107 protein-coding genes, 2 tRNA genes and 3 pseudogenes (1 of these 112 running past the window's edge) are annotated in these 113,193 nt (G+C 64.3%); 49 read left to right on the forward strand and 63 right to left on the reverse strand.

Annotated features, from left to right (window positions below):
* The first annotated feature begins 135 nt into the window (after positions 1-135).
* On the forward strand, positions 136-2,088 hold the full coding sequence (locus K8M09_RS15065; RefSeq protein WP_160787352.1) for a M23 family metallopeptidase: 1,953 nt from the start codon (positions 136-138) through the stop codon (positions 2,086-2,088).
* Positions 2,089-2,159: 71 nt separating this feature from the next.
* Here the strand turns inward: K8M09_RS15065 and clpB are convergent, their stop codons facing one another.
* From clpB to K8M09_RS15135, 14 genes are all read right to left on the reverse strand, one after another.
* Positions 2,160-4,766, reverse strand: a complete 2,607-nt coding sequence (gene clpB / locus K8M09_RS15070; RefSeq protein WP_160787353.1) for an ATP-dependent chaperone ClpB — start codon at positions 4,764-4,766, stop codon at positions 2,160-2,162.
* Between the two features lie 255 nt (positions 4,767-5,021).
* A complete protein-coding gene (locus tag K8M09_RS15075; protein WP_160787354.1) occupies positions 5,022-5,663 on the reverse strand; it encodes a DUF4167 domain-containing protein in 642 nt (213 codons plus the stop codon).
* Positions 5,664-5,994: 331 nt separating this feature from the next.
* Positions 5,995-6,864: a peptide chain release factor N(5)-glutamine methyltransferase gene (gene prmC / locus K8M09_RS15080; RefSeq protein WP_160787355.1), complete on the reverse strand. Its 870-nt coding sequence runs from the start codon at positions 6,862-6,864 to the stop codon at positions 5,995-5,997.
* Entirely contained in the window at positions 6,861-7,943 is a 1,083-nt protein-coding gene (prfA, locus tag K8M09_RS15085; protein ID WP_160787356.1) for a peptide chain release factor 1, read from the reverse strand. The genes prmC and prfA overlap by 4 nt, the downstream gene beginning before the upstream one ends.
* Positions 7,944-7,964: 21 nt before the next feature.
* Positions 7,965-10,232 carry a phosphoenolpyruvate--protein phosphotransferase gene (gene ptsP, locus K8M09_RS15090; RefSeq protein ID WP_160787357.1) on the reverse strand — a complete coding sequence of 756 codons (2,268 nt, stop codon included), beginning with the start codon at positions 10,230-10,232 and terminating at the stop codon, positions 7,965-7,967.
* Positions 10,233-10,318: 86 nt separating this feature from the next.
* The gene (locus K8M09_RS15095) at positions 10,319-11,593 is read right to left on the reverse strand and encodes an aspartate kinase (RefSeq protein WP_160787358.1); all 1,275 of its coding nucleotides are present in this window, start codon (positions 11,591-11,593) and stop codon (positions 10,319-10,321) included.
* Between the two features lie 219 nt (positions 11,594-11,812).
* Entirely contained in the window at positions 11,813-13,534 is a 1,722-nt protein-coding gene (locus tag K8M09_RS15100) for an ABC transporter substrate-binding protein (protein ID WP_160787359.1), read from the reverse strand.
* Between the two features lie 74 nt (positions 13,535-13,608).
* Positions 13,609-14,028 (reverse strand): DUF2160 domain-containing protein, encoded by a 420-nt coding sequence (locus K8M09_RS15105; protein WP_170299560.1) that lies wholly within the window; start codon positions 14,026-14,028, stop codon positions 13,609-13,611.
* Positions 14,028-14,903, reverse strand: a complete 876-nt coding sequence (locus tag K8M09_RS15110) for a carbohydrate ABC transporter permease (RefSeq protein ID WP_170299561.1) — start codon at positions 14,901-14,903, stop codon at positions 14,028-14,030. The genes K8M09_RS15105 and K8M09_RS15110 overlap by 1 nt, the downstream gene beginning before the upstream one ends.
* An 11-nt stretch (positions 14,904-14,914) precedes the next feature.
* The gene (locus K8M09_RS15115) at positions 14,915-15,781 is read right to left on the reverse strand and encodes a carbohydrate ABC transporter permease (RefSeq protein ID WP_160787360.1); all 867 of its coding nucleotides are present in this window, start codon (positions 15,779-15,781) and stop codon (positions 14,915-14,917) included.
* 2 nt (positions 15,782-15,783) lie between these two features.
* A complete protein-coding gene (locus K8M09_RS15120; protein ID WP_160787361.1) occupies positions 15,784-16,854 on the reverse strand; it encodes an ABC transporter ATP-binding protein in 1,071 nt (356 codons plus the stop codon).
* 10 nt (positions 16,855-16,864) lie between these two features.
* Complete coding sequence (locus K8M09_RS15125) at positions 16,865-17,947, reverse strand: ABC transporter ATP-binding protein (protein WP_160787362.1); 1,083 nt, start codon at positions 17,945-17,947, stop codon at positions 16,865-16,867.
* 42 nt (positions 17,948-17,989) lie between these two features.
* Entirely contained in the window at positions 17,990-19,507 is a 1,518-nt protein-coding gene (gene glpD / locus K8M09_RS15130) for a glycerol-3-phosphate dehydrogenase (RefSeq protein WP_160787363.1), read from the reverse strand.
* A gap of 114 nt (positions 19,508-19,621) precedes the next feature.
* On the reverse strand, positions 19,622-20,392 hold the full coding sequence (locus K8M09_RS15135) for a DeoR/GlpR family DNA-binding transcription regulator (protein WP_160787364.1): 771 nt from the start codon (positions 20,390-20,392) through the stop codon (positions 19,622-19,624).
* Positions 20,393-20,528: 136 nt separating this feature from the next.
* Here K8M09_RS15135 and K8M09_RS15140 point away from each other — a divergent pair, with 136 nt between their 5' ends.
* Positions 20,529-21,299 (forward strand): SDR family NAD(P)-dependent oxidoreductase, encoded by a 771-nt coding sequence (locus tag K8M09_RS15140; RefSeq protein WP_160787365.1) that lies wholly within the window; start codon positions 20,529-20,531, stop codon positions 21,297-21,299.
* A gap of 12 nt (positions 21,300-21,311) precedes the next feature.
* On the opposite strand, the gene acuI is transcribed toward K8M09_RS15140, so the two are convergent.
* Positions 21,312-22,307 (reverse strand): acrylyl-CoA reductase (NADPH), encoded by a 996-nt coding sequence (acuI, locus tag K8M09_RS15145; protein WP_160787366.1) that lies wholly within the window; start codon positions 22,305-22,307, stop codon positions 21,312-21,314.
* Between the two features lie 93 nt (positions 22,308-22,400).
* Between acuI and K8M09_RS15150 the strand changes: the two genes are divergently transcribed.
* The 7 genes from K8M09_RS15150 (at position 22,401) to K8M09_RS15180 (ending at position 29,756) form a co-directional block, all read left to right on the forward strand.
* On the forward strand, positions 22,401-23,294 hold the full coding sequence (locus K8M09_RS15150; protein ID WP_160787367.1) for a LysR family transcriptional regulator: 894 nt from the start codon (positions 22,401-22,403) through the stop codon (positions 23,292-23,294).
* 182 nt (positions 23,295-23,476) lie between these two features.
* The gene (locus K8M09_RS15155) at positions 23,477-23,956 is read left to right on the forward strand and encodes a formate dehydrogenase subunit gamma (protein WP_160787368.1); all 480 of its coding nucleotides are present in this window, start codon (positions 23,477-23,479) and stop codon (positions 23,954-23,956) included.
* Positions 23,953-25,509 (forward strand): formate dehydrogenase beta subunit, encoded by a 1,557-nt coding sequence (locus K8M09_RS15160; RefSeq protein ID WP_160787369.1) that lies wholly within the window; start codon positions 23,953-23,955, stop codon positions 25,507-25,509. The genes K8M09_RS15155 and K8M09_RS15160 overlap by 4 nt, the downstream gene beginning before the upstream one ends.
* On the forward strand, positions 25,506-25,721 hold the full coding sequence (locus K8M09_RS15165) for a DUF4287 domain-containing protein (protein WP_160787370.1): 216 nt from the start codon (positions 25,506-25,508) through the stop codon (positions 25,719-25,721). The genes K8M09_RS15160 and K8M09_RS15165 overlap by 4 nt, the downstream gene beginning before the upstream one ends.
* Before the next feature lie 54 nt (positions 25,722-25,775).
* Positions 25,776-28,655, forward strand: coding sequence for a formate dehydrogenase subunit alpha (gene fdhF / locus K8M09_RS15170; RefSeq protein WP_160787371.1), 2,880 nt, complete (start codon positions 25,776-25,778; stop codon positions 28,653-28,655).
* A 66-nt stretch (positions 28,656-28,721) separates the two neighbouring features.
* Positions 28,722-29,498, forward strand: a complete 777-nt coding sequence (fdhD, locus tag K8M09_RS15175; RefSeq protein ID WP_170299565.1) for a formate dehydrogenase accessory sulfurtransferase FdhD — start codon at positions 28,722-28,724, stop codon at positions 29,496-29,498.
* A gap of 9 nt (positions 29,499-29,507) precedes the next feature.
* Positions 29,508-29,756, forward strand: coding sequence for a formate dehydrogenase subunit delta (locus K8M09_RS15180; protein WP_160787373.1), 249 nt, complete (start codon positions 29,508-29,510; stop codon positions 29,754-29,756).
* Between the two features lie 7 nt (positions 29,757-29,763).
* Here K8M09_RS15180 and K8M09_RS15185 read toward each other — a convergent pair whose 3' ends face one another.
* The 5 genes from K8M09_RS15185 to K8M09_RS15205 all read right to left on the reverse strand — a co-directional run bounded on the left by K8M09_RS15185 (position 29,764) and on the right by K8M09_RS15205 (position 39,230).
* Positions 29,764-31,536: a methyl-accepting chemotaxis protein gene (locus tag K8M09_RS15185; RefSeq protein ID WP_160787374.1), complete on the reverse strand. Its 1,773-nt coding sequence runs from the start codon at positions 31,534-31,536 to the stop codon at positions 29,764-29,766.
* Positions 31,537-31,921: 385 nt separating this feature from the next.
* Positions 31,922-32,398, reverse strand: a complete 477-nt coding sequence (locus tag K8M09_RS15190; protein ID WP_160787375.1) for a chemotaxis protein CheW — start codon at positions 32,396-32,398, stop codon at positions 31,922-31,924.
* Between the two features lie 108 nt (positions 32,399-32,506).
* The gene (locus K8M09_RS15195) at positions 32,507-36,679 is read right to left on the reverse strand and encodes a translocation/assembly module TamB domain-containing protein (RefSeq protein ID WP_160787376.1); all 4,173 of its coding nucleotides are present in this window, start codon (positions 36,677-36,679) and stop codon (positions 32,507-32,509) included.
* Positions 36,680-36,780: 101 nt separating this feature from the next.
* Complete coding sequence (locus tag K8M09_RS15200) at positions 36,781-38,700, reverse strand: autotransporter assembly complex protein TamA (protein ID WP_160787377.1); 1,920 nt, start codon at positions 38,698-38,700, stop codon at positions 36,781-36,783.
* Between the two features lie 263 nt (positions 38,701-38,963).
* Entirely contained in the window at positions 38,964-39,230 is a 267-nt protein-coding gene (locus K8M09_RS15205) for a YMGG-like glycine zipper-containing protein (RefSeq protein ID WP_160787378.1), read from the reverse strand.
* A 455-nt stretch (positions 39,231-39,685) separates the two neighbouring features.
* Between K8M09_RS15205 and K8M09_RS15210 the strand changes: the two genes are divergently transcribed.
* The 4 genes from K8M09_RS15210 to hemA all read left to right on the forward strand — a co-directional run bounded on the left by K8M09_RS15210 (position 39,686) and on the right by hemA (position 44,901).
* Positions 39,686-40,177, forward strand: coding sequence for a (2Fe-2S)-binding protein (locus K8M09_RS15210; protein WP_160787379.1), 492 nt, complete (start codon positions 39,686-39,688; stop codon positions 40,175-40,177).
* 108 nt (positions 40,178-40,285) lie between these two features.
* Positions 40,286-42,634, forward strand: a complete 2,349-nt coding sequence (locus tag K8M09_RS15215) for a xanthine dehydrogenase family protein molybdopterin-binding subunit (RefSeq protein ID WP_160787380.1) — start codon at positions 40,286-40,288, stop codon at positions 42,632-42,634.
* A gap of 12 nt (positions 42,635-42,646) precedes the next feature.
* The gene (locus tag K8M09_RS15220; protein WP_160787381.1) at positions 42,647-43,444 is read left to right on the forward strand and encodes an FAD binding domain-containing protein; all 798 of its coding nucleotides are present in this window, start codon (positions 42,647-42,649) and stop codon (positions 43,442-43,444) included.
* A 242-nt stretch (positions 43,445-43,686) separates the two neighbouring features.
* Entirely contained in the window at positions 43,687-44,901 is a 1,215-nt protein-coding gene (gene hemA, locus K8M09_RS15225; protein ID WP_160787382.1) for a 5-aminolevulinate synthase, read from the forward strand.
* An 18-nt stretch (positions 44,902-44,919) separates the two neighbouring features.
* Here the strand turns inward: hemA and dxr are convergent, their stop codons facing one another.
* Complete coding sequence (gene dxr / locus K8M09_RS15230) at positions 44,920-46,095, reverse strand: 1-deoxy-D-xylulose-5-phosphate reductoisomerase (RefSeq protein WP_160787383.1); 1,176 nt, start codon at positions 46,093-46,095, stop codon at positions 44,920-44,922.
* Positions 46,096-46,285: 190 nt separating this feature from the next.
* Between dxr and K8M09_RS15235 the strand changes: the two genes are divergently transcribed.
* Positions 46,286-47,002 carry an META domain-containing protein gene (locus tag K8M09_RS15235; RefSeq protein ID WP_160787384.1) on the forward strand — a complete coding sequence of 239 codons (717 nt, stop codon included), beginning with the start codon at positions 46,286-46,288 and terminating at the stop codon, positions 47,000-47,002.
* Between the two features lie 34 nt (positions 47,003-47,036).
* The gene (locus K8M09_RS15240) at positions 47,037-47,420 is read left to right on the forward strand and encodes a CAP-Gly domain protein (RefSeq protein ID WP_160787385.1); all 384 of its coding nucleotides are present in this window, start codon (positions 47,037-47,039) and stop codon (positions 47,418-47,420) included.
* A gap of 13 nt (positions 47,421-47,433) precedes the next feature.
* Here the strand turns inward: K8M09_RS15240 and K8M09_RS15245 are convergent, their stop codons facing one another.
* Both K8M09_RS15245 and K8M09_RS15250 read right to left on the reverse strand, forming a co-directional pair.
* Positions 47,434-47,658: an amino acid transporter gene (locus K8M09_RS15245; protein WP_160787386.1), complete on the reverse strand. Its 225-nt coding sequence runs from the start codon at positions 47,656-47,658 to the stop codon at positions 47,434-47,436.
* A gap of 145 nt (positions 47,659-47,803) precedes the next feature.
* Positions 47,804-47,880, reverse strand: a tRNA-Arg gene (locus tag K8M09_RS15250).
* 160 nt (positions 47,881-48,040) lie between these two features.
* Between K8M09_RS15250 and K8M09_RS15255 the strand changes: the two genes are divergently transcribed.
* Entirely contained in the window at positions 48,041-48,304 is a 264-nt protein-coding gene (locus K8M09_RS15255) for a hypothetical protein (protein WP_160787387.1), read from the forward strand.
* Between the two features lie 66 nt (positions 48,305-48,370).
* Here K8M09_RS15255 and K8M09_RS15260 read toward each other — a convergent pair whose 3' ends face one another.
* On the reverse strand, positions 48,371-49,531 hold the full coding sequence (locus K8M09_RS15260) for a M20 aminoacylase family protein (protein ID WP_160787388.1): 1,161 nt from the start codon (positions 49,529-49,531) through the stop codon (positions 48,371-48,373).
* A gap of 228 nt (positions 49,532-49,759) precedes the next feature.
* On the opposite strand from K8M09_RS15260, the gene K8M09_RS15265 reads away from it, so the two are divergent.
* Together K8M09_RS15265 and K8M09_RS15270 are read left to right on the forward strand one after the other, a co-directional pair.
* Positions 49,760-50,782 (forward strand): D-alanyl-D-alanine carboxypeptidase family protein, encoded by a 1,023-nt coding sequence (locus K8M09_RS15265; RefSeq protein WP_160787428.1) that lies wholly within the window; start codon positions 49,760-49,762, stop codon positions 50,780-50,782.
* Between the two features lie 11 nt (positions 50,783-50,793).
* Complete coding sequence (locus K8M09_RS15270; RefSeq protein ID WP_160787389.1) at positions 50,794-51,939, forward strand: CobW family GTP-binding protein; 1,146 nt, start codon at positions 50,794-50,796, stop codon at positions 51,937-51,939.
* A 64-nt stretch (positions 51,940-52,003) separates the two neighbouring features.
* Here K8M09_RS15270 and K8M09_RS15275 read toward each other — a convergent pair whose 3' ends face one another.
* The 5 genes from K8M09_RS15275 to K8M09_RS15295 all read right to left on the reverse strand — a co-directional run bounded on the left by K8M09_RS15275 (position 52,004) and on the right by K8M09_RS15295 (position 56,079).
* Positions 52,004-52,252 (reverse strand): sulfurtransferase TusA family protein, encoded by a 249-nt coding sequence (locus K8M09_RS15275; RefSeq protein ID WP_160787390.1) that lies wholly within the window; start codon positions 52,250-52,252, stop codon positions 52,004-52,006.
* Positions 52,249-53,751, reverse strand: a complete 1,503-nt coding sequence (locus tag K8M09_RS15280) for a L,D-transpeptidase family protein (protein ID WP_160787391.1) — start codon at positions 53,749-53,751, stop codon at positions 52,249-52,251. The genes K8M09_RS15275 and K8M09_RS15280 overlap by 4 nt, the downstream gene beginning before the upstream one ends.
* 204 nt (positions 53,752-53,955) lie before the next feature.
* Positions 53,956-54,909: an acetyl-CoA carboxylase carboxyltransferase subunit alpha gene (locus K8M09_RS15285; RefSeq protein ID WP_160787392.1), complete on the reverse strand. Its 954-nt coding sequence runs from the start codon at positions 54,907-54,909 to the stop codon at positions 53,956-53,958.
* Between the two features lie 76 nt (positions 54,910-54,985).
* Positions 54,986-55,933 carry a site-specific tyrosine recombinase XerD gene (xerD, locus tag K8M09_RS15290; RefSeq protein ID WP_160787393.1) on the reverse strand — a complete coding sequence of 316 codons (948 nt, stop codon included), beginning with the start codon at positions 55,931-55,933 and terminating at the stop codon, positions 54,986-54,988.
* Positions 55,930-56,079 (reverse strand): hypothetical protein, encoded by a 150-nt coding sequence (locus tag K8M09_RS15295; RefSeq protein ID WP_170299562.1) that lies wholly within the window; start codon positions 56,077-56,079, stop codon positions 55,930-55,932. Before K8M09_RS15295 ends, xerD begins: the two co-directional genes overlap by 4 nt.
* A 130-nt stretch (positions 56,080-56,209) precedes the next feature.
* Here K8M09_RS15295 and K8M09_RS15300 point away from each other — a divergent pair, with 130 nt between their 5' ends.
* The 3 genes and pseudogenes from K8M09_RS15300 to K8M09_RS15310 all read left to right on the forward strand — a co-directional run.
* The gene (locus K8M09_RS15300; RefSeq protein ID WP_160787394.1) at positions 56,210-56,800 is read left to right on the forward strand and encodes a shikimate kinase; all 591 of its coding nucleotides are present in this window, start codon (positions 56,210-56,212) and stop codon (positions 56,798-56,800) included.
* Between the two features lie 2 nt (positions 56,801-56,802).
* Entirely contained in the window at positions 56,803-57,930 is a 1,128-nt protein-coding gene (gene aroB / locus K8M09_RS15305; protein WP_160787395.1) for a 3-dehydroquinate synthase, read from the forward strand.
* 167 nt (positions 57,931-58,097) lie between these two features.
* Positions 58,098-58,820, forward strand: a pseudogene (locus K8M09_RS15310) (transporter associated domain-containing protein); the annotation flags it as partial.
* On the opposite strand, the gene K8M09_RS15315 reads toward K8M09_RS15310, so the two are convergent.
* A complete protein-coding gene (locus K8M09_RS15315; protein ID WP_160787397.1) occupies positions 58,821-59,102 on the reverse strand; it encodes a BolA family protein in 282 nt (93 codons plus the stop codon).
* 113 nt (positions 59,103-59,215) lie between these two features.
* Here K8M09_RS15315 and K8M09_RS15320 point away from each other — a divergent pair, with 113 nt between their 5' ends.
* The 4 genes from K8M09_RS15320 to K8M09_RS15335 are packed head-to-tail and all read left to right on the forward strand — an operon-like array spanning position 59,216 to position 63,841.
* Positions 59,216-59,848 carry a J domain-containing protein gene (locus K8M09_RS15320; protein ID WP_160787398.1) on the forward strand — a complete coding sequence of 211 codons (633 nt, stop codon included), beginning with the start codon at positions 59,216-59,218 and terminating at the stop codon, positions 59,846-59,848.
* 58 nt (positions 59,849-59,906) lie between these two features.
* On the forward strand, positions 59,907-60,905 hold the full coding sequence (gene cobS / locus K8M09_RS15325; protein WP_160787399.1) for a cobaltochelatase subunit CobS: 999 nt from the start codon (positions 59,907-59,909) through the stop codon (positions 60,903-60,905).
* Between the two features lie 16 nt (positions 60,906-60,921).
* The gene (cobT, locus tag K8M09_RS15330; RefSeq protein WP_160787400.1) at positions 60,922-62,823 is read left to right on the forward strand and encodes a cobaltochelatase subunit CobT; all 1,902 of its coding nucleotides are present in this window, start codon (positions 60,922-60,924) and stop codon (positions 62,821-62,823) included.
* Between the two features lie 31 nt (positions 62,824-62,854).
* Positions 62,855-63,841, forward strand: a complete 987-nt coding sequence (locus K8M09_RS15335; protein ID WP_160787429.1) for an esterase-like activity of phytase family protein — start codon at positions 62,855-62,857, stop codon at positions 63,839-63,841.
* A 38-nt stretch (positions 63,842-63,879) separates the two neighbouring features.
* Here the strand turns inward: K8M09_RS15335 and K8M09_RS15340 are convergent, their stop codons facing one another.
* Complete coding sequence (locus K8M09_RS15340) at positions 63,880-64,518, reverse strand: VUT family protein (protein WP_160787401.1); 639 nt, start codon at positions 64,516-64,518, stop codon at positions 63,880-63,882.
* A 168-nt stretch (positions 64,519-64,686) separates the two neighbouring features.
* Complete coding sequence (rpmB, locus tag K8M09_RS15345) at positions 64,687-64,977, reverse strand: 50S ribosomal protein L28 (protein WP_064331573.1); 291 nt, start codon at positions 64,975-64,977, stop codon at positions 64,687-64,689.
* A gap of 291 nt (positions 64,978-65,268) precedes the next feature.
* On the opposite strand from rpmB, the gene K8M09_RS15350 reads away from it, so the two are divergent.
* Positions 65,269-66,012, forward strand: coding sequence for a DUF3108 domain-containing protein (locus K8M09_RS15350; RefSeq protein ID WP_229342392.1), 744 nt, complete (start codon positions 65,269-65,271; stop codon positions 66,010-66,012).
* Positions 66,013-66,048: 36 nt separating this feature from the next.
* The gene (gene yddG, locus K8M09_RS15355; RefSeq protein WP_160787403.1) at positions 66,049-66,930 is read left to right on the forward strand and encodes an aromatic amino acid exporter YddG; all 882 of its coding nucleotides are present in this window, start codon (positions 66,049-66,051) and stop codon (positions 66,928-66,930) included.
* 3 nt (positions 66,931-66,933) lie between these two features.
* Here yddG and gloB read toward each other — a convergent pair whose 3' ends face one another.
* Entirely contained in the window at positions 66,934-67,698 is a 765-nt protein-coding gene (gloB, locus tag K8M09_RS15360) for a hydroxyacylglutathione hydrolase (protein WP_160787404.1), read from the reverse strand.
* Between the two features lie 91 nt (positions 67,699-67,789).
* Here gloB and K8M09_RS15365 point away from each other — a divergent pair, with 91 nt between their 5' ends.
* Together K8M09_RS15365 and K8M09_RS15370 are read left to right on the forward strand one after the other, a co-directional pair.
* Positions 67,790-68,539 carry a class I SAM-dependent methyltransferase gene (locus tag K8M09_RS15365; RefSeq protein WP_160787405.1) on the forward strand — a complete coding sequence of 250 codons (750 nt, stop codon included), beginning with the start codon at positions 67,790-67,792 and terminating at the stop codon, positions 68,537-68,539.
* A gap of 59 nt (positions 68,540-68,598) precedes the next feature.
* Positions 68,599-69,528, forward strand: a complete 930-nt coding sequence (locus K8M09_RS15370; protein ID WP_160787406.1) for a prephenate/arogenate dehydrogenase family protein — start codon at positions 68,599-68,601, stop codon at positions 69,526-69,528.
* On the opposite strand, the gene K8M09_RS15375 is transcribed toward K8M09_RS15370, so the two are convergent.
* Positions 69,529-70,536: a DUF2125 domain-containing protein gene (locus K8M09_RS15375; protein WP_160787407.1), complete on the reverse strand. Its 1,008-nt coding sequence runs from the start codon at positions 70,534-70,536 to the stop codon at positions 69,529-69,531. It abuts the gene before it with no gap.
* Between the two features lie 84 nt (positions 70,537-70,620).
* Between K8M09_RS15375 and K8M09_RS15380 the strand changes: the two genes are divergently transcribed.
* Positions 70,621-71,172 carry a gamma-glutamylcyclotransferase gene (locus tag K8M09_RS15380; RefSeq protein WP_160787408.1) on the forward strand — a complete coding sequence of 184 codons (552 nt, stop codon included), beginning with the start codon at positions 70,621-70,623 and terminating at the stop codon, positions 71,170-71,172.
* Here K8M09_RS15380 and K8M09_RS15385 read toward each other — a convergent pair whose 3' ends face one another.
* The 4 genes from K8M09_RS15385 to ftsE form a co-directional block, all read right to left on the reverse strand.
* Positions 71,173-71,961, reverse strand: coding sequence for a lysophospholipid acyltransferase family protein (locus K8M09_RS15385; RefSeq protein ID WP_160787409.1), 789 nt, complete (start codon positions 71,959-71,961; stop codon positions 71,173-71,175).
* Positions 71,962-72,036: 75 nt separating this feature from the next.
* A complete protein-coding gene (locus K8M09_RS15390) occupies positions 72,037-72,741 on the reverse strand; it encodes a YdcF family protein (RefSeq protein ID WP_160787410.1) in 705 nt (234 codons plus the stop codon).
* A gap of 70 nt (positions 72,742-72,811) precedes the next feature.
* Positions 72,812-73,819: a cell division protein FtsX gene (locus K8M09_RS15395; RefSeq protein WP_160787411.1), complete on the reverse strand. Its 1,008-nt coding sequence runs from the start codon at positions 73,817-73,819 to the stop codon at positions 72,812-72,814.
* Positions 73,812-74,471, reverse strand: coding sequence for a cell division ATP-binding protein FtsE (gene ftsE, locus K8M09_RS15400; RefSeq protein WP_160787412.1), 660 nt, complete (start codon positions 74,469-74,471; stop codon positions 73,812-73,814). Before ftsE ends, K8M09_RS15395 begins: the two co-directional genes overlap by 8 nt.
* 237 nt (positions 74,472-74,708) lie before the next feature.
* Here ftsE and K8M09_RS15405 point away from each other — a divergent pair, with 237 nt between their 5' ends.
* The 3 genes from K8M09_RS15405 to K8M09_RS15415 all read left to right on the forward strand — a co-directional run bounded on the left by K8M09_RS15405 (position 74,709) and on the right by K8M09_RS15415 (position 76,426).
* Positions 74,709-75,386, forward strand: a complete 678-nt coding sequence (locus K8M09_RS15405; RefSeq protein ID WP_160787413.1) for a hypothetical protein — start codon at positions 74,709-74,711, stop codon at positions 75,384-75,386.
* Positions 75,387-75,432: 46 nt separating this feature from the next.
* On the forward strand, positions 75,433-75,978 hold the full coding sequence (hpt, locus tag K8M09_RS15410) for a hypoxanthine phosphoribosyltransferase (protein ID WP_160787414.1): 546 nt from the start codon (positions 75,433-75,435) through the stop codon (positions 75,976-75,978).
* A gap of 88 nt (positions 75,979-76,066) precedes the next feature.
* Positions 76,067-76,426, forward strand: coding sequence for a response regulator (locus K8M09_RS15415; RefSeq protein ID WP_160787415.1), 360 nt, complete (start codon positions 76,067-76,069; stop codon positions 76,424-76,426).
* A 43-nt stretch (positions 76,427-76,469) separates the two neighbouring features.
* Here K8M09_RS15415 and K8M09_RS15420 read toward each other — a convergent pair whose 3' ends face one another.
* From K8M09_RS15420 to argH, 4 genes are all read right to left on the reverse strand, one after another.
* Positions 76,470-79,061: a TIGR02302 family protein gene (locus K8M09_RS15420; protein WP_160787416.1), complete on the reverse strand. Its 2,592-nt coding sequence runs from the start codon at positions 79,059-79,061 to the stop codon at positions 76,470-76,472.
* Between the two features lie 107 nt (positions 79,062-79,168).
* Positions 79,169-80,437 (reverse strand): diaminopimelate decarboxylase, encoded by a 1,269-nt coding sequence (lysA, locus tag K8M09_RS15425; RefSeq protein WP_160787417.1) that lies wholly within the window; start codon positions 80,435-80,437, stop codon positions 79,169-79,171.
* A gap of 13 nt (positions 80,438-80,450) precedes the next feature.
* Entirely contained in the window at positions 80,451-80,633 is a 183-nt protein-coding gene (gene lptM / locus K8M09_RS15430; protein ID WP_160787418.1) for an LPS translocon maturation chaperone LptM, read from the reverse strand.
* A gap of 107 nt (positions 80,634-80,740) precedes the next feature.
* A complete protein-coding gene (gene argH / locus K8M09_RS15435) occupies positions 80,741-82,144 on the reverse strand; it encodes an argininosuccinate lyase (protein WP_160787419.1) in 1,404 nt (467 codons plus the stop codon).
* Between the two features lie 35 nt (positions 82,145-82,179).
* On the opposite strand from argH, the gene tlpA reads away from it, so the two are divergent.
* On the forward strand, positions 82,180-82,854 hold the full coding sequence (gene tlpA / locus K8M09_RS15440) for a thiol:disulfide interchange protein TlpA (RefSeq protein ID WP_160787420.1): 675 nt from the start codon (positions 82,180-82,182) through the stop codon (positions 82,852-82,854).
* Positions 82,855-82,858: 4 nt separating this feature from the next.
* On the opposite strand, the gene K8M09_RS15445 is transcribed toward tlpA, so the two are convergent.
* The 11 genes from K8M09_RS15445 to K8M09_RS15495 form a co-directional block, all read right to left on the reverse strand.
* On the reverse strand, positions 82,859-83,881 hold the full coding sequence (locus tag K8M09_RS15445; RefSeq protein ID WP_160787421.1) for a sulfate/molybdate ABC transporter ATP-binding protein: 1,023 nt from the start codon (positions 83,879-83,881) through the stop codon (positions 82,859-82,861).
* Complete coding sequence (cysW, locus tag K8M09_RS15450) at positions 83,878-84,774, reverse strand: sulfate ABC transporter permease subunit CysW (protein WP_160787422.1); 897 nt, start codon at positions 84,772-84,774, stop codon at positions 83,878-83,880. The genes K8M09_RS15445 and cysW overlap by 4 nt, the downstream gene beginning before the upstream one ends.
* A gap of 2 nt (positions 84,775-84,776) precedes the next feature.
* Positions 84,777-85,598, reverse strand: a complete 822-nt coding sequence (gene cysT, locus K8M09_RS15455) for a sulfate ABC transporter permease subunit CysT (protein WP_160787430.1) — start codon at positions 85,596-85,598, stop codon at positions 84,777-84,779.
* Positions 85,599-85,665: 67 nt separating this feature from the next.
* Positions 85,666-86,649: a thiosulfate ABC transporter substrate-binding protein CysP gene (cysP, locus tag K8M09_RS15460; protein WP_160787423.1), complete on the reverse strand. Its 984-nt coding sequence runs from the start codon at positions 86,647-86,649 to the stop codon at positions 85,666-85,668.
* Positions 86,650-86,786: 137 nt separating this feature from the next.
* Entirely contained in the window at positions 86,787-87,659 is an 873-nt protein-coding gene (locus K8M09_RS15465) for a 3-hydroxybutyryl-CoA dehydrogenase (protein WP_160787424.1), read from the reverse strand.
* A 146-nt stretch (positions 87,660-87,805) separates the two neighbouring features.
* Entirely contained in the window at positions 87,806-88,735 is a 930-nt protein-coding gene (locus tag K8M09_RS15470) for an electron transfer flavoprotein subunit alpha/FixB family protein (protein ID WP_229341923.1), read from the reverse strand.
* A 22-nt stretch (positions 88,736-88,757) separates the two neighbouring features.
* Positions 88,758-89,507 (reverse strand): electron transfer flavoprotein subunit beta/FixA family protein, encoded by a 750-nt coding sequence (locus K8M09_RS15475; protein WP_229341925.1) that lies wholly within the window; start codon positions 89,505-89,507, stop codon positions 88,758-88,760.
* 183 nt (positions 89,508-89,690) lie between these two features.
* On the reverse strand, positions 89,691-90,476 hold the full coding sequence (locus K8M09_RS15480) for a rhomboid family intramembrane serine protease (RefSeq protein ID WP_160788177.1): 786 nt from the start codon (positions 90,474-90,476) through the stop codon (positions 89,691-89,693).
* A 33-nt stretch (positions 90,477-90,509) separates the two neighbouring features.
* Positions 90,510-91,088 (reverse strand): cob(I)yrinic acid a,c-diamide adenosyltransferase, encoded by a 579-nt coding sequence (locus K8M09_RS15485; RefSeq protein WP_160788176.1) that lies wholly within the window; start codon positions 91,086-91,088, stop codon positions 90,510-90,512.
* Positions 91,088-91,288, reverse strand: a complete 201-nt coding sequence (locus tag K8M09_RS15490) for a twin transmembrane helix small protein (RefSeq protein WP_160788175.1) — start codon at positions 91,286-91,288, stop codon at positions 91,088-91,090. Before K8M09_RS15490 ends, K8M09_RS15485 begins: the two co-directional genes overlap by 1 nt.
* 100 nt (positions 91,289-91,388) lie before the next feature.
* Complete coding sequence (locus tag K8M09_RS15495; protein WP_160788180.1) at positions 91,389-92,222, reverse strand: SDR family oxidoreductase; 834 nt, start codon at positions 92,220-92,222, stop codon at positions 91,389-91,391.
* 111 nt (positions 92,223-92,333) lie between these two features.
* On the opposite strand from K8M09_RS15495, the gene K8M09_RS15500 reads away from it, so the two are divergent.
* A complete protein-coding gene (locus K8M09_RS15500) occupies positions 92,334-93,275 on the forward strand; it encodes a YihY/virulence factor BrkB family protein (RefSeq protein ID WP_160788179.1) in 942 nt (313 codons plus the stop codon).
* Here the strand turns inward: K8M09_RS15500 and gluQRS are convergent.
* Entirely contained in the window at positions 93,222-94,145 is a 924-nt protein-coding gene (gene gluQRS, locus K8M09_RS15505; RefSeq protein ID WP_380735954.1) for a tRNA glutamyl-Q(34) synthetase GluQRS, read from the reverse strand. The genes K8M09_RS15500 and gluQRS overlap by 54 nt on opposite strands.
* A gap of 85 nt (positions 94,146-94,230) precedes the next feature.
* Here gluQRS and K8M09_RS15510 point away from each other — a divergent pair, with 85 nt between their 5' ends.
* Together K8M09_RS15510 and K8M09_RS15515 are read left to right on the forward strand one after the other, a co-directional pair.
* A complete protein-coding gene (locus K8M09_RS15510) occupies positions 94,231-94,881 on the forward strand; it encodes a DNA-3-methyladenine glycosylase family protein (RefSeq protein ID WP_160788178.1) in 651 nt (216 codons plus the stop codon).
* Between the two features lie 104 nt (positions 94,882-94,985).
* Positions 94,986-95,543, forward strand: a complete 558-nt coding sequence (locus tag K8M09_RS15515; RefSeq protein ID WP_160788173.1) for an HNH endonuclease — start codon at positions 94,986-94,988, stop codon at positions 95,541-95,543.
* Positions 95,544-95,607: 64 nt separating this feature from the next.
* On the opposite strand, the gene K8M09_RS15520 is transcribed toward K8M09_RS15515, so the two are convergent.
* Complete coding sequence (locus K8M09_RS15520) at positions 95,608-96,120, reverse strand: disulfide bond formation protein B (RefSeq protein ID WP_160788172.1); 513 nt, start codon at positions 96,118-96,120, stop codon at positions 95,608-95,610.
* Positions 96,121-96,284: 164 nt separating this feature from the next.
* Here K8M09_RS15520 and K8M09_RS15525 point away from each other — a divergent pair.
* The 3 genes from K8M09_RS15525 (at position 96,285) to K8M09_RS15535 (ending at position 97,524) form a co-directional block, all read left to right on the forward strand.
* Positions 96,285-96,369: transfer RNA gene (locus tag K8M09_RS15525), tRNA-Leu, on the forward strand.
* An 87-nt stretch (positions 96,370-96,456) separates the two neighbouring features.
* Positions 96,457-97,065 carry a hypothetical protein gene (locus tag K8M09_RS15530; RefSeq protein ID WP_160788171.1) on the forward strand — a complete coding sequence of 203 codons (609 nt, stop codon included), beginning with the start codon at positions 96,457-96,459 and terminating at the stop codon, positions 97,063-97,065.
* Positions 97,066-97,311: 246 nt separating this feature from the next.
* Positions 97,312-97,524, forward strand: coding sequence for a hypothetical protein (locus K8M09_RS15535; protein ID WP_160788170.1), 213 nt, complete (start codon positions 97,312-97,314; stop codon positions 97,522-97,524).
* A gap of 131 nt (positions 97,525-97,655) precedes the next feature.
* Here the strand turns inward: K8M09_RS15535 and K8M09_RS15540 are convergent.
* Positions 97,656-97,907, reverse strand: a pseudogene (locus K8M09_RS15540) (recombinase family protein); the annotation flags it as partial.
* A 90-nt stretch (positions 97,908-97,997) separates the two neighbouring features.
* Here K8M09_RS15540 and K8M09_RS15545 point away from each other — a divergent pair.
* From K8M09_RS15545 to K8M09_RS23780, 4 genes and pseudogenes are all read left to right on the forward strand, one after another.
* Positions 97,998-99,349, forward strand: a protein-coding gene (locus K8M09_RS15545) for an IS3 family transposase (protein ID WP_229341930.1) whose coding sequence is annotated in 2 segments (ribosomal slippage) — positions 97,998-98,334 and positions 98,334-99,349 — 1,353 coding nt in all. Because the reading frame shifts where the segments join, the coding sequence is not laid out codon by codon here.
* Positions 99,350-99,774: 425 nt separating this feature from the next.
* A pseudogene (locus K8M09_RS15550) lies at positions 99,775-100,026 on the forward strand (transposase); the annotation flags it as partial.
* A gap of 82 nt (positions 100,027-100,108) precedes the next feature.
* Positions 100,109-101,322 (forward strand): IS3 family transposase gene (locus K8M09_RS15555; RefSeq protein ID WP_160788185.1). Its coding sequence is split into 2 segments (ribosomal slippage): positions 100,109-100,445 and positions 100,445-101,322, totalling 1,215 coding nucleotides; the frame shifts between segments, so codons are not numbered across the junction.
* A 406-nt stretch (positions 101,323-101,728) separates the two neighbouring features.
* Positions 101,729-101,848 (forward strand): hypothetical protein, encoded by a 120-nt coding sequence (locus K8M09_RS23780; protein ID WP_407697084.1) that lies wholly within the window; start codon positions 101,729-101,731, stop codon positions 101,846-101,848.
* A gap of 60 nt (positions 101,849-101,908) precedes the next feature.
* On the opposite strand, the gene K8M09_RS15565 is transcribed toward K8M09_RS23780, so the two are convergent.
* From K8M09_RS15565 to K8M09_RS15580, 4 genes are all read right to left on the reverse strand, one after another.
* Positions 101,909-103,135, reverse strand: a complete 1,227-nt coding sequence (locus tag K8M09_RS15565) for an O-antigen ligase family protein (RefSeq protein WP_160788183.1) — start codon at positions 103,133-103,135, stop codon at positions 101,909-101,911.
* Positions 103,136-103,208: 73 nt separating this feature from the next.
* Complete coding sequence (locus K8M09_RS15570) at positions 103,209-103,943, reverse strand: glycosyltransferase family 25 protein (RefSeq protein WP_160788182.1); 735 nt, start codon at positions 103,941-103,943, stop codon at positions 103,209-103,211.
* 126 nt (positions 103,944-104,069) lie between these two features.
* The gene (locus tag K8M09_RS15575; RefSeq protein ID WP_160788187.1) at positions 104,070-104,354 is read right to left on the reverse strand and encodes a transposase; all 285 of its coding nucleotides are present in this window, start codon (positions 104,352-104,354) and stop codon (positions 104,070-104,072) included.
* 24 nt (positions 104,355-104,378) lie between these two features.
* Positions 104,379-105,568 (reverse strand): IS3 family transposase gene (locus K8M09_RS15580; protein WP_160788181.1). Its coding sequence is split into 2 segments (ribosomal slippage): positions 104,379-105,307 and positions 105,307-105,568, totalling 1,191 coding nucleotides; the frame shifts between segments, so codons are not numbered across the junction.
* 143 nt (positions 105,569-105,711) lie between these two features.
* Between K8M09_RS15580 and K8M09_RS15585 the strand changes: the two genes are divergently transcribed.
* From K8M09_RS15585 to K8M09_RS15605, 5 genes are all read left to right on the forward strand, one after another.
* Positions 105,712-106,472 (forward strand): IS5-like element ISKpn12 family transposase gene (locus K8M09_RS15585; RefSeq protein ID WP_085947932.1). Its coding sequence is split into 2 segments (ribosomal slippage): positions 105,712-106,036 and positions 106,036-106,472, totalling 762 coding nucleotides; the frame shifts between segments, so codons are not numbered across the junction.
* 114 nt (positions 106,473-106,586) lie between these two features.
* Entirely contained in the window at positions 106,587-107,618 is a 1,032-nt protein-coding gene (locus K8M09_RS15590; RefSeq protein WP_072495383.1) for an IS110 family RNA-guided transposase, read from the forward strand.
* A 76-nt stretch (positions 107,619-107,694) separates the two neighbouring features.
* Positions 107,695-107,832: a hypothetical protein gene (locus K8M09_RS15595; RefSeq protein ID WP_229341934.1), complete on the forward strand. Its 138-nt coding sequence runs from the start codon at positions 107,695-107,697 to the stop codon at positions 107,830-107,832.
* 181 nt (positions 107,833-108,013) lie between these two features.
* On the forward strand, positions 108,014-108,364 hold the full coding sequence (locus K8M09_RS15600) for a glycosyltransferase (RefSeq protein WP_229341937.1): 351 nt from the start codon (positions 108,014-108,016) through the stop codon (positions 108,362-108,364).
* Positions 108,365-108,502: 138 nt separating this feature from the next.
* Complete coding sequence (locus K8M09_RS15605) at positions 108,503-109,714, forward strand: sugar transferase (RefSeq protein ID WP_160787954.1); 1,212 nt, start codon at positions 108,503-108,505, stop codon at positions 109,712-109,714.
* A 50-nt stretch (positions 109,715-109,764) separates the two neighbouring features.
* On the opposite strand, the gene K8M09_RS15610 is transcribed toward K8M09_RS15605, so the two are convergent.
* The 3 genes from K8M09_RS15610 to K8M09_RS15620 all read right to left on the reverse strand — a co-directional run.
* Entirely contained in the window at positions 109,765-110,919 is a 1,155-nt protein-coding gene (locus tag K8M09_RS15610; protein ID WP_160787955.1) for a glycosyltransferase family 4 protein, read from the reverse strand.
* Positions 110,920-111,258: 339 nt separating this feature from the next.
* Positions 111,259-112,401, reverse strand: coding sequence for a non-hydrolyzing UDP-N-acetylglucosamine 2-epimerase (wecB, locus tag K8M09_RS15615; protein ID WP_324256100.1), 1,143 nt, complete (start codon positions 112,399-112,401; stop codon positions 111,259-111,261).
* Positions 112,402-112,417: 16 nt separating this feature from the next.
* Positions 112,418-113,193 carry the 3' portion of a polysaccharide biosynthesis C-terminal domain-containing protein gene (locus tag K8M09_RS15620; protein ID WP_160787956.1) on the reverse strand. The gene runs 364 nt beyond the window's last position, so only the last 776 of its 1,140 coding nucleotides appear in the window; its start codon lies beyond the right edge, outside the window — the gene reads right to left on this strand; the stop codon is at positions 112,418-112,420.

The following is a 113,193-nucleotide window of genomic DNA, read 5'->3' on the forward strand; positions in this document are numbered from 1 at the left end:
CCGATTGCCCTCAGATTTTCACAATCCCCTCTTCTAGAGGAGAGGAAGAACGAGCGTGATTTGACTCGCAGGCCCTCCTGCGTGCATCTTCCCGCGCTGAATACAAAGCAGCGATACAGGGCGAAGCAGATCGGCATGACCACATACCGGAACATGATCCGATCCCTCGGCAACGAACCGCCGATCCTCGCCGACGGGCGCAAGGCGCCCGACCGTCGGGAAATCTCCCTTCGCTGGCTCTCCGGCACCTTCCTCACCGGCATCACCTCTTCCATTCTCATGGGGGTCGCGCTTTTCGCCGCGCTCGACGGGCGCCAGCAGCTCGCCATTCCGGCCGAGGCCTTCGCCGCGCTCGGCACGCTTACCCAGACGAACAAGACCGGCGAGACGGCCAAGCGCGGCGAACGCGTGCTGGAGCCGACCGTCGTCGCCAAGCCGGCCGATAAGAAGATCATGGAAATTTCCACCATGATCCATGACGGCGAGAAGGAAGTGGTGCGCCGCCAGCCCTTCGCCCATGTGAAGATGGCGCTGGCCGCCAACCACGCCACGAGCGAGGACTATCCGCGCTTCGATCCGCTGGCGATCTTCTCGACGAACGGCAAGGACGCCGCCCCCGCCTCGCGCATGGGCACGATCTATGGTTCCGACGTCGAATCCGAGGTCGCGCTCCAGACGGACGCCTTCCCGACCGGCGGCTCGCCGCTCGACTATGCCGACCAGATGTCGATCGAGGAAGTCGAGGAGAACGTGCGCACCAACGGATCGGTGCTGACCGACGGCAGCTCGCAGGTCGCGTCCCTCTATTATGTCGACCCCCAGCGCTTCGCCTCCGACAGTTCCGATCTCGACCTCATGGGCCTGACGGCCCGCGTGGTCGAGGAGAACATGAGCGTATCGACCTTCGACACGTTGACGCCCGACGACACCGAATATGCCGACGACGTGATTCCGGTGCGCCGCGCGGCCGATATCGACGACGTCATGACGGCTGCCGGCTACACCAAGGCGCAGGCCGACGACCTTTCCGCCTATCTCGAAGACCAGCTCGGCAGCAGGAAGCTTGCCGAGGGCGACGTGATGCGCATCTGCATATCGCAGAAGGGCAAGGAAGCGAACATCGTCAGGGCCAGCGTCTATTCGCGCGGCCGCCATGTGGTGACCGCGGCGCTGGATGACAGCGGCCGCTTCGTACACGGCGCCGAACCGCCGGAGCTGGACGCCGTGGCGACCGCCTTCGACGACGACGGCCGGCCGACGATCATCGCCGGGCGCGACCTGCCCCGCGTCTATGACGGCATCTACCGGGCGGCTCTCTCCTACGGCATGGGCCAGGACATGACCTCCGAGGTCATCCGCATCCTTGCCAGCAATGTCGATTTCCAGGCGCAGCTCCGGCCGACGGATTCGCTGGAGGCCTTCTTCTCCGTCACCGACGAGAACGGCACGGCGACGGAGGATTCGGAAATCCTCTTCCTCGACGCCAAGTTCGGCGACACGGAGACCCGCGTCTATCGCTTCCAGAACCCGGAAGACGATTCCGTCGATTATTACGACGGCGAGGGCAAGAGCATCCGGCAGTTCCTGCTGCGCAATCCGGTTCCGAACGGCACCTTCCGCTCCGGCTTCGGCATGCGACGCCATCCGATCCTCGGCTTCTCGCGCATGCATACCGGCGTCGACTGGGCCGCCCCGCGCGGCACGCCGATCATCGCCGCCGGCAACGGCGTCGTCGAAAAGGCGGGCTGGGATTCGGGCGGTTACGGCAACCAGACGCTGATCCGCCACGCCAACGGTTACGTCTCCTCCTACAATCACCAGAGCGCCATCGCCAAGGGCATCAAGCCGGGCGTGAAGGTTCGGCAGGGTCAGGTGATCGGCTTTGTCGGCACGACCGGCCTTTCGACCGGCCCGCATCTGCATTACGAACTGATCGTCAACGGCAACAAGGTGGATGCGCTGAAGATCCGCCTTCCCGGCGGCAAGTCGCTGGAGGGCAAGGCCCTCGCGCAGTTCGAGGTGGAGCGCCAGCGCATCGACGATCTGCTCGGTCGCGGCGACGCGACACAGGTCGCCGAAACGCACTGACACCCGGCATTCCTGAATGCAAAAAGCGCGGGCCAAGGCCCGCGCTTCGTTTTTTCCCAGACAGTTCCGTGTCAGGCCGCCTTGCTCACCGCCGCGTTGCGCGGCGAGAAGAGCAGCCGGTCAGAACCGGCCGTCACCTTGACGGTCGATCCGTCCGGGATCGCCCCGGCAAGAATCTTCTCCGCCAGCGGATCCTGAAGGTGCTTCTGGATCGCCCGCTTCAGGGGACGCGCGCCATAGACCGGGTCGTATCCCTTCTCGGCCAGCCAGTGCACGGCCTCCTCGTCGAGATCAAGGACAATCTTACGATCCACCAGCAGCTTGCGCAGGCGCTCGAGCTGGATATCGACGATCGCGCCCATTTCCGACCGCCGCAGGCGATGGAACAGGATGATCTCGTCGATCCGGTTCAGGAACTCCGGCCGGAACGCCATCTTCACGACATCCATCACCTGGTCGCGAACCGAATCGCTGTCCTCGTTCTCGCCGAGCGCCGTCAGGTATTCGGCGCCGAGGTTGGAGGTCATGATGATCATCGTGTTGCGGAAGTCCACGGTGCGGCCCTGACCATCGGTCAGGCGGCCGTCGTCGAGGACCTGCAGCAGCACGTTGAAGACATCCGGATGCGCCTTCTCGATCTCGTCGAACAGCACGACCTGATAGGGCCGGCGGCGGACGGATTCGGTGAGCGCACCGCCTTCCTCATAGCCGACATAGCCGGGAGGCGCGCCGATCAGCCGGGCAACGGAGTGCTTCTCCATATATTCCGACATGTCCATGCGCTGGATCGCCGTCTCGTCGTCGAAGAGGAAGCGGGCGAGCGCCTTGGTCAGCTCCGTCTTGCCGACGCCGGTCGGCCCGAGGAAGATGAACGAGCCGATCGGCCGGTTCGGATCCTGCAGGCCGGCGCGGGCGCGGCGGACGGCGCGGGAGACCGCCTGAACGGCATCGCCCTGCCCCACGACCCACTTGCCGAGTTCGTCTTCCATGCGCAGCAGCTTGTCGCGCTCGCCTTCCAGCATCTTGTCCACGGGAATGCCCGTCCAGCGGGAGACCACATGGGCGATATTGTCGGGGGTCACGACCTCCTGCACCATCGGATCGACATCGCCGGCATCGCGGCCTTCGGCCTCCTCCAGCTCCTTTTCGAGCTTGGGGATGATGCCGTAGGCAAGCTCGCCGGCGCGCTGGAACTCACCCTTGCGCTGGGCAATGGCAAGCTCGTTGCGCAACTCGTCGAGCTGGCGTTTGAGATCGGCGGCGCGGCCGAGCTTGGACTTTTCCGCCTGCCAGCGCGCGGTGAGCGCAGAGGCTTCCTCTTCCAGCGCGGCGAGGTCGATCTCGAGCTTTTCGAGACGATCCTGCGACGAGCGGTCGGTTTCCTTCTTCAGGGCCTCGCGCTCGATCTTGAGCTGGATGATGCGGCGGTCGAGTTCGTCCAGTTCTTCCGGCTTGGAATCGACCTGCATGCGCAGCCGCGAGGCGGCTTCGTCCATCAGGTCGATGGCCTTGTCCGGCAGGAAGCGATCCGTGATGTAGCGGTTGGAAAGCGTCGCGGCGGCAACAAGGGCCGAGTCGGAGATACGGACCTTGTGGTGCTGCTCGTACTTTTCCTTGAGGCCGCGCAGGATCGAGATCGTGTCCTCGACGGTCGGCTCATCCACCATGACGGGCTGGAACCTACGGGCAAGGGCCGCGTCCTTCTCGACATGCTTGCGATATTCGTCGAGCGTGGTCGCACCGACGCAGTGCAGCTCGCCGCGGGCAAGCGCGGGCTTCAAGAGGTTGGAGGCGTCCATCGCCCCATCCGCCTTGCCGGCGCCGACCAGCGTGTGCATCTCGTCGATGAACAGGATGATCTCGCCGTCTTCCGCCTGCACTTCGGCAAGAACGGCCTTCAGGCGCTCCTCGAACTCGCCGCGATATTTCGCACCGGCAATCAGCGCGCCCATGTCGAGCGCCATCAGCTTCTTGTCCTTCAGGCTTTCCGGCACGTCGCCATTGACGATGCGCAGCGCAAGGCCCTCGGCGATGGCGGTCTTGCCGACGCCGGGCTCGCCGATAAGGACGGGATTGTTCTTGGTGCGGCGCGACAGGACCTGGATCGTGCGGCGGATTTCGTCGTCACGGCCGATCACCGGGTCGAGGCGGCCTTCGCGCGCATCGGCGGTCAGGTCGCGGGCGAATTTCTTCAGCGAATCGAAGCCCTGTTCCGCGCTCGCCGTATCGGCGGTGCGGCCCTTGCGGATGTCGTTGATGACCTGATTGAGCGAAGTCGGCGTCACGCCGGCCTTGGCCAGAATGTCGGACGTCGCGGCGGATTTCTCGATGGCAAGCGCCAGCAGCAGGCGTTCGACGGTGACGAAGCTGTCACCGGCCTTCTTGGCGGCCTCCTCCGCGGTGGAGAAGACCTTCGCGAGCGGCTGGGCGAGATAGACCTGCCCGTTGCCGCCGGAAACCTTCGGTAGCTTGGCAAGGGCGGCATCGTTGGCGATCCGCGCTTCGCGCGCATTGCCACCCGCCCGCTCGATCAGCGAGGCGGCCATGCCCTGCTCGTCATCGAGCAGGACTTTCAGAACGTGTTCGGGCGCAAATTGCGGATTGCCGTCGGCAAGCGCCTTGGTCTGGGCGGATTGCAGGAAGCCGCGAACGCGCTCGGAGTATTTTTCGATATTCATCATCTGCCTCCATAACTCGGCCGGCCCATCAGGCGCCGGTCGACGATTCAGGATAAGGCTCCCATCTAGGCAAGCCCTCATTCATGCGGGCGCCCGGTCCTGCGACCGGCCAACCGCCTGAAGCGAATATGGTGGAGGAATTTTCGGAATTAAAGGGAGCGTGGAGCGCGCGGCGGCACATTTTTCCAACCACTTGCCGAAACGCAAGAACCCGGCGCGAGGCCGGGTTCTTCGATATCCCAAAAGGATTTCCGCTTATTCGGAAGCGGCTTCCAGCGCCGGGGCGTCACCGCCGGAGGGCTGCTCGCCCTCACCCTCGGCAGCCTGGCCTTCGCCGCGGCGCGGACGGCGCGGACGGGCGGCATTGCGGCGGCGCGGCGCGCGGCCGGCGGCCGGGGCGTCTTCGTCGAGTGCGACTTCGGCCGGCGTACCTTCGATCACCGGCTGCGGGCCGGAACCGTCGACGACGGGCTGCTCGACGGCAACGGGTGCCGGCTCGTCGACGGGCGTCGAATCGATTTCGTCCTGGTCGCGATCGTAACCGTCACGATCGTTGTAATCGCCCCGGTCGGCATTGTCGGAACGGTCGTCACGCGGGAAGCGCTCCTGCATCTGCGCCTGGGCGGCGGCAATGATGCGGTTGTAGTGCTCGGCGTGCTGCAGATAGTTTTCCGCCATGACCCGGTCGCCGGCGCTCTGGGCGTCGCGGGCAAGCGCAGAGTATTTCTCGGCGATGTGCTGGGCCGTGCCCCTGATCTTCACGTCCGGACCCGAGCTGTCGTAGGTCCGCGTCAGGGGATTGCCACCCTTACGGTGGTTGTTGTGATTGTTATTATTGTTGTTGTTATTATTGTTATTACGCCCGCGGCCGCGCTTGTTTTGCTGTCCTGGCCTCATATGTCACTCACCTAACGTATCGTGTCTTGATGATTCATGTGTCTGCAGGCTTGATCGGGACACGCCAGATCAAGCATCCTTACCTGCGGGCAAACCACGCCGGTCGGTGGTCCTGTCGCCGTAAGACGTCAAATTAACAGGTACCCGCACAGGGCAGTCTTCAACCCTAGCAACTCTTCGAGAGAGCAATCCTCGCGATCGGGTCATGCGGGAGCGAATCCCTTTTGCATGACCTCTTGCCCAGTGCGTGGCCGCAAACTATCCCGCTTCCCTCACAATTCCAAGCCTTTTCTTTGCGGCTGCGTAATTTGCTGCGCTTGTGCAGCAAATCCTACACAGACGTTTCTCTGGAAAAGACGAGAACGCGGTCGTTGCCGCCGAGGTCCTGCACCGCTTCGATGCGCGCAAAACCGTTTTCGCGCATGATCGCCGTCACGGTCTCCTTCTGGTCATAACCGATCTCGTAGGCCACCAGTCCGTTTTCCCGAAGGTGATCGTCGGCCCCGGCCGCGATGGCGCGATAGGCATCCAGCCCGTCTTCCCCGCCATCCAGCGCCAGGATCGGATCGTAGAGCCGGACGTCCTCGTCCAGCGTTCCGACCACGGAGCGCACGATATAGGGCGGATTTGACACGATGATGTCGAATGCGCCGGTCACGGCTGCAAACCAGTCGCTTTCGACCGCCTCGAAGCGATCCGCGACCCCATTAATGTCGGCATTGCGCCGGGCCGTTTCAAGGGCGCCCGCCGAATAGTCGGCGCCGACGCCGGTCGCGCCGGGAACGAGATCGAGCAGGGCAAGGCAGATCGCCCCGGTTCCCGTGCCGAGATCGAGGATACGGCAGCCGCCGCCCGCCACCATCTTCTGCGCGTAAGGCACGAGCGTATCGACAAGGATTTCCGTATCCGGCCGGGGTTGCAGCGTTTCAGGCGAAAGCACAAGATCGAGCCGCGAAAAAGCCCGACGGCCGAGGATGCGATGCACCGGCTCGCGCACCGCGCGCCGCGCCAGCGCGCCGTCGATCAGCGCCTGCTGGGATGGGTCGAGCGGACGCGCGCCATCGATGACGAAAGCGGTGGAAGATAGCTTGAGGAGGCCGGCGATCAGCAGTCGCGCATCCTGCGCGGCATCCGCGATGCCCGCCTCGGAAAGCCGGCGGCGCGCCGCGGCCAGTGCCTCGGCGAGCGTCGCGCCGCTCATCGGCCCTGTTCGCCGAGCTGCGCCAGTTGCCCGGCCTGATAATCCGCCACCAGCGCGTCGACCACTTCGTCGATTTCGCCGACCATCATCCGGTCGAGCTTGTAGAGCGTCAGGTTGATGCGGTGATCGGTAACGCGGCCCTGCGGGAAATTGTAGGTGCGGATGCGCTCCGAACGGTCGCCGGAGCCGACCTGGCTCTTGCGGTCCGCCGAACGCTCGCTATCGGCGCGCTGGCGCTCCATATCGTAGAGCCGCGAGCGCAGGATCTGCATGGCCTTGGCGCGATTCTGATGCTGCGACTTTTCCGAACTCGTCACGACGAGACCCGTCGGCAGATGCGTGATGCGCACGGCCGAGTCCGTCGTGTTGACGTGCTGGCCGCCCGCGCCGGACGAGCGCATCGTATCGATGCGGATATCCTCGGCCCGGATCTCGATGTCGATTTCCTCGGCTTCCGGCAGCACGGCGACCGTCGCGGCGGACGTATGGATGCGCCCGCTCGCTTCCGTTTCCGGCACGCGCTGGACGCGGTGTACGCCCGATTCGAACTTCAGCTTGGCGAAAACGCCGCGCCCGGTGATCGTCGCGATGATTTCCTTGAAGCCGCCCGCTTCCCCCTCGCTGGAGGAGATGACTTCCACCTTCCAGCCATGGGCCGCGGCATAACGCTCGTACATGCGGAAGAGATCGCCGGCGAACAGCGCCGCCTCGGAGCCGCCCGTGCCGGCGCGGATTTCGAGGATCGCGCTCTTCTCATCGGCCGCGTCCTTCGGCAGAAGCAGGATCTGCATTTCCTTTTCGAGGCCTTCGAGGCGCTCCTTCAGGTCGGGCAGTTCCATTTCCGCAAGGTCGCGCATCTCGCGATCCGTCGCCTTGTCGGCAAGCAGCGCTTCTAGGTCGGCAATCTCACCATTGACCTTCTCATATTCACGCACCTTCGCGACGACAGGCTGAAGCTCGGAATATTCCGAGGCGAGGCGCACATAGGTCTCCGAATCCGGCCCCGCGGACATGCGTGCCTCGATCTCGCCGAAACGGCGTTCGAGTTCGCGCATCTTTTCAACGGGAAGCTTCGCCACCGTTCAACTCCAGTCAGGTCTTTAAAGCGGGATGCCGTTTTCGGCTGCAAAGTCGGTGAGAATCCGGCGGATGGAAACCGTCGGCTTCAGATCGTCGAGCGCCGGCATCAGCAGCGATTCCAGCTTGCCGGCATCGAGCGAGAGCAGCATGGACTTCACCGGCCCGATCGCCGCCGGCGACATGGAGACCGAGCGGAAGCCGATGCCGAGCAGCGCCATGGCCGAAATCGGCTTGCTCGCCATCTCGCCGCACAGCGTCACGGACGTATCGTTTCGCTCGCCGGCCCGCACGATATCGCGCAGGATGCGCAGGAACGGCCGGCCGAGCGTGTCGAAACGGTCGGAGACGCGGGCATTGCCGCGGTCAACGGCCATGGCGAACTGGAAGAGATCGTTCGAGCCGACCGAAACGAAATCGACTTCGGCCATCAGCTCGTCGAGCTGCCAGAGCAGCGCCGGCACTTCCAGCATCGCGCCGAACTGCAATTTCTTCGGCAATTGCTCGCCGAGCTTCGACTGGCGCTGGATTTCCTTCTGGAGAAGGTCGCGGACCTCCTTCAGTTCGGAAACCTCGGTCACCATCGGCAGCATCAGCCGCAGATCGTTGCCCGCCGCCGCGCGCAGCATGGCGCGAAGCTGGGTCCGCAGAAGGCCCGGCCGGTCGAGCGACAGGCGGATGGCGCGCCAGCCGAGCGCCGGGTTCTCTTCCTCCGCCGCGCGGAAATAGGGCACGACCTTGTCGCCGCCGATATCGAGCGTGCGGAAGGTCACCGGACGCCCGCCGGCATGCTTCAGCACGTTGCGGTAAAAGGCTTCCTGCTCCTCCGCCTTCGGCATGGTCGAGGCGATCATGAACTGGAGTTCGGTGCGGAAGAGGCCGATGCCGGATGCGCCGGATTCGTTGAGATGCGGCAGGTCGACCAGAAGGCCGGCATTCATCTGCAGATTGATCTCGCGGCCGTCCTTCGTCACCGGATCGACAGCCCTGAGCGCCCGGTACTGTTCCTGCCGGCGGGCGCGGAACCGCACCTTCTCCTCATAGGAGCGCTGGAGATCGGGCAGCGGCCGCAGATGCACCCGCCCATCGTCCCCGTCGATGATGATGGAATCGCCATTTTCCGCCAGAGCCACCGCGCCGGCCGCCTGTCCGACCACCGGAATGCCCATGGCGCGTGCGACGATCACCACATGGCTCGTCACCGCGCCCTCTTCCAGAACGAGGCCGCGCACATTCTCGCGCGGATAGTCGAGCAGTTCCGCCGCGCCCATGGCGCGCGCGACGACGATGGCGTCGTTCGGGAAACTGCTGGCCGAAAGCTTCGCGCCGTAGCCGGTGAGCTGGCGCAGCAGGCGGTTCGCCAGATCGTCGAAATCGTGCATGCGCTCGCGCAGATACGGGTCCGTCAGGCGGATCATGCGCGCCTTGGTCTCGCTCTGCACCCGCTCGACCGCCGCTTCCGCCGTCAGGCCGTTGCGGATCGCCTCTTCGAGCTTGCGCACCCAGCCGCGGTCATGCGCGAACATGCGGTAGGTTTCCAGCACCTCACGATGCTCGCCCTCCATCGACACCTCACGGCGCGACAGCATGTCGTCGATGGAAATGCGCAGCGACCCGAGCGCTTCGGCCAGCCGGCCAAGCTCGTGTTCGGAATCCTCGTTGAGCAGGTTCGTGACGACGATGCGCGGCTCGTGCAGCACGACATAGCCAAGGCCGATGCCTTCGCCGAAGCTGGAGCCTTCGATGGCGACGGGACGGGAAAGATCGAGTTCGAGACCGGGCTTGGTGAGCTTCTTCAGCTCGCCCGTCGCCACCATCTCGGCAATCACCATCGCCGTCGTCTCGAGCGCCTCGACCTCGTCTTCGCGGTAGGTGCGGCTCGCCCGGTTCTGCACGACGAGAACGCCGAGCGCCCGGCCCGTGCGCAGGATCGGCACACCGAGGAAGGAGTGATAAATCTCTTCGCCCGTTTCCGGCAGATAGGTGAAGGCGGGGTGCGACTGGGCGTCGGAAAGGTTCAGCGGCCGCGCGGAGGCGGCGATGGTGCCGACGAGGCCCTGCCCCATCTTGAGCTGGGCAAGGTGGACGGCGCCGGGATTGAGGCCTTCGGTGGCGTAAAGTTCGAGAATGCCGTCCGAGCGGAGCACATAGACGGAACACACTTCCGCGACCATGTTCTGCGCGATCTGGCGCACGATCTGGTCCAGGCGCTCCTGCGGCTCGAGCGGCTCCGCCATCAGTTCGCGCAGCCGCTTGAGAAGAACGCGCGGACCCGCGGAGAGGTCTCTCATCGCGTGGCGTCTCCCGAAAATGACGTTACCCCACCGGCGCAAAGACGCGCCGGCGATCACAGGATCGGCGCCGACTCGGCCAGTCCTTACTTCTTATCGAGACCGTAGACGGAATGCAAAGTCCGAACGGCGAGTTCCGCATAGGGGCCGTCGATCAGGATGGAGATCTTGATCTCGGAGGTCGTGATGGCCTTGATGTTGATGCCCTTCTCGGCCAGCGCACGGAAGGCCGAGGCGGCGACGCCCGCATGGCTGCGCATGCCGATGCCGATGACCGAGACCTTCACAAGGCCCGTCTCGTGCTGGATCACGTCGAAGCCGACCTGTTCCTTGGCGCCCTCGAGAACCTTGATCGCCTTCTCCATGTCGCCCGAGGGGATGGTGAAGGTCATGTCGGTCTTCGAGCCGTCCTCGGAAATGTTCTGGACGATCATGTCGACATTGATATGGGCCTCGGCCAGCGGGCCGAAGATCGCGGCCGAAACGCCCGGCCGGTCGGCGACGCGGCGGAGCGAGATCTGCGCTTCATCCTTGGCATAGGCGATGCCGGTTACGACTTCCTGTTCCACGATCTCATCCTCATCACAAATCAGCGTACCGGGCGGGTTCAGAAGATCGCCCATGCCCGGCGCATCGGGGTCCTCGAAAGAGGAGCGCACGAAGGTGCGCACCTTATGCACCATGGCAAGCTCGACCGAGCGCACCTGCAAGACCTTAGCGCCGAGCGAGGCCATTTCGAGCATCTCCTCGAAGGCGATCTTCTTCAGGCGGCGAGCCTTCGGCTCGATGCGCGGGTCGGTCGTGTAGACGCCGTCGACGTCGGTATAGATATCGCAGCGGTCCGCCTTGACGGCGGCGGCGATGGCGACGGCGGACGTGTCCGAGCCGCCGCGGCCAAGCGTGGCGACGCGGTTGTCCGGGCCAAGGCCCTGGAAGCCGGCGACGACGGCAACCTGGCCTTCGCCCATGCGGCGGACCATTTCCGCGCCGTCGATGTCGAGAATGCGGGCCGCGCCATGCGCGTTGTCGGTGCGGATCGGAATCTGCCAGCCCTGCCAGGAGCGGGCGTTGACGCCCATCGACTGAAGCGCGATGGCCAGCAGGCCGGCGGTGACGAGTTCGCCCGAGGCGACGATGGCGTCATATTCGCGCGCATCGTAGAAGGGCGAGCTGGCGCCCGTCACCTTCGGCATGTTCTGCACCCAGGCGACCAGTTCGTTCGTCTTGCCGGACATGGCCGAAACGACGACGGCGACCTCGTGGCCGGCATCGACCTCGCGTTTCACATGACGGGCAACATTGTGGATACGGTCGAGGTCAGCGACGGACGTTCCGCCGAATTTCATCACGATGCGTGCCATGTCTGTGTACCGCTATTTTCGATGTTCGCGCGAGCGCGCGGGGGAAACCGCGGGGTCTCTTAGCGGAAGACCCCGCGCTGTGCAATGCATGGCGTCCCGAAAGTGTACCAATCGGTACGGTTCATCGGATGAAAAGACCCGCGCGCCTTTCGGCACGCGGGCCAGAGGGATTGGATATCGATGGGTCGCGGGCGAAAAATCCGCCCGCGACCCTGCCGATTACTTCTGCCAGCTCTTGACGAGTTCGTCGTAGTTGACCGTCTGCGGCTTTTCCTTCTCGTTCTCGATCTTGAGCTGCGGAGCGAGGTTGCCCTTCGCGACCGCATCCTTGTTCCAGAACTCGATGTCGTGCTCCTCGGCAAGCTTCGGGCCGATATCGCCCTGAACGCCGGCGCGCTCCAGGCGTTCCAGCACCTTTTCCTGTTCGGCGCACAGCGAGTCCATGGCTTCCTGCGACGTCTTGGCGCCGGAAGAGGCATCGCCGATCGCCTGCCACCAGAGCTGGGCCAGCTTCGGATAGTCCGGGATGTTCGTGCCGGTCGGCGACCACTGCAGACGGGCCGGCGAACGGTAGAACTCGATCAGGCCGCCAAGCTTCGGCGCACGGTCCGTGAAGGACTTGTGGTCGAGCGTGGACTGACGGATGAAGGTGAGGCCGACATGGCTCTTCTTCACGTCGACGGTCTTGGAGGTCACGAACTGCGCATAGAGCCAGGCGGCCTTGGCGCGGTCGTCCGGGGTGGACTTCATGAGCGTCCAGGAACCGGCGTCCTGATAGCCGAGCTTCATGCCGTCCTTCCAGTAGACGCCATGCGGCGAGGGAGCGAAGCGCCACTTCGGCGTGCCGTCCTCGTTCACGACCGGCAGGCCGGGCTTCACGAAGTCGGCGGTGAACGCCGTATAGGTGAAGATCTGCTGCGCGATGTCGCCCTGCGCGGGAACGGGACCCGCTTCCGAGAAGGTCATGCCGCCGGCGGCTGCCGGTGCGTAGGCCTTCATCCAGTCGAGGTACTTCTGGATCGAGTAGACGGCAGCCGGGCCGTTGGTGTCGCCGCCGCGGGCAACGCACGAACCGACCGGACGCGACTTCTCGTCGACCTTGATGCCCCATTCGTCGACCGGCAGGCCGTTCGGAATGCCGCGGTCGCCGTTACCGGCCATCGAGAGCCAGGCGTCGGTGAAGCGCCAGCCGAGCGACGGGTCCTTCTTGCCGTAGTCCATGTGGCCATAGACCTTCTTGCCGTCGATCTCGCGGCCGGTGAAGAACTCGGCGATGTCCTCGTAAGCGGACCAGTTGACCGGAACGCCGAGGTCGTAGCCGTATTTCGCCTTGAAGTCGGCCTTGTTCTTCTCATCGTTGAACCAGTCGTAGCGGAACCAGTAGAGGTTCGCGAACTGCTGGTCGGGAAGCTGGTAGAGCTTGCCGTCCGGCGCGGTCGTGAAGGACTTGCCGATGAAGTCGTCGATGTCGAGGTTCGGGTTGGTAACGTCCTTGCCTTCATTGGCCATGAAGTCGCTCAGCGGACGGGCCTGGTTGTAGCGCCAGTGGGTGCCGATCAAGTCCGAGTCGTTGATGTAGCCGTCATAGATGTTCTCGCCCGACTGCATCTGCGTCTGGAGCTTTTCGACGACGTCGCCCTCGCCGATCAGGTCGTGCGTGATCTTGATGCCGGTGATGGCGGTGAAGGCCGGCGCAAGGACCTTCGATTCGTATTCATGCGTGGTGATCGTTTCCGAGACCACCTTGATCTCCATGCCGGCGAACGGCTTGGCGGCGTCGACGAACCACTGCATTTCCTTTTCCTGGCTGGCGCGATCCAGCGAGGACAGGTCGCCGATCTCCGTATCCAGGAACTTCTTGGCGGCATCCATGTCCGCGAATGCGGAACCGGTAAACGCCAGCAGCATGGCCGCCGTCGTCGTCAGAAGTTGCTTTCGCATTTTGATCCTCCCTTAGGGTTTTGCGATTGCAAGTGAGAAGGCCCCTTTCCCCCGGGACCTCCATTTCCTTTGCCTTACACGAAGCGGAAAACGCCGATGGCGTAGACCACGGACAAGGCAAGAGCCCACCACAGGTTGGGGCCGACAAGCCCCAGCCATGCGAGATGAATGAACGCCGAGCCGAGCAGCGACACGAAGAGCCGGTCGCCGCGGGTCGTCTCGAAGCGCAGGATGCCGACGCGCGGCGAACCGCCCGGCCGGGCATATTCCCAGACCGCCATCAGCGCGATCAGCAGGAAGATCGTCAGGAAGAACATGGCCGTCGGGAACGACCAGGCCATCCAGCCGCCCGGAATGAGCGAGGCGAACCAGTCGCGCGCGCCGTCCTTGACGGGAAGCGCCATGACGAGAAGCCCGGCGATGACGGCGTAGATGACGAGCACGGCGGCGAGCGCGACCGGCCAGCGGTTGTTGCGGTTGGCGACGGTGGCCATCAGACCCTCCCCAGGGCGAAGCCCTTGGCGATGTAGTTGCGGACGAAGTAGATCACGAGCGCGCCGGGAATGATGGTCAGCACGCCGGCGGCGGCGAGCACGCCCCAGTCCATGCCCGAGGCCGAGACCGTGCGCGTCATCGTGGCAGCAATCGGCTTTGCGTCCGTCGTCGTCAGCGTGCGGGCGATCAGGAGTTCGACCCAGGAGAACATGAAGCAGAAGAAGGCGGCGACACCGATACCGGAGGCGATCAACGGCACGAAGATCTTCGCGAAGAATTTCGGGAACGAGTAGCCGTCGATATAGGCGGTCTCGTCGATCTCCTTCGGCACGCCCGACATGAAGCCCTCGAGGATCCAGACGGCGAGCGGCACGTTGAACAGGCAGTGCGCGATGGCGACGGCGATATGCGTATCGATCAGGCCGAAGGCCGAGTAGAGCTGGAAGAAGGGCAGCGCGAAGACGGCCGGCGGCGCCATGCGGTTGGTCAGCAGCCAGAAGAAGAGGTGCTTGTCGCCGAGGAACCGGTAGCGCGAGAAGGCATAGGCTGCCGGCAGCGCCACGGATATCGAGATGAGCGTGTTCAGCACCACATAGATGATCGAGTTGATATAACCCGAATACCAGGCCGGATCGGTGAAGATGACGGCGTAGTTGCGGAGCGTCGGCTGCTGCGGCCAAAGCGAGAAGGTGCCGGTGATCTCCTGGTTCGTCTTGAAGCTCATGTTGACGAGCCAGTAGATCGGCAGCATCAGGAAGACGATGTAGAGCGTCGGCACGATCCAGGAAAGATCGCGCTTGCCGGTCGCCCTGGCGCCGGCATTGCTGACGGCGCCCGTCGGAAGCGTAGTTGCGGTGGTTGCCTGTGAGGTCATGGTTTCCTCCCTCACGCCTGTTCGTCGCTGCTGGTCATGACCGTGTAGAATATCCACGACAGCAGCAGGATGATCAGGAAGTAGATGATGGACATGGCCGCGGCCGGGCCAAGGTCGAACTGGCCGATCGCCATCTTGACGAGGTCGATCGAAAGGAACGTGGTCGAGTTGCCCGGACCGCCGCCGGTGACGACGAAGGGTTCGGTATAGATCATGAAGCTGTCCATGAAGCGCAGCAGGAAGGCGATGAGCAGGACGCGCTTCATCTTCGGAAGCTGGATGTAGCGGAACACGGCCCAGCGCGATGCGCCGTCGATCTTGGCTGCCTGGTAATAGGCCTCCGGGATCGAGACGAGGCCGGCATAGCAGAGCAGCACGACGAGGCTCGTCCAGTGCCAGACGTCCATGACGATCAGCGTGACCCAGGCGTCGAAGACGTTGTTGACGTAGTTGTAGCTGATGCCGAGCGCATCCAGCGTGCGGCCGAGCAGGCCGATATCGACGCGGCCGAAGACCTGCCAGATCGTGCCGACGACGTTCCACGGAATGAGCAGTGGCAGCGCCATCAGCACGAGGCAGACCGGCACGCCGAGGCCCTTCTTCGGCATGTTCAGCGCGATCAGGATGCCGAGCGGAATCTGGATCGCGAGGATGATGCCGGAGAAGAGCAGGTTACGCCCGAGCGCCTGCCAGAAGCGGTCGGATTCCAGCACGTCCGAAAACCAGCCGACGCCGTTCCAGAAGAACTGGTTGTTGCCGAACGTATCCTGCACCGAATAGTTCACCACCGTCATCAGCGGGATCACCGCCGAGAAGGCGACGAGCAGCAGGACGGGCAGGACCATGAACCAGGCCTTGTTGTTCCAGGTCTTGTTCATCGTCAGCCCTCCCTGCCGACACGCCAGCTATCGGCGTAGATGTTGATGGCGGCGGGGTCGAAGGTCACGCGCGGGTCGGCGGGAATCTCGCCATCCTCCGGCACGACGATGGCGATCGGCTTGCCGGCGAATTCCGCCCGCACGATCTTCTGGCGGCCGATATCCTCAACCTTGCTGATCGAGACCGGCATGCCGTCGCGCGACAGCGAAATGAATTCCGGGCGGATGCCGAGTTCCGTCCTGGCGCCGGCGGCGATATCCGGCTTGTAGCCGAGGTCGAGCGTCTCTTCCCCGACCTTGATGCTGCTGCCGTCGATGGCGGCCGGCAGCACGTTCATGCCCGGCGAACCGATGAAATAGCCGACGAAGGTGTGGCGCGGCTTCTCGAAAAGCTCGGCCGGCGTGCCGATCTGCACGATCTGGCCGTCATACATGACAACGACCTTGTCGGCGAAAGTCAGCGCCTCGGTCTGGTCGTGCGTGACATAGACCATGGTGAAGCCGAACTGGCGGTGCAGCTTCTTGAGCTGCGAACGCAGCACCCACTTCATATGCGGGTCGATGACGGTCAGCGGCTCGTCGAAGAGGATGGCGTTGACGTCGTTGCGCACGAGGCCGCGGCCCAGCGAAATCTTCTGCTTCTGGTCGGCGGTCAGGCCCCGCGCCGTCTTCTTCGCCCAGCCGGCAAGATCGATCATCTCGAGGATGTCACGCACGCGGCGGTCGACTTCCGGTTCGGCCACGCCGCGGTTGCGCAGCGGGAAGGCCAGATTGTCGTACACCGTCATCGTGTCGTAGATGACCGGGAACTGGAAGACCTGCGCGATGTTGCGCTCCTGCGTCGACAGATACGTGACGTCCCTGCCGTCGAACAGGATGCGGCCCTCGGAGGGCTGCAACAGGCCCGAGATGATGTTGAGCAGCGTGGTCTTGCCGCAACCCGAGGGGCCGAGCAGCGCATAGGCGCCGCCGTCGTTCCACTCGTGATGGACTTCCTTCAGAGAGTAATCCGCTTCCGACTTCGGCTTCTGGCCGTAGGCGTGGCGGATATGATCGAGATTGATGCGTGCCATGGTCCTCTCCTCAGGCCGCCGCGGTCGCGGGTTCCGCGATCGCCTTGCCGTCCGTGCCGAAGGCCATCAGATGGCGCGTGTCGACATGGACGGTGATGACCGCCTCCGGCTCGATGTCGTGGATACCGGGCGAGAGCATGACCCAGCGGCTGCCCTCGAATTCGATATGGATGAAGCTTTCCGAACCCGCGATTTCCGAGATCGCCGTGCGCGCCTGAAGGCTCGCCGAGGCCGGCGTCTGGCTCGTCAGCGACAGGTGGTGCGGATGGAAGGCGATGGTGCAGGGGCCGTCCGGCACGCCGGCAAGATGCGCGGGCACCGGCAGCACCGGCTTGCCGCCGATCTCAAAATGCCCGCCCTTCCTGACGACCTCGACCGCATTCAGCGGCGGATCGGCGAAGGTGCGCGCGGTCAGAAGGTCGATCGGACGTCGATAGACGTCGATGGTGCGGCCGAACTGCGTGATGCGGCCCTGCGAGAGCGCCGCCGTATTGCCGCCGAGAAGCAGCGCCTCGGACGGCTCGGTCGTCGCATAGACGAAGATCGCGCCGGAGGCGGCGAAGATCTTCGGCAGTTCGAGGCGCAGTTCCTCGCGCAGCTTGTAGTCGAGGTTGGCGAGGGGCTCGTCGAGCAGCACGAGGCTGGCATTCTTGACGATGGCGCGGGCAAGCGCCGTGCGCTGCTGCTGGCCACCGGAAAGGTTGAGCGGCGTGCGGTCGAGATAGGGCGTCAGCTTCAGGAGATCGGCCGCCTTGCGCACTTCGCGGTCGATGGTCGCGCTGTCCGCGCCCTTGATGCGCATCGGCGAGGCGATGTTCTCGTAGACCGTCAGCGCCGGGTAATTGATGAACTGCTGGTAGACCATGGCGACGCCGCGATCCTGCACGCGCACGCCCGTCACGTCCTTGCCGTCGAACCAGACGGAGCCGGAGGTCGGCTTGTCGAGGCCGGCCATCAGCCGCATCAGCGAGGTCTTTCCCGAAAGCGTCGGGCCGAGCAGCACGTTGAGCGAGCCGCGCTCGAGCACGAGACTGGTCGGATGGATATGCGTTTCCGCCCCCGCCACCTTCTCGATGTTTCTAAGTTCCAGCATTCCTATCTCCGTCGTTCCTCCCAGCCACCGGATCAGGGTGTGCTAGTGGGGGGCCGCCCTTGCTGCCGCCATGTAGTCTTCCAGCGCGGTCGCTTGCGCGGCCGTCAGGTGCAATCCTCGTTTGGTCCGCCGCCACAGCACGTCTTCGGCGTGCCGGGCCCATTCTTCCTTCATCAGCCAGCGCACTTCGCGCTCGTAGAGGTCGCTGCCGAAATGCCGGCCGAGGTCCTCGGACGACGTCGCGCCGTCCAGCATGTTCGCTGCCCGCGTGCCGTAGAGCCGCACGAGCCGGCGGGCATGGGCCGGCGCGAGGAAGGCGAAGCGCGCGGAAAGCGTTTTCACCTCGGCATCGAAGCCGTCCACCTTGAAATCGCCGCCCGGCAGGCGGGAATTCGCGGTCCAGCGGTCACCCTTGGCGCCGATGGATTCGCCGATCTTCTCCAGCGCCGATTCCGCCAGACGCCGGTAGGTGGTGAGCTTGCCGCCGAAGATGTTGAGCAGCGGGGCCTGGCCGTCGCCGCCCTCGACCTTCAGCACGTAGTCGCGCGTCGCTTCCTGCGCCTTGCTGGCGCCGTCGTCGAAGAGCGGGCGCACGCCGGAATAGGTCCAGACGATGTCTTCGCGCTGCACCGGCTCGGCGAAATACTCGCTGGCCGAAGCGCAGAGGTAATCGATCTCGGCATCGCTGATGCGCACGTCGCGGGGATCGCCCTGATAGTCCCGGTCGGTCGTGCCGATCAGCGTGAACTCTTCCTGGTAAGGAATGGCGAACATGATACGCCCGTCCGGGTTCTGGAAGAAGTAGGCGCGCGGATCGGAGAATTTCTTCTTCACGACGATATGGCTGCCCTGCACGAGGCGGACATTGTGGACGTCGTTGCGGCCGAAAGCGGCGGAGAGAACCTTGTCCACCCAGGGACCGGCGGCATTGACCAGCATGCGGGCGCGCACCGTCTCGCGGGCGCCGGTATCGACATTCTCCGTCTCGACGTTCCAGTGGCCGTTTTCCCGGCGCGCGGCGACGACCTTGGTGGCCGTGCGGATATCCGCGCCACGGTCGGCCGCATCGCGGGCGTTCAGAACCACGAGGCGGGCATCGTCCACCCAGCCGTCGGAATATTCGAAAGCCTTGCGGAAGAGCTTCTTCAGCGGGCCGCCGGCCGGATCCTTGGCAAGGTCGAGCGTCGCGGTCGCCGGCAGCAGCTTGCGGCCGCCGATATAGTCGTAAAGGAAGAGGCCGAGGCGGATGAGCCAGGCCGGGCGCAGGCCGCCCTTCTGGAACGGCAGCACGAAGCGCATCGGCCAGATGACGTGCGGCGCCATGGCCCAGAGCACTTCGCGCTCCATCAGTGCCTCGCGCACGAGGCGGAATTCGTAGTGCTCGAGGTAGCGCAGGCCGCCATGAATGAGCTTGGTGGAGGCGGAGGACGTGCCGGACGCGAAATCCTTCATCTCGGCGAGCATCACCGAATAGCCGCGACCGGCGGCATCGCGCGCGATGCCGCAGCCGTTGATGCCGCCACCGATGACGAAGATATCGCGGATCACGTTGCCGTCCAATTTCCCCTCCCATTTCGCATCGCACAATTCTGTGCATTTGCGAAAGCAGATGGAGTTAAAACGAAAACATTTCGAATGTCAAACGAATGCGAGAAGAAATACCATATCCCTGTATCAGGCCTGTGACGCGGTCTCCACGAGACGCGCGTCATGCTCCTGGCAAATGGCGCGAATGCCCTCGAAAGGACAGCTATCCGTGATGAAGGTATGGACCTGCGAGAGGTGGCCGATCCGGACGGGCGCGGTCCTTTCGAATTTCGTCGAATCCGAAACCAGAATGACATGGCGCGCATTGGCGATGATCGCCTGCGCCACCTTCACCTCGCGATAATCGAAGTCGAGCAGCGCGCCGTCCTCGTCGATGGCCGAAACGCCGATCACGGCGTAATCCACCTTGAACTGCCGGATAAAATCGACCGCCGCCTCCCCGACGATACCGCCATCCGCCCCGCGCACCACGCCGCCGGCAATCACCACCTCGATGGAGGGATAGACGCGCAAGCGATTGGCGACATTGATATTATTGGTGATGACCATCAGTTCCTTATGGTCAAGCAACGCCTCGCCGACGGCCTCCGTCGTCGTGCCGATATTGATGAAGAGCGAGGAATTGTCGGGGATCATTGCCGCAGCCGCACGACCTATCGCCTGCTTTTCCGGCGCGGCTATGGAGCGGCGCGCCTCGTATTTCACATTCTCGTTGCCGCTCGGGAACAGCGCCCCGCCGTGAATGCGCGTCAGCACCTTGTTGTCGCACAGATCGTTGAGGTCCTTGCGGATGGTCTGCGGCGTCACGGAAAAGCGCGAGGCGAGGTCTTCCACGAGCACGCGCCCCTCGACTTTTGCGAGATCCACGATCTCCGCCTGCCGGCCCGTCAGAAACATGTGCTCCTCCTTATGCTTTCGTTTTCTTTCATCATATGCAAAAACGAAAGCACATCAATTGATCCGTTCTGCCTTCTTGGAGAGTGCCCCGGTTTTTGTGATACTGGGCCGCAGCAGGACACCGGGAGGACAGACCATGTTTCATCCAGCCTTGTTCAAGGGCGCCAATATCGTCGTGACCGGCGCGGGGCGCGGCATCGGGCTGGAGATCGCCCGGCAGTTCCTCGATTGCGGCGCACATGTGCTGCTGCATGGCGGCCGTTCGGCTTCCGGCCCGCTGCCCGATTTCCTCGAAAATGCCGTGGCGGACGCCCGCGCGCATATCGTCTATTCGGACTTCCTCGAAGAGGGTGGGATCGGTGCGCTGCTGCAACGGGTGGACAGCCTCTTCCCGCATGTCAACGTGCTGATCAACAATGCCGGCACCATGGTCGGCCGCTTCCCGGCCGCCGATCTCACCGACGAGGAATACGAAACCATCGTGCGCCTCAACCAGACCTCCGTCGTCGAGGTGACACGCGGGCTGCTGCGCGCGCTGCGCCGCGCGCCGCATGCGGCCATCGTCAACACGGTCTCCATTTCGGCGCTGACGGGCGGCAGCCCCGGCTCGGCGATCTATTCGGCCACCAAGGCTTTCGTCTCCACCTATTCCAAGGGGCTGGCGCGCGAACTCGCGCCGGACGGCATCCGCGTCAACTGCGTCTCGCCGGGCACCATCACCACCGATTTCCATGCGCGCTACTCGACCGCCGAGAAGCTGGAAGCGACGCGCAAGACCATTCCGCTCCAACGCCTCGGCACGGCGGAGGACTGCGCCCCCGCCTATCTCTTCCTCGCCTCCAATGCGCTCTCCGGCTATGTCACCGGCCAGGTGCTGGAGGTGAACGGCGGCCAGCTCATCTGCTGACCACCCTCTCGTTCAGGCGTTGACGTCGACGACGACACGTCCCTTGACCTTGCCGTCGAGAATGAGGTTCGCCAGTTCCGGCAGGTCGGAAAGCCGATGCTCGACCACCATGGCCTCCAGCTTGTCCATCGGCAGGTCGGAAGCGATGCGGTTCCAGGCGTCGACGCGCTGATCATAGGGCCGCATGACGGAATCGATGCCGAGCAGGCTGACCCCGCGCAGGAGGAACGGGATGACCGTGAAGGAGGGCACCACGGCACCGGCCGCAAGGCCGACCGACGCGACGGCGCCATCGTATTTCATCTGCTTGAGCACGCGCGCCAGCATGTCACCGCCCACCGCGTCGACGGCGCCGGCCCAACGCTCGGATTCGAGCGGCCGGCTGCTCGCCTCCGCCAGTTCCGCGCGATCGATGATCGTCTCCGCCCCGAGGCCCTTGAGATAGTCCGCCGTCTCCGGCCGGCCCGTCACCGCCGCGACGGAATAGCCGAGCCGCGCCAGCAGCGCGACGGCGACCGAGCCGACGCCGCCGGCCGCGCCCGTCACCAGCGCCTCGCCCTTCAGCGGCGAAAGCCCCGCCTTTTCCAGCGCGATGACGGAGAGCATCGAGGTCAGCCCCGCCGTGCCGATCGCCATGGCCTGCCGGGTCGAAATGGTTTCCGGCAGCGGCACCAGCCAGTCAGCCTTCACCCTGGCGCGCGTCGCAAAGCCGCCCCACCAGATTTCGCCGACGCGCCAGCCGGTCAGCACCACCCGGTCGCCGGGCCGGTAGCGCGGATCGTCGGAGACCTCGACCGTGCCGGAAAAATCGACGCCCGGCACATGCGGGAAGGTGCGCACCAGCCCGCCCTTGCCATTGATGCAAAGCCCGTCCTTGTAGTTGAGCGTCGAATATTCGACCGCGACGGTGACGTCGCCATCGGGAAGCCGCGAATCCTCAAGCTCCCGGATATTGGCGGAAACCGCACCGTCCGCTCCCTTTTCGACCAGCAATGCCTGAAACGTCATGGCGTCCTCCTCGTGATCCCTGATGCGACAGATATAGGGCGCGGGGCATTGGTGCCGCCACTGTTCTTTTGTATCAAGGCGATGGAGGCCCGCATGATCGACAAGCTGGAATATTTCATCGCCCTTGCCCGCGAACGGCATTTCGCCCGGGCGGCGGAGGAACTCGGCATCTCGCAGCCGACCCTTTCGGCGGCGATCCGCCAGTTGGAAGACCAGCTCGGCGTGATGCTGGTCGTGCGCGGCTCGCGCTTCCAGGGCCTGACGCCGGAGGGCCAGCGCGTGCTGGAATGGGCGCGGCGCATCGTCGGCGACACGCGCACCATGCGCGAGGAGATGCGCGCCGCGCGCAAGGGCCTGTCCGGCCATATCCGCCTCGCCGCCATTCCGACGACGCTTGCCATGGTGCCGCGCATCACCGCGCCCTTTCAGGAAAAACACCCGGACGTCACCTTCTCCATCGTCTCCACCACCTCGATCCAGATCCTCGGCCTTCTCGAAAATCTGGAGATCGACGCCGGCCTCACCTATCTGGAAAACGAGCCGCTGGGGCGCGTGACGAGCGTGCCGCTGCTGCACGAGCACTATTGTCTCATCACGGCCAAGGGCGGCCCGTTTTCGGATCGCGAAAGCGTGACCTGGCAGGAGGCCGGCAGCGTTAGGCTTTGCCTATTGACTGCCGATATGCAGAACCGCCGCATCATCAACCGTCATTTCACCGATGCCGGCATCACCATCCAGCCATCGCTCGAATCCAACTCGATGATCGTCCTGCTTTCCCATGTCCGCACCGGACGCTGGAGCAGCATCATGCCGAAGAATGTCGCACGATCCTTCGGTTTTCATGACGAATTGAGTATAGTTTCGCTGGTCGAACCGAACCCCGAACACACGGTCGGCCTCGTCGCCACCCATCGCGAACCCTTCACCCCGCTCGTCTCCGCCCTGCTGCATGAAGCGCGCATCCTGGCCGAGGCCGGAATGGATTGATAGGAATTTCCTATTGCTTGACGAGACAGCTTTATTGACCCGTCGTCTCCCACCTGAGAAGCTGCTAGAATGGTGGCGGAAATCGAAAAGGCTCGATCTTCGCCGAGGAATTTCAATCGCATCGGCGCGCCGGACCTCTCGATCTTCCTGCGGTTCATATGCGTCGGTCGGGAGGTTGGCCCATGAACGTGCACGTCGCCGGCAGCGATGTCGAAACCAGAACGCTGGCAATCGTCGGCGAACTGAAGCGGCTTGAAGGGCCGCTTCTTCCCATCCTGCACGAGATTCAGGCCGAGTTCGGCTATGTGCCGCAAGAATGCCTGCCGGTCATCGCCCGCGAACTGAACCTGTCGCGCGCCGAGGTGCATGGCGTCGTCACCTTCTATCACGACTACCGCGACCACCCGACCGGACGGCACGTATTAAAACTCTGTCGCGCCGAAGCCTGCCAGTCGATGGGCGGGGACGCGGTCGCCGAGCGCATCAAGGCGCTGCTCGGCATCGATTTCCACCAGACGACAAAGGACGGCGCGGTGACGCTGGAACCCGTCTACTGTCTCGGCCTCTGTTCCTGCGCACCCGCCGCCATGCTCGACGGCGAGGTGCATGGACGGATCGATCCGGACCTTGCGCAGGAACTCGTCGCGGAGGCACGCCGATGACCACACGCATCTACATTCCCCGCGACGCCGCAGCCCTTGCGCTGGGCGCCGACCGCGTCGCCAAGGCCCTCTCCACCGAGATCGCCGCCCGCAAGCTCGACGCGACCATCGTGCGCAACGGCTCGCGCGGCATGCATTGGCTGGAACCGCTGGTCGAGATCGAGACGACCGAAGGCCGCATCGCCTATGGCCCGGTAAAACCCTCCGACATTGCCGGCCTTCTCGACGCCGGCCTCGTTTCGGGCGGCAATCACCCGCTCTGTCTCGGCAAGACGGAAGACATCCCCTTCCTCAAGAACCAGACCCGCCTCACCTTCGCCCGCTGCGGCGTCATCGATCCCGTCTCGCTGGAGGACTACAAGGCCCATGGCGGCCTGAAGGGCCTTCGGACGGCTATCGCCATGGTCCCGGCCGATGTGGTCAAACAGGTCACCGACAGCGGCCTGCGCGGTCGCGGCGGCGCGGGCTTCCCGACCGGCATCAAGTGGAAGACCGTGCTCGATGCGGCGGGACCGCAGAAATACATCGTCTGCAACGCCGACGAGGGCGACAGCGGCACCTTCGCCGACCGCATGATTATGGAAGGCGATCCCTTCGTGCTGATCGAGGGCATGGCGATTGCGGGCCTGGCGACCGGCGCGACCAAGGGCTATGTCTACACCCGCTCGGAATATCCGCACGCCATCGCCGTCATGAGCGAGGCGGTCGAGGTCGCGCGCGCCGTCGGTGTGCTCGGCCCGTCCGTGCTCGGCTCGGGCAAGGCGTTCGACATGGAGATCCGCACCGGGGCGGGCGCCTATGTCTGCGGCGAGGAAACGGCCCTTCTCAACAGCCTCGAAGGCAAGCGCGGCGTCGTGCGCGCCAAACCCCCGCTGCCGGCCCTGCAGGGCTTCCTCGGCCGCCCGACGGTTGTCAACAATGTCATATCCCTCGCCTCCGTGCCGATCATCATGGACAAGGGCGCGGACTATTACCGCGACTTCGGCATGGGCCGCTCGCGCGGCACGATCCCGATCCAGATCGCCGGCAATGTCAGGCATGGTGGCCTCTACGAGACCGCCTTCGGCCTGACGCTCGGCGAGATCGTCGATGAGATCGGCGGCGGCACCGCCTCCGGCCGCCCGGTCCGCGCCGTACAGGTCGGCGGCCCGCTCGGCGCCTATTTCCCGCGCGCGCTGTTCGATACGCCCTTCGACTACGAAGCCTTCGCGGCGAAGGACGGCCTTATCGGCCATGCCGGCATCACCGTCTTCGACGACACGGTCGACATGCTGAAACAGGCGCGCTTCGCCATGGAATTCTGCGCCGTCGAAAGCTGTGGCAAGTGTACGCCCTGCCGCATCGGCTCAACCCGCGGCGTCGAGACAGCCGACAACATCGCGCGCGGCATCGAGCCGGAGAAGAACCGCGAACTGCTGACCGACCTCTGCAACACCATGAAGTTCGGCTCGCTCTGCGCATTGGGCGGTTTCACGCCCTACCCTGTCATGAGCGCCATGACGCATTTCCCGGAAGACTTTTCGCCGGCACCGATAGCGGAGGCAGCGGAATGAGCGAGACGGAAAAGGTCAAGGGTCCGGCCTCCTACTTCCCTTCCATCGAGAAGACGTACGGCCAGCCGATAGAGCACTGGAAAGACATCATCCGCGCGCAGGATGGCAAGGCACATATGCAGATCGTCGCGTTCCTTAAGGAAACACACGGTCTCGGCCATGGCCATGCCAACGCGCTCGTCGCGGCGACGCTCGCCGAGACAAAAGCCTGAGACTTGAACCCAAGCCGCCGCCAATCAGCGGTGCAGAATTGCCCGGAGGTTCCCATGCCCCTCGTTCCTGAAATCGACTTCGGTACCCCCGCCTCCCGCTCGCAGAAGATGGTGACACTCACCATCGACGGCAACGAGATTTCCGTTCCCGAGGGCACCTCCATCATGCGCGCCTCCATGGAGGCCGGCATTCAGGTGCCAAAACTCTGCGCCACCGACATGGTCGACGCCTTCGGCTCCTGCCGCCTCTGTCTCGTGGAGATCGAGGGCCGGGGCGGCACGCCCGCCTCCTGCACCACGCCCGTCGCGCCGGGCCTCGTCGTCCATACCCAGACGAGCCGCCTCAAGCAGATCCGCAAGGGCGTGATGGAGCTTTACATCTCCGACCACCCGCTCGACTGCCTGACCTGCGCGGCGAACGGCGACTGCGAATTGCAGGACATGGCGGGGGCCGTCGGCCTGCGCGACGTGCGCTACGGCTACGAGGGCGACAACCACGTCAAGGCCCGGAGCAACGGCGAGGCGAACGCCCGCTGGATGCCGAAGGACGAATCGAACCCCTATTTCACCTACGACCCCTCCAAGTGCATCGTCTGCTCGCGCTGCGTGCGCGCCTGCGAGGAAGTGCAGGGCACCTTCGCGCTGACCATCGAGGGCCGCGGCTTCGACAGCCGCGTCTCGCCCGGCATGCACGAGAATTTCCTCTCCTCCGAATGCGTCTCCTGCGGCGCCTGCGTGCAGGCCTGCCCGACCGCGACGCTCACGGAAAAGTCGGTCATCGAGATCGGCCAGCCGGAACATTCCGTCGTCACCACCTGCGCCTATTGCGGCGTCGGCTGCTCCTTCAAGGCGGAGATGCGCGGCGAGGAACTGGTGCGCATGGTGCCGTGGAAGGACGGGCAGGCCAACCGCGGCCATTCCTGCGTCAAGGGCCGCTTCGCCTATGGCTATTCGACCCATCGTGAACGCATCCTCAACCCCATGATCCGCGAGAAAATCTCCTATCCCTGGCGGGAAGTGACCTGGGAAGAGGCCTATGCCCATGTCGCGTCGGAATTCCGCCGCATCCAGTACCAATATGGCCGCGATTCCGTCGGCGGCATCACCTCCTCGCGCTGCACCAACGAGGAGACCTATCTCGTCCAGAAGCTGATCCGCGCCGGCTTCGGCAACAACAATGTCGACACCTGCGCCCGCGTCTGCCATTCGCCGACCGGCTACGGCCTCGGCCAGGCCTTCGGCACCTCCGCCGGCACGCAGAACTTCGACAGCGTCGAGTTCACCGATGTCGTGATCATCATCGGCGCCAACCCCACCGACGCCCACCCGGTCTTCGGCTCGCGCCTCAAGAAGCGCCTGCGCCAGGGTGCAAAGCTCATCGTCATCGATCCGCGCCGCATCGACCTCGTCTCCTCGCCGCACATCAAGGCGTCCTATCACCTGCCATTGCGCCCCGGCACCAACGTCGCCGTCGTCACGGCGCTTGCCCATGTCATCGTGACGGAAGGTCTTTACGACGAGGCATTCATCCGCGAGCGCTGCGACTGGTCGGAATTCGAGGACTGGGCCGCCTTCGTCGCCGAACCGCGCCACAGCCCGGAGGAAACCGAGGCGCTGACCGGCGTTCCGGCCGAGGCGCTGCGCGGCGCGGCCCGCCTCTTCGCCACCGGCGGCAACGGCTCGATCTATTACGGCCTCGGCGTCACCGAGCACAGCCAGGGCTCGACCACCGTCATGGCCATCGCCAACCTCGCCATGGCGACCGGCAATATCGGCCGCGAGGGCGTCGGCGTGAACCCGCTGCGCGGCCAGAACAACGTGCAGGGCTCGTGCGACATGGGCTCCTTCCCGCATGAGCTGCCGGGCTACCGCCACATCTCCGACGATGCCACCCGCGACGTATTCGAGAAGATGTGGGGCGTGAAGCTCAACAACGAGCCGGGCCTTCGCATCAACAACATGCTGGACGCCGCCGTGGAAGGCACGTTCATGGGCCTCTACATCCAGGGCGAGGACATCCTCCAGTCCGACCCGGACACGCGGCACGTCTCCGCCGGCCTCGCCGCCATGGAATGCGTCGTCGTTCAGGACCTCTTCCTCAACGAGACGGCGAACTACGCCCATGTCTTCCTGCCCGGCTCGACCTTCCTCGAGAAGGACGGCACCTTCACCAATGCCGAGCGCCGCATCAACCGCGTGCGCCGCGTCATGACGCCGAAGAACGGCTATGCCGACTGGGAGGTGACGCAGAACCTCGCCAAAACGATGGGTCTCGACTGGAACTACGCCCACCCGTCCGAGATCATGGACGAGATCGCCGCGACGACGCCGAGCTTCGCCCTCGTCTCCTACGACTACCTCGACAAGATCGGCTCGGTTCAGTGGCCCTGCGACGAGAAGCATCCGCTCGGCTCGCCGATCATGCACACGGACGGCTTCGTACGCGGCAAGGGCAAGTTCATCCGCACGGAATATGTCGCGACCGACGAGAAGACCGGCCCGCGCTTCCCGCTGCTGCTCACCACCGGCCGCATCCTCAGCCAGTACAATGTCGGCGCGCAGACCCGACGCACCGATAACGTGGTCTGGCACGAGGAGGACCGGCTGGAAATCCATCCGCACGACGCCGACAATCGCGGTATCCGCGACGGCGACTGGGTGCGGCTGGCAAGCCGGGCCGGCGAGACGACGCTGCGCGCCCTCGTCACCGATCGCGTTGCGCCGGGCGTCGTGTACACGACCTTCCACCATCCGATGACGCAGGCAAACGTCATCACCACCGACTTCTCCGACTGGGCGACGAACTGCCCGGAATACAAGGTGACCGCCGTGCAGATTTCCCCCTCCAACGGCCCGTCCGACTGGCAGGTGGAATATGACGAGCTGTCGAAGCGGTCGCGCCGCATCGCCGGCAAGCTGGAGGCGGCGGAGTAGGAGCCTCGCGTGGCGGATTTCGCATCCTCGATCAAGGTTCCCGAAACCGCCCGCCGCAACGGGCGGATGGCGGAAGGCGAACGCTTCGTGCCGGAGGAGACCCCGGTCGCCTTTTCTTATGCCGGCTCGACCCATGCCGTGATGATGGCGACGCCCGCCGACCTTGAGGATTTCGCCTACGGCTTCAGCCTGACGGAAGGCATCATCGACGACCCCGCCGAAATCGAGACCGTCGAGATCGTGCAGGAAGACAAGGGCATCGACCTGCAGATCCACCTTGCCGATGCGCAGAACGACGCGCTGACCGCCCGCCGCCGCCACATGGCCGGCCCCGTCGGCTGCGGCCTTTGCGGCATCGAGTCCATCGAGCAGGCCGTGCGGGTCACGCCGTCCGTCCGTTCATCCCCGCTTACCCTCAGCGAAGACGAGGTCGTGGAGGCCGTGCGCCTGCTGAACGGCCAGCAGCCGCTGCATATGGCGACGCGCGCCGTGCATGGCGCGGGCTTCTATGTACCGGGCGCGGGTCTCATCGCCGTGCGCGAGGATGTCGGCCGGCACAATGCGCTCGACAAGCTCGCCGGCGCGGCGCGGCGCGCGGGCCATGCCGGCGCGGCGGGCGCGGTGGTGGTGACAAGCCGCGTTTCCGTCGAGATGGTGCAGAAGACGGCCATTGTCGGCAGCCCCTTCATCATCGCCATTTCCGCGCCGACGGCGCTTGCCATCCGCACGGCGCAAGAGGCCGGCATGACGCTGATCGCGCTGGTGCGCGGCGACGAGTTCGAGATTTTCACCGGTGCGGAACGCATCGTCTCCGGCCCCGCAAGACGGGCCGGCAACGGTTAGGAGACAGAAATGTCCGAAGGCAACAAGCTCGTCAGGATGGCGAACCAGATCGCTACCTTCTTTCATTCGCAGCCCGCAAGCGAAGGCCCGGACGGTGTGGCGACCCATATCAACAAGTTCTGGGAACCGCGCATGCGCCGCCAGCTCTTCGACATCGTCGACAACCACGGCGGCGAGGGTCTCGACGTGCTCGTCCTGGCGGCCGTGCCGCTGATCCATCGCCCGCCGCCGGCGGAGGTGCCGGCAGCAAGCCGCTAGAAGGCGCTCAGAATTCCTCCCAGGCCTCGGCAGCCGGTGCGGCGGAGCCGCGCGATGCGCGCATGTTGCGGGCCACCGCATGAAGCTGCGCGACATTGGCCGGAGCGAGCGGACCGCCGCGCTGGACGGCCTGCGCATTGCCGGCAAGCTTGAACCGGCGGATCAGGGCGTGCAGCGCATCGGCCTCCCGCGCCATGGCGTGGCTGGCCGCCGTGCTTTCCTCCACCATGGCCGCATTCTGCTGCGTCGCCTGGTCCATCGCATTGACCGACTGGTTGATCTCGCGAAGGCCCGTCGACTGCTCGCGCGAGGCCTCGACGATGGCCACGACATTGGCATGCACGTCCTGCACCTGCGCGAGGATTTCCTGCAGCGCCTGGCCGGTCTCGTCGACCAGCGCCACGCCGCTCTTCACCTGCTCGCCGGAGGTGGTGATCAGCGCCTTGATGTCCTTGGCCGCGCTCGCCGAGCGCTGCGCCAGTTCCCGCACTTCCTGCGCAACGACGGCGAAGCCCTTGCCCGCCTCGCCGGCCCGTGCGGCTTCCACACCGGCATTCAGCGCCAGAAGATTGGTCTGGAAGGCGATATCGTCGATGACGCCGATGATATTGGAGATTTCCCGCGAGGACTGCTCGATCTGCCCCATGGCGTCGATCGCCTTCTTCACCACCTCGCCGGACTTTTCCGCCCCGGCCCGCGTCTTGCTCACCAGCGTGCCGGCCTCGTCGGCCCGGCGGCTCGAATCGCCGACCGTCGTGGTAATCTCGTCCAGCGCCGCCGCCGTCTCCTCGACGGAGGCCGCCTGCTGCTCGGTGCGCTTGGCAAGGTCGTCCGCCGCCGAGCGGATTTCCTGCGCGCCCGAAGCAATCGCATTGGCATTGGTCTCGACCGTGCGCATCGCCTCGTGCAGGCCGGCGACCGCCTCGTTGAAGTCCTTGCGCACCACTTCCATGGAGGGCACGAAGGTGCTGGAAAGGTGCTGCGTGAGGTCGCCGTCCGCCAGCGCCTTCAGCGCGCCGCCCAGCGCATTGATCGCCGACATGCGCTCGGTCACGTCGGTGGCGAACTTCACCACCTTGTAGACCCGGCCGTTGATATCGCGGATCGGATTATAGGCTGCCTGAATCCAGATTTCCCGGCCGCCCTTGCCGTAGCGCACGAACTCGTTGGAAATGAACCGGCCCTCGGCGAGCGAGCGCCAGAATTCGGCATAGGCCGGCGTCTGGGCATAGGCCGGGTCGCAGAAGATGCGATGGTGCTTGCCGCAGATTTCGGAGAGATCGTAGCCGAGCGCCGCGCAGAAATTCTCGTTGGCGTGGAGGATTTCGCCCGTCGGCGTGAACTCGATCACCGCCTGCGAGCGGGAAATCGCGTCGAGCTTGGCGGCGTCCTCGGTCGCCTGCACCTTCGCGGCTGTGATGTCGGTCGCGAATTTGACGACCTTGTAGGGTTTGCCGCCGCGAAAGACGGGGTTGTAGGATGCCTGAATCCAGATCTCGCCGCCGTCCTTGCGCAGGCGCTTGTAGCTGGAGGAATCGTATTCCCCCCGCCCGAGCCGCGCCCAGAACTGGCGATACTCCTCGCTCGCCACATAAGCGGCGTCGCAGAAGATGCGGTGGTGCTTGCCGACGATATCCTTCAGGTCGTAGCCGAGCGCGCGGCAGAAGTTCTCGTTGGCGGTGAGGATCGTCCCCGTGAGATCGAACTGTATGACGGCCTGCGAGCGCGACAGCGCGTCGATGATATGGCCTGCATCCATGGACTTCGCAAATGAAAGCATGACCTGGTCCCCTGTGCGGCGCCACGGGCCTGATCGAATCCCGGCGCGGCGGTGATCGGTGTTGACGCCGGGACAGGACCCGTCACGGACCGCCGCCCAGCCTGGAATCTCAATCCTCGCGTGCTTTCTGCATGACTAATTAAGGCACACGAATACGACTAAAGATCGAAGAACAGGCTTAAGAATTGATGAAAGTCAAAGGGCGATATTTTGGATGTGTTTTATAACAATAGCTTAGGGGATCATCAGGTTGACGTTACGTAAGACGGGAGAAAAGCCCGCACAACAAGAATCACCCTGGGGTTGCACGCCATGAGGCGCAGGCAAACAAAAACCGCCGTGCTTGCGCACGGCGGTCCATCAGTCCCGGATTGTGCAGCGGCGATCAGGCCGCCATGTCTTCCATGTCGCGCTCCTTGAACATGCGCGCGAGATTGAGGAAGCAGATCATGCCGTTCTCGTGGGCGATAATGCCCTCGGCATAGACCTTGTCGAAGGAGGTCGTCACTTCCGGCACCGGCTGGATCTGCTCGCTGCGGATGGTGAGGATATCGGAGACCCGGTCGACGACGAGGCCGACGACCATGCTGTGGACTTCCGCCACGACGATGGCGCTGCGCTCGTTGGCTTCCGTGCTCTTCATGCCGAGCTTGTGGGCCAGGTCGATGATCGGGATGACCGTGCCGCGCAGGTTCATCACACCGATGACATCCGGCGGCGAATGCGGGATCGGCGTGGAGGGCGCCCAGCCGCGGATTTCGCGGATCGTGGTCGTCTTCACGCAGAATTCCTGCTCGTGCAGGCGAAATGCGATGATTTCGAGCGTATCGCCGGCAAAGCCGGCCGTCTTGATGGAGGTCATCGAGGTCTTCCCAGTTGGTCTGCGTCTCGGGGTGATCCTATGCACGCCCTGGTTAAAATCTTTCCAACGCCGGACCGTTTGCTATGCGGGAAGTGCAAGGCCCCTCCATCAATACTCCTTCTCGTAGAAGATGCCCGCGCCCGCGCTGCCGCTGCTGCCCGCCTCGCCACGCAGCTTGACGCCCCGGCCGATATCGAGATTGATCGCCGCTTTCGCGCCGTTCGTCTCCGGGTCCTGCTTCAATTCGAGATAGGTGCGCTCGTTCAGGTATTTGCCGGCCGAGACCGCCGCGCGGCCCTGGGAATCCGTGGTGATGTCGAGGTCGTCGACGCCCAGCTTGCTGCGCAGGCTGTCGAGCAGGCTCGTTGAGCTGCCGCCGGCAAGCTGACTCGCCGCGGAGGCGAGCTGGGCGATCTGCACGGCGGAAAGGTTCGACATCGAGCGGTTGAAGATGAGCTGCGCGAGAATCTCGTCCTGCGGCAACGAGGGCGAGGACGCGAAGGTCACCGTCGGATTGTTGGCAAGGCCGGCGACCGTGACGGTGATTTCCGTCGTGCCCGCAGAGGTTCCCGCCACGAGATTGACCGTCGGCACGAGGTCCCCCGCAAAACCGATATGGGCGGTGGTGAAGTTGAGACGGCGCGTGAGGATTTCCATGCGCCCGCGCTCCAGCTCGAAACCGCCGGATACGACAGGCGATACGGACGTGCCGCCGACCCTGAGGTCGCCGCCCAGTTCCACATTGATCCCGCGCCCGCGCACGAAGAGTTGGCCCGGCGCGGAAATCGTCAGGTCGAGCGCGATGCCGCGCGCGCTTCCGCCGCCGCTGCCCTGCTCGCGCCGGACATTGGCCATCATCCGCTTGACCTCGGCCGGCGCGTTGCGGTGCTTGATGTTGATTTCGGAAAGCGACGCCGGCAACTTCTGCGGAATGGTGATGTTGGCGCGGTTGATCGTCATCTTGCCGCCGAGCGACAGCCCCGCGACCGGCCCGCGCAGCGTGAGGTCGCCGGAAACGTTCGCCACGACGAGCGTGCCGTCAACATAGGTGACGTCCGTGAGGCGGGCGGTCACGTCGACGGGGAAGCCGCTCGCCGGCGTGATGCCGACACGGCCGCTCGCCGAAATCTGCCCGCCGCTCGCGACCCGGCCGGTGAGGGTCTCGATCACCGCGTTCCGCCCGTCCATGGTGACGCGGATGGTGAGATTCTCGACGGCAAGGTTGCGCCGGACATCGACAAGACGCGCCCCGCCCGCCGTGATGCTGCCGGTGATCGCCGGCGCGGCCGCCGTGCCGCCGATGGCAAGATCGACATCGGCATTGCCGGTCAGCACGAAGCCCTGCGCGGAAAGCTGGCTCTGCAGCAGGCCGAAGGGTACCCGGCCATTGAAACGCAGCCCGAGCGGCGTCGCCCCGCCGATGCCCACCGTGCCGCCGCCCCGGAAGGAGAGGCCGCCCGCGCCGGACAGCGTCGTGTCGAGCCGAAGCTGGTTGTTGGCGAAAGCGCCCGTCGCATTGATGGCCAGCGCGCCGACGCCTGCGCCGCGCGTGTGGCTCGTCTGCGCGCCGCTCCAGTCGAGCGCATAGTCGACCACAGGGGCCGACGCCTTGCCCTTGACCGTCACCGTACCGCCGATCGTGCCGCCGGCATCCAGACCCGCGGCGAAATTGTTGGCGAGCGCCGCCGGCAGCGCGTTGAGGCGCACCGACAGGTCCAGCGTCTCGCCGGCCTTGCCGGAAACCGCGACGGAGCCGCTGCCGGCCTGGATGGTCAGCCCGTCCAGGGTGATGACGCCGTTGGCGACGCCGATGGTCGTCGGCCTTGCGAGCCGCAGGGCGATGCGCCGCGGCGCGGCCTCAACGGTCTGCAGGGCGACATCCAGCCCGCCGTCGCGCTGCAGGACCTTGCCCCGCGTCACCAGCGGCGCGCCGTCGAGCCGGCCGGTCAGGTCGAAATTGGTGGCCTGCCCTTCCCGCGAAAAATCGAGCTTCAGCGCCTCCACGCGGTTTTCGCCGGAGGCGACGCGCTCGGCGCGCACCGTGCCGGTGATCGCCGCCGTCGCCAGATCGGTGATGGAAAGGTCCACCGCCGGCCGGGTGATGCTCAGCGCGTCGCGGCGGATGGCCGAGCCGGACGCCTGCACCGTCGCGGAGGTCTTGCCGCCAACGGTGGCGATTTCCACCTGGCCGGAAAGGTCGCCGGCCGCCTGCTGGCCGGCCATGGCCGCGAGCAGGCCGAGATCGGGAAAATCGAAGCGGATCGTCCCGTCGGGCATGAAGTTCTGCGCCAGCGCCAGCGAGCCTTTCAGCGTGTTCGGCCCGATCTCGGCCTCCAGCACCGGCACCGAAATGCGGCCGCCTTCGGAGGTGACGCTGGAGCGAATGTTGATCGGCTGCCCGTCGAGCGCGCCGGTCGCCGTCAGTTCGCCGGAAGGGCCAGCGGGGACGGCCTTGCCGGCGAGCGTCACCACGAGGTCGCTGAGGGTGCGGCCGGATAGCGTCGCGCCGCTCGACGTGACCTTGGCCGAGACATCCAGCCCGTCCATCGGGCCGGTCGCCGAAAGCTCGAAAGCCGCCTCGCCCGCCGCATCGGCGAGCAGCTTGCCGAGATTGAGGACCTTGCCGTTAAGCGCCGCCTGCAGCTTGCCGTCGCCGAGCGAGACGGTGCCCGCCGTTTCCAGCGTGCCGGACTTCACCTGAAGGCCCGAGACCTCCAGCCCGCCATCGCCGGCAAGCTGGACCCGTCCCTCCATGGCGATCGTCGTGTCGAACTTGCCGGACAATGCCGGCGGCAGCACCGCCGGCAGCGCGAACAGGCGGAAGCTGACATCGGCCTCGCGGCTTTCCAGCCCGTAGCGCCCCGACAGCGTGCCGCCGATGCTGGCGCTTTCAAGCGTTGCGGGATCGAAGGCGATCTCGCCGGGGGAAACGGTCAGGGCGGCGACGAGCTTGGCCGGCCCCTTTACCGCCCGGTCGATATCCGGGCTGGCGAAAGCGGTTTCGCCCGTTTCGAGCGTCACGTCGATGCGCCCGGAGCGGCTTGCGACATTGAAGGCGTCGCTGCTGGCCGAAAGGCGGATATCGTCGATGCGGCCGGCCGGCAGCGCGGCGGAAGCCACCGTCGCATGGGCCTCCAGCGCCGCCGCATTCGCCGCGCCGGTCAGCGAGATGTCGGCGCCCTCGATCAGGACGCGCGCATCGCCCCCGGCAAGCGGCCAGCGGAAATCGATAGGGCCGTCCTTGCCGGCAAGCTTCATGTCGAGGTCGTTTTCGCCCGTGGCGCTGACGGTGCCGGAGGCGGCAAGTGTCATCGCGCCCGTCGCGATCGTGCCCTTTTCGATGCGCAGCATGTCCGTGCCGTCGAAGGCGGCGACCACGTCGATGCCCGTCTCCCCGGCAAAGAGCGGGCGAAGCTGCGGCGGCATCAGCGCGTCGAACGTGCCGCCGCCCTTGAGCGCAAGGGTGTGCAGGCCATTCGTCGCAAGGTCATGGCGGCCGTCGACGCGCAACATCTCCGTGCCGTCGAGCGCGGCGGAAAGACGCCCCTTCCACTGCGACAGCGGCCCGTCGCCCGTCAGGCGGATCGCGACGGCCGGCTCGTCCGGCAGGTTGAGCAGCCCGGCCAGAATGCCGCCCTTCGGCTCGGCGATATCGGCCTCGAGGCGAAGCTCGTTCTCCGCCGGATTGAAGGCGATATCCGCCACCACCCGCGCGTCCGGCCGCTCCTTTTCGGAGGCCGAGAGCTTGACCGCCACGCTTTCGGCCGTGGCGTCGCCCCGGCCCGAGACGACAAGGCGCTGGTCGCGCCGGGCAACCGCCTCGGAAATGAAGAGTTCGGGGATCGCCAGCGAACCGACATGCACTTCCACCGGCAGCGTGAACGGCTTGCCGGATTTTTCCGCCTCCGCCTTGGATTCCGGCAGGCGCAGCAGGGAAATCGACGAGGCGGAAACCCGCTCGGCCTCGAAGCTCAGGAACAGGAGCCGGAGCGGCGACCAGTCGACGGCAAGGTCCCGGATCTCCGCATAGGTGCCCTTCTCGTCGCCGAGCGTGATGGCGGCGGCGCGCAGCCTGCCCGTCAGCAGCCCCGAAGGCTCGCTGATCGAAAGAACCTGCCCGCTCGCAGCCGCGATCTTTTCCGCCTGGGAGGCCGCCATGCGCGCGCCCGCATCGGTGAAGCCGACGAAGCCCAGCAGCGCGACGACGAGGACCATGAGGACGGCGAGGCCGTAGCCGAGGTAGCGGAGCGTTGCGCGGAGAATTCGGGACAGCCTGTTCATGCTTCATCCATTTCGCGGGCGGGGAGCGTGGAATCGCTCCGAACGTCTAGAATCCCAATCGCGCGGCCGATCAAGAGTCTAGCTGAAAATTGCGGCCGCAGTCAGAAGGACTGGCCGATGCCGGCATAGACCCCGAAGGAGGTGCCGCCGGGATATTTGTCCAGGGGAACAGCGACATCCAGCCGGAGCGGGCCGAAGGGCGTCGCATAGCGCAGGCCGACGCCCGCACCCGCCCGGATATCCTTGAAGTCCGGCACCTCGTCGGTCGAGACCGTGCCCACGTCGATGAAGGGCACGATGCCGATCGTCTCGGTGATGCCGATGCGCACCTCGGCGGAAGCCGCCATGTAGGATCGCCCGCCGAGCAGCTTGTCGTCGCCGTTGCGCGGCGAGATTTCCTGGTAACCGTAGCCGCGCACCGTGCCGCCGCCGCCGAGGAAGAAGCGACGCGTGGCGGGAATGTCGGAAAGCTCGTCGCCGCCGATGATCGTGCCGCCCGCAAGCTTGCCGGCGAGCACGAAGCGATCGTCCGCACCGAGCGCCTGATAGCCGGTGATCGCGCCTTCGAAGCTGGAGAAGAAGGTGCCGCGATAGGTCTCGTAGGTCGGCTTCGCATTGATCATGAAGCGGTAACCCTTGGTCGGGTTCAGCCTGTCGTCGCGCGTGTCGCGCACGAACTCGATCGGAATGGCCGCCGTCAGGTACTTGTTCTTGCCGAAGACGTCCTCGACGTCGCTCCACATCAATTCGCCGCCGGCGCTCACCGTGTCCCGGTCGGAAAGCTCGACGCTGACGCCCGCCGCAGCCGTGGTCGTGAATGCCTTGTAGGCGTCCGGGTCGACGATGGAGGCCTTGAGGCTGGCATTGAAGGTCGAGGTCGGCCCGAAGGCGCCGGGCTTGGAGAAGAGGATGGCGGTCGAATAGTCGAGGTCGCTGATATCCCCCTCGCCGATCCGGTTGACCGCGCCCTCGATTCGCAGCGACTCGGCCTGGCCGAAGAGATTGCGGTGCCCCCAGTAGCCCTGCAGGCCGAAGCCGTCCGTGTTCGAATATTGCGCGCCGGCGCCGAAATAGCGGTGCTTGCCCTCGGAGACCTCGATGGTCATCGGCAGCGACCCATCCGCGGCCAGCTTGCCGGCATCGCGGATCGTCACGCTGGAGAAGACCCCGAGTCCCCGCAGCCGCTCCGCCGCGCGGCTCAGCGCCTCCGGCGAATAGGGCTGGCCGGCATTGATGCGCGAAAAACGCTGCACGAAGGCCGGATCTACCGTCTTGGTGCCGGAAACGTCGACCGTGCCGATGGGGGCGACCGGCCCGCCCTCGGCGGCGATGATGACATCGACCGTCTGCGTCTTGTGATCGGCGATCGCCTTGCGCTCGGTCAGCTTGGCGAACGGGCGGCCCTCCGATCTCAGATCGACCACGACCCTTTCGCCGGCTCTCAGAATGACGGTGGAATCGGCGCGCGCGCCCGGAACCAGCCCGAAATCCGCCGGATTGCGGCCTTCCGCATCGCCGGAGAACGCGACCTCGCCGAATGTGAAGGCGGGGCCGGGCTGGACGCTGATGGTAACCGGGATCGGACCGCTGCTGTTGAATTCCGGGTTCGGCGGCAGGGCATCGAGGTCCTGCCCGTTGACGGTGACATTCACCACGGCGCCGTAGCGGGCGTTCTCGTAAAGCGCGGCAAGGATGCGGTCGCGGTCGTCGCGCGCCTTGATGACGAGGCCGAGATCGCCGGAAACGGGCGTGCCGTCATCCTGCTTGAGGCGCGAGGCGTTCTCGATGGCCTTCGTGAGATCGCCGTCCGCGCCCGGATCGAGCGTCAGCGTGTAGTTGACGGGATCGATGACAGTGGCGGCCTCGTCCTCCTTCTCGAAGAACTTCATGCCGAAAAGCTTGAACGCGGATGCCGGCCGCACGGAAACCGGGCCGCACGCCAGCGCCACGGCAACCGCGAGCGCGGTGCCAGCCCTCAGGAACGCAAAACTCTTTTCCGGCCGGTTCACTTCATTCCGCATCCGCAGCTATCCGTCGCCTTTCTCCCTATGAGGTGCGGCGCAAACGGTAGACCGGCAGCTTCCGACACGAATTTCAGGCGCTCCGATTCATCCGGAGCTTCCAGGCTGGAAAGACCCTAACGCGTTAGGTTTTCCGTAATGTTAACGGCGGTTTTACACGCAGGTGCGCGGGATTTGAAGCGCTGCGGCACATTTTGTGCCTGTGGCCCAACGCAAAAAGCCCCGGAGAACCTCCGGGGCTTCGCTTTGCCGCAAAGGCAGGCTTAGCGATAGCCGCGCGGGCAATCGTCGATGTAGCGGTTGCCGTGACGGTCGCGGAAGTAGCACTGGCCGGGCTGCTGGGCGACGCTGCCGATGACAGCGCCGGAGACGCCGCCGATGGCCGCGCCGACAGCCGCGCCGCGTACGTCGCCGGTGATGGCGCCGCCGATGATCGCGCCGGAAGCAGCACCGATACCGGCGCCCCTCTCCGTCGGCGTGCAGCTTGCAACGGCAAGACCGACCAGAACGAGTGCGATGACTTTCTTCATGAAGATGTTCTCCAAAGTTGAGCGACGGCCACGTTTTCCGGGTCCGCCCTGTCCCCTTCTACTCAGCCAACATACCGGGGCCGCCTGCGACGGTTAGGTCTGTCCAAGCCAGAAAATATACCCCGCTATCGGGAAGTCCATGGCATGGATGCATTTTTTTGCGCGGCGCGCGAATATCGTTTGCGGTTCGTTTGAATCGCGCTTTCGGTCCGGTCACGAGAAATTTCGCGCTTGTCTGAAAGTACCGGTTGATCGGCGCACCAAAAAGTCAAATGATATGACTGTTGAGATTGCGCCGGAGGAGGAGACCTCGCCGCGATCCCATTGCCGGAATGCAATGCACGCGAAATGAGAATGCTGGTGTCGTTTCGATCCCCGCCCGCGTCGTGAGGACGCCCGCTGCATAGATGTCGGATCGATCGGCCCGAGCGGACGCAACCGCCAGGGAGGAACGAATGGCGAAAGTGGCAATGACCGTCAACGGCAGGAAGGTGAGCAAGGAGTGCGAGGACCGCACGCTGCTTGTGCATTTCCTGCGCGACCAGCTCAGTCTCACCGGAACCCATGTCGGCTGCGATACGTCCCAGTGCGGGGCCTGCGTGGTACACATGGACGGCAAGGCCGTGAAAAGCTGTTCCATCCTCGCGGCCCAGGCCGCCGGCTCTGAAATCCTCACCATCGAGGGCCTTGCAGCCAATGGCGAGCTGCATCCCGTGCAGGCCGCCTTCAAGGCCAATCACGGCCTGCAATGCGGCTTCTGTACGCCCGGCATGGTGATGACGGCGGTCGACATGATCAGCCGCTACGGCGCCAAGCTCGACGAACAGACGGTTCGCGAGAACCTCGAAGGCAATATCTGTCGATGCACCGGCTACCACAACATCGTGAAAGCCATCCTCGCCGCCGCCGAAGAAATGGGCGCGGCGGGCCGGCAGGCTGCGGAATAGGCGTTAGGCAATAGGCAGTAGCCAATAGGGCGGCCAATTGCGCGAGGGTGAAATCCCCAACGCCTATTGGCCAGCGCCTGCTGCCTCACTTCTCTGGAGGAGATGAAGATGGGTGTCGAAGGCATCGGCGCGCGCGTCGCGCGAAAGGAAGACAAGCGGTTTCTCACCGGCAAGGGGCGCTATACGGACGACATGTCCGTGCCGGGCATGCGCTACGCAGCCTTCGTGCGCTCGCCGCATGCGCATGCGAGGATCAAGAGCCTCGACACCTCGGCGGCCGAGGACATGCCGGGCGTCATCGCCGTGCTCAACGGCAAGCAGATGCTGGACGACGGCATCGGCAACCTGATCTGCGGCTGGATGATCCATTCCAAGGACGGCACGCCCATGAAGATGGGCGCATGGCGACCATTGGCGCACGAGACGGTGCGCTATGTCGGCGATGCCGTGGCGATCGTCGTGGCCGACAGCGTGGGCGAGGCGCGCGACGCGGCCGAAGCCGTCGTCGTCGACTACGAGGTCCTGCCCGCCGTCACCGACGCCGTCAGGGCGCTGGAGGCCGGCCAGCCGCAGCTTCACCCGGAAGCCCCCGGCAACCTCATCTACGACTGGGAGATCGGCGACAGCGCCGCCACGGACGCCGCCATCGCGAGCGCCGCCCATGTCACCGAGATGAAGATCGTCAACAACCGCCTCGCGCCGAACCCGATGGAGCCGCGCGCCGCGCTCGGCATCTACGATTCGGCCGAGGACCACTACACCTGCTACACGACGAGCCAGAACCCGCATGTCGCGCGCCTCGTCATGAGCGCCTTCTACAATGTCGCGCCGGAAAACAAGCTGCGCGTCATCGCCCCCGATGTCGGCGGCGGTTTCGGCTCGAAGATCTATATCTATCCGGAGGAGATCGTCTGTCTGTGGGCCTCCAAGCGGTCCGGCGTTCCGGTGAAATGGACGAGCGACCGCACCGAGGCCTTCCTCACCGACGCCCATGGCCGAGACCATGTCTCGACGGTCAAGATGGCCTTTGACGCCAACAACCGCGTCACCGCCCTGAAGGTCGACACCATCGCCAATTTCGGCGCCTATATGTCGCTCTTCTCCTCGGCCGTGCCGACCTATCTCTATGCGACCCTGCTTTCCGGCCAGTACAATTTCCCGGCCATCCACGCCAATGTACGCGCCGTCTACACCAACACGGTCGCCGTCGACGCCTATCGCGGCGCCGGCCGGCCGGAAGCGACCTACCTCCTCGAACGCACCATGGAAACGGCGGCGCGCGAACTCGGCGTCTCGCCGGCAGAACTTCGCCGCATCAATTTCATCCGCACCTTCCCGCACCAGACGCCGGTCATCATGAACTATGACGCCGGCGACTACGAAGCCTCGCTGGAGGCGGCCATGGCGGCGGCCGACTGGAACGGCTTTGCCGCCCGCAAGGCCGAGGCCGCCGGCCGCAGCATGAAGCGCGGCATCGGCATGAGCTGCTATATCGAGGCCTGCGGCATCGCGCCGTCGGCGGCGGTCGGCTCGCTCGGTGCGGGCGTCGGCCTCTGGGAATCGGCCGAGGTGCGCGTCAACGCCGTCGGCACCATCGAGGTGCTGACCGGCTCGCACAGCCACGGCCAGGGCCACGAGACGACCTTCGCCCAGCTCGTCGCCGACCGCTTCGGCGTACCGATCGACAGCGTCTCCATCGTCCATGGCGACACGGACAAGGTGCAGATGGGCATGGGCACCTACGGCTCGCGCTCCGGCGCGGTCGGCATGTCCGCCGTCGTCAAGGCGCTCGACAAGGTGGAGGCCAAGGCCAAGAAGATCGCCGCGCACCTCATGGAAGCCGACGAGAGCGACATCGTCGTCGAGAACGGCGCGTTGAAGGTCGCCGGCACCGACAAGTCGGTTCCCTGGTTCCAGATGGCGCTTGCCGCCTATACGGCGCACAACCTGCCCTCCGGCATGGAGCCGGGCCTCAAGGAAGGCGCGTTCTACGACCCGGCCAACTTCACCTTCCCGGCCGGCTGCTACATCTGCGAGGTCGAGATCGATCCCGAAACGGGCAAGACCAAGATCGTGCAGTTCGTCGCCGCCGACGACTTCGGCAACATCATCAACCCGATGATCGTCGAGGGACAGGTGCATGGCGGCATCGCGCAGGGCATCGGCCAGGCGCTGCTGGAAGGCGTGCATTACGACCCGGAAACCGGCCAGCTCCTGACGGCGAGCTACATGGACTACACCATGCCGCGCGCCGACGACCTGCCCTCCTTCCAGGTCTCGCACCAGATCACGCCCTGCCCGAACAATCCGCTCGGCATCAAGGGGTGCGGCGAGGCGGGCGCCATCGGCTCGCCGCCGGCGCTGATGAACGCCATCACCGACGCCATTAGCAACAACAACCTCGACATGCCCGCAACGCCCCAGAAGGTCTGGGCGGCGCTGGCGGCAAGCAACTGACGGGAGGAAGCCATGTACGCAACCAACTACCATCGCGCCTCCTCCGTCGCCGACGCGGTCAAGCTGCAATCGTCCTCAGACGAGGCGAAATACGTCTCCGGCGGCATGACGCTGATCCCGACCATGAAGCAGCGCCTCGCCGCACCCTCCGACCTCGTGGACCTGCGCCACGTCGCCGAACTCAAGGGCATATCGGTAAGCGGCAACCGGGTCAGGATCGGCGCGGGCACGACGCATTACGAGGTCTCGACCTCGGCGGAGCTGAAGGCCGTCTGCCCGGCGATCTGCCACCTCGCCTCCCATATCGGCGACCCGCATGTGCGCCATATGGGCACCATCGGCGGCTCCATCGCCAACAACGACCCGGCGGCGGACTATCCCTCCGCCATGCTGGGCCTCGGCGCGACGATCGTCACCAGCCAGCGGGAAATCCCCGCCGACGCCTTCTTCACCGGCCTCTTCGAGACGGCGCTGGAGGACGGCGAGATCGTCGTCGCGGTCACTTTCGACGCACCGGCGAAGGCCGCCTATTCCAAGTTCCCCAACCCGGCCTCGCGCTACGCCATGGCCGGCGTCTTCGTGGCGAAGGGGGTGGACGGCGGCGTGCGCGTGGCGGTGACGGGCGCAGGCTCCAACGGCGTGTTCCGCCATGCCGGGCTGGAAAAGGCGCTCGCCGCCGACTGGTCGGCGAATGCCGCCTCCGCCGTCGCGGTGGATGCCTCCGACCTGCTCTCGGATATCCATGGCAGCGCGGAGTACCGGGCGAACCTCGTGAAGGTCATGGCCAAGCGCGCGGTCGCGGCAGCCTGATACCGTCGCAAAACTTGAAACTGTTCGGCCAAAAGGGCGGTTGAGGCCGCCCTTTTTTCATGCAGACTTGACATGCATCAACAGGAAATGGCCTTTGGGCGCCTAGTATACATTGGAATAGTTCAAAGGTGGCGCGATTTGCCGCAGCGCTTCGCATTGCGGCGAAGCCGGGCCGGGTGTAGCCGATTGAACGACAGCCAATGACGATGACGCCCGGATTTTTGCCGGACTGGAGACTCTGGATGGACTTCGAGACTTTCTTCAAGAACGAGCTGGACAGCCTGCATCAGGAAGGCCGCTACCGCGTCTTCGCGGATATCGAGCGCCAGAAGGGCAGCTTCCCGAAGGCGACGCGCCACACGTCGGAAGGTCCGATGGATGTCACGGTCTGGTGTTCCAACGACTATCTCGGCATGGGCCAGCATCCGAAGGTCGTCGAGGCGATGAAGCTCGCCATCGACCAGTGTGGCGCCGGTGCCGGCGGCACCCGCAACATCTCCGGCACCAACCACTACCATGTCCTGCTCGAGCGCGAGCTTGCCGACCTGCACGGCAAGGAATCGGCCCTGCTCTTCACCTCGGGCTATGTATCCAACTGGGCCGCGCTCGGCACGCTCTGTTCGAAGATCCCCGGCCTCATCTGTTTCTCCGACGCCGGCAACCACGCTTCGATGATCGAGGGCATCCGCCACTCGAAATGCGAGCGCGTGATCTTCAAGCATAACGATCTCAAGGACCTCGAAGCCAAGCTCGCCGCCGCCGACCCCAAGGCGCCGAAGCTGATCGCCTTCGAATCGGTCTATTCGATGGACGGCGACATCGCCCCCATCAAGGAAATCTGCGACCTCGCCGACAAATACGGCGCGATGACCTATCTCGACGAAGTCCACGCCGTCGGCATGTACGGCCCGCGCGGCGGCGGCATCGCCGAGCGCGAAGGCCTGATGCATCGCCTGACCGTCATCGAAGGCACGCTCGGCAAGGCCTTCGGCGTCATGGGCGGCTACATCACCGGCTCGGCCGCGCTGTGCGACTTCGTCCGCTCCTTCGCCTCCGGCTTCATCTTCACGACGGCGCTGCCGCCGACGCTCGCCGCCGGCGCGCTCGCGTCGATCCGCCACCTGAAGGAAAGCCAGGCCGAGCGCCTCGCCCATCAGGAGCGCGTGCGCAAGCTGCGCGCGGCGCTCGACCGCAACGGCATCCCGCACATGCCGAATCCGAGCCATATCGTGCCGGTCATGGTGGGCGACGCCTCCAAGTGCAAATGGATCTCGGACCTGCTGCTCGACAATTTCGGCATCTATGTCCAGCCGATCAACTATCCGACCGTGCCGAAGAAGACCGAGCGCCTGCGCATCACGCCGACGCCGCTGCACACGGATGCCGATATCGACCATCTGGTCGGCGCGCTGCATGCGCTCTGGTCGCGCTGTGCGCTGGCCCGCGCCGTGGCCTGATACGGCGAAACGAACCCGTTATCCGACAAGCCCGGCAGCCACCTGCCGGGCTTCTTCGTCTGCGGCGAAGACATCGTCCATGGAAGACGCCGGCGGCAGGTGGCTAAGCTTGTCCATGACCGCCTCCGCAACGTCAGCCATCGACAGGAAGCCGATGCGCCCGGCGACGAAGGCATGGAACGCCACCTCTTCGGCCGCATTCATCACCGCACCCTGCAGGCCGCCGCGTTCGAGCGCCATGCGGGCCAGCCGGAGCGCCGGGAATCGCACCTCGTCCGGCGCCTCGAAATCGAGCCGCGCGAGTTTCGCGAAGTCCAGCCGGTCGACATTGAGCGGCGAGCGCTCGGGATAGGTCAGCGCATAGCCGATGGCCGTGCGCATGTCCGGCGCGCCGAGCTGCGCCAGCACCGAGCCGTCGACATAGCCCACCATGGAATGAATGATCGACTGCGGATGCACCACGACCTCGATCTGGTCCGGCCGCACATCGAAGAGATGCTTCGCCTCGATCATCTCCAGCGCCTTGTTGAACATGGAGGCGCTGCCGATGGAAATCTTCAGGCCCATCGACCAGTTGGGATGGGCGCGCGCGATATCCGCCGTCACGCCCGCCATCTGCTCGCGGCTCCAGGTGCGGAAGGGGCCGCCCGAGGCCGTCAGCACGATGCGCTCGACGGCATGGCGCTGGTCGTCCTCCAGCGCCTGGAAGATCGCGCTGTGCTCGCTGTCGACCGGGATCAACCGGCCGCCGCCCTTGGCCACGGCATCGACGAAAAGGTCGCCCGCCGAAACCAGGCATTCCTTGTTGGCGAGCGCGATATCTGCACCCTTCCTCGCCGCCGCCAGCGTCGGGGCGAGGCCCGCCGTGCCGACGATCGCCGCCATCACCCAGTCCGCCTCGCCGGAGGCTGCCTCCAGCAGCGCCGCGCGCCCCGCCGCGGCCTCGATGCCGCTGCCCGAAAGCGCGTCCTTGAGTGCCCCGTAGTGGCTTTCGCTCGCGGTCACGGCCATGCGCGCGCCACACTCTTTGGCCTGCGCGGCGAGCAGGTCCACATTGCCGTTGCCGGTCAGCGCCAGCACCTCGTAGCGCTCACGTCCGCCGAGCTGGCGCACCACGTCGAGCGTGCTGGTGCCGATGGAGCCGGTGGAGCCGAGAATGGTGATGCGGCGCTTCTGCCGCGCGTCGGGAGCCATGGTGATGTCCGCGGTTTTCTTCTTGTCGGCCCTAGGCTCTACAGGCGAAAGACGCCTGCAACAAGTCGTCGAAATGCTGTAAAGCGGAGGCTGAGGGCCTCTTCTGGAACGCTTGGCTTGACCTTTTCGCCCGGACGGCCATAACGTCCCGGCAAAGCGGTCTTCCGACCCGACGCGATTGGAGAAATCTGTGCATCGACGCCTGAGAGTATGGACCCTCGCCTGCCTCGCCTTTCTGGCGGCAGCTCCGGCCTATGCCGACGAGCCGGTCCCGGGCGGTCTCGGCGGCACGTGGCTTGCCGAGGACATCGGCGGCAACGGCGTCATCGACGACCTGCAGACGACGCTGGAGATCAAGCCGGATGGCTCCTATGGCGGCAATGGCGGCTGCAACACCTATCGCGGCAAGCTGAAGGTGCAGAACGGCAACATCGCCTTCGCCCCGGCGGCGGCGACGCGCAAGATGTGCGCGCCCGCCATCATGGACCAGGAACAGAAGTTCTTCGACGCCCTCGGCACCGTCACCTCCTGGAAGCTGGAAAACGGCATCCTGCACCTGACCGGCAAGGAAGGCGCGCCGGCCATCCGCCTCGCCGCCCTCAAGAACAACACGGATGTGGTCATCCGCCTGCCCGGGCCGGAGCAGAGCGTGGCGCGCGAGACGCGCACCTACCAGTGCGACGGCGAGCAGCGCATCAGCGTCGAATATATCAATGTCGGCGCCAATTCGCTCGCCGTGCTGCGCATCGGCGAGGAGACGGTCATCGCCGCCAACGTCATCTCCGCCTCAGGCGCGAAGTTTGCCGGCGGCCGCCACGAATGGTGGACCAAGGGCGACGAAGCGACGCTCTACGACCTGACGAAGGGCGAGAACGCCCCGGGCGTCAACTGCCGCAAGACCGGCTGACAGCCGGGGCCGGACGAAAGAGGGGGAAACCGGCATGCCCACGTTCCACGTCGGCCAGAAGGTCGTCTGCATCAACGACCGCTTCAAGAACGTCTCCATCGACCAGGGCATCCGCAAGGGGCAGGTCTACACGGTCCGCTGGACCGGCCATTACCGCCACTATGTCGACGGCGATTTCTACGGCATCAAGCTGATGGAACTCTACCGCGGCAAGGACGACGGCCCGGAAGGCTACGGCGCCGACGACATGCCCTTCCGCGCCAGCCGCTTCCGCCCCCTCGTCTCCGACCGCATCCGCAGCATGCTCGGCCTCAAGGCCCCGACGCCGAAAAAGGTGGTCAACAAGCCCTCCATCGTCCCCTCCGTCCGCGCCAAGCCGCGCGTCGTCACGCCGGAGCGCGAGAAGGAAGACGTCTAGGAAGGCGGTGAGCCTAGTCCAGCAGCGCGTTCAAGGTCCTGCGCGCCATAAGGTGGAAAAGCAGCGAGACCACCATGCAGACCGCGACGATACCAGCGGTTGTCCAGTTGATCGGGCCGGGATTGTCTCGAATCCCCGACAGGGTCGGCGTGAAAGCCCCGGCCAATGCGACCGCTATGGCGATGCCGTTCAGATAATTGGCCGTCAGCTTGGCCTTCTCATTTTTCTGGTTCTTCATCACGCCGCCTCGGCAATTCCACCTTGAATTGCAATATCTACTCCCAAAAAACGAAAAAGGGAATATTCAAGGGACACTGCGCACGCCGGAACAACACGGCAATGCCTGCGGAGAAGACGGGAGCTGAGGTACATGGAACCGATAGTGGTGATCCCGCCGCGATTCGAACGCGGGACCCCCAGATTAGGAATCTGGTGCTCTATCCTGCTGAGCTACGGGACCACTGACTGCACCCATACAAAAGCCGGGGCGTGAAGCCAAGCGATTTTCGGGGTTTGCTTTTCGAGTTCCCTGAGGAACAGCCCGGCGGACGGGAACATGAGACATTCGGTTCATGGGATGGAGATGGCTTCATCCACACGAACCCAGAGGAGAATGTCTCATGCGCAAGATCATCCTTTCCGCCGTCGTCGCCACCGTCGCAGCGCTGTCCTTCGCTGCTCCCTCCAAGGCCGGCGACATTTCCATCGGTTTCGGCTTCGGCAACGGCTGGGGTCATGGACACGGCCATGGCTGGGGCCACGGCTCCCAGGTCACCTTCTACGGCGATGACGACGACTACGGCTACGACTGCTTCTGGAAGAAGAAGAAGCGCTACGACAAGTGGGGCAATGTCGTGATCAAGAAGGTCCGCATCTGCCGCTGATCCTCCCCCTTCCCCGAACCTCCCCGACTTGCCCGGCTGTGCGTATTTGCAGCCGGGCCTTTTTTGTCAGGCGGCGAGACGGCTTTCGGCAAGCTTGACCCAATAGGTCACACCATGCGGGATGATATCGTCGTTGAAGTCGTAGGCGGGATGGTGCAGGCCCGCCGTATCGCCGTTGCCGATGAAGACGAAGGCCCCGGGGCGCGCTTCCAGCATGTAGGAAAAATCCTCGCCGCCCATCATCGGCGCAAGCGACGGCTCGACCGCCGCCTCGCCGGCAATCGCCCGCGCCACCGAGACGGCGTGGCCGGTCTCCTCGGCATGGTTCACGGTGACGGGATAGTTGCGGTGATAGGCGACCGTGATCTCCGCGCCATGGGCTGCCGCCAGACCGGCGCAGATCTGCCGGATGCGCGCCTCCGCCTCCTCGCGCATGTCGGGGCTGAGCGTGCGCACCGTCCCGGCGAGCTGCGCCTGTTCGGGGATGACATTGTGGGCGAAGCCCGCATTGAACTTGGTGACGGACACGACAAGCGAGGCGATCGGGTCGGCGACGCGCGACACGATGGTCTGCAGCGCCGAGACCACCTGCGCGCCGATGACGATGGGATCGACCGTCTTGTGCGGCAGCGCCGCATGGCCGCCGCGGCCCTTGACGACGATGTTGAACTCGTCCGTCGCCGCCATGATCGGCCCGGGGCGCGTGCCGAAGGAACCGACCGGCATGCCCGGCAGATTGTGCATGCCGTAGACCTCGGCGATGCCGAAGCGCTCCATCATGCCATCCTTGACCATCTCGTTGCCGCCGCCGCCACCCTCTTCGGCCGGCTGGAAGATGACCGCGACATTGCCGCTGAAATTGCGCGTCTCGGCAAGGTATTTCGCCGCGCCGAGCAGCATGGCCGTGTGGCCGTCGTGACCGCAGGCATGCATCTTGCCCTTGACGGTGGAGGCCCAGGCCTTGCCGCTCGTCTCCTCGATGGGCAGCGCATCCATATCGGCGCGAAGGCCGATGGTGCGCCCCTCGCCCCTGCCGCGGATGAGACCGACGACGCCGGTGCGGCCGATGCCGGTCACGATTTCGTCGACGCCGAATTCACGCAGCTTCTCGGCCACGAAAGCGGCCGTCTTCTCCACCGCGAAGAGGAGTTCCGGTTCGCGGTGAATCTGCCTGCGCCATTCGGCGATTTCGTCCTGCATTTCTGCGGCGCGGTTGAGAATGGGCATGCAACACGTCCTGTCTTTCGGCCCGTAAATTTGGCCATTTCCATTCGATGGCTTTGCCATCACGGTGCCATATAGGTTAAATAGGGCGACGGTTCGAGACAACTCCCGATTTCGAGGACAGGCCCCTTGCAGACGAACGGACGAACGGCGCGCCGGAGCGCAACGCTTTTGGGCTATGCCCTCCTCGCAGCTTCCTTCCTGGCAACCACGGCGACAGCCGCCCCGCGCATGCTGGTGGACGTCAACACGCTGAAGGTCATCGAGCACGAGGACGCCTTCCAGCGCTGGTATCCGGCCTCGCTCACCAAGCTGATGACCGCCTATACCGTGTTCAGCGCCATCAAGGCGGGCGAGCTGACGCTGGATAGCCCCGTCGTGATGAGCAAGCACGCCGCCTCCGAACCGCCGAGCAAGATGTATTTCAAGCCCGGCCAGAAGATGACGCTCGACAGCGCGCTGAAGATCATCCTCGTCAAGTCGGCCAACGACGTGTCCGTCGCCATCGCCGAATCGGTCTCCGGCTCGGAAGAAGCCTTCGTCACCCGCATGAATGCCGAGGCGCGGCGCATCGGCATGAGCTCGTCCCACTTCATCAATCCGAACGGCTTGCCCGGCAAGGGTCAGTACACGACGGCGCGCGACCTTGCCGTGCTTGCCGTGACGCTCAAGCGCGAATTCCCGCAATATTCCTCCTATTTCGCGCTGGAAGGCTTCACGACCGGCAAGAAGCAGTATCCGAACTACAACATGCTGATCGGCCGCTTCGATGGTGCCGACGGCATGAAGACCGGTTTCATCTGCGCCTCCGGCTTCAACCAGGTCTCCTCCGCCACCCGCAACGGCCGCAGCGTCGTCTCGGTCGTGCTCGGCTCCGACAGTCTTGGCGCCCGCGCCGATATTTCCGCCGGCATGCTGGAAAAGGGCCTGACGACGCGCACCGGCAATGTGCCGACGCTCGGCCAGCTCCGCCCCTATGGCGAGACGCGCGACATCGTCGCCGACGTCTCGCAGGAAATCTGCTCCAAGCATGCCGCCAAGGTGCGCAGCGAAGGCCGCGACGAGGCCGGCCGGCAGAAGCTGAATTCGCCCTATATCCACGAACTCAACCGTCCACTGCGGCTCGTCTATGCCGGCCTCATGGGCGGCGATGCGGTGGCAGCGGCGGGCAACGACAAGGTCGCAGCCAACGACACGGGCGATGCCGGCGATACCGCCAATGTGCCGATCCCGATCCCGCGCCCGACATTCTGACAGGAAAAGCCATGACCCTCGCTGAGCGGCGCGTGCCGGTTTCCGTGCTGACCGGATTTCTCGGCGCGGGCAAGACGACCCTGCTCAACCGGCTCCTGAAGGATCCGACGCTGACGGACACGGCCGTCATCATCAACGAGTTCGGCGAGGTGGGCATCGACCACCTGCTGGTCGAGCAATCGGGCGACGGCATCATCGAGCTTGCCGACGGATGCCTGTGCTGTACGATCCGCGGCGAGCTGGTCGATACGCTCGCCGACCTCATGGACCGCATGCAGACCGGCAAGATCCAGCCACTGAAACGCGTGGTGATCGAGACGACCGGCCTTGCCGACCCCGCGCCGGTGCTGCAGGCCGTCATGGGCAATCCGATTCTAGCCCATTCCTTCAGTCTCGACGGCGTGATCACCGTGGTCGATGCCGTCAACGGCCTCTCGACGCTCGCCAATCATCCGGAAGCCGTCAAGCAGGTCGCCGTCGCCGACCGCGTGCTGATCAGCAAGACTTCCCTCGCCGATGCCGCTACGCTGGACGCGGTGCGGCGGGAAATCACCGCGCTCAACCCGCGCGCCACCATTTCCGACGTCGATGCGCCCGGCCTCACCGGCCCGGACCTGCTCGCCAACGGCCTTTACGATCCCGGCAGCAAGATACCGGATGTCCGCCGCTGGCTGCACGACGAGGCGCACGGCCATCATCATCATCACCACCACGATCATGATCACGACCACCATCATCAAGGCCACGGTCATCAGCACGCGCATGACGTGACACGCCACGACGCCACGATCCGCTCCTTCAGCATCGTGCACGATCGCCCGATCGACCCCATGGCGCTGGACATGTTCATCGACCTGCTGCGCTCCGCCCATGGCGAGAAGCTGCTGCGCATGAAGGGCATCGTCCTGATGGCGAACAACCCGGACCGCCCCTTGGTGCTGCATGGCGTGCAGAGCGTGTTCCATCCGCCGGAGCGGCTTGCCGCCTGGCCGGAGGCCGCCGAACGCCGCACACGGCTGGTGCTGATCACGAAGGACCTGCCGGAAGCCTTCGTGCGCGACCTCTTCGACGCCTTTACCGGCACGCCGCGCATCGACCGCCCGGACAGGGCGGCGCTCGCGGACAACCCGCTCGCCATACCGGGTTTCAAGCTGTAGAGCCTTTCCAGCCGAAGCGGGTTCGCTTCGGCGTCGGATAATGCGGTAAAACAAAATACTCTAGTCAGGCCGATTTGCGAATCAGGAAGCGATGCCCCGCCTCGACGCGCTCGCTGGCTTCGAGCACATGGCCGTCTTCATGACAGAAGTGGGGAATGTCGATGACTGCCAGCGGATCGGTGGTCTCGACCCAGAGGCTTGCGCCGGCCGGCATCGCCGAAAGGCGCTTGCGCGCCTTCATCACCGGCAGCGGACATTTCAGCCCGCGCAGGTCGTAGACTTCGGCCTCGCCCTCAGCGCCGGCCTGGGTCATTTCTGCCAGAACTTCCAGAAGGGCTTCTTCGGCGTCTGTTCGACGACGGCGACCGTCGGGTTCTCTTCGGGCAGGGGCGTCGCGCCGGCCGTTTCCGCCGGGGTCTCCACCGTTCCGGCAGCCGGGTTCCGCGCTTCCTTGCGCAGCTGCGCTCCGGCAGCTTCCTTAGCCTCTTCGACCTGCTGCGTCACGGGTTCGACAGGCGCGGCCTTGGCGGGCGCTTCCTCCTTGGCCGTCCAGAGCTTCCAGAAGGGCTTCTTTTCCGGCACCTCGACGGTCTGCATGCCGGGGTTTTCCTCCGGCACTGGCAGAGCGCCCGCGCCCCGCGCCTGCTTTTCCGCCTTCTCGGCGGCAACGTCGGCAGCGAGGTCCTCCGCTTCCTTGACCTTCGCCTGCTCGGCGTCGATCTTGGCCTGCTCCACCGCCTGCTTGGCGCGCTCCTCGGCTTCGAGCTTGCGCTTCTCGGCCTCTTCAGCCTTCTGCTTCTGCGCCTCGATCTCGCGCTCCGTCATGAGCTTGCCGGCGTCCAGCGAATTGCCCGTCGGCGCATAGGCCAGTTCCCGGCCCTTGCGCTGCTCGGCGACGATGGCCTTGCGCTGGGCTTCCGAGGGTTCCACCCAGACGGTGCCCTGATACTTGCTCATCGCCTTGGAATAGGACGCCGCATAAGTCTTGTTGTAGCTCGAAAGCGCGACGTCCAGCGACGACGGCGTGGTCATGGCGGGGCAAGCGCCGGCCGGCGAGAAGGGCTTGTCCGCCTGCTGGTTGAAGACATATTTGCCTTCGCAGACATTCACCTCCGGCGGCCGTTTGGTGATCTCGAAATGATCCCAGCCGACCTTCAGCATCTTCCAGAATTCGATATTCGGATTGTCGCGATGGCGCGCCATGTTCTCCGCGGTCATGCGGAAGGGGAACGCCTGCAACTGGACCGCCTTCTGGCCGCCGTCGAAGGCGTCGCGCGCGAAGGCGAAGATTTCCACCATCTGCTCGTCGGTCATCGAATAGCAGCCCGACGAGGAGCAGGCGCCATGGATCATCAGATTGGTGCCGCTCGCCTTGTTGGCGCGGTCGTAGCTGTTGGGGAAGCCGGTGTTGATGGCGAGATAGTAGCTCGAATTCGGGTTCATCTGGCCGCGCGAGAGCGGATAGAAGCCCTCCGGCGCCTGACGGTCGCCCTCCTTCGTCTTCGGGCCGAGCTTGCCGGACCAGGCGCAGATCTTGTAGTTGCGCACGAGCTGGAAACGATTGGAACGGTCGGCCTTCCAGACCTCGAGCCGGCCCTCCTCCTTCAGGATGCGCAGCATGATCGGCGAGGAACGGTCGATGTTCATCTTCGAAAGCTTGCTCAGCACCGCCGGCGAAAGCTGGTAGCCGGTCTTGCTCGATACCTTGGTGATATCGACATCGACCTTGTCGAACGTGTCGAGCGTCTCGTTGGTGCAGCCGGCGGCGGCCACGGCGAGAAGCGATAGGGCGGCAAGAAGTTTCAGGCGCATTCCCAGGGTCCGTCAACAATCGTCAGATCGCGCTCCGCCGCGCCGGCAGGCGGGACGGGCAGTCGTAACCGGCTTATACTTCATAAATTCTTAACCGGGAATTCTTTCGCGAGGCTGCCGGAACTCCGCCTTCGCTTCAGACACAAGGATTGTGGCCGAGATTTGGCATGGCGGCGCTTCAGCGCCGCCGCCAATTGCCGCAGATCAGAGCTGGCGGCCGATATTGAGGTAGCGCTGGCGGCGGTCCTTGCGAAGCTGATCGCCCGGCTTGGCCGAAAGGTCCTTGAGCGCGGAGGCGATGACATCGCCCGTGCGGCCGATGACGGCGGCCGGATCGCGATGCGCGCCGCCGACCGGCTCGGGAATGATGCCGTCGATGACGCCGAGGGCCTTCAGGTCCTCCGCCGTGATCTTCATGTTGCTCGCCGCTTCCTTGGCGCGGGTGGAATCGCGCCACAGGATCGAGGCCGCGCCTTCCGGCGAGATCACCGAATAGATCGCATGTTCCAGCATGTAGACGCGGTCGCCGGTGGCAATCGCGATCGCGCCGCCCGAACCGCCTTCGCCCAGAACCACCGAAACGATCGGCACGCGGACATTGAGGCACATTTCCGTAGAGCGGGCGATGGCTTCCGCCTGTCCGCGCTCTTCCGCGCCGATGCCCGGATAGGCGCCGGCCGTGTCGATCAGCGTGATGATCGGCAGGCCGAAGCGGTCTGCCATTTCCATGACGCGGATCGCCTTGCGGTAGCCTTCCGGCCGGGCGCTGCCGAAATTGTGCTTGAGGCGCGACTTGGTGTCGTTGCCCTTTTCCTGGCCGATGATGGCGACGGCTTCGCCGCGGAAGCGGCCGAGACCGGCCTGGATGGCTTCGTCCTCGGCAAACTTGCGGTCGCCGGCGAGCGGCGTGAACTCTTCGAAGAGCTGGGCGGCGTAATCGACGAAATGCGGGCGCTGCGCATGGCGCGCGACCTGCGTCTTCTGCCAGGGCGACAGCTTGGAATAGATGTCCGCCATCGCCTCGCGGGCGCGGATTTCGAGCCGGCCGACCTCGTCCGTCGTGTCGATGCTCTCATCTTCTTCGGCGAGCTTGCGAAGCTCGTGGATCTTGCCTTCGAGATCCGAGATGGGCTTTTCGAAATCGAGGTAATTGTGCATGAGATGCGTTTCCGATCGTTTGCTCAAACCGCGCTGACTGTCATCGGCCAAGAGGCCAGCCGCAAGCGGAGGGGTCCTAATCCGGTTTTTTTGCCTGTTTGGCAAGAGGGTGATGGGTTTGAACGAGCTGGTGAAGCCGTTCTTCCAGCACATGCGTATAGATTTGTGTCGTGGAAATGTCCGAATGGCCGAGCAGTTCCTGCACCGCGCGCAGGTCCGCCCCGTTCTGGAGCAGGTGGCTGGCGAAGGCATGGCGCAGCACGTGCGGCGAGAGCGTCGCGGCCCTTATGCCCGCCCGCCCGGCAAGCGCCTTGAGGTCGCGGGCAAAGACCTGACGGGGCAGGTAGCCCTCCTTGCCCTGCGACGGGAACAGGAAATCGCCCGCCGCCGGATCGTCGCCGATTTCCGCCGCCAGCGTCTCGCCATAGGTATCCAGCGCCGCAAGGGCGGCGCGCGACAGCGGCACCATGCGCTCCTTGTTACCCTTGCCCTTCACCACGAGGAAGCGCCCGGTCTGCGCCAGCACGCTCGCCGGCAACGACACCAGTTCGCTGACGCGCAGGCCCGTCGCATAGAGAAGCTCGACCAGCACATGCATGCGCCGCTTGAGAAGAAGGTTGCCGCCCGGCTCCATCGCCTCGGCCTCCGCCCGGGCGATCAGCCGGGTCACATCGTCGACGCTCAGCGTCTTCGGCAGCGAGCGCCCCTTCTTGGGGGCATCGAGAATGCCGGTCGGGTCGTCGCCGCGCAGCCCTTCGCCATAGAGGAACTTGAAGAACTGCCGGAGCGCCGAAAGCCGCCGGGCCTGCGAGGTGGCGGCAAAACCCTGTTTGGCAAGATGGCCGAGATAGGCGCGCAGGTCGTCCGGCACCGCCTCGGAAAGCCGCACACCGCGCTCATTGAGGAAGGACCGCGCATCCTCCAGATCCCGCTCGTAGGACTGCAGCGTGTTCGTCGCCGCGCCACGCTCGGCGCTCATCATTTCGAGAAAGGACTCGACCTGAAGGGCGGATGGGTCCCTCATGGCTGCGGGTTCACCCGCTCGGAGGGAATGCGGATCGTCACCTCCCGCTCCGTCGGCTCCACGAAGGTGACGAGCGCCACCATCGCGCCATAGATCGTCCCGGCGATCATGGCGCAGACGAAGATGAATCGGAACAGGCTGGGCATGGCATTCTCCGGGATGACGCCCTCTATATCGCCTCGCCAAAGGCCGAGCGCAAGGGATGGAGCGGCCAGCAGGCTTGACGCTTCCGGCGCTTTTGTCGATACGGAAAGGAGACAAACCCCGGAAAACGCAATGACCGAGCTGATCGACCAGGCCCCTCCCACGCTCGCCGAGCAGGCCCGCGCAGCGCTCGGCAAGCGCAACCTCGTGCTGATCGGCCTGATGGGCGCCGGCAAATCGGCGATCGGCCGCATGACGGCGCAGGCGCTCGGCGTTCCCTTCGTCGATTCCGACCATGAAATCGAGCGCGTCTCGCGCATGTCCATCACCGATCTTTTCGCCGCCTATGGCGAGGCCGAGTTCCGCGCGCTGGAAACCCGCGTCATCAAGCGGCTGCTGCGCTCCGGCCCGCGCGTCGTCTCCACCGGCGGCGGGGCCTATATCAACGAGAACACCCGCAGGCACATCAAGCGCGGCGGGCTGACCGTCTGGCTCAATGCCGATCTCGACGTGCTGTGGGAGCGCGTCAACAAGCGCGACACCCGCCCGCTCCTGAAGACGGAGAACCCGCGCCAGACGCTCGAAAACCTCATGAACGCCCGTTACCCGATCTATGCTGAGGCCGATCTGACCGTAATGTCGCGCGACGTGAAGAAGGAAACCATGGTGGAGGAGGTGCTCGCCGCGATCACCGCCGCCGGCCCGAGAAACCAGACGAGATGACCATGACTGCCAATGCCACCGCCCGCCGCACCGTGCGGGTCGACCTCGGCGACCGCTCCTACGATATCCTGATCGGCCCGGGCCTCATCGCCTCTGCCGGCCGCGAGATCGCAAGCCGCCTCAAGGGCCGCAAGATCGCCGTCATCACGGATGCGCATGTCGCGCCGCTCTATCTCGACGGTTTCATGGGCGCGCTTGCGGCGGAAGGCATCGACGCCGTGTCGCTCGTGCTGCCGGCCGGCGAGAAGACCAAGAGCTTCGAGCACCTCATCAGCGTCTGCGACAGCGTGCTGGCCGCCCGCATCGAGCGCAACGACGCCGTCGTGGCGCTGGGCGGCGGTGTCATCGGCGACCTCACCGGCTTTGCCGCCGGCATTGTGCGCCGCGGCTCGCGCTTCATCCAGGTGCCGACCTCGCTGCTGGCGCAGGTCGATTCCTCCGTCGGCGGCAAGACCGGCATCAACTCGCCGCATGGCAAGAACCTCATCGGCGTCTTCCATCAGCCGGACCTCGTTCTCGCCGACACCGACGTGCTCGACACGCTCTCGCCGCGCGAATTCCGCGCCGGCTATGCGGAGGTCGCCAAATACGGCCTGATCGACAAGCCGGACTTCTTCGCCTGGCTGGAGAAGAACTGGCGCGACGTCTTTGCCGGCGGGGAAGCCCGCATCGAAGCCATCGCCACGAGCTGCCAGGCGAAAGCGGACGTCGTCGCCGCCGACGAACGCGAGAACGGCCAGCGCGCCCTCCTCAATCTCGGCCACACCTTCGGCCATGCGCTGGAAGCCGCGACGCAGTATGACAGCGCCCGCCTCGTCCATGGCGAGGGCGTCTCCATCGGCATGGTGCTCGCCCACCAGTTCTCCGCCCGCCTCAACCTTTGCAGCCCCGACGACGGCAAGCGCGTCGAGGCGCATCTGCGCGAGGTCGGCCTGCCGACGACGATGGGCGAGATTCCGGGCGGCCTGCCGCCGGCCGAAAAGCTGATGGACGCCATCACGCAGGACAAGAAGGTCAAGGCCGGCAAGCTCACTTTCATCCTGACGCGCGGCATCGGCCAGTCCTTCGTCGCCGACGACGTGCCGCAATCCGAGGTCGTCGCCTTCCTCAAGGAAAAGCTGCCGAAATGACCGGCGATGCGCCCGCCGCGTTCGCGCCCCATCTCTGGCCGTGGGTCGTTCTCGCCCTCGGCCTGATCGCCGCCGCCCTCGTCTTTTTCTGGCACGCACGACAGAAGGTGACCGAGACGGAGGGCGAGCGCCGCCCCGGCCAGCCCGCCCGCGACAGCGCCAATACAAAGCCCGACCGGGACAAGGCCGGCAACGGCCTCGACCTCGAGGCGCTGGAAGTCTCCGACATCATGATCCACCGCACCGCCATGCGCGCGCTCAATGCCGGCGACCCACCGGAAGAGATCGTCAAGGCGGTGCTGGAAAGCCCCTATACGCGTATGCCGCTCTGGTCCGGCACGGTGGACAACATCGTTGGCGTCGTCCATGCGAAGGATCTGCTGCGCGCGCTCATCGAACCCGGCATGGAGCCGAAGAACCTCGACATTACCAAAGTCGCGGAAAAACCGTGGTTCGTGCCGGACACGACGACGCTGAAAGAGCAGCTTGCCGCCTTCCTGCGCCGGCAGGAACACTTCGCCACCGTCGTGGACGAGTATGGCGAGGTGCAGGGCGTCGTGACGCTTCAGGACATATTGAAAGAGATCGTCGGCGACATTTCCGACGAGAAGGCCGTCGACATGCAGGGCGTGCGGCAGGAGGCGGACGGCTCGCTCGTCGTCGATGGCAGCGTGACGATCCGCGACCTCAACCGCGCCTTCACCTGGAACCTGCCGGACGAGGAGGCGACGACCATCGCCGGCCTCGTCATCCATGAATCGAAATCGATCCCGGAAGAGCGGCAGGCCTTCACCTTCCACGGCAAGCGCTTCATCGTCATGAAGCGGGTGAAGAACCGCATCACGAGGCTGCGCATTCGCCCGGCCGAACCGGAACGGCCGAAAGCGTAGCTACCAGCGGATCGATTCGCCGGGCGCCGCCGCCTCGACGGCGAGCGCATGCAGGCCGGCGTCGAATTCCGCCTTCACCACATCGTTGATCGCCCGATGGCGCGCCACGCGGCTCATGCCGGCAAAGGCCGAAGAGACGATGCGGATGCGCATATGCGTCTCGCCCTCGCCGTCGAAACCCGGCTGGTGGCCGGCATGCAGGTGGCTCTCATTGATGACGTCGAGGCGCTCGGGCGAGAAGGCAGCTTCGAGCTTGCCGGTCATGCTGGATTTCATGGACATTGCGATACCTTCGGCGGCCGGGAATGCGGGGCCGCGACGCAGAAAAATAGTCCCACAAAGCCAGCAACAATCCGCTTTGTCAATTCTTGTTGCAGGCCCCTCGGGACCCCATAATGTGCGCCATGAAACTCGATTCCAAATACTTCGACCGCATCCGCACGAAGCGGCGCGTGGAGCGTCCCGAACGTTCCGCGCCGACCTGTCAGTGGGACGGCTGCGAGGAGAATGCCGTGCATCGCGCGCCGGTGGGCCGCAATGCCGAAGGGCAGTATTTCATGTTCTGCTTCGAGCACGTCAAGGAATACAACAAGGGCTACAATTACTTCTCCGGCCTCTCCGACGGCGAGATCGCGCGCTACCAGAAGGAGGCGATCACCGGCCATCGCCCGACCTGGACCATCGGCGTCAACAAGGCCGCCAAGAACGGTCCCGCGCAGGGCACCGCACGCTCCGGCACGGCCGGGGCGAACCAGCGCATCCGCGACCCCTTCGGCTTCTTCAACGAGGGCAAGGGCCGCCGCCCCCAGATGGAGCCCCGTGCGCGAAAGCTGAAGACGCTGGAGGCCAAGGCCTTCGATACGCTCGGCCTTTCGGCCAATGCGACGACCGAGGACATCAAGTCCGCCTATAAAACGCTTGTCAAAAAGCATCACCCGGATGCAAATGGCGGAGATAGAGGCTCGGAAGAGCGTTTTCGCGCGGTCATCCAAGCATATCAATTGTTAAAGCAGGCCGGCTTCTGCTAGAGCAGTGCCGGCAACAAGACATTTGGGTGGAGGCGACCCCGCCGCCCGCGGAGACGTGATGAGCAAGATGGATCTCGATATTTCCAACCTCCCGGACACCACTGTTTCCGTACGGGAGGTTTTCGGCATTGATACGGACCTTCGGGTCCCGGCCTATTCCAAGGCGGACGCCTACGTTCCGGACCTCGACCCGGACTACCTGTTCGACCGCGAAACGACCCTCGCCATCCTCGCGGGCTTCGCCCATAACCGCCGCGTCATGGTCTCCGGTTATCACGGCACCGGCAAGTCGACCCATATCGAGCAGGTCGCCGCCCGCCTCAACTGGCCGTGCGTGCGCGTCAACCTCGACAGCCATGTCAGCCGTATCGACCTCGTCGGCAAGGACGCCATCGTCGTCAAGGACGGCCTGCAGGTCACCGAATTCAAGGACGGCATCCTGCCCTGGGCCTACCAGCACAATGTCGCGCTCGTCTTCGACGAATACGACGCCGGCCGCCCGGACGTGATGTTCGTCATCCAGCGCGTTCTGGAATCCTCCGGCCGCCTGACCCTGCTCGACCAGAGCCGCGTCATCCGCCCGCATCCCGCCTTCCGCCTGTTCGCGACGGCCAACACCGTCGGCCTCGGCGATACGACCGGCCTCTACCACGGCACGCAGCAGATCAACCAGGCGCAGATGGACCGCTGGTCGATCGTCACCACGCTGAACTACCTGCCGCACGACAACGAGGTGAGCATCGTCGCCGCCAAGGTGAAGCGCCTCGCCGCCGGCAAGGACGGCCGCGAGACGATCTCGCGCATGGTGCGCGTTGCCGATCTCACCCGCGCCGCCTTCATAAACGGCGACCTGTCGACCGTGATGAGCCCGCGCACGGTCATCACCTGGGCGGAGAACGCGGAAATCTTCGGCGATATCGCCTTCGCCTTCCGCGTGACCTTCCTCAACAAGTGCGACGAACTGGAACGCACGCTGGTGGCCGAGCTTTACCAGCGCGCCTTCGGCATCGAGCTGAAGGAAAGCGCCGCCAACATCGTCCTGGAAGCGACTGCCTGACGGCAAGGTGAAGCGCATGGCAGCTCGCGGAGACAATTCGAAGCCGAGACCCGGCGGCGTGGTGGATATGGAACCGTTCCGCCGCGCGGTGACGGGCTGCGTGCGCGCCGTTTCGGGCGATGCGGAGGTGGAGGTTTCCTTCGCCAACGAGCGCCCCGGCATGACCGGCGAGCGCATCCGCCTGCCGGAACTATCCAAGCGTCCCTCGCCGGCCGAAGTCGCGCTCACGCGCGGCCTCGGCGACTCGATGGCGCTGCGCAAGGCCTGCCACGACGCCCGCATCCACGCGACCATGTCGCCGCAGGGTGCCGATGCCCGCGCGATCTTCGACGCTGTCGAGCAGGCGCGCGTCGAGGCGATCGGCTCCAACCGCATGCACGGCATGGCGCAGAACCTCAACGTCATGTTGACGGAGAAATACGCCAAGGCCAATTTCGGCGCGATCACCCGTCAGGCCGATGCCCCGCTGGAAGAAGCCGTCGCGCTCATCGTGCGCGAAAAGCTGACCGGGCAAGCCCCGCCGGCCTCAGCGGGACAGGTGCTCGATCTCTGGCGCAGCTTCATCGAGGACAAGGCCGGCAAGGACATGGAAGGCCTTTCGGCCTCCATCAACGACCAGCAGGCCTTCTCCCGCGTCGTGCGCAACATGCTGGCCTCGATGAACGTCGCCGAGCAGTACGGCGAGGACGAGACCGAGCCGGACGATTCGGAAACGCCCGAGGACGAGAACCAGCCGCGCAGCGACGAGCAGGAAGACAACAACAGCCAGGAAGACGCCGGCGACGATAGCGCGCCCGCCGACGAGAACGAGACGTCCGACGAACAGATGGACGACGGCGAGATGGACGGCGCGGAAATCTCCGACGACGATCTCGTCGAGGACGACGGCGACGACACGGAAAAGCCCGGCGAAGTCCGCCGCCCGAACCAGCCCTTCACGGATTTCAACGAGAAGGTCGATTACGGCGTCTTCACGCAGGAATTCGACGAGACCATCACCGCCGAGGAGCTGTGCGACGAAGCGGAACTCGACCGCCTGCGCGCCTTCCTCGACAAGCAGCTCGCCCATCTCCAGGGCGCGGTCGGCCGCCTTGCCAACCGCCTGCAGCGCCGCCTGATGGCGCAGCAGAACCGTGCCTGGGAATTCGACCTCGAAGAGGGCTATCTCGACAGCGCCCGCCTGCAGCGCATCATCATCGATCCGATGCAGCCGCTCTCCTTCAAGCGCGAGAAGGACACAACCTTCCGCGATACCGTGGTAACGCTGCTGATCGACAATTCCGGCTCCATGCGCGGCCGGCCGATCACGGTGGCCGCCACCTGCGCCGATATCCTCGCCCGCACGCTGGAGCGCTGCGGCGTGAAGGTGGAAATCCTCGGCTTCACCACCAAGGCCTGGAAGGGCGGACAGTCGCGTGAAAAGTGGCTCGCCGGCGGCAAGCCGCAATCGCCCGGCCGCCTCAACGACCTGCGCCACATCATCTACAAGGGCGCCGACGCCCCATGGCGGCGCGCGCGGCGCAATCTCGGCCTGATGATGCGCGAGGGCCTGCTGAAGGAAAACATCGACGGCGAGGCGCTGATCTGGGCGCATGACCGTCTGCTGGCCCGCCCCGAGCAGCGCCGCATCCTGATGATGATCTCGGACGGCGCGCCGGTCGACGATTCGACGCTGTCGGTGAACCCCGGCAACTATCTGGAACGGCACCTTCGCGCCGTCATCGAGCAGATCGAGACGCGCTCGCCGGTCGAGCTGCTCGCCATCGGCATCGGCCATGACGTGACGCGCTACTATCGCCGCGCCGTCACCATCGTCGATGCGGACGAACTGGCCGGCGCCATGACCGAACAGCTCGCCTCGCTCTTCGCCGACGAAAGCACCGCCCGTCGCCCGGCCGGCCGGCGTCGTGCGGGCTGATAGAGCGGTCACGCGACGGGCCGCCGGCCCGCTGCGCGGCCTCGCCGCCATCGTCCTTTCCGCCCTGCTGTGCCTGCCGCTCGGCCGCGCCGCCGCAGCGGAAGACGTTTCCGTCACCAACCGCGCCTTCTCCCAGTTCGTGACAGGCTCCGACCAGCGCGTCTTCGGCAAGCTGGAATTCCTCGGCGGCATTGCCTATTCCTCCGGCAATCCCCTGCTCGGCTCCCTCTCCGCCATCCGCTTCCGAGAAGACGGGCAGCATTTCGTTGCCGTGCTCGATACCGGACACTGGCTGACGGGCCGCGTCGAGCGCGACACGGAGGGCCGGCTGAGCGGGCTTGCCGGCGTCGAGATCCGCTCGATGTTCGACAAGAACGGGCGGGACGGAAACCGCAAATTCAGGATGGACGCGGAAGGCCTTGCCATCCGCAAGGGCGAACTGCTCACGAGCTTCGAGGTGATGCACCGCATCGACGCCTATCCCGATCCCGGCTTTATGGAGGCCAAACCGAAGCGACGCCTGCGCTTTCCCTTCGATCCGCACGAGATGCGCATCAATCGCGGCATAGAGACATTGGCCATGTCGCCCGCGACAGGTCCCCTCGGGGTAACGCCGGTCGCCGTCACGGAACGCAGCCTCAATACTGATGGCAACATCTTCGCCGCCGTGCTGGAAGGCCCGCGCAAGGGCCTCTTCGCCGTCAAGCGGGACGATCCCTGGGACATCACCGACGGCGCCTTCCTGCCGAACGGCGATCTCCTGCTGCTCGAACGCCGCTTCAGCCTGACGAGCGGCATGGGCATGCGCATCCGCCGCATTGCCGGCGACACGATCCGTCCCGGCGCGGTCGTCGACGGCGAGGTGCTGATCGACGCCGATCTCAGCCAGCAGATCGACAATATGGAGGGGATGGACGTGGTGGCGATGGCAGAGGACGATATCCGCATCATCGTCGTTTCCGACGACAACCACTCTATCCTCCAGCGAAACCTGATGCTGGAATTCCGCCTGAAATGAAAAAGCCGCCCCTGTCGGGGCGGCTTTCCTTTCTTTCGTCAGGCCGTCTTCTCGACGCCCGGCATGGGCTTCAGCCTGCTCATCAGCGCGCCATAGGGCAGCAGCATGACGAGACCGACGAGAACCTTCACGGAAAAATCGCCCATCGCCCAGGAAATCCAGCGCGGCGCTTCCGTCGTGAAGACACCGAGCACCGGCGCCCATTCGATGGCGAAGGGGTCGTTCGGGCCGAAGACGGACAGGAACGGCGCGAAAGCGAAGGAGAAGAAGATCATCGTGTCGAGCACGGAGCCGATCAGCGAGGCGATCAGCGGTGCGCGCCACCAGGTCTGCCGGCGCAGCCTGTTGAAGACGGAGATGTCGAGCAACTGGCCGGCAAGGAAGGCCGAACCGGAGGCAAGGGCAATGCGCGGCGTGGAAGCGCCGATCGAAAACAGCACCGCCACGAGGAAACCGGCCGCCACGACGCGGCGCGCGATGCGCGGGCCGAACTGGCGATTGGTGAGATCGGTAATGAGGAAGGCGACGGGATAGGTGAAGGCGCCGTAGGTCAGGAGGTCGCCGAGATTAATGCCGAAGAGCGTACCCGAAAGCGGATACTGCACCAGCACGTTGGAGGCGACGACGACAGCCGTCATCAGGAGGACATAGAGAAGGGTAACGCGGTTCGCGAGCATTTTTTTATCCTGGGTGATGCCACCAGTTGGAGTGATGAAGCAATTCCAGGAAAAGTGCGAAGCGGTTTTCCGTCCGGAATTGCGTTTTAATAAATGCTTAGACACAGCATTGAGGCCTGCCCGGAAACGGGCAAGCCTCAATGAAAACATCCGGCTTGTTGCCTGAAATCAGGCGGCAGCAGCGGTCTTCTTGGCGATCTGGCGGCGCAGCAGGCGAGCGCGCATCGACAGTTCGTTTTCTTCGGCCTTCAGCAGGAAGGCGTCGAGGCCGCCGCGGTGCTCGACCGAGCGCAGGGCAGCAGCGGAAACGCGAAGACGGAAACGCTGGCCGAGGGCGTCGGAAATCAGCGTGACATTGCACAGGTTCGGCAGGAACTTGCGCTTCGTCTTGTTGTTTGCGTGGCTCACATTGTTGCCCGACTGGACGCCCTTGCCGGTCAATTCGCAACTACGGGACATGGTACACCTATTTTTTCTTCGTTACAGGACAATACGTTTCCGGCACCGAAACCGGCCGCAGTCCGTCTGGCCTTTTTGGAAAGTCGCGGTTCTATAGTCACACTCGCCGCGGACGTCAAGCCAAACCTGCCGTTCAGCGGGAATTCAGTTGCCAAACGTCATGATTTGCAGGCAATAGCAGACGGATAACGAATTTTCCACGGCGTAGAATCGCCGCAATGGCAGGCTAGGCGGAGCGTCTCTATGGGAGTCGTGAAGATGAACGGGCGGGGTTGGATTGCTGGCGCGGCCATGTCGCTCGCCCTTGCGGGCGGCGCAAGCCCGCTTGCCGCCGCCGAGGTCCAGCATCGCACCGACTACAGCATCCGCCTGTCCGGCCTGCCGGTGGCGACTGCCAGCTTCCGCTCGGAATTCAACGGCAACCGCTACTCCATTTCCGGCAGCCTGCATTCCGCCGGCCTTGCCGATATCTTCGCCCGCACGCAGGGCACCACCGCCGTTTCCGGCATCGTCAACCGCGACAAGCTGCGCGCCACCTCCTATTCGGTGACCTATCGCAGCGGCAAGCGCGGCCGCGCCATCGACGTGACCTTCCGCAACGGCAATGTCGTGCATGCCAGCATGGTGCCGGCGCGCAAGAAGCCGGACAACTGGGTTCCGGTCTCCAGCGCCGACATGCGCGCCGTGCTCGACCCCATTTCCGGTCTCATCATCCCCGCCGGCAGTCGCATCTGCCCGAAGACGCTGCCGATCTTCGACGGCGAGTCCCGCATGGACCTGAAGCTGACGTCGAAGGGCACCAAGCCCTATTCCACCAAGGGCTTCGAGGGCGAGGTCGTCGTCTGCGGCATCCGCTTCGTGCCGCGCTCCGGCTACAAGAAGGGCCGCGAGGACGTGGAGTACCTGCGCAACCTGAAGTCCATGGAAATCTGGTTTGCCAAGGCGGACGCGGCGAATGTATATGCTCCGGTCTATGTGAGGATTCCGACCAAGCTCGGCCCCGTCACCGTCTCGGCCACGCGCTTCGGGGGATGATGCGGCTTGCCGGTCGGCAGACCGGAGTAATCGGCCTTGAAGATGCGTGCGACCCTTATCGGCTTTACGGCGATCCTCATGTGGGCGCTGCTGGCGCTCTTCACCGCCGCCTCCGGCAAGATGCCGCCCTTCCAGCTCTCCGCCATCTGCTTCCTGATCGGCAGCCTGCCCGGCATCGCCGTGCTGATCGCTCGGCCGGAGCGCCTGCGCCTCTTGAAACAGCCGGCGAAGGTCTGGATCACCGGCATCCTCGGCCTCTTCGGCTATCACTTCCTGTACTTCACGGCGCTGCGCAACGCACCGGCCGTCGAGGCGAGCCTGATCGCCTATCTCTGGCCGCTCCTCATCGTCACCGGCTCCGCGCTGCTGCCGGGCGAGACGCTGCGCTGGAACCATGTGGTCGGCACGCTGCTCGGCCTCGGCGGCACCGCGCTCATCGTCGGGCGCAACGGCGTTACCTTCGACAGCGCCTATCTCGTCGGCTACGGCGCGGCCTTCCTCTGCGCCTTCACCTGGGCCGGCTATTCGCTTGCGACCCGCAGCTTCGAGGCGGTCTCGACGGATGTGGTGACGGGCTTCTGCCTTGCCACCGCGATCCTCTCGCTGCTCTGCCATCTGGGCCTCGAAACCACCGTCTGGCCGCAGACGGGCTTCGAATGGCTCGCCGTCGCCGGCCTCGGCCTGCTGCCGGTCGGCGCGGCCTTCTATGTATGGGATTACGGCGTGAAGAACGGCGACATCCAAATCCTCGGCGCGGCCAGCTACGCCGCGCCGCTGCTTTCGACGCTGGTTCTCATTCTCTCGGGCTTCGCCGAGCCGTCCTGGAGCATTGCGCTGGCCTGCCTGCTGGTGACGGGCGGCGCGGTTCTGGCCGCCAAGGACATGATCTTCCGCAGACGCGCGGCCGCTGCGGCCTGACGCTCAGAACCGGTCCTTCCGCCCGCGGATTTCCGCAAACACCTCGGCGTCGCCCGCCCTTTCTATGCCGAGATGACGGCGGATTGCCGGGTCCGCCGCGCGCAGAAAGGGATTGGTCGCCTTTTCCAGCCCGATGGTCGTCGGCGCGGTGAAACCGCCCTTCGCCCGCAGCGCCTCGATATCATCGGCACGTTTCGCAAGCGCCGCATTCTGCGGATCGACCGTCACGGCGAAGCGGGCATTCGAGAGCGTGTATTCGTGCCCGAAATAGACCACCGTGTCGTCCGGCAGCACGGCGAGCTTGCAAAGCGAAGCCCACATATCCGCCGGCGTGCCTTCGAACAGGCGGCCGCAGCCGAGCGCGAAAAGCGTATCGGCGGCAAAGAGCAGCTTTTCCTCCGGCAGGTGGAAGCAGATATGGCCGCGCGTATGGCCCGGCGTCGCGATCACCTCGACCCGTCGGCCGGCAAAATCGAAGCTGTCGCCGCCGTCCACCTTGCGGTCGATGCCGGGAATGCTCTCGCGCGCCGGACCGATGATCGTCGCGCCAAAACGCTTTTTCAGCGCGAGATTGGCGTCCACGTGGTCGCCGTGGTGGTGCGTCGTGAAGATGTGGCTCAGCGTCCAGCCACGGCGGGCGAGCGCATCGAGGATCGGCTTTTCCTCCGGCGCATCGATGCTTGCGGTCGCACCCGTTTCGGGATCGTGCAGCAGCACGCCGAAATTGTCGCTGCGGCAGGCGAAGAGTTCGATTTCCAGCGGGGCCATGGCACATTCCTCATGCATCGGACGGACTGTCGCGGGGAAATGTAAGCCAATCGCCCTTGAAGTCCACCGGACCATCGCTAACATCCTGTCCATGCATGCAGATATCGTCGACCTCCGCGAATTCTACCACTCGCCGCTCGGCCGCCTCGCCGATCATTCGATCGCCATGGCGCTCGCCTCGCTCTGGGCGCGCCTGCCCGACGAGCGGCTGGTCGGCCTCGGCTATGCCGTGCCCTATCTCGACCGTTTCCGCGCCGACACCGAGCGCACCTTCGCCTTCATGCCGGCCGGTCAGGGCGCGGTGAACTGGCCGCCGAACGAGCTGTCCTCGACGGCCCTCGTCTTCGACGAGGAACTGCCGCTGCCGGATGCCTCCGTCGACCGTATCCTGATGGTCCACTCGCTGGAATTCGCCGAAAACCCGCGCGAGACGATGAAGGAGCTTTGGCGCGTTCTCGCCCCCGGCGGCCGCCTCGTCATCGTCGTGCCGAACCGGCGCGGCGTCTGGGCGCGCATGGAGCATACGCCCTTCGGTTCCGGCCGGCCCTATTCGCGCGGCCAGCTCACGGCGCTGCTGCGCGCGACGAATTTTACGCCCGGCGCCAGCGCAGAGGCGCTGTTCTTCCCGCCCTCCAAGCTGCGCAGCGTCCTGAAGCTGCGCGGCGTCTTCGAGCGGCTGGGGCGCATGCTCTGGCCGATGTTCTCCGGCGTCATCGTCGTGGAGGCGCAGAAGCGGCTCTATCAGGGCCTGCCGGTCGCCGCCCGCGCCTCGCGCCGCGTCTTCGTGCCGGTGCTCGCGCCACAGGGCGTGCCGACAACGCGCGAACGCCCGCCGCGCTGATCCCCTCGACAAAAACCGGGCCGCCCGCTAGAGCGGAACGGCAGCAAGAGGGCAATGGCATGACGGACGGACATTTCGACAAGATCGCACTGATCGGCATCGGCCTGATCGGCTCCTCCATCGCCCGCGCCGTCAAGGAAAAGGGGCTGGCGAAAACCGTCACCATTTCCAGCCGCAGCCAGGAAACGCTCGACCGCGCCCGCGAACTGGAACTCGGCACCGACTATGTCCACGACGCTGGAAAGGCGGTGGAAGGGGCGGACCTCGTCATCGTCTCCGTGCCCGTCGGCGCCTCCGGCAAGGTCGCCGAGGAAATCGCCCCGCATCTGAAGCCCGGCGCCATCGTCACCGATGTCGGCTCCACCAAGGCCTCGGTCGTCGCGCAGATGCTGCCGCACATGCCGAAGAACGTGCATTTCATTCCCGGCCACCCGCTGGCGGGCACGGAGCATTCCGGCCCGGACGCGGGCTTCGCCGAACTCTTCCAGGGCCGCTGGTGTATCCTCACCCCCGTTCACGGCACCGACAAGGACGCCAAGCGCAAGCTCGCCACCTTCTGGGAAGCGCTCGGCTCCAAGGTCGACGAGATGGACACGGAGCACCACGACAAGGTGCTCGCCATCGTCTCACACCTGCCGCACATCATCGCCTACAACATCGTCGGCACGGCGGACGACCTGGAGACGGTGACGGAATCGGAAGTCATCAAATATTCGGCCTCGGGCTTCCGCGACTTCACGCGCCTTGCCGCCTCGGACCCGACCATGTGGCGCGACGTCTGCCTGCACAACAAGGACGCGATCCTCGAAATGCTGGCGCGTTTCTCCGAAGACCTCGCCTATCTGCAGCGCGCGATCCGCTGGGGCGACGGTGAAAAGCTGTTCGACCTCTTCACCCGCACCCGCGCCATCCGCCGCTCGATCATCGACGCCGGGCAGGATACCGCGGCTCCGAACTTCGGCCGCCCGGTCCTCGACAAGAAGGACTGATCAGAGAGGCGGAATCCGGCCCACCGGGAACAGGCCCAGAATGACCGTGCCGCGCCGGATGTTCACCTGCACGGTGGCGCTGTCCCGCCCGCCCGAAAGCCCCCTGACGATGCCGGCCACGCGGCGCACGGTTACGGCAGCCTCCGGGAACTGCTCGGAAATGCGGTCGCGCCAGGCCGTCACACCCTCGACGGCAAGGTTGAGCGAACCGGAAACGAGACCCTCTTCATCGACGCTGACGGGACCGGACAGCGTCATCCGGTTTCCACCGCCAAGATCGAGCGACAGGCTGCGCAGTTCGGCGCTCGTTCCACGCGGCAGGCCCGGCGGCGGGCCCTCGGTGGAAATCCATCCGGCCGCATCCGCAATCGTCACATCGGCGGCGACATTCAGCACCGGCAGCGCCTTGCCGCCAAGATCGAGCGCAAGCGCATCGAGCGAGGCGGCGACGTCCAGCGCGGTCCCGGACCGGCGGACATGTTTTTCGCCATGCGCGGCGGCAAAGCCGATGGATAGGCCCTCGGAGGGCGCGTTGAACCGGCCCTTCAGCCCGTCATAGGCGACGGAGGCGCGGTCCAGCCCATCCGTCCAGGCGACGGCGCTGGCATGCAGCAGGTCCCAGTCCATGTCGAGCACGCGATCCGGCGTCACGCGCACCTGCGCCGGACCGTCCAGTTCCATGACGGCATGGCCTGGGCGATAGACCTGCGCCGCCGAGCGCAGCGCGCCGAAGGTGGCCGACAGGCCGGATTCGTGGTCATCGATGCCAAGCGAATCGCAGAAGACGCCGATGCGGAACGGGAAACCGCGAACGGAAAGATTGCTGCACGAGGCCGACCGCGCGCCCTGCCCGGACGCCGCAAGCTCCTGCGTCACCCGATCCTTCAGCCAGCTTGCGGCATAGAACCATCCGCCCGTATAGAGCGCACCGGCGATAACGATGGCAATGGCAAGCAGGATCAGCTTGCGCGTAACCCCGGATGCGTCGGCGCGGCTTGACGATGCCATAGTGTTCTCCAATGGTGGCAGGCGTGATTTGCCCCAAACGCGTCAAAGCCGGCAATTGCGGCGGCTTTTAGAGAGATGTTTCCAGTGACGGTGGATATGAACGAATTCTGGGTCTTTGGCTACGGATCGCTGATGTGGAATCCGGGCTTCGAATTCGAGGAGCGGCAGGCGGCCCACCTCTTCGGCTTCCGCCGGTCGCTCTGCGTGCGCTCCTGGGTACACCGGGGCACCGAGGAAAAGCCCGGCCTCGTGCTGGGACTCGACCGCGGCGGCTCCTGCCGCGGCGTCGCCTTCCGCATCGCTGCGCAGAAGCGGGAGGCGGTGGTGGATTACCTGCGCGAGCGCGAACTGGTGACCCATGTCTACAAGGAGCGCAGCCTGCCGGCGACGCTCGGCGACGGCCGCCGGGTGACGACGCTCGCCTATATCTGCGACCGCGCCCACCACCAGTTTGCTGGCGCGCTGTCGATAGAAGAAGCGGCCGGCACGGTCAGCACCGCCATGGGAAAATCCGGCCACAACATGGATTACGTGCGCAACACGCTGGCGCATCTGCGCGAAATGGGCATCCGCGATCATTGGCTGGAGGATGTCGGACGGACGGCGGAAAGCCTCTACGCCCGCGCCTCCGCCTGATCAGGCCCCGCGCGCCTTCAGCTCCGCCAGCCGCTGCACGGCGGTCGGCGGCAGCACGAGGCGCGGATTGGCCTCCACCGTTTCCACGAGAAGACGGTCGCTCGCCGTTTCCATGACCTCGACGAGATGGGCGAGGAAGGCGTCGGGATCCATGCCCGGCTGGATCGCCGGCAGGATGATCACCTTGAAATGGCCCGGCTGGCGGATGAACTTGCGGCGCGGCCAGAACAGGCCCGGATGCATGACGACCGGCACGACCGGGACGTGAAGGTCACGGTAGAGGCGCGCGATGCCGTATTTGTATTCCGGCGGCGCGCCCGGCGGCCGGCGCGTGCCTTCCGGATAGATGATGAGCTGGCGGCCCGTATCCATCTCGGCCTTCGTGCGCTCCATCACGGCCGCCATGACCTTGCCGCGCGCATTGCGGTTGACCGGGATCATGCGCTGCTTCTTGATGTACCAGCCGAAGAGCGGAATCCAGGTCAGCTCGCGCTTGAGGATATAAAGCGGATCGTCGAGCCAGGGCAGCAGCGCATAGGCGTCCCAGAAGGACTGGTGCTTCGGCGCGAAGATGTAGCCGCCCTTGGGAATGTTCTCCAATCCCTCGATCTCGAAGGTCGTGCCGACGATCTTTTCGAAGAGCCAATGGTTGCTGCGCGCCCAGTTCTTGGCGATGACATAGGCCTTCTTGCGCGGCAGCAGGAAATAGACCGGCGTGAGCACGATCATCTGCCCGATGAGGTTCAGGTAGAAGAGGGCATTGAAGAGCACGGAGCGGAGAGCGATCATCGGGCAGCCTGTAAGCGGAACGGTCTCTCGCCCTACACGATAATCGGAGACGGGGAAACTCCCGTCACCGCGTTCTCAGCTTCCGGTCATGTCGCCGCGCAGTCCCGACCAACTCCGCGCGCCGGCAAAGGCGCGCAGCCGCGCCAGGCAATATTTGAGATATTCCGACAGCATCGCCTTCATGACGCCCGGCTCGCGCAGCCAGTTGCCGTTCTTCAGGTCGGAATTGACGACGGGATAGGCGATGAACTCCGTCTGCGGATCGCTGACCTTCAGTTCCAGCAGGCTGCGCGGCATGTGATAATTGTTGGTGACGACGAGCACCCGGCGGTACTGGTGGTCGCTGATCCAGCGCGCCGCCTCGTTGGCGTTGCCGATCGTGTCGACCGCCTCGTAACCCATGTCGACGCAGCATTCGAACAGCGCCGAGGAGCTTTGCGTAAGCTTGCGCAGGAGGTTTCCGCTGGTCGCCGGGTTGGCGCCGGAGATCAGCAGCCGCTCACCCGCGCCGTTCTTCAAGAGGTCGATGGCGCGGTCGATGCGCTGGTAGCCGCCGGTCAGCACGACGATGGCGTCGGCCTTCGGCTCGCGCGGCGTTTCCAACGCGGCGACGGTCTCGGCGAAATGCAGGAACCCGGCGGTGCCCGCAGCGCCGCCCAGCAGGAGCAGCGCCAGCACCACGCGCACGAGAATGCGCACAGGCCCCTTGCGGCCCCGCTTCGTTCCGACCTGCCGGGCGCCCTCGGGCAGCTCCGGTTTTTCCCGTTCCAGCGCGCTCATGATTCTGTCCATAGAACCCGATTGCGGCAACGGATAGTCCGTTTCGCGGCGATGATCCGCCCGCCCCGCATCACGAGTCCGGTAGCTGGTCGGTGCGCGACGGATCGGAGCGGATGAGGTCGATCTCATGGATCGTGCGCATCACCGTGAAGCGGGCCGTCAGCGTCGTCAGGACCGCGATCACCAGAATGGTCCCGGCAATGCCGAGATACCCCGTAAGCCCCATGGAGAAGGTGCCGAAAAGCGCCGTCGCCTGATCGCTCTGGGGCGTCGCGATGGAACGGCCCTGCCAGAAACCGGCGACGGCGAAGAACAGCGCGGCCAGCAGCCCGCCGGCGACCGAACCCTTGAGGCTGATCTTGAGAAAGTGCTTCTGGAACTCGGAGGCGACGAAGCTTGCCTCCGCCCCGACGAAATGCAGCACCTCGACGATATGCCGGTTGCCCGAAAGCGCGCCCCGCGTCGCAAAAATAACGGTCAGCACCATGGCCGAGAAGACCAGCACCAGAACGCCGGTGCCGATGAGCGCCGTGGTGCGCGCCATGGCGACGAGCCGGTCGACCCAGGTGCGGTGATCGTCAAGGAAGGCCGTCGGGATCTTCTCGGCGAGCGCCGCGCGCATGCCGACGAAATCCGGCGGGCTCTGCTCGTCGATGGTGACGATGACGAGACGCGGCACCGGCAGCTCGTCGATATCCAGCCCCTCGCCGAGCCAGGGTTCCAGCAGGCGCGCCGTCGCGGCCTTGTCGACGATCGTGCCGTCTCGGGTGCCGGCGAAGGTGAGCGCGAGGTCGCGTGCATCCTTCAGCGCCTGTTCCATGTCGAGATTGTCGTCCGGCTTGATCTGGATGGTGATCTCGCGGGAAATCTGGCTCTGCCAGCTTGCCGCCGTCGCCCGCACCATGCTGACCGCGCCGAAGGTGAGGCAGGCGAGGAAGGCCATGATGGCGATGACAAGCATCAGCGCATTGCCGGAGACATTGGCCTGCGGCACGATGGGCGCGGTGGGCCGCACGCGCATTTCCGGCCGGCGGGCCGCGCCCTGGGGTTCTGCGGTCTCGCGGGGCGCGTCAGTCATAGATGTCGAGCCGCCCCTGCGAGAGGATCATGCGCCGCGCCTCCACCTGGTCCATCAGCGACAGGTCGTGCGTGGCGATCACCACGGCGGTGCCGAGCCGGTTGAGTTCGAGGAAGAGGCTGAGCAGCCGCCGCGCCATCGGCGGATCGACGTTGCCGGTCGGTTCGTCCGCCAGCAGCATTTCCGGCCGGTCGATGAGGGCGCGCGCAATCGCCGCGCGCTGCTTCTCCCCGCCGGACAGCACCGGCGGCAGCACGTTGATCCGCTCGCCGAGGCCGACCCATTTCAAAAGCTCCAGCACATCGGCGCGGTAGCTCGATTCCTCCTTGCCGCGCACGCGCAGCGGCAGGGCGACGTTCTCATAGGTCGTCAGGTGATCGAGCAGGCGGAAATCCTGGAAGACGATGCCGATGCGCCGGCGCAGCATGGGCAGCTCGTCGCGCGGGATGGTCGAGATTTCCCGGTCGAAGGTGCGGATGATGCCGCGCGTCGGCTGGAGCGACAGGAACAGGAGACGCAGCAGCGTCGTCTTGCCGGCGCCGGACGGCCCCGTGAGGAACTGGAAGGAACGGCGCGGAATATCGAAGGTGAGGTCGCGGAGAATCTCCGGCCCCATCCCGTAGCGCAATCCGACATTCTCGAAGTGAATCAATGGCCAACCCGGTTCTGGACGTCGTTACCCTAGAGCAGTTCCGGCAAAAGTGCGAAACGGTTTTGCGTTCGGAGCCACATAAAAAGCAACCCTACGGCACCGCTTGCACAGGAAAGCGGCTCTTTCACGGTCAGGTTTCCGAAGCATTAACCAGTATGGTTTACGTTTCGTAAGGATTTCATTCAATGCCCGACTTTTCGCCCCTGATTTGCGAGAGCGGGCGAAAAGGAGGTGGCGATGAACGCCTTCAGAGCGAGACAGCAGGCAAAGGGCCGGGTCGATCTTCTTCCGCCCGAGCCGAAGGCTCCCGCGCAAAAGCACGCCCGCACCCATCCGGCCCGCCTCGAAGTGGTCGATGCCGATTTCGTGGTGATTCGCGGCGGCGCGTCCCGCACCTCCAACGACAACCGCCGCCCGCCCCGCGCCGCCCGGCAGGCGCGCCCGCTTTCCGAGCACATGCTGTTCCGGCTGCTGGCCGCCTGCGCCCGCCTCTTCGAGGCCGGGTTGCAGCTTCTTCCGCGCCGCGCCTTCGCCGGCCTCGTCACCGCCGCCTTCCTCTTCGTCTTCGCCTATATGGGCGGGCTTTCGGCGCTGAAGGCCGCGCTTCCGGCGGCAGAGCCGACCGCTCCCCTTCAGGTCGCGGATGTCAGCACCACCATCGACGACCGGAACGGCATGAAGGTGCTGTCCGTCTACGGCCGCATCGACAATATCAGCGGCGGGGAGCAGCCCCTTCCCCCGCTCGAAATCCGGGTCGAGGGCGCGGGCAGGACGCTTCAGCGCCAGATGGCGCTCGATACCGCGACGATCCCGGCCGGCGGCAGCGAGCACTTCTCGCTGCGCATTCCGCACAGCGGCGGAAAAGTGCCGAAAGTCTCGGTTTCCTTTGCCGGCAAGGGTGCACCGGCAGACTGACTGTGCTAATCGGCTGCTTTAGCGCCACCTAAGGAGCCGCCTCGCGATGCAGATTGTCCGCGGAAAGAAGATCGAAACGCTTTACGATGCCGGGCAGATCGCCAAGCGCAACGAAGAGCTTGCAAGCCAGATCGCCGCCGGCCCGACGAACGATCTCCTCGTCATCGCAGTCCTCAAGGGCTCGTTCATCTTCGCCGCCGACCTGACCCGCGCGCTGCACGCCGCCGGCCTTGCGCCGGAAGTCGAGTTCATCACCCTGTCGAGCTACGGCGCCGGCACGGTCTCGCAGGGCGTGAAGGTCATCAAGGATATCGACAGCGATGTCCACGGCCGCGATATTCTGCTCATCGACGACATCCTCGAATCCGGCCGCACGCTCAGCTACGCCAAGGAACTGATGTACGAGCGCGGCGCGCGCAACGTCACCATCGCCGTGCTGCTCGACAAGCGCGAGAAGCGCAAGACCGATCTGGAGGCCGATTATGTCGGCTTCGAATGCCCCGACCACTTCGTCGTCGGCTATGGCATGGACGTCGCCTATGCCTTCCGCGAATTGCCCTTCGTCGGCGTCGTGACGGGCGACGCGGAGTAACCGGGTTCCAAAATCCCCTATCGGCCGTTTACCGATCAACAAGGAAAGTCTGGTCTTTTCAGGGCCAGACGAACCGGAAGGGGAAGCCATGGCGAAGATCCTGATCACCGAAGACGAGGATTCGCTGCGTATCTTCGTGGCGCGCGCCTTGCGGCTGGACGGCCATGAGACCGTCGAGGCCCCCGATGGCGCAGCCGGGCTGGACGCCCTGACGGAAGGCGGCTTCGACCTCCTGCTTTCCGATATCCGCATGCCCGTGATGGACGGCATCGAGCTTGCCCACAAGGCCGCCGCCGCCCATCCAGCGCTGAAGATCCTGCTGATGACGGGCTATGCCGAGCAGCGCGAGCGCGCCGACGACCTTGCCTCCAAGATCGTCGATGTGGTCAGCAAGCCCTTCAGCCTGCCGGATATCCGCCGCGCCGTGGCGCAGGCGCTGGCCGCCTGATACGCCGGGGCATCCCCGGCGCGCATTTTCGCTGTAAGCAATCCTATTGAATCCCGAGCAGCCGCTCGAGATATTCCCGTTCGAGGCCGGGCGTGGCGCCCGCGCCGAGCTTGCGGCGAATCTCCTCCAGAATGTCGCGCGCCCGCTGGATGTCGAATTCTTCCGGAATGGCCTCCGGCCCGCCGGTATCGGGTCCCTGGTTCCTGCCGGCCCGGGTCTCGCGGCCGAGCGGATCGCGCCCCTCGCGGCCGGCCTGCGGCATGCCCTGCCCCGGCCCCTGACCCATGGCCTGCATCTGGTTCATCATGCTCTGCGCGCCCTGACGCAGCGCTTCCAGCGCGCGTCCCTGGCTGCCGACGGCCGATTCGCCCTCGCCTTCGCCCAGCGCCTGCGAAGCGCCCTTCATCTCGCGCCCCGCCTTGCCGAAACCTTCGCCGGGGTCCAGCCCCATGCCCTTCAGCGCGCCGTTCAGTTCGCCGAGCTGCTTGCCGAGCGCATCCTGCTGGGCCTGAAGCTTCTTCAACGCGTCGCGGAGCTGCTCGGCCGTCATCTGGTCCGTCGGCTGCCGGTCGCCGCCATTGTCGCCCGGCTGACGCTCGGCCTGTTCGCCCTCCTCGCCCCGCATGGGATCGCCGCTCTCCTGACGGTCGCGCAGCGCCTGATCGAGCTGGAACGTCTGCTCCATCAACTGCTGCTGCTGCTGCACGAGCGCGCCGAGCTTGTCCATCTGGTCGCGCATGGCGTCGTTCTGCTGGCCCTGCCCCTGCTGCGGCCGGCCGGCCTGCAGGTTGTTCATCATGCGCTGCAGGTCGGAAAGCATCTGCTGCGCCTGATCGCGCGCACCCGAGCGCGCCAGATTCTCGATCTGGTCCATCATGCGCTGCAGGTCCTGCTGGCGCAGGACGCGGCCCTGTTGCTGGGCGCTCTGCTGCTGGCCGTTCTTGGCGGCCTGGCGGGCAAGCTCTTCCATATAGGCCTGCATCGCCTCGCGCAGTTCCTTCATGAGCTTGGCGACCTCCTCATCGGAGGCATTGCGCTCGAGCGCCTCGGAAAGCGCCTTCTGCGCCTCGCGCAGCCGCCGGTCGGCAAGCGAGAGATTGCCATCCTCGATACCGAGCGCGATCTCCCAGAGATAGTCCGCCGTCTCGCGCATCTCGTCGTCCGTGCGGGCGAGCCTCATGCGGGCATTGGCCGATTGCAGCAGCAGGTAATGCGTCAGGTTGGGGATCGTCTCTTCCGGCCGGATCGTCAGCGCCTCGTTGAGCGCGATGGCCTGGGCAAGCTGGTTGGCGTCGAGCGCGAAGACCTGCCGCTCCTCGGCGACGGCAGCGGCGAGCGGCTCGAAGAACGTCTTCGCCGGCAACACCATCTCCACCGGCTGGCTGCGTCCTTCCTGCCCGGCGGCGTCCCTGGCGACCAGCGTGATCTTCACGCGCTTGCCGGAAAGCGGATGTTCGGAAAGGTTGCGGCTCGTCGTGCCCTTGGCCTCGCGCGCGGCGCGGCGCGGCAGGTCGAGCCGGTATTCGGGCAGCGGATAGAGCGGCCGGGCATCCTTCGGCTGATCGACCGGCACGATTTCCGCATGGGCCTCCTGCAGCCCGTAGTCGTCCTTGGCGATGAAGCCGATTTCCAGCGCCCCGGTCACCGTCGCCTTCGGAATGCCGTCGAAGGCGATTTCCGGGACGCGTTCGGGAATGACGGAGAAGGCCCATGTCCGGCCGTCGACCGTCAGCGTGCCGTCCTTCAGGATCTTGTATTGCATGGTCCGAACGCCGTCGGCCGCCGCCTTCGCGCCGGCCTTGCCGTCCTTCGGCTTTTCCGCATCGGGGCGGATGGCGGTCACGGTATCCTCGCCCGCCACCTGATAGCTCACCTGCTCGTCGCCGCTGCCGCCGGTCACGCGCACGGTCAACTCGCTGAACTGGGGAACGCGAATTTCCTCCCGGGCAACCTCCGCCGGCTGACCCTGCCCGTTGCCGGTCAGGAAAACGGGGGCTTTCGACGTATGCGCCGGAGGGGTCACCCAGGCGTCGATGCGCACATCGGGCGCAGCCTCTGCGGGCGCGCGGAAGGAGACGACATCAGCAAGCAGGCCGCCATGGTTGGAATAGGAAAAGGCAAAGGCGATGACCGCCAGAAGCACCGGCACGGCGCGCAGGCCATGGCGGTCGTGCCGGGCGATATCCGGCTCGGGCGTACCCGTGCGCAAGGCGCCGATCATCCGCGCCATACGGGCCTGATGCTCGCGCCACAGCGCGTCGGCGAAGGCGTCTGCCCCCGCCGGCCGGTCGTCCTGCACGCGGATCGCCTGATGGGCGAGCGCATTGCGCGCCTCCAGCATGCGGTCGGCATCGTCCATGGAGGGCCGGGCAATGCCGCCCAGGCGCAGGAGAAGGGCGATGAGGCCGAGCGCGGCAGCAAGAAGCGTCGCCACATGCAGCCAGAAGGGCGCATGGCGGAAATAGCCGAACCAGACGAGCGCCAGAAAAGTGGCGACAAGCAGCAGCACCGGCAGCAGACGCGGAATGAGCGCTTCCGCATAAAGGATGGCGCGGGCGGCGAGGCGCTTTCCCGCAAGCCGGCGCGTCAGCGGATTGCCGGTCGCCCCCGTCCTGCCCTGCCCTTCACTCACCATCGTTCCCGATTCTCCGCGCTGGTCGTTACCGCCAGAGAATACCATTCTTTGTGGCGAAGACGAGGGCGCGCGCGAAAACGTGAATGCGCGCCCCCAGGGGTTTTCCCTCAGGCCAGCCAGTCCGGCACGGAGTCGAGACCGATCAGGTCGTCGTAGGACAGCCGCGGGCGGATGACGTGGAACGCATCGCCGTTGACGAGCACTTCGGGCACAAGGAGGCGGCTGTTGTAGGTGCCGGCCTGCACCGCGCCATAGGCGCCGGCGGAGCCGACGGCGATGAGGTCGCCGGGCCTGGGCTGCGCCATCTCGCGATCCTGTGCAAGATAATCGCCGGTCTCGCAGACCGGGCCGACGACGTCGGCGCGGATGCGCGGGGCGTTGGCCGCCGAGATGACGACCGGCTGGATTTCGTGCCAGGCCTCATAGAGTGTCGGGCGGATGAGATCGTTCATCGCCGCATCGACGATGACGAAGGTCTTCTCGCCGCCGTCCTTCACATAGAGGACTTCGGTGACGAGGATGCCGGCATTGCCGACGATCAGCCGGCCCGGCTCGGTGACGATCTTGCAGTTCAGGCCCTTGAGCTGGTTCTTGACGATCTCGGCATAGGCGTCCGGCAGCGGCGGCGGCGTATTGTCCGTCTTGTAGGGGATACCGAGGCCCCCGCCGACATCGACGTGATCGATGGTGTGGCCGTCGGCGCGCAGCGTCTCGACGAGTTCGCGCAAGAGCCGGAAGGCATCGTCGAAGGGCTGCAGCTCGGTGATCTGGCTGCCGATATGCATGTCGATGCCGGTGACCTGGATGCCCGGCAGGCTCGCGGCGCGGGCATAGACGGCGCGCGCGCGCTCCCAGGAGATGCCGAACTTGTTTTCCTTCTTGCCCGTCGAGATCTTCGCATGGGTGCGGGCGTCGACGTCGGGATTGATGCGGAAGGAGACGTGGGCGACCTTGCCGGCCTTCACCGCCCGGGCGTTCAGAACCTCGAGTTCCGGCTCGGATTCCACGTTGAAACAGTAGATGCCGGCGTCCAGCGCAAGGTCCATCTCGCGCGGCGTCTTGCCGACGCCGGAGAACATGATGCGCGAGGCGGGAACGCCGGCGGCCAGCGCCCGGCGCAGCTCCCCCTCGGAGACCACGTCGATGCCCGCGCCGAGCCGGGCGAGCGTCTTCAGCACCGCCTGGTTGGAATTCGCCTTCATGGCGTAGCAGACCAGCGCATCCACGCCGTCGAAGGCCTTGGAGAACACCTTGTAATGGCGCTCCAGCGTGGCCGTCGAATAGACATAGAAGGGCGTGCCGACCGCCTTGGCGATTTCCGGAACCGGCACGTCCTCCGCGTGGAGAATGCCGTCGCGATGCTCGAAATGGTTCACGGGTTACCGTCCGTTAGAGAAGCGGGTCGAGGATGAAGCGCTTTTCTTCGATCTGCTCGACCTTCTTGCCGTTGATGGTCTTGTAGACCGGCTGGGGACCCGGCCGCTCAAGATCGCCCTTGCGCCCGCAGGCAGTCAGAACCGCTGCGGAAAGGCAGAGCACGAGAGCCAGCCTGCCGGTATCGATGCGTGTCATGAAGCGTTCCCTGGAAATGCCGGTGTCGGGGGTGGGCACCATCCTTAGCGAATTCGCCCGCCCTTGTGCACCCTTAATCTCTATGGTGGGGCCTGAAAGCGTCGCGGTCAGTTCCGCTGACGCCACCAGGCGATCTGCCGGCGGACCTCCGACGGCGCGGTGCCGCCATAGCTCCTGCGGCTGGCGACGGAGGCTTCCACCGTCAGCACGTTGAAGATATCGGCGGTGATCGCGGCATGGATCGCCTGCAGCTCTTCAAGCGACAGTTCCGCAAGGTCGCAGCCCTTGCTTTCGGCAAGCGCCACGGCGCGGCCGGTGACATGGTGGGCGTCGCGGAACGGCAGGCCCGCCTCGCGCACCAGCCAGTCCGCAAGGTCCGTCGCGGTGGAATAGCCCGAACCCGCCGCCGCCTTCATCCGGTCCGCGCGGATCGTCATGTCGCGCACCATGCCGGTCATCGCGGCGATGGCCAGCTCCAGGCTCTCGGCCGCATCGAAGACCTGTTCCTTGTCTTCCTGCATGTCCTTGGAATAGGCGAGCGGCAGGCCCTTCATGACCGTCAGCAGCGCGATCAGCGAGCCGTTGATGCGGCCGGTCTTGGCGCGCACCAGTTCGGCGGCATCGGGGTTCTTCTTCTGCGGCATGATGGACGAGCCGGTCGAAAACGCATCCGACAGGCGGATGAAGCCGAACTGCGGCGTCGACCAGATGACGATCTCTTCCGCAAGGCGCGAGAGGTGAACGGAGGCGATGGCGGCGATGGAGAGGAACTCCAGCGCGAAGTCGCGGTCCGAGACCGTGTCGATGGAATTGCGGGTCGGCTCGCGGAAGCCGAGGGCCTTGGCCGTCATGTGCCGGTCGATATTGTAGCCGGTGCCGGCGAGCGCGGCGGCGCCGATCGGGCTTTCGTCGAGATGCTCGATCGCGTGGCGCACGCGCTGGCGGTCGCGGCCGAACATTTCCACATAGGCCATGCAATGGTGGCCGAAGGTCACCGGCTGGGCCGTCTGGAGATGGGTGAAGCCGGGCATGACGGTCTCGGCATGCTCTTCCGCACGGTCGAGGAAGGCGGATATCAGCGCCGTCAGCATCTTCTCGGTCTTCTGCAGCTCTTCCTTGACCCAGAGGCGGAAGTCGAGCGCCACCTGGTCGTTGCGCGAGCGGGCGGTGTGCAGGCGTCCGGCGGCGGGGCCGATCAGGCTCGCCAGCCGCGCCTCGACATTCATGTGAATGTCTTCCAGCTTGCGGGAGAACTCGAACGTGCCGGCTTCGATCTCTGACAGGATCGTGTCGAGACCGTGAACGATCTTTTCCTTATCGTCGGCGGAAATGATGCCCTGATGGGCAAGCATCTCGGCATGCGCCTTTGAGCCGCGGATGTCCTGGGCGTAAAGCTTCTTGTCGAAGCCGATGGAGGCATTTATCTCCTCCATGATCGCATCCGGTCCCGAGGCGAAGCGGCCGCCCCACATCTGGTTCGAGGATTTCGTCTCGGAAGTGCCGTCTGCCATGGGTGCCTGCCTGGAAAAGAGTCCTGGAGAATGAAATGTCAGTGAAGAAGAAACTCGGCCTGCCCGCAGGAAAGCTCATCGCCATCGCCGGGCTTGCCGGACTTCTCGCCGGTGGTGCTGCGATATACGTGAAGGAAAGCCTGTCTGGCAATGGCGCGGTAGCCTCCGTCGATCCCGCCGCCTGCGCGCTCGCCGCCGAACGGGCCGCCGCGATCACGCCTTTCTCCAAGGGACAGGTCGCCGCCATGCGCACCGTCGACGAACACCGGCCCCTGCCCGACCTCACCTTCAACGGGCCGGACGGCAAGGCGCGGACCATCGCAGACTTTGCCGGCCGCACGCTGCTGGTCAATCTCTGGGCGACCTGGTGCGTGCCCTGCCGCGAGGAAATGCCGGCGCTCAACGCGCTTCAGAAAACCCTCGGCAGCGACAGGTTCGAGGTGGTGGCGATCAACATCGACACCGGCGACGACGAGAAGCCGAAGGCTTTCCTCGACGAGACCGGCGTACACGACCTCGCCTTCTACCGCGACGCCTCGATGGGCGTCTTCAACACGCTGAAGAAGGAAGGCCTCGCCTTCGGCCTGCCCGTCACGCTGCTGATGGACGAGAAGGGCTGCCTGATCTCCGCCATGAACGGCCCTGCCGCCTGGGACAGCGAAGACGCCAAGGCGCTGATCAACGCCGCGCTGGCGGCGCCGAAGACCTGAGGGATCATGCCGCCGCGTAGACACGCGGCCGGCGGATATCGATGAAACCCGCCTCGCCCTTGGTATGCGGGAATTCCGGCGCGGTGTCGAACTCCACCGGCTGGCCGCTGCCGGTCAGCGCCAGCACGCGGCGCGAATCCGGCCGGTCGATGACACGCACGATCTTCGCCGCGATGCCTTGGCCGTCTTCGCGCCAGGTGACGTCCGCCGGACGGAAGAGGATTTGCCCCCCGCCATCGGCAACGCCATCGGCCTCGAAGGCGACGTCGTCGACATAGGCCCTGCCGCCGCGGATATCCGCATCGAGCCGGTTGGCGTCGCCCAGAAAGTTCATCACGAAGGCGTCGGCCGGGTTGCGGCACACGGCCTCGGGCGTGCCCTCCTGCACGATCCGGCCCTTGTTGAGGATGACGACGCGGTCGGCAAGGTCCAGCGCCTCTTCCTGATCATGCGTGACGAAAAGCGTGGTGATGCCGAGTTCGTCGTGAATCTTGCGCAGCCAGCGGCGCAGGTCCCGCCGCACATTGGCGTCGAGCGCGCCGAAGGGCTCGTCGAGCAGCAGCACGCGCGGATCGACGGCAAGCGCCCGGGCGAGCGCCACGCGCTGGCGCTGGCCGCCGGAAATCTGGCCGGGGAAGCGACCCCTGAGACCGCCGAGCTGCACGAGGTCGAGCAGTTCCCCGACGCGCTCGGCAATCGCCTGCGGCGTGCGCCTGACCTTGGAAACCTTCATGCCGAAAGCGATGTTCTCGCCCACCGTCATATGCGGGAAGAGCGCATAGTGCTGGAAGACGAAGCCGACGCCGCGCTCGCGCACGGGAATGTCGGTCGCGTTCTCATCGCCGAAATAGATCACGCCGGCATCGGCATATTCGAGCCCGGCGACCATGCGCAGGATCGTCGTCTTGCCGGAGCCGGAGGGGCCGAGCAGCGCGACCAGCTCGCCGCTCTCGATATCGAGCGAGACGCCGTGCACGGCGCGGAAGGTCTCGAACTCCTTGACCACATTGGTAAGACGGATCTTCACGGTTTGACCTCCGGCGTGATGCTGTCGGCCCCTGCAAGGGCGGTCGGGCGCTGCACGCGGCCCGCGCCCTGCCGCTCCAGCGCCACCTTGGCGACGAGCGTGACGATGGCGAGACCCGCGAGAATGGATGCGGCGGCAAAGGAGCCGGCCGCGTTGTAATCGTGATAGAGCAGCTCGATATGCAGCGGCAGCGTATTCGTCTGGCCGCGGATATTGCCGGAAACGACCGAGACCGCACCGAACTCGCCCATCACGCGCGAATTGCACAGCACGACGCCGTAGAGCAGCGCCCATTTGATGTTCGGCAGCGTGACCGAGAAGAAGGTGCGCCAGCCGCTCGCCCCGAGCGAGGTCGCCGCCTCTTCCAGATCGCGGCCCTGCGCCTGCATCAGCGGGATCAGTTCGCGCGCGACGAAGGGCGCGGTCACGAACATGCTGGCGAGCACGATGCCCGGCAGGGCGAAGAGAATCTTGATCCCGGCCGCTTCGAGAGCGGGGCCGAACAATCCCTGCAGGCCGAAGACGAAGAGATAGGAAACGCCCGCGACGATGGGCGAGACGGAGAAGGGCAGCTCGATGATGACGGTGAGCAGCCGCTTGCCCGGAAAATCGTGTTTGGTGATCGCCCAGGCCGCCGCGACGCCGAAGGCGGTGTTGATCGGCACGGCGATGAGCGCCGTGATCACCGTCAGCAGGATGGCGTGGCGCGTATCGGGATCGGCGATGGACGCCCCGAAATAGGCGATGCCGCGCGAAAACGCCTCGACGGCGATGACGGCGAGCGGCGCGACGATCATCAACCCGACGAGCAGCAGCACGATGGCGAGCAGGGAGCGGCGGAAGAGCGGATTGTCGCCGACGCGCGGTGGCTTGCCTTTTCCATGATGCGCCATGGTCAGCCCCTCGCCGTATAGCGCAGGGCGCGGGCCTGCATGAGATTGGTGATCGCCAGCATGACGAAGGCCGTCAGCAGCATGACGGAGGCGATGGCCGCCGAGGCGGGATAATCGTATTCCTCCAGCCGGATGAAGGCGAGCAGCGCCGTGATCTCCGTCGAGAACGGCTGGTTGGCGGCGATGAAGATGATCGCGCCGAACTCACCGAGGCTGCGCGCGAAGGAGAGCGAGACGCCGGCGAGGATCGCGGGCGTCAGGAGCGGCAGGATGACGCCGGTGAAGATCGAAAGATCGCTGGCGCCGAGCGTCTGCCCCGCCTCCTCGAGCGCCGGATCGAGTTCCTCCAGCACCGGCTGAACCGTTCGCACGATGAAGGGCAGGCTGGTGAAGCTCATCGCAACGATGATGCCGAGCGGCGTATAGGCGACCTTGATGCCGAGATGGGAAAGCGGGCCGCCGAACCAGCCGTTCGTGGCGAACAGCGTGGTGAGCGCGATGCCCGCGACGGCCGTCGGCAGCGCGAAGGGCAGATCCACCAGCGCATCGACCAGCCGGCGGCCCGGGAAGCGGTAGCGCACCAGCACCCAGGCGAGCGCCATGCCAAAGAGAAGATTGAAGACAGTCGCCGCCAGCGCGCAGAGCACCGTCACCCGGTAGCTGGCGAAGGCGCGGTCGGATGAGACGATGCGCAAGTAATCGGCCGGCCCCAGGCTCGCCGCCTTGAAGATGAGCGCCGCCAGCGGCAGCACCACGATGACGGCGACATAGACGAGGGTTATGCCGAGCGCGAGCGGCAGGCCCGGCAGCACGCGCCGCCTCACGGCCCGTCCGGCCTTCTGCTCCACCGCGGCCCTCTTGCCGGCCGCGGCGGCGATATCGCGGGACGTATCAACGGCTGCCATAGATCTTGTCGAGCTTGCCGCCTTCGGCGAAGTGTTCCGCGGTGACCTGCTTCCAGCCGCCGAAGACATCGTCGACATTCACGAGGCGGATTTCCGGGAACTGGCCCTTGAACTCGGCGGCGACCTTCTCGTCGAGGACGCGGTGACCGAACTCGGCGGCGATCTTCTGGCCTTCCGGCCCATAGAGGAAATCGAGATAGGACTTTGCCAGGTCACGGCTGCCCTTGGCGTCCGCCACCTTGTCGACGACGGCAACCGGGAATTCGGCGAGCAGCGAGACGGAGGGCACGACGCTCTGGAACTTGTCCTCGCCGTACTGCTTGGCGATCGACTTGGTTTCGGCCTCGAAGGTGATGATGACGTCGCCGATCTCGCGCTCGACGAAGGTCGTCGTCGCCGCGCGGCCGCCCGTGTCGAAGACCGGAACGTTGTCGAAGATCTTGGTGACGAACTCCTCGACCTTCACCGGATCGTTGTTGAAGGCTTCCTTGGCATAGGCCGTGGCGGCGAGATAGGTGTAGCGCGCATTGCCGGAGGTCTTCGGGTTCGGGAAGATCACCTTCACATCGTCGCGGGCAAGGTCGGACCAGTCCTTGATGTTCTTCGGATTGCCGGCGCGCACGAGGAAGGACGGGAAGGAATAGAAGGGCGAGGCGTTGTTCGGGAACTTCTTCTGCCAGTCTTCCGCGACGAAGCCGTTCTTCACGAGGAAGTCGATATCCGTCACCTGATTGAAGGTCACCACATCGGCCTCGAGGCCTTCGACGATGGCGCGCGCCTGCTTGGACGTGCCGCCATGCGACTGGTCGATGGTGACGCCCGGATGGGCCTTCACGAAGGCTTCGTTCTCGGCGGCAAAAAGCTCGCGCGCCACGTCATAGGAAGCGTTCAGCAGCTTGTCGGCGGCCTGTGCGGTGAACGGAGCGGCAAAGCCGAGAAGGGCGACGCCGAGAAGCAGCAAACGTTTCATCTGAAAACCCCAATGCAGAACAATTGAGGCAGACAATAACGGCGGGCCAATCGGCATCCGAGGCATGGCCTGTCATAGCTTCGATGACAGGCGGAACATTTTTCCCCGAAAGGGAAAGTTCGCGGATTCTCCGCCCGTCAGCGGGTGGGAACCGGAACCTCGCCGCGATAGTCGTAGAAGCCGCGGCCCGACTTGCGGCCGAGCCAGCCGGCCTCGACATATTTCACCAGCAGCGGGCAGGGACGGTACTTGGAATCGGCCAGCCCGTCATGCAGCACCTGCATGATCGAAAGGCAGGTATCGAGACCGATGAAGTCGGCAAGCTGCAATGGCCCCATCGGATGGTTCGCGCCGAGCTTCATGGCCGTGTCGATGGCTTCCACCGAGCCGACGCCTTCATAAAGCGTATAGATCGCCTCGTTGATCATCGGCAGCAGGATGCGGTTGACGATGAAGGCCGGGAAATCTTCGGCGACCGTGATCGTCTTGTCGAGGCTGGTGACGAAGGCCTTGGCGGCGGCGAAGGTCACTTCCTCGGTTGCGATGCCGCGCACCAGCTCCACCAGCTTCATCACCGGAACCGGGTTCATGAAGTGGATGCCCATGAAGCGCTCCGGCCGGTCGGTGGCGGAGGCTAGGCGGGTGATCGACAGCGAGGAGGTGTTGGTGGCGAGGATCGCCTCCGGCTTCAGCACGGCACAGACCTGACCGTAGATCTTGCGCTTGACGGTCTCGTCCTCCGTCGCGGCCTCGATGACGAGGTCGGCGTCGGAAAGGTCGTTGATGTCGGACGAGCCCTTGATCAGCGCGAGCGCCTTCTTGCGGTCCTCGTCGGACATTTTCCCGGAAGAGACCTGACGGGCGAGGTTGCCGTTGATCGTGGCGAGGCCGGTTTCGGCGCGCTCGGCCGACAGGTCGTAGATATGGACCTTGTAGCCGGCCATGGCCGCGACATGCGCGATCCCGCACCCCATCTGGCCCGCACCCACAATACCGACATTCTTGATCATAGCGCTTGTCGCCTCGTTGTTCGGTCCGCGCCCGCGCGCGGGCAAAAAAACACCGGGCCGGTCAAGCCGGCCCGGTGAATTGATAAAGGGACGCGACGCATATTTCCAGTGAAATCATCGTCGCAAAGCCCGGCCGGAAAGCCGGATCAGAGAGCCTTCTGAAGCTCCGGGAGGATTTCGAAGAGATCGCCGACGAGGCCGTAGTCCGCGACCTGGAAGATCGGTGCTTCCTCGTCCTTGTTGATCGCCACGATCACCTTGCTGTCCTTCATGCCGGCAAGATGCTGGATCGCACCCGAGATGCCGCAGGCGATGTAGAGCTGCGGCGCGACCACCTTGCCGGTCTGGCCGACCTGCCAGTCGTTCGGCGCGTAGCCCGCATCGACGGCAGCGCGGGATGCGCCGACGGCAGCACCGAGCTTGTCGGCGACCGGAAGGATCACTTCCTGGAACTTTTCAGACGAACCAAGCGCGCGGCCGCCCGAGATGATGATCTTGGCCGAGGTCAGTTCCGGACGATCCGACGAGGACAGTGCGTCCTTGACGTGGGTGGAAAGGCCCGGGTTCGCAGCGGCCGAGATGGTCTCGACCTGCGCGCTACCGCCCTCGTCTGCTGCGGCGAAGGACGCCGTGCGAACGGTGATCACCTTCTTGGCGTCCGTGGACTGAACCGTCTGAATGGCATTGCCCGCATAGATCGGACGCTTGAACGTGTCGGCCGAGACGACCTCGACGATTTCCGAAACCTGCGCGACATCGAGCAGGGCGGCGACGCGCGGCAGCACGTTCTTGCCCACCGAGGTCGCGGCCGAGACGATGGCGTCATAGTTGCCGGCGAGCGACACGATGAGCGCGGCCAGCGGCTCTGCAAGGTTGTTGGCAAGGCTTGCGTCGTCGGCGAGCAGGACCTTCGTCACGCCCGAGAGCTTGGCAGCCTGTTCGGCCGCGGCCTTGGCATTGCTGCCGGCGACGAGCACATGCACGTCGGAGCCGATCTTCGCCGCTGCCGTCAGCGCCTTGGCGGTCTGGTCGGAAAGGTGTGCGTTGTCGTGATCTGCCAGAAGAAGAATGGCCATTGTCGTGTTCTCCCTTTCCTGCTTACAGCACGCCGGCTTCGGTCTTGAGCTTTTCGACCAGCTCGGCGACCGACTTGACCTTGACGCCGGCCTTGCGGCCCGACGGTTCCTCGGTCTTCAGCACCTTCAGGCGCGGGGCGGTGTCGACGCCGAAATCGGCCGGCGACTTCTTGTCGAGCGGCTTCTTCTTCGCCTTCATGATGTTCGGCAGCGAGGCATAACGCGGCTCGTTGAGGCGAAGGTCGGTGGTGACGACCGCCGGGAGCTTCACGTCGATGGTCTGCAGGCCGCCGTCGACTTCGCGGGTGACCTGAGCCGAACCGTTGCCGATCTCGACCTTGGAGGCGAACGTCGCCTGCGCCCAGCCGAGCAGGGCCGACAGCATCTGGCCGGTCTGGTTCGAATCGTCGTCGATGGCCTGCTTGCCGACGATGACGAGGCCGGGCTGTTCGGCTTCGGCCACGCCCTTGAGGATCTTGGCGACGGCCAGCGGCTCGACGGCGTCTTCCGTCTCGACCAGAACGGCGCGGTCGGCGCCCATGGCGAGCGCGGTGCGCAGCGTTTCCTCGGCCTTGGCCGGGCCGATGGAGACCACGACCACTTCCTCGGCCTTGCCCGCTTCCTTCAGACGCAGCGCCTCTTCGACCGAAATCTCGTCGAACGGGTTCATCGACATCTTAACATTGGCAAGCTCGACACCCGAGCCGTCCGCCTTGACGCGGATCTTCACGTTGTAATCAACGACCCGCTTGACTGGGACCAAGATCTTCATGGCTTCCTTCCTTCAAATGCCCGCGAGGGAAAATGCGCCTTTCAGGGGCGGCCTGATTGTCGGTTGGCGACATCGATACGCGTTTTTTTCCCAATTACAATGCGTCACAGGCCCTCCCCCGTGAAAACGGAGGGTTTATAAATTACCTTTACGTTCACGTCAATTTACTCTTTGCGACACGGGTCAACGGCCCCAATGCGTGGGCGGAACCGGGGGCCGCGCGGCCGCCGCCTCCACCGGCGCCGGCGCCACCTCGATATGCCGCACGGCCTTCGGGGTCACGATGGTCCGGTCGAACAGCGGCACCCCGCGCCGGCGCAGCAGCACCACGAGGATCGCCCCCGCGACGATGCCGCCGACATGCGCGCCCCAGGACACCGCGCCCTCGCCGTCCACGACGAGCATGTAGAACTGCTGGAGAATCCAGAAGGCGAGCGGAATGACCGCGGGCATCGGCAGCGGGATGCGGAAGAACACCAGAACCCAGACCCGCACCTTGGGATGCAGCAGGAAATAGGCCGCGACCACGCCGGCGACCGCACCCGACGCGCCGATCAGCGGCGCTTCGGAATCCGGCTGCACGAGGCCATGCACCAGCGCGCCCGCCGCCGCGCACAGGAGGTAGAACAGGAGGAAGCGGACATGGCCCAGCGCATCCTCCACATTGTCGCCGAACACCCAGAGAAACAGCATGTTCGAGGCGAGATGCAGGAAATCGCCGTGCAGGAAGGCGTAGGTGACATAGGTCGCATCCTCCGGCACCAGCACGAGGGCCGGCTCCAGGGCGGCATAGCCGAAGACCACCGCCGGAATATAGCCGAGACCGACCACCACGGCGTCGGAGAAGGCCTGCGTCGCGGTGAGCCCGGTCACCAGCCAGACGACGAAATCGATCAGGATCAGCCCGATCGTGACATATTGCACCTTGATATGCTTCAGGGAGTTCGCGTCATGCAGCGGTATGAACATGGGTCTCCTTCCCCGTGCGTGCCCTGCGCGAACTTACCTGTTCTGCCCCGGAACCCACAATATGTCCGTACGTCCCTTGTCGTTCACCCAGCGGGCCGCGACGAAGAGGAAATCGGAGAGCCGGTTGATATAGGCGACCGCCGTCGCCGACACCGTTTCGCCCTCGCTGTCCTGCAGGGCGACGATGCGCCGCTCGGCCCGCCGCGCGACGGTGCGCGCCAGATGCAGGGCTGCCGCGGCCGGCGTGCCGCCCGGCAGCACGAAGGAGCGCAGCGGCTCCAGGTCGGCATTGAGCTGGTCGATCTCCCGCTCCAGCCGGTCGACCTGCGCCTGGACGATGCGCAGCGGCTCATAGGCGAGTTTCTCGCCGGTCTCGGGCGCGGCAAGATCGGCGCCGAGGTCGAAGAGGTCGTTCTGGATGCGCAGCAGCATACGGTCGAGCGACGGGTGCCCGTCAAGATGCTGGCGCGCAAGCCCGACGCAGGAATTCGCCTCGTCCACCTCGCCATAGGATTCGACGCGCAGGTCGTGCTTCTTGCGCCGCGGGCCGGCGACGAGACCCGTCGTCCCGTTGTCGCCGGTGCGGGTGTAGATCTTGTTGAGCTTGACCATCAGCCGCGTCCCCCGCCCGTCACCCAGAGCGTCAGCATGATCAGCAGGATGGCGATGGCCTGCAGCAGCACGCGAAGCTGCATCAGCTTGTTGGACGTGTTGCCGCTGCCGCCCTTCGCCATGTTGACAAGGCCGCGCACCAGCACGACGGCGACGAGCGCCATGACGAGCATGGTCACGAAGGTGAGGAAGGAAGACATGGCCGCGATCCGTTTTGATTTCTGTCAGCCCTATTCAAATAGGGTTTTCCGCGCAAAGTGCACGCCTTTTCGGCGATGAAACCTGCGACGCCGCGCCGCGTCAGCCGAGCCGCCCGATGATACGGTAGAACAGCGCCGCCGGCAGCAGCTTCTTCAGAAGCGCGCCCTTGCGGGCCGGCGAGGTCACGATGTAGTGCGGCCGCGGGCGTCTGGCCGTCAGCGCATGGCGCAGCACCGCATGCACCGCCTCCGGCCCCAGCTTGCCGCGCGCCGGCTTCGCCTCGCCGCGCAGCCGCTGGAGCTGCCGCCGGTACTCCTCTGCATGCACCGAGTTTTCAAGGTCGATGTTCTTCTCGATATGGGTGAGCGCATTGGCGGTGAAGCGCGAGGCGATCGGCCCCGGCTCGATGAGGCTGACATGGATGCCCGACCCGGCAAGCTCCATGCGCAGCGTCAGCGACAGGCCTTCCAGCGCGAATTTCGAGGCATTGTAGGCCCCGCGCCAGCGATAGGGCACGATGCCGAGGATCGACGAGCACTGCACGATGCGCCCATGGCCCTGCCGGCGCATGACGGGGATCACCCGCCGCGTCAGGTCGTGCCAACCGATGACATTCGTTTCGAGCTGAAGCCGCAGCGCCTCGACCGGCAGGTCCTCCACCGCGCCGGCCTGGCCATAGGCGCCGTTGTTGAACAGCGCGTCGAGCCGCCCGCCGGTGCGCGCCAGCACCGTCTCGACGAGCGCCGCGATGGTTTCCGGCTCGGTATAGTCCATCAGCAGCGCCTCGATGCCGTCGGCCTCGAGCGGGGCCCGGTCGTCCTCGCGCCGCACCGTCGCGAACACCCGCCAGCCTTCCGCCTTCAGCGCGCGGGCGCAGTAGGCGCCGATGCCGGACGAGCAGCCGGTGACGATGATACTCGGCAAGGTGGTCATGGTTGGGGAAGACATCGCGGTTTCCTGTACAAATCCGCTTCCGTTTCCCATATTCACCGGCGCGAAACAATGAGAGACGGCCCGCCGGCCGCACAAGGGACCGAATTGCCGATACCGACCGCCATACGCCTTGCCTACAAGGTCGTCTTCGACGCGATCTGGCATTTCTCCGAGGACGACGGCTGGGCAATGGCGAGCCATGTCGCGCTGTCGACGCTGCTCGCGATCTTTCCCTTCCTGATCTTCGGCACCGCGCTCGGCTCCTTCCTCGGCGCCGACCAGTTCGCCGACACCGCCGTACACCTCATCTTCGACACCTGGCCAGAATCGATCGCCGCCCCGATCTCCAGCGAGGTCGTCGCCGTGCTGACAACCCCGCGCGGCGGGCTTCTGACGGTCTCCGTGCTCGCCGCCGCCTACTTCGCCTCCAACGGCGTGGAAGCGCTGCGCGTTTCGCTCAACCGCGCCTACCGGGTGTCGGAAACGCGCTACTGGTACGTCACGCGCCTCGCCAGCCTGGGCTTCGTCATTGCCGGCGTGCTGGCGCTTGCCGTCATCAGCATCGTGCTCGTCGCCGCCCCGCTTGCGGTGCGTGCGACGGGACGCTGGCAGCCCTTCCTAGCCTATGTCTATTCCTGGGTGGAAAGCTGGGGGCTTTTCGGCACCATCCTGGTGCTGTTCATCGGCCTGCTCATCGCCCATCTGTGGCTGCCCGCCGGCCGCCGCAGGATCGCCGACGTGCTGCCGGGCATCCTGCTGACCCTGCTTGCCTGGGGTTTCGGCGCCTATGTCTTCGCCTCCTACCTCGCCACCTTCGCCAACTATGTCTCGACCTATGCGGGCCTTGCCTCGATCATGATCGCGCTGGTCTTCCTCTACATCATCGGCGTGATCTTCATCCTGGGCGCGGAAATCAACGCCGCCCTGATGAAATACCGGGTCAGGCGTCTGGTCCTCGACCGGATGCGCGGCGTGCGAAAGCCCGTGACCGAGGAGCCCTCAATGGAGGACGAAGCCATAGCCCGCGAGCAGCGCGCGAATGTCCGCCGGTGAAGCGCCGCGCTCCCGGTAGGCCGCAATCCCCGTATCCTCGTTGCTCTTGGAAAGCTTGCGCCCGTCCGGCCCCGGCACCAGCCCATGATGCCTATAGGCCGGCGCGGGCAGCCCGAGCAGGCTCTGCAACAGGCGATGCACCGCCGTCGCATGGAAGAGGTCCTGCCCCCGCACCACATCGGTAACGCCCTGCGCCGCATCGTCCAGCACCACCGCGAGATGGTAGCTCGCCGGCGCATCCGGCCGCGACAGGATGACATCGCCCCAGCGCTCCGGCTCCGCCGCGACGGTCCCTGTCTCGCCTCGCGGCCCCTCGCCCGCCTCCGACCAGTCGAGCGCGCCCGGCGCAAGCGCCCGGGCCTTGTCCATGTCGAGCCGCCAGGCATGCTGGCGGCCGGCTGCGATCGCGGCCAGCGCCTCTTCCCGGTCGAGCGTCCGCTCCCCGGTCGGATAGAGCGGCGCGCCGTCCGGGTCGCGCGGCCAGACGCCGCCCGCCGCCTCGTGCGCCTCCACCCGCGCCTTCACCTCGCCGCGGCTGAGGAACCCCGGATAGAGCACGCCCATCGCTTTCAGCCGCTCCAGCGCCTCGCCGTAGAAGGCGAGGTGCTCCGACTGCCGGCGCACCGGCCTCTCCCAGTCCAGCCCCAGCCAGGCGAGGTCGCGATAGATCGCCGCCTCGAATTCCGGCCGCGAGCGGGCGGGGTCGATATCCTCGATGCGCAGCAGGAACCGGCCGCCGCAGGCCGCAGCCATATCCCGGTTCAGGATCGCCGAAAGCGCATGGCCAAGATGCAGCAGCCCGTTCGGGCTGGGCGCGAAACGAAAGACGCGATTCTTTGACAAAGGACTTTGCATGCGATCTTCTGGCATGAAGCGCCGCGCCGCGCCACATATCGATGCCGTATCCGCAGCCGCGCGGCACGCCAGGGCGCAAGGACCGCCGGAACCCATGCAACTGCACATGATCAGGACGGATGCCGATGTGGCCGCGGGTCTCGTGGATCTCGCGCTGCTCGACGCGCGCCTCTTCAACGTTATCGACAAGGCCGGCCCCGTGCCGCTGCGCCGCCTTGCGCCCGGCTATCGCGGCCTTGCCGGCATCGTCGTCGCGCAGATGGTCTCACGCGCCAGCGCCGACGCCATCTGGCGCCGGCTCGAGGAAACGGCCGGCGACATCACCCCTCACCATATCCTCGGCCTTTCCGACGAGGCCTGCCGCGCCATCGGCCTGTCCCGCGCCAAGGCCGGAACGCTGCGCCGCACGGCGGAGGCCGTCGACCGGGGCGAACTCGACCTCGACGCCGTCTGCCGCATGGATGCCGCCGCCGCCGCCCGCAGCCTGACCGCCATCAAGGGCATCGGCCGCTGGACGGCGGATGTCTACCTGCTCTTCTGCGCAGGCCATCCGGATATCTTCCCCTCCGGCGACATCGCCCTGCAGAATGCCGTGGCCCACGCGCTCGGCCTTGCCGTGCGGCCGAGCGTGCAGGAACTCGACAGGATCGCGGAAAGCTGGTCTCCCTGGCGCGGCGTTTCGGCCCGGCTGTTCTGGGCCTATTACGCCCGCGAGATGCGCCGCGAGGCGGCCCCCGTGCTCGAAGGGTAAGACGCTGCGAAATTCGTTGTTTTCGCTTTTCCTTTCCGCTTCACAAGGCTGTCACAACGGGCCTAATATAAAAGGGCAGATGCCGAATCGATCAGGAGAAGCCCTTGACGATTTCAGTTTCACCACAGGCCCTGCCAGCCCTTGTACTGAATGCTGACTACAGGCCGCTGAGTTATTATCCCTTGTCGCTCTGGTCCTGGCAGGACGCGATCAAGGCCGTGTTTCTTGACCGCGTGAACATCATCGCCGAATACGATCATTCGGTGTCTTCCCCCAGCTTCACGATGCGCCTGCCGAGCGTCGTGTGCCTGAAAACCTACGTGCAGCCCTCGCGCCATCCGGCCTTCACCCGGTTCAACGTGTTCCTGCGCGACAAGTTCGAATGCCAGTATTGCGGGTCGCCGGACGACCTGACCTTCGACCACGTCATCCCGCGCGCCCATGGCGGCGAGACGACCTGGGGGAATGTGGTCGCCGCATGCTCCCCATGTAATTTGAGAAAAGGCAGCAAGCTGCCGAAGCAGGCGGGCATGCACCCGCATCAGAAGCCCTATCAGCCGACGGTTCAGGATCTGCACAACAACGGGCGACTGTTTCCACCCAACTATCTGCACGAAAGCTGGATGGACTATCTCTACTGGGACGTCGAACTGCAGCCCTGACGCCCGCCGCGCGAAACCGGGAGCGGTTCCGCGCAGACGGCCTGCGCCCTACGGGCTGTGGCGATCACGCTTTCGCGGACCGCGCGCCCGAAAAGGCGATGGCGGCAAGGATGAGGCTCGCGATCACGTTCCATCCGGCAAAGGAAAGACCGAGCAGCCGGAAGGACGCCTCCTGGCAGGAAGGCCCATGCTTCGAGTTGAGATCGGAAAGCAGGTCACCTGCATTCTGCGTCACGCCCTGCGCCGATGTCGCGCACGTCGCCGGCCCTTCCCAGAAGCCCCATTCGACGCCCGCATGATAGACACCCATGCCCGCACCTACGATCATCATGATACCCACGACCGCAAGCAGCAGCCGCGTCAGCCAGACCGGCCCGCCGAAGAACGCGGAAACGAGCGCCGCAACCGCGACCGGGATACCGTAATAATAGGGATCGCGCTGCAACAGGCAGAGCGCACAGGGAATATAGCCGCCGATATGCTCAAAGGCGAGCGCGCCCCCCACGGTCGCGGCCATGCCGAGCGAAAGGAGGCCGGCGGATGCCTTGCGGGAGAGGTCGGGAAATACGGTCATCATGCTCGTCCAGTGGTGCCGGCGAACAGGCCGACGAAATGGCGCCGATTTCTATCAGGTGCCCCGTCATTGTAAATGCACCGCACGGATAAGTGATCGCCCATTCCCTCCGATTTGCCGGTTGCCGCCCGCAGACGCATCGTGTAAACGCGATGGCTCCAGACCGTGCCCCATTGGCGGAACTGGTAGACGCGCTCGACTCAAAATCGAGTTCCGAAAGGAGTGCTGGTTCGATTCCGGCATGGGGCACCAATCTGGCTTGAGAAATCCTGATTTCTCAGCTATTTCAGCACTTAAGCGATCCCTTCGGTACACATTCCGGTCCACCGGAGGTCCACAATGGGGCTTGTTTTGAGATACGCTAGACAGACAAAGGCCGAGACGTGGCAGTATCGCCGCCGCATCCCGACCGCGATTAGAGACGTGCTGAATCAGGGGGAGTTCAAGCGGTTCCTCGGGGCCACCCGCCCGGAGGCCATGAAGGCATACCCCCGGATAGATGCCGAGTTTGACACGCTGGTGCGGGAGGCGATCCACCGCCGTGATGCTGATGCCGAGTCCCCCGCTTCGCCCCTCGAAATCCATCGCCGTGCGGAACGGCGGGCTAAGGAATTGGCGGAGAAGGTGGTTGTCACCATCGGCGGGCGGGACTTGCCAGCATCTGACCCCGACGCGGCGCGTCTCCTGCGGGAGAGCTATATATCCCGGCTTCCTGTCGATCCCGAGACCGGCGATCCTGTCGGTGGCGATCCTGTCGAGGGCCGCGCCCTTGGAATTCTGGTGAGTGGTGGCCTCTCTCGTCCTGCGCCGACGCTGGAGGACGCAAAGCGCCTCTATCTGGAAGAGAAGATCAAGGGCGATATCAGCGAAAAGCAGAAGACGCAGCGCCTCGGCCGCGTCATGGCCTACCTCACCCACGCGATTGAAGCCTTGGGGTCTCCTTTTTGATTTGGCGTGGCGACCAAATTGCACATGAAGACTCTGAGGAAAACAAGGACTTAGGCCAAGATATTGGACCTCTTTTAGATTATGGAACCCATCCTCCCAGTCAATCGACTCAGCTTCGGGCGATTCATCATGGGCGTGGAGAAGTATGATCCAAGTTTCGCGACTAAATGGACAGATTGTCGCACCCACCCTTGATCCTTCACGCCGAATCGCGAACATAGTGAGAACACAAAGGAGGAACCCCGAATGGACCTGACACGTATCCGCGAACATGAGGCGGCGATTAAGAATGCGGAGAAGCATATCGCGGAGATAGAAATTGGCGACCTCCTTCATCGTCGTGTCGGGCCGAACAGTCGGCTAGACGAGGACTGCACGGCGGAGGTACTGCTGCACGTCAAGGCGACAATGGAGTTGCGAAAGCGGGAAGTGGTCCGCTTGCGGAGCTACGCCACGTAGGCGGTACCGCTCGCGCCCCTGTCACCTAAAGAACGTCTCATAGACGCCCCATATGCCCGCCAGCGTGGCCGCGATAAGGTAGCCCAATCCGACCCGGAGCATGGCGGCTTCTGCAATCTCTCCGACCATGCTCATGCCTCCCCCGCTTCCGCTTTGATCCTCTTCGCCAGCCTCGCAAGCGTGGACGTGGAGACACCCGTCGCCGCTACGATGCTCGCCCAAGTCTGCCCCTTCCGAAGCATGTCCATAAGCGCGGCATTGCGGCCCGCGTCTTCCGGCCTCCCCTTGTATGCCCCCTTCCCCTTCGCCTTCTCAATCCCCTGCGCCTGTCGCCTCCTGCGGTCCTCGTAGTCCTTGCGAGCGATAGCAGCCAGCATGTCCAGCTGTCCGACATCAGCGCCCATGAGACAGAATTGGTTTAATTGAGAAGAGAGGATTTTCGGCTCATCGTAGCTCTATCAAAGGAAGCGAAGATGAGAAAGAAAACCGGGCCGCAGACATCGGCGGCCGAAAAGACAATCAAGGACATCCGGCGCGCGACGCGCAAGCATCACTCGGCGGAGGACAAAATCCGCATCGTGTTGGAGGGGCTGCGCGGCGAAGACAGCATTGCCGCGATCTGCCGACGTGAAGGGATCGCCGAGAGCCTGTATTATAGCTGGTCGAAGGAGTTTCTCGAAGCGGGCAAGAAGCGGCTAGCCGGTGACACCGCGCGTTCGGCCACCAGCGACGAAGTGAAAGCGCTGCGTCGTGAAAGCCGCGACCTGAAGGAGGCGCTGGCCGACCTCACCTTGGAAAACCGCCTGCTTAAAAAAAGCATGATCGCGGATGGGGGCGACGAAGAATGAGATATCCCGCCACCGAAAAGCTCGAGATCATCCGGCTTGTCGAGGGGTCTCATCTGCCAGCCAGGCAGACGCTCGACAAGCTCGGCATTCCTCGGCCAACCTTCTATCGCTGGTATGATCGTTTCCAGACCCACGGTGTCGAGGGGCTGGAAGACAGGCACTCGGCTCCGTCACGGGTGTGGAACCGTATCCCCGACGCTGTCCGCGACCGGATCATCACCATGGCGCTCGACCATGCCGATCTGTCGCCACGCGAGCTGGCGGTGAAGTTCACTGACACTGAAAGCTATTTCGTCTCAGAGGCTTCGGTCTATCGCCTGCTCAAGGCCCATGACCTGATTACCTCGCCAGCCTATATCGTCATAAAGGCCAATGACGAGTTCAAGGACAAGACGACGCGCCCGAACGAGATGTGGCAAACTGACTTCACCTACCTGAAGGTCATCGGCTGGGGATGGTTCTACCTGTCGACCATCCTCGACGATTATTCCCGCTACATCATCGCCTGGAAGCTGTGCACCAGCATGAAGGTCGAGGATGTCACCGACACGCTCGACCTGGCACTGGCCACCTCAGGCTGCGACAAGGTCAAGGTCGAACACCGACCACGCCTGCTATCGGACAATGGCCCATGTTACGTTGCTTCCGACCTCGGCGAATGGCTGGAGAAATACAAGATCGACCAGGTCCATGGTGCTCCTGGCCATCCGCAGACCCAGGGCAAGATCGAGCGCTGGCACCAGACGTTGAAGAACCGCATCCTGCTGGAAAACTACTTCTTCCAGGAAGACCTCGAAGCCCAGATCGCGGCTTTCGTCGAGCATTACAATCATCGGCGATACCACGAGAGCCTCGACAATCTCACTCCGGCCGACGTCTACTTCGGGCGCGGCCAGACCATACTGCTCGAACGCGAAAGGATCAAACAAGACACCATCAGGCAGCGCCGCTTGAACCACCAGGCCAAAGCGGCTTAAATCAACCCGCAAACCGAGCCGGAAACTCCATTCTTCCAAAGCCCAAAAAGTCTCAAATCATTTGACGACGGACATTAGGTTCTCTGGCGGTTCGATTTGGTGCCCAGTCACCGGCATGGGGCACCAATTTGACTTGAGAGCTTCTGACTTCTCACCCGTTTTCGGCTTAAGCGATCTCTTCGGTCCATCTTCTGGCCTACAATGGGGCCTGTTTCGAGATACCCCAAGCTGATAAAGGCCGGCATATGACAGCATGGCATCCCGCAGCCGTGATTAGGAGCACCCTGATGCGGAAGTGGGAGGCGATACATCAACGACCGCTTCAGGATGCAGGATGCGAACCGGATTAAGCCGAGCAGGAGCTAGGTTCAGGACCTATTAATTTGGTTTGATGTGTGATTCATGGTGTCCGAGAGGAGACCGTGATGAGCGATTTGGTTCTACTGAGTGAAAACCAGATGGCTCGGATCTCGCCGTATTTTCCTTTGGCACATGGCGTTCCGCGCGTCGACGATCGCCGTGTGATCAGCGGGATCGTCTATGTCATCAAGCACGGCCTGCAATGGAAAGACGCGCCAAAGGACTATGGGCCACACAAGACGTTCTATAACCGTTTCATCCGCTGGAGCCGCCTGGGTGTATTCGACCGCATCTTCGTGGCCCTGTCCGGTGACGGCACGAAGCCCGTGAACTGCACCCCCTTCGACCGGACAGTCGGCATAAGCAGAAAGGCTCAAGCACAGGCTTGAGGACAGGCTTATGTCTAACGCGTATCGACACGTTGAATTGCTGACGGGTGATGTTCGCCGCGGGCGGTGGACAACCGAGCAGAAGCTGACGATCATTGAGCAGAGTTTCGAGCCAAGCGAGACGGTATCTTCGACCGCTCGCCGCCATGGTGTTGCGCCCAACCTGCTTTACCGTTGGCGCAGGCTCTTGAGCGAGGGAGGTGCTGCAGCCGTGGATTCTGACGAACCGGTTGTCGGCAATTCGGAAGTGAAGAAGCTGGAGGATCGCGTCCGCGAGTTGGAGCGCATGCTCGGCCGCAAGACGATGGAGGTCGAAATCCTCCGCGAAGCACTTTCGAAAGCGGACTCAAAAAAACGGATATCGCGGCCGATCTTGTTGCCGAAGGACGGTTCCCGATGAAGACCGTCGCAGACACGTTGGGCGTCTCCCGCTCAAACCTCGTCGAGCGGTTGAAAGGCAGGCCAAAGCCGCGCGGGCCCTATCACAAGGCAGAGGACGCAGAGCTTCTGCCCATCATTCGCAGGCTGGCGGATCAAAGGCCAACCTATGGCTACCGCCGGATCGCCGCGCTCCTCAATCGCGAAAGGCGGGCCGCCGATAAGCCTGTCGTCAACGCCAAGCGGGTTCAACGCATCATGGGCAACCACGCCATGCTGCTGGAGAAGCACACGGCCGTTCGCAAGGGACGCATCCATGACGGTAAGGTCATGGTCATGCGCTCGAACCTGCGCTGGTGTTCAGATGGGCTGGAGTTCAGCTGCTGGAACGGCGAGGTCGTTCGTCTCGCCTTCATCATCGACGCCTTCGACTGCGAGATCATCGCCTGGGCGGCAGTCGCGAATGCAGGCATCTCCGGCTCGGACGTGCGCGACATGATGCTGGAGGCTGTCGAGAAACGCTTCCGCGCAACCCGAGCCCCGCACACTATCGAGCATCTCTCGGACAATGGCTCGGTTTACACTGCGCGGGACACGAGGCTGTTTGCCCAGGCGCTCAATCTGACGCCCTGCTTCACCCCGGTGGCCAGTCCACAGTCAAACGGTATGTCCGAGGCATTCGTCAAAACCCTGAAACGGGATTACGTCCGCATCTCACCCCTACCGGACGCAGCAACGACGCTCCGGCTCATTGACGAATGGATCGAGGACTACAACGAAATCCATCCCCATTCAGCGCTCAAGATGGCTTCCCCTCGGCAGTTCATCAGGGCTAAATCAAACTAGCCGACCTGTCCGGTGAAACGGGGAGCACTCCAGCCCGAACGCATCATGATCGACGCCACACACCTGAAAGCACATCGAACCGCGGCGAGCCTGCTCAAAAAGGGGATGTTCCCCGCCGTATCGGGCGAACCAAAGGCGGGCTAAACTCCAAGCTGCAACTGTTTGCATGGTGAAGGCCGCCCGATCATCATGCTGCTCAGCGAGGGGCAGATGAGTGACCATAGGGGTGCGCGCCTTGTGCTGGTGCCTTGCCGCCAGCCATGACGCTCATTGCCGACCGGGGCTATGACAGCACGCCGTTCCGAGACGCCCTACAGGCAAGGGGTATCGAACCTTCATTCCCTCCAGCCGAAGCCGCAAGTGACCATACTCCTACGACAAGGTGCTCTATCGCCAGCGCCACAAGGTGGAGAACCTCTTCGCCAAGCTCAAGGACTGGCGCCGCATCGCAACCCGATACGACCGATGCGCGCATACCTTCTTCTCAAGCATATGTATCGCCGCAACAATCATCTTCTGGCTTTGATTTAAAGAGTCCTGACTAGATACGTCTCACGGCAAGAACTGGCGTTGCCATAAGCGAACGTTAGATCAGCTCCTGTTCAGCTTTCCGTCTGGCGAGCGTGAAGGAAAACACAGCCGCGGCCATTAGGATGAAAAAGGATTCACCGAGCGCGAGACGGTTATTAGAGTTCGTAGCTATGGTGCAAAAGAAAAAGAAACTCAAACTGTAGATGTAAGCGGCAAGACTTGAGGAAATGACCCCCCGACGGTGGGCATCATTCGTCCTGCGAGCCGCAGCCACAGCAAAGACGAAGAGGAAGATTATACCGAGCAGCCCATGACGGACCATGATTTCAAGGTAACCGTTATGGATCAGCGTATAGCCGACATCGGCATAGGTCGTTCCATACCACTTGCGAAGCCATTCGTTACCCCATCCGACCCAAGGCGCGGCTTGGACCAACTCTATGGCATTCGACCATAACTCCAGGCGCTCGCGCATTGAGGACGGGGTGGCCGGATCGACGATCGCCTTCTCCATCGCGGCGAGCGGCCCTTCAATGGCGATGGTATCGCCGGTCAGCTTTGTAGCCGCATCCATGGTCGGCCGTGCTACTTTCTCCACGAAGGGCGCTGCGATCATTGTGGCGGCAGCGGCGGCGAACAGCAGGCCGCCCAAAAGATGAAGCCGCCACCTGCCGGCGTAGTGAAAAAAGCTGAGGACGCCCATGAAAGCGATCGTCGCAACGAGCGCGAGCCATGCGCCCTTGGAGTGCGACCCCAGCGCGCCGACGAGGCTGAGAGCGGCTGTCGCGATGCCGATCGGCAAGAAGAGCCAGCTCATTCCGCCGCGAAGCCGCCCAGTCTCGGCGGCATGAAACAGCCAGAAGACAGCGCTAAGGAAAAGCATGCAGCTGCCGATTCCGGCGTGGATGGAATTATGATGGTAAAACGGGGCGGCGCGCTGCCCTGAGAGAAGCGCAGGGAAATCCAGAGTAAGTATCAAACCGACCAATCCACAGCCAACAAGCAATGTTGCGGCAGAAAAGACATAACGCCGGGTTTTATAGAGGGCGACCCCCATAAGCGGGAAGAAAACCGGAAAAATATAAAGCCACTCCGACGCCCCTCTTTCGCCCAAAACGAACACACCGAATGCAAATCGACTAGCAGCGTAAACCGCCCACGCATAGCATAGAAGCGCGAGCCAATCGCGTGAAATCCACCTGACACCCGCCTGATGCGAAACGAGCGCGAAAATCATGAGAGCAATGGTCACATAGCGATAGACGTCGCTCTCGACGAACATGGCTGACGCCATGATTGCCCAGAGTACGGGAAACAGGACTGCACGCACACGTTCGCCCGCGGCCCTTCGAGATTCAGCCGTTGCGTGCATAAACAATCCTGCGTGCGGCTTCGACAATGCGGATACCGTATGTCCTCAGCCGCCTCCACCATGGAAACTTTGAAGCCCGATAGGCCGACTGCGTGGCGATCGTTGTGCCGTCTCGCGTAGGAGAGGCCACATCCTGGCGCGTCGTGTAAATGCGCGCACCGGAGGCCCAGCCTCGTTCAAGTGCGACATCCCATGGATACTCCATGATCTTCAAGCCTTCCATCAAACGTACGGCGCCCGAATGCGTGACCACATAACACGCAGCCGAACCTTGGGGACCATGCATCGTGCGGCCGATTTCATCGCCCATTCTCGACGTCGTGGCAAGCTTGAAGCCGACAATACGATGGTTGAAAAGCTTTATGACATCCGCCTCTGGGAGAGCCTCGACGGCAGCTCCAGCGCGAATGAGGAGGTCCGCGGAAAGCTCGATATCATCCTCTACAATGATACCCGCCGGTTCGCCGGTTTGATAAAAGGCGGCAAGCGCCTTGAGATGACTGCGATAGCAACCGTACTCACCAGGCAAAATCGTGCGCCCGTTGTTATGCTCGAAGGCCCGCATATCGCAATCAATGCGGTCCTCGGGCAATACCGCCGCACCATTGTGACCGGGGACACGGGTGAGGGGAACGTCAAGGATTTCCGCCCGACGAGACAACACGTTCCAGCGATCAACCGAACGGTCGAGATTGATCGCGTAGATATGGAGCCTCATTTCCAACCATCTTCCTGAGATGCCGTGCGCGAAAGCTTCGACTTTCCGGTAGCCGCCTACCACTTTCGGCTCAATTTTGCAACCGGCGACGTGCCTTTTGGATTTCAGACTAGGGCGTGTGAGGATTCATCGAGAATTTATGATGGCTGCTGCGAGGTAGATCATCGCTTCGAAGCTGCGATCGGTTTTGCACGCGCGCATGGCGATACGCTTGAACTCTTTGAGCTTGCAGAAGAAGTTCTCGATGAGATGCCGCCATTTATAGATCTCTGCGTCGATCTGGCGTGGCATGGCTCTGCGGGAATGCTGAGAAATAACGACCTTGGCGCCGCGCTCATCGAGGTCAGCGATGATGGCATTGCTATCAAAGGCCTTGTCGGCAAGCAGCGCACGGAACCCAACGCCATCGATAAGCGGTGACCTGCCACTGAAGTTTCATCCGGCTGCGATTAGAGCCTCGGCGGTTTTTGATAAGCCAAATGGCGGGGTGGGAGCAACCGGCGGAAACACGAAGCCTCCACATTGCGTAGCGTTGGAGCCGGTTGTGGCGATGATCCCGGCATAGTCCGCCGGGGTCTGGTATCCGAGTGATGAGTGGGGCCGGAAATTGTTGTAATCGTCGGCCCATTGCGCGATGGCGCTGCGGACGTGGTCGAGACCAAAGAACAGGCTCTCGTTGAGCAGCTCGTCACGCATGCGGCCGTTGAAGCTCTCGACATAGCCGTTTTGCATTGGTCTTCCCGGCGCGATGTAGTGCCACTCAACCTTGTGATCCTTCGACCAGGCGAGAATGGCATTCGAGGTCAGTTCGGTCCCGTTGTCCGAGACAATCATGCCGGGCTTGTCCCGTCGCTCAATAAGTGTCGTCAGTTCTCGCGCGACACGGCGACCTGATATCGATGTGTCCGGGATCGTCGCCAGGCATTCGCGCGTGACGTCATCGACCACATTGAGGATGCGGAAACGCCTGCCGCAGGCGAATTGATCGTGGACGAAATCCAGCAACCAGCGGGCATTCGCCTTTGCTTCGACGAGGATCGGCGCACGCGTGCCAACGGCACGACGCCTGGCTGTCCGCTTGCGCACGGAAAGACCTTCCTCGCGATAGAGCCGGTAGATGCGATTGACACCGGACGGCTCTCCATCTCGCCGAAGCAAGATGAACAATCGACGATAGCCAAACCGGCGGCGCTCATTGGCCAGATCGCGCAGCTTCGCTCGCAACTCGATCTCCGGCGGTCGAGAGGATCGATAGCGGATCGTCTCTCGATCTGCGGATATGATCTGGCAGGCCCGCCGTTCCGAAAGCCCCATGATGGTCTTCAGGTGCGCGACAGCGTCACGCTTGGCGGCAGGCCCTACCACTTTTTTGAAAGAAGCTCGCGGAGTGCGGCTGTATCCAGCATCTGTTCGGCGAGCAGTTTCTTCAGCTTGGCGTTCTCTTCCTCCAGCGCCTTCAGACGCTTGGCCTCAGACACTTCCATGCCCCCGTATTTGGCCTTCCAATTATAAAAGGTCGCCTCGGAAATCCCGTGCCTGCGGCAAAGGTCAGCCGCTTTCGCTGCGGCCTCCTGCTCCTTCAACACCGCAATGATCTGCTCTTCCGTAAATCGCTGCTTCTTCATAAGTCCGTCCTCAATGGGCCGAACTCTAATCCATTCTGGAGAAAATTCTCAGTGGCAGGTCAAATCCTCACAAGCCCTAGGGTCAGGACCCATTGATTTGAACTGACGGCTGTGATTCAGATGGGCGTATAGGAGCCCGACTGATGAGTAATTTGTTTTGGCTGACGGACGAGCAAATGGCTCGTCTTCAGCCCTATTTCCCCAAGAGCCATGGCCGCCAGCGCGTTGATGATCGACGCGTTCTGAGCGGCATCATCTTCGTCAACCGCAACGGGCTGCGTTGGCGTGATGCGCCGAAGGAATATGGCCCGGCGAAGACGCTTTATAACCGCTGGAAACGCTGGGGCGACAAGGGCGTATTTATCCAGATGATGGAAGGTCTGGCCGTGCCTGAAGCCGCAGAGCACAAGACCATCATGATCGATGCGACCTATCTCAAGGCCCACCGCACGGCTTCCAGCTTGCGGGTAAAAAAGGGGGCGCGGGCCGCCTGATTGGACGCACGAAAGGCGGCATGAACACCAAGCTTCATGCCGTAACGGATGCGAGTGGTCGCCCGATCAGCTTCTTCATAACGGCAGGCCAGGTCAGCGATTACACCGGTGCTGCCGCCTTGCTTGATGAACTTCCCAAGGCCAAATGGTTGCTGGCCGACCGTGGCTATGATGCCGACTGGTATCGTGACGCTTTACAGGCGAAGGGGATCACTCCCTGCATTCCAGGTCGAAAATCCCGCAAGAAGACCATCAAATACGACAAACGCCGCTACAAACGGCGCAACCGGATCGAGATCATGTTCGGGCGTCTCAAAGACTGGCGGCGTGTCGCTACGCGTTACGACCGGTGCCCAATGGCCTTTCTCTCCGCCATCGCTCTCGCTGCGACCGTTATCTTCTGGCTATGAGCAATGAGATGCTGTAACGGGGCCTGCGCCGTGCATGACCAGCCCAAGCATCTTGCAATTGCTCATGGCAAGCTGTCGCTGTTCCCGTATCAGTCTCAATCGGAGGAATACGGGATGAAGCTGTTTATCGGACTGGATGTATCACTGGCGAAGACCGCCGTCTGTGTCATCAATGAGTATGGCAAGATCGCAAAGGAGGCGCAGGTTCCCAGTGATCCCCAGGCGATCGTGGACTTTGCAAACACCCTGGAGGGAGCGGTCGCCATCATCGGACTGGAAGCCGGACCGCTGTCCCAATGGCTGCATCGCGGCCTGGCCGATGCCGGGCTGGATGTTGTCCTGATGGAAACCCGGCAAGTGAAGGGTGCTCTGAAGGCAATGCCGATCAAAACGGACCGGCGCGACGCAGAAGGAATTGCCCGACTGCTTCACATGGGCTGGTTCAGGCCTGTACATTGCAAATCCGTGTCGGCACAGGAGGTTCGCGCGCTTTTGGCTGCCCGCAAGGCGATCCAGCAGGGCATGATCGCGCTGGAGCTATCTCTACGCGGACTGCTGAGAAACTTTGGCCTGAAGGTTGGCGCCATCTCACGCGGCCAGTTCGACGCCCGGATTAGGGAATTGGTGGATGGCAATGCCATGCTGCAAGCAGCGGCCGGGCCGATGTTACGTGCACGCGCAAGCCTGCGCCAGGAACTGGCCGGGCTCGAACGTCAGGTCCGTCTGCTTGCGAAGGATGACGCGGTGTGCCGGCTGTTGATGACGATGCCGGGGATTGGTGCGGTCGTCGCCTTGACTTTCCGATCCGCTGTCGATGATCCCGCGCGGTTCTCGTCGTCCAAGAAAGTTGGCCCATGGGTTGGCCTTACACCATCGCGCAACCAGTCCGGTGAGCGCGACGTGATCGGCGGCATTACGCGAGCTGGCGACGCCAATCTGCGAAGAGCCTTGTGCCAAGCGGCTACCGTCATGATCCATCGGGGCCGCTCGACATGGCTGAGAAGCTGGGCTGCACAGGTTGCCAAACGCCGAGGTGCAAAGCGCGCGATGGTGGCTTTGGCAAGGCGCATCGGCACAATCCTGCACCGGATGTGGAGGGATGGTACGGAATTCTCCATAGTCCCGTTGATCGCCAAATCGGCCTGAGCGTTTATAGCAGAACCATGTCGTTGATGTCTGTCTGACCGCAGACCTTCGAGGTCCCAACAGGGACGCGGTTCCGATGATGCCGTGGTCAGGACTGTCGCCGGCCTCGGTCGAGCACGCCAACGAGATGGGCACATCGGAATTGCCGCACTGGACCAGCATCATGTTGGCAGCCATCGCGCTGACCACGGACCGAAGCATGAACCCGGGGTGACCTCAAACGAAGGGCACAGCAAGCCAGGCATCGGCGAAAGGGAATTTGTCGGATTATTTGCCGCATCGGCAGCCTGACGGCGCTGCTGCGGCCCTTACATTTTGCTTGACTGGAACGGCCCCGTTACCGAAGTCCTGACCCTAATGAAGCACAGCTTGCCTCATGGGTCGCGGAAGGCTTGGTGGAATGGACCGGCCACGTGCCGGTGCAACCTTATCTGGAGCAGACCAGCGTTTTCGTCCTGCCCTCGTTCTACCGCGAAGGTGTCCCACGCAGCACCCAGGAGGCAATGGCCATGGCGCGCCCTGTCATCACGACAGATTGGGTCGGCTGCCGCGAGACGGTGATTGCAGGGCGCAACGGTTTTCTGGTGCCGCCGCGCGACGCACCCGCCCTTGCCGACGCCATGCAGCATTTCATTGACAATCCCGACTTGATCGTGGAGATGGGCGGGCAAAGCCGCATCTTGGCCGAGGGGCGCTTCGATGTGAAAGCAATCAATGCGCGTATAATGAAAACCTTGGGGCTGTGAAACAGCTCTTAACGTCTATCGAGGCTGCAAGTGGAGAAACGGACAAGACGAGCGCGCCGTAGGCCTGGACCGCGTTATCCTGTACGTGATCTTTCCTATATTACCGCACAGGGTGGGCGCACGCGCCGCCACAGATATTTGCGCGAGCTGCGCAGCTTCGTCGGTCCCATAGCCGTAACCATCGGGCTGCAGGCGCTGATTTATGTCGTTATCACCACCCGCTCAGGGCGGAACGATTGGGACAATATTCTTGGGGCGATTGGCGCGCTTACCTGCGTGCCCGTATTGTCGGCCGCTATCCTCTCGGCTTTCCGCCGGCACGAGGCGCCGGTTGTCGCAGCCTCCATCGTCAGTATCGGCCTCTTCAGCGTCGCCGTCAGCGTCCTTTCGGCCCTGCGCGTTCCAGTGAGCTATCTGGCGCTGCTATGGTGCCTTCCAGTCGTGTTGGCGATAATAGTATATGCCAATATCCGTTTTCATCGCAGGCTGAGCGCCCGGATCGTTCTTGCTCCCTTCGGGCGCGCCGCCGACGTGGTGCATGAGTTGGATGAAATACCAATTCTATCAGGCCCCAACGCCGACCTTGGGGACGCGGAAATTGTATTGATCGATCCCCATGAACATCATAGCGGACCGTGGTCGACATTTCTCGCCAATTGCTATTTCGGCGGCGTAGAAATCATGCCCTGGACCCGTTATCTGGAGGTGCGCCGCGGCCGATTGGATATCACCAGCTTCGATATCACGCATCTTAATTACAGCCCTAGTCAGTTGCTCTATGCACGCCTCAAGCGCGGATTGGATATCCTCGGAGTAATCGTCACATTGCCAATTACGCTGCCAATGGCAGCGCTTGTCGCACTCTTTCTGTTTCTTCTGGACGGGAATCCGGTGATTTTTGTGCAGATCAGGCGGGGCTTCGGTGGGCACCGCTTCCGCATGTACAAGTTCCGCACCATGTACAAAGGTAGTAGCGGCGGCTCGACAAGTCTTGGCGATACACGGATTATGCCCGGTTGCAGACTTATCCGTAAGCTACGATTCGATGAGCTTCCTCAGCTCTTCAACATTCTACGCGGCGACATGAGCCTTATAGGTCCGCGCCCCGTTGCAGAATACGTTGCCCGAACAAGCGAGCAAGCCGAACCAAAATATACTCTGCGTTCTCTCGTTCTTCCAGGCATTACAGGATGGGCGCAAGTTACCTCGGGATACGCAGCGACAACAGACGAGGAATTGCAGAAGCTCTCCTACGATCTCTACTACATAAAGCACCTCTCCTTCGATCTCGACCTTCTCGTCTTGTTCAAGACCGTGCGCACGGTCCTCCTCGGAGCCGGTGCGCGGTAGCCCAGCGGGAATTCATCAAGGCGGCGGAGATAGCACTTGAAGACGGGGCCTTATCGGTACTGCGCCGCATACTCCAGCGTCTGCTCAAGGATATCATACACCTTGTCGGCGGCGTAATTGTTGTCAAAATAGCGGCGGGCACCGGCAGCGAAGGCATGCCTCCTGGACGGAGTTGCATCCATCATTTTCGCAATCGCCTCAGCGAGGGCCTGCGGCCGGCCCGCGGCTACGGCAATCCCCGCGCCCGATTCGTTGACGATGCGTGCGCCCTCGCCAGCCAGCGAAGCTATGATCGGCTTGCCGCAGGCTAGATAGCACTGCACCTTGTAGGGTACCGTCAAGGCGAAGATCGGTATGTCCTTCAGGCTCACTAGCATCGCATCGGCGTGGGCGAAGAATTTAGGCATCGCTTCTTCCGGGTGCCGCCCCAGGAAATGAAACCTCTCCCCAAGGCCATTTTCCACCACGAGACGCCTAACGCGTGCCTCGTCGCGGCCGCTGCCGACGATTACCCAATGAAGATCCTCGCGCCCACGCAACAGAACCGCGGCGGCGACCAGCGTATCGAAGTCCTGGCTCTCGCCGATATTACCGGCGAACATCAGCCGGAAGCCCTCCTGCGGCACAAGGGCAGCATAGTCCGGCGCCTGCTCGGGCGTGAGGGGACGATAGCTGTCCGGCGCGGTGTTCGGCAGAAGCCGGATGCGCGCGGGCGGCACACCGAACCTAGTGATCATGTCGTTGAACGCGGCGCTTTGCACCATTACGAGATCGGCCCGCCGGTAGAGCCATCCGCAAATCGCGTTCAAAAGGCCGACGACAAGGCGATTGCGCAGGCCGAGCGTATAGGTCGCGCTCTCCGGCCAAATATCCTGAACCCAGTAGACAAGGCCACACCCGGTCTTCCATTTTTGCAAGATGCCCGGCAGGACCATGAAGACCGGCGACAACTGGCTAACGAAGACGACGTCCGGCCGCGCTTTCGCGAGCAGGACCTTGATGCTCGCGGCAACAGGAAAGGTGATATAGTTCACGAACAGAGACAGCGCGCTCTTGCCACGCGGAACGGTCCAGGCTCGATGAATGAGGATCTTCCCCCATCGTTCGGTTCTGTTCGAGCGATTCGAATATCCATCGAAGAACCGTCCGGACGGATAGTTTGGAACGGCTGTGCAGACAGATACGTCATGGCCCCTGTCCGCCATATTCTCAGCTATTCTGTTATTTGAAAACTGCTCCGGAAAGAAATGCTGAGATATGAATAGTATTTTCACAAGACGCTCTCGTGGCCATTCATGGCGACAGGTCGATTGAGGTATAGGAAGACGGTGACGAAGTGCGGAACCCTTCTTTCCGGCGCGACCGGATTCATCGGATAGCGGCCGGCTAAACGCCTGTTTTAGGAAGGTTATCACATCCCGGCACCAGGTCGCAACGATAGATCGGAGCGCGGCCGGCCTCAGCGGGCGTAAGGTCGGGCGCCAGCCATGCCGGCACAGGCGCGAATGGGCGCTTGCGCAGCTTTGCTGTTGCCGGGCATCCGCTCAGTTGAGATCGTTCACGCGAATGCCGTCCCATGCATTGGAGAGCTTCGCCGTACCGAGGATCAGGCTGACGACACGCTCGGACGTATCGGCGATGCGGTAGTCGTCCGGGACCGGGTGCGCCCGCCCCGCCGCCTCGCGCTCAGCGAACAGGCGCGCCGCCGCATCGACACCGGCAAGGATCGTGTCGCGGTCGAGTCCCGTCATGATGATGCATCCCGCGTCCAGCCCTTCCGGGCGCTCGATGGCGTCGCGTGGGGTAATGGCTGGAAAGCCGAGGATCGACGCCTCTTCAGCGATAGTGCCGCTGTCGGAAACGGCGCAGAAGGCACCGGTCTGGAGACGGTTGTAGTCGTGAAAGCCGAACGGCTTCATAAACCGCACGCGCGGATCGAGCGCAGCCCCCCCCCCCCCCAGCGCTTCCAGCCGCTTGCGCGTGCGCGGATGGGTCGATACGATTACTGGCATGTCGTAGCACGCGGCAAGCGTGCTCAGCGTTTCGACCAGCGCCGAAAGGCGTATGGCCGAGTCGACATTCTCCTCGCGATGCAGCGAGACGATGAAATAGCCGCGCGGCTTGAGGGCGAGGCGCTCCAGCACGTCTGACGCGTCGATGCGGTCGCGATAGTGCTCCAGCACCTCGCGCATCGGCGAGCCTGTGAGATAGATGCGCCGATGGGCGATGCCCTCGGACAGGAGATGCCGGCGCGAATGCTCCGTGTAGACAAGATTGAAGTCGGCGATATGGTCGACTAGCTTGCGGTTGGTTTCTTCCGGCACATTGCGGTCGAAGGAGCGATTGCCGGCCTCCATATGGTAAACCGGCACCTTCATGCGTCGCGCCATGATGGCAGAGATCGCCGAATTGGTGTCGCCGAGGATGAGCACGGCGTCCGGGCGTTCCTCGCCGATCACACGTTCACTCTCGATCAGGATCCTGCCAAGCGTTTCGCCCAGCGTGCCGCCGCCCGTGCCAAGGAAATGGTTCGGCCTGCGCACGCCCAGATCCTCGAAGAACATCTCATTCAGCTCGTAATCGTAGTTCTGGCCGGTATGGACGATGCGGTGGTCACAATGCCGGTCGAGCCGCGCCATCACGCGCGACAGGCGGATGATCTCGGGACGGGTCCCCAATATGGTCATCACCTTGAGCATCGTCTTACCTCATTACAGGATCGGCATAAGTGTCTGGAGCCGCCGGGTCGAAGACCTCCTGCGTCCAGAACAATGTGAGCAGGGGTGTGTGGCCGACATTCTCGATACTGTGCGTGTGAAGCGTCGGCATGTCGATAACCGCGGGGAATTCGCCGCTGACGCGGTATTCCCATATTGGCTCGTGCAGCACCCGGCGGATACGGATCACCGCATCGCCCGCCAGCACGAGGAAGCGCTCGACCTTGGACAGGTGGAAGTGCTGACCGCGCGTGGCACCTGGCTCGGTCCAACTTACAAAGGTTTGGCCGCCGCCGCCGCCCTTCACCGCCTCGAACAGCGTGCCGCGCGCGTCGCTGTTGAGCTTGAGCGACCGCGGGAACCGGTTCGGATAAAGCGCGGCGCGGTAGCTGTTGAACAGGGCGAGGTCGAATGCATCGCCAAGATCGGGAAAGAGACCTGCACTGTAAGCGGCATGAAATGCCTCGATCCGGGAGAGCAGCTCTCCCACGGCCATGGGGCGAGGCTCCGGGCGTCGCATGCCGGTCGCGCCGTCAAGCACTGCATCGATCGCGGTCTGCGCGGCAGCACCCGCATGGAGGAGTTGCACTCGGCCGTCCGGGTCGACCGACGGCTTCTCGCCGGCGATCACCTGCTCTATGAAGGTGGCGGTGACATTGTTGTAGCGCGGCCGGGCGCATTCGCCGAAAATATGCGGCAGCACCAGATTGGTATAGCGCGAGAGTGAGTCGGCGAGAATATCCCCTGCCCGCCGCTTGCCGC

The sequence above is a fragment of the Shinella zoogloeoides genome, from assembly GCF_020883495.1.
In the GTDB taxonomy this organism is placed as follows: domain Bacteria; phylum Pseudomonadota; class Alphaproteobacteria; order Rhizobiales; family Rhizobiaceae; genus Shinella; species Shinella zoogloeoides.

Bases quoted from the DNA above. Each gene is read 5' to 3' on its own strand.
- K8M09_RS15420 (WP_160787416.1), bottom strand. From the start codon at position 79,061: ATGGTGAGTGAAGGGCAGGGCAGGACGGGGGCGACCGGCAATCCGCTG.
- K8M09_RS15125 (WP_160787362.1), bottom strand. From the start codon at position 17,947: ATGCTGGAACTTAGAAACATCGAGAAGGTGGCGGGGGCGGAAACGCAT.
- prmC (WP_160787355.1), bottom strand. From the start codon at position 6,864: ATGAGCGGCGCGACGCTCGCCGAGGCACTGGCCGCGGCGCGCCGCCGG.
- cysW (WP_160787422.1), bottom strand. From the start codon at position 84,774: ATGGCGCATCATGGAAAAGGCAAGCCACCGCGCGTCGGCGACAATCCG.
- K8M09_RS15100 (WP_160787359.1), bottom strand. From the start codon at position 13,534: ATGCGAAAGCAACTTCTGACGACGACGGCGGCCATGCTGCTGGCGTTT.
- K8M09_RS15395 (WP_160787411.1), bottom strand. From the start codon at position 73,819: ATGACTGACGCGCCCCGCGAGACCGCAGAACCCCAGGGCGCGGCCCGC.
- K8M09_RS15110 (WP_170299561.1), bottom strand. From the start codon at position 14,903: ATGACCTCACAGGCAACCACCGCAACTACGCTTCCGACGGGCGCCGTC.
- K8M09_RS15565 (WP_160788183.1), bottom strand. From the start codon at position 103,135: ATGTTCGTCGAGAGCGACGTCTATCGCTATGTGACCATTGCTCTCATG.
- lptM (WP_160787418.1), bottom strand. From the start codon at position 80,633: ATGACACGCATCGATACCGGCAGGCTGGCTCTCGTGCTCTGCCTTTCC.
- K8M09_RS15350 (WP_229342392.1), top strand. From the start codon at position 65,269: ATGTCGCTCGCCCTTGCGGGCGGCGCAAGCCCGCTTGCCGCCGCCGAG.
- K8M09_RS15470 (WP_229341923.1), bottom strand. From the start codon at position 88,735: ATGGCCATTCTTCTTCTGGCAGATCACGACAACGCACACCTTTCCGAC.
- K8M09_RS15240 (WP_160787385.1), top strand. From the start codon at position 47,037: ATGCCCACGTTCCACGTCGGCCAGAAGGTCGTCTGCATCAACGACCGC.
- K8M09_RS15485 (WP_160788176.1), bottom strand. From the start codon at position 91,088: ATGGTCAAGCTCAACAAGATCTACACCCGCACCGGCGACAACGGGACG.
- K8M09_RS15095 (WP_160787358.1), bottom strand. From the start codon at position 11,593: ATGGCACGCATCGTGATGAAATTCGGCGGAACGTCCGTCGCTGACCTC.
- K8M09_RS15375 (WP_160787407.1), bottom strand. From the start codon at position 70,536: ATGGCATCGTCAAGCCGCGCCGACGCATCCGGGGTTACGCGCAAGCTG.
- K8M09_RS15385 (WP_160787409.1), bottom strand. From the start codon at position 71,961: ATGATCGCTCTCCGCTCCGTGCTCTTCAATGCCCTCTTCTACCTGAAC.
- cobS (WP_160787399.1), top strand. From the start codon at position 59,907: ATGAGCAAGATGGATCTCGATATTTCCAACCTCCCGGACACCACTGTT.
- K8M09_RS15155 (WP_160787368.1), top strand. From the start codon at position 23,477: ATGAACGTGCACGTCGCCGGCAGCGATGTCGAAACCAGAACGCTGGCA.
- cysP (WP_160787423.1), bottom strand. From the start codon at position 86,649: ATGAAACGTTTGCTGCTTCTCGGCGTCGCCCTTCTCGGCTTTGCCGCT.
- K8M09_RS15530 (WP_160788171.1), top strand. From the start codon at position 96,457: ATGGGGCTTGTTTTGAGATACGCTAGACAGACAAAGGCCGAGACGTGG.
- xerD (WP_160787393.1), bottom strand. From the start codon at position 55,933: ATGAGGGACCCATCCGCCCTTCAGGTCGAGTCCTTTCTCGAAATGATG.
- aroB (WP_160787395.1), top strand. From the start codon at position 56,803: ATGACTGCCAATGCCACCGCCCGCCGCACCGTGCGGGTCGACCTCGGC.
- K8M09_RS15300 (WP_160787394.1), top strand. From the start codon at position 56,210: ATGACCGAGCTGATCGACCAGGCCCCTCCCACGCTCGCCGAGCAGGCC.
- K8M09_RS15115 (WP_160787360.1), bottom strand. From the start codon at position 15,781: ATGAACAAGACCTGGAACAACAAGGCCTGGTTCATGGTCCTGCCCGTC.
- clpB (WP_160787353.1), bottom strand. From the start codon at position 4,766: ATGAATATCGAAAAATACTCCGAGCGCGTTCGCGGCTTCCTGCAATCC.
- fdhF (WP_160787371.1), top strand. From the start codon at position 25,776: ATGCCCCTCGTTCCTGAAATCGACTTCGGTACCCCCGCCTCCCGCTCG.
- K8M09_RS15465 (WP_160787424.1), bottom strand. From the start codon at position 87,659: ATGATCAAGAATGTCGGTATTGTGGGTGCGGGCCAGATGGGGTGCGGG.
- K8M09_RS15210 (WP_160787379.1), top strand. From the start codon at position 39,686: ATGGCGAAAGTGGCAATGACCGTCAACGGCAGGAAGGTGAGCAAGGAG.
- K8M09_RS15320 (WP_160787398.1), top strand. From the start codon at position 59,216: ATGTGCGCCATGAAACTCGATTCCAAATACTTCGACCGCATCCGCACG.
- rpmB (WP_064331573.1), bottom strand. From the start codon at position 64,977: ATGTCCCGTAGTTGCGAATTGACCGGCAAGGGCGTCCAGTCGGGCAAC.
- wecB (WP_324256100.1), bottom strand. From the start codon at position 112,401: ATGACCATATTGGGGACCCGTCCCGAGATCATCCGCCTGTCGCGCGTG.
- cobT (WP_160787400.1), top strand. From the start codon at position 60,922: ATGGCAGCTCGCGGAGACAATTCGAAGCCGAGACCCGGCGGCGTGGTG.
- K8M09_RS15075 (WP_160787354.1), bottom strand. From the start codon at position 5,663: ATGAGGCCAGGACAGCAAAACAAGCGCGGCCGCGGGCGTAATAACAAT.
- K8M09_RS15105 (WP_170299560.1), bottom strand. From the start codon at position 14,028: ATGGCCACCGTCGCCAACCGCAACAACCGCTGGCCGGTCGCGCTCGCC.
- K8M09_RS15140 (WP_160787365.1), top strand. From the start codon at position 20,529: ATGTTTCATCCAGCCTTGTTCAAGGGCGCCAATATCGTCGTGACCGGC.
- K8M09_RS15495 (WP_160788180.1), bottom strand. From the start codon at position 92,222: ATGACCACCTTGCCGAGTATCATCGTCACCGGCTGCTCGTCCGGCATC.
- K8M09_RS15255 (WP_160787387.1), top strand. From the start codon at position 48,041: ATGCGCAAGATCATCCTTTCCGCCGTCGTCGCCACCGTCGCAGCGCTG.
- K8M09_RS15275 (WP_160787390.1), bottom strand. From the start codon at position 52,252: ATGACCCAGGCCGGCGCTGAGGGCGAGGCCGAAGTCTACGACCTGCGC.
- K8M09_RS15220 (WP_160787381.1), top strand. From the start codon at position 42,647: ATGTACGCAACCAACTACCATCGCGCCTCCTCCGTCGCCGACGCGGTC.
- K8M09_RS15415 (WP_160787415.1), top strand. From the start codon at position 76,067: ATGGCGAAGATCCTGATCACCGAAGACGAGGATTCGCTGCGTATCTTC.
- hpt (WP_160787414.1), top strand. From the start codon at position 75,433: ATGCAGATTGTCCGCGGAAAGAAGATCGAAACGCTTTACGATGCCGGG.
- K8M09_RS15535 (WP_160788170.1), top strand. From the start codon at position 97,312: ATGGACCTGACACGTATCCGCGAACATGAGGCGGCGATTAAGAATGCG.
- K8M09_RS15200 (WP_160787377.1), bottom strand. From the start codon at position 38,700: ATGCGGAATGAAGTGAACCGGCCGGAAAAGAGTTTTGCGTTCCTGAGG.
- K8M09_RS15120 (WP_160787361.1), bottom strand. From the start codon at position 16,854: ATGGCACGCATCAATCTCGATCATATCCGCCACGCCTACGGCCAGAAG.
- K8M09_RS15610 (WP_160787955.1), bottom strand. From the start codon at position 110,919: ATGGCGGACAGGGGCCATGACGTATCTGTCTGCACAGCCGTTCCAAAC.
- K8M09_RS15150 (WP_160787367.1), top strand. From the start codon at position 22,401: ATGATCGACAAGCTGGAATATTTCATCGCCCTTGCCCGCGAACGGCAT.
- K8M09_RS15475 (WP_229341925.1), bottom strand. From the start codon at position 89,507: ATGAAGATCTTGGTCCCAGTCAAGCGGGTCGTTGATTACAACGTGAAG.
- hemA (WP_160787382.1), top strand. From the start codon at position 43,687: ATGGACTTCGAGACTTTCTTCAAGAACGAGCTGGACAGCCTGCATCAG.
- K8M09_RS15570 (WP_160788182.1), bottom strand. From the start codon at position 103,943: ATGAGGCTCCATATCTACGCGATCAATCTCGACCGTTCGGTTGATCGC.
- K8M09_RS15370 (WP_160787406.1), top strand. From the start codon at position 68,599: ATGACGGACGGACATTTCGACAAGATCGCACTGATCGGCATCGGCCTG.
- K8M09_RS15295 (WP_170299562.1), bottom strand. From the start codon at position 56,079: ATGCCCAGCCTGTTCCGATTCATCTTCGTCTGCGCCATGATCGCCGGG.
- acuI (WP_160787366.1), bottom strand. From the start codon at position 22,307: ATGACGTTTCAGGCATTGCTGGTCGAAAAGGGAGCGGACGGTGCGGTT.
- fdhD (WP_170299565.1), top strand. From the start codon at position 28,722: ATGGCGGAAGGCGAACGCTTCGTGCCGGAGGAGACCCCGGTCGCCTTT.
- tlpA (WP_160787420.1), top strand. From the start codon at position 82,180: ATGTCAGTGAAGAAGAAACTCGGCCTGCCCGCAGGAAAGCTCATCGCC.
- K8M09_RS15195 (WP_160787376.1), bottom strand. From the start codon at position 36,679: ATGAACAGGCTGTCCCGAATTCTCCGCGCAACGCTCCGCTACCTCGGC.
- K8M09_RS15245 (WP_160787386.1), bottom strand. From the start codon at position 47,658: ATGAAGAACCAGAAAAATGAGAAGGCCAAGCTGACGGCCAATTATCTG.
- K8M09_RS15205 (WP_160787378.1), bottom strand. From the start codon at position 39,230: ATGAAGAAAGTCATCGCACTCGTTCTGGTCGGTCTTGCCGTTGCAAGC.
- ptsP (WP_160787357.1), bottom strand. From the start codon at position 10,232: ATGAGAGACCTCTCCGCGGGTCCGCGCGTTCTTCTCAAGCGGCTGCGC.
- K8M09_RS15265 (WP_160787428.1), top strand. From the start codon at position 49,760: ATGCTGGTGGACGTCAACACGCTGAAGGTCATCGAGCACGAGGACGCC.
- K8M09_RS15165 (WP_160787370.1), top strand. From the start codon at position 25,506: ATGAGCGAGACGGAAAAGGTCAAGGGTCCGGCCTCCTACTTCCCTTCC.
- K8M09_RS15340 (WP_160787401.1), bottom strand. From the start codon at position 64,518: ATGCTCGCGAACCGCGTTACCCTTCTCTATGTCCTCCTGATGACGGCT.
- K8M09_RS15190 (WP_160787375.1), bottom strand. From the start codon at position 32,398: ATGACCTCCATCAAGACGGCCGGCTTTGCCGGCGATACGCTCGAAATC.
- gloB (WP_160787404.1), bottom strand. From the start codon at position 67,698: ATGGCCCCGCTGGAAATCGAACTCTTCGCCTGCCGCAGCGACAATTTC.
- K8M09_RS15260 (WP_160787388.1), bottom strand. From the start codon at position 49,531: ATGCCCATTCTCAACCGCGCCGCAGAAATGCAGGACGAAATCGCCGAA.
- K8M09_RS15270 (WP_160787389.1), top strand. From the start codon at position 50,794: ATGACCCTCGCTGAGCGGCGCGTGCCGGTTTCCGTGCTGACCGGATTT.
- K8M09_RS15160 (WP_160787369.1), top strand. From the start codon at position 23,953: ATGACCACACGCATCTACATTCCCCGCGACGCCGCAGCCCTTGCGCTG.
- gluQRS (WP_380735954.1), bottom strand. From the start codon at position 94,145: ATGCCAGAAGATCGCATGCAAAGTCCTTTGTCAAAGAATCGCGTCTTT.
- K8M09_RS15595 (WP_229341934.1), top strand. From the start codon at position 107,695: ATGATGCCGTGGTCAGGACTGTCGCCGGCCTCGGTCGAGCACGCCAAC.
- K8M09_RS15285 (WP_160787392.1), bottom strand. From the start codon at position 54,909: ATGCACAATTACCTCGATTTCGAAAAGCCCATCTCGGATCTCGAAGGC.
- K8M09_RS15390 (WP_160787410.1), bottom strand. From the start codon at position 72,741: ATGAGCGCGCTGGAACGGGAAAAACCGGAGCTGCCCGAGGGCGCCCGG.
- K8M09_RS15315 (WP_160787397.1), bottom strand. From the start codon at position 59,102: ATGTCCATGAAATCCAGCATGACCGGCAAGCTCGAAGCTGCCTTCTCG.
- K8M09_RS15490 (WP_160788175.1), bottom strand. From the start codon at position 91,288: ATGTCTTCCTTCCTCACCTTCGTGACCATGCTCGTCATGGCGCTCGTC.
- argH (WP_160787419.1), bottom strand. From the start codon at position 82,144: ATGGCAGACGGCACTTCCGAGACGAAATCCTCGAACCAGATGTGGGGC.
- K8M09_RS15520 (WP_160788172.1), bottom strand. From the start codon at position 96,120: ATGATGACCGTATTTCCCGACCTCTCCCGCAAGGCATCCGCCGGCCTC.
- K8M09_RS15135 (WP_160787364.1), bottom strand. From the start codon at position 20,392: ATGTTTCTGACGGGCCGGCAGGCGGAGATCGTGGATCTCGCAAAAGTC.
- K8M09_RS15480 (WP_160788177.1), bottom strand. From the start codon at position 90,476: ATGTTCATACCGCTGCATGACGCGAACTCCCTGAAGCATATCAAGGTG.
- K8M09_RS15280 (WP_160787391.1), bottom strand. From the start codon at position 53,751: ATGCGCCTGAAACTTCTTGCCGCCCTATCGCTTCTCGCCGTGGCCGCC.
- K8M09_RS15365 (WP_160787405.1), top strand. From the start codon at position 67,790: ATGCATGCAGATATCGTCGACCTCCGCGAATTCTACCACTCGCCGCTC.
- K8M09_RS15180 (WP_160787373.1), top strand. From the start codon at position 29,508: ATGTCCGAAGGCAACAAGCTCGTCAGGATGGCGAACCAGATCGCTACC.
- K8M09_RS15590 (WP_072495383.1), top strand. From the start codon at position 106,587: ATGAAGCTGTTTATCGGACTGGATGTATCACTGGCGAAGACCGCCGTC.
- K8M09_RS15405 (WP_160787413.1), top strand. From the start codon at position 74,709: ATGAACGCCTTCAGAGCGAGACAGCAGGCAAAGGGCCGGGTCGATCTT.
- K8M09_RS15215 (WP_160787380.1), top strand. From the start codon at position 40,286: ATGGGTGTCGAAGGCATCGGCGCGCGCGTCGCGCGAAAGGAAGACAAG.
- K8M09_RS15065 (WP_160787352.1), top strand. From the start codon at position 136: ATGACCACATACCGGAACATGATCCGATCCCTCGGCAACGAACCGCCG.
- dxr (WP_160787383.1), bottom strand. From the start codon at position 46,095: ATGGCTCCCGACGCGCGGCAGAAGCGCCGCATCACCATTCTCGGCTCC.
- K8M09_RS15185 (WP_160787374.1), bottom strand. From the start codon at position 31,536: ATGCTTTCATTTGCGAAGTCCATGGATGCAGGCCATATCATCGACGCG.